Origin of the sequence: Streptomyces sp. NPDC048696 (genome assembly GCF_043198895.1) — a bacterium.
Taxonomy (GTDB): Bacteria; Actinomycetota; Actinomycetes; order Streptomycetales; family Streptomycetaceae; genus Streptomyces.
Genome location: NZ_JBICVJ010000008.1, coordinates 170,699 through 283,831 on the forward strand (window position 1 = coordinate 170,699; position 113,133 = coordinate 283,831).

The window sequence follows — 113,133 nt, forward strand, 5'->3', positions numbered from 1 at the left end:
CGGGCACGGTGACGGCGCGGAAGGACGCGTCGATGGTGCCCGAGCGGACCGCCGCGATCGCGGCGTCGGCGTCGAAGAGGGTCACCACATCGAGCTCGACGCAGGGATGCGCGCCGTGGAAGTCGCGCAGCAGACCCGCCGGGGCCAGCCGGCGGCCGATCACGTCGACGCGCAGCGCCCGGCGCCCGGGCCGCACGGACGCGGCCGCCCGCTCCTCGGCCTGGAGCAGGGCGCGCGCGTACGGCCGGAACGCCTGCCCGTCGATGGTGAGACGAGCCCCGCGCGCGGTGCGCGTGAACAGGCGTACCCCGAGGTCCTTCTCCAGCGCGGCGACGCGCTTGGAGACGGCCTGCTGGGTGATCGAGAGCTCGTTGGCGGCCTCCCGGAACTGACCCGCGTCCGCGACGACGACGAAGGTGCGTACGGCATCGAGATCCATGGCGGCCGATCCTATCGACACCACCGCTCGACACAACAAAAGGTTGTGTCCGGGCCTCCGTGTGGTTGTTTGATCCGCAGCCCGGCTGCTCGCTTTAATCATGGCGGCCAACATCAGGTTGTACGGGGGACGTCGCGGCGAGGGGGACTGACATGGTGGCGGGGCGACCGTTGGGTCGGCGGTTCGGGTGGCTGTGGGCCGCGTACGGGGTCAGCACGCTCGGCACCTGGCTGGCCTTCGACGCGTTCCCGCTGATCGCGATCCTGGTGCTGCACGCCGGCTCGACCGAGGTGTCGCTCCTGGCGGCTGCGGGGCTCGCGGTCGGGGCGGCGGTGGCGGTGCCGCTCGGCCCGTGGGTGGAGTTCCGGCGCAAGCGCCGGGTGATGGTGGGCATGGACCTGATCCGGTTCGCGGCGGTGCTCAGCATCCCCGCCGCCTACGCGCTCGACCTGCTCGGCTTCGCCCAGCTCCTGGTCGTGTCGATCGTCGTCGCCGCGGCCGACATCACCTTCACGGCAGCCAGTGGCGCCTGCCTCAAAGCGCTCGTACCCCGCGAGGACCTGCTCGTCGCGAACGGGCGGTTCGAGTCCACGACCTGGACGGCCACCGTGCTCGGCCCACCGCTCGGCGGGGCCGCGATCGGTCTGTTCGGCCCGGTCACGACCGTGGCGGCCAACGCGGTGAGCTTTCTGCTCTCGGCGGCGGGGATCCGCGCGATCGGCGGGCAGGAGCCGCGCCCCGTACGCACCGAGGCGCCACGGCGCAGGGCCGGTGAACTGCTCGAAGGGTGGCGGTACATCCTGACCCACCCGGAGCTGCGCCCGCTGTTCTTCAACACGATCGTCGTCAACAGTCTGATCATGGCGACCGCGCCGCTCCTTGCCTTCCTCATGCTCGGACGCCTGGGCTTCGCACCGTGGCAGTACGGCCTCGCCTTCGCCGTGCCGTGCCTCGGCGGTCTCGTCGGCTCCCGGCTGGCCCACCGCCTCGTCGAGCGGTTCGGCCGGCACCAGGTGATGATCACCACCGGTGTCCTGCGGGCGTGCTGGTCGATAGGGCTCGCCTTCGTCGGCCCCGGCGTCGCCGGGCTCGTCGTGATAATGGTCGTCGAGCTCGGCCTGATCACCTGCTCGGGTGTGTTCAACCCGGTGTACGCCACGTACCGGCTCGACCGGACCGCCACCGACCGGGTCGCCCGCACCCTGTCGGCGTGGTCGATCAGCACCAAGACCGCCATCGCGGCCGTGACCGCCGTATGGGGCCTGCTCGCGGGCGTCGTCGGCCCCCGCACCGCGATAGGCCTCGCCGGCGTCGCCCTCCTGGCCACCCCGCTCCTGCTCCTGAAGCTCCCGCACACCAGCGACGAGCGGACGGCCGACGCGGTCGGGGCCGCCTGAGCCGAGGTGTGTCGAGCTCGGCCCCGGGTACTCGGCCGGGCACCGGACGCCGATCGGGTCCAGGGGCGACGAAGGGGTCGAGTGGGATGTCAGGCGATCGCGTACGTACGCGGGGCGACGGCCGCCACGAGAGCGCCGAGGATCATCGGCCCGGTGTCCTTCCACCGGATCGTCGTCGGGCGGCGCATCAAACCCGAAGCGGTGCGCTGGGTCTCGCGCCTCACCTTGGCCGGACTGCTCCTGCTGCTGGCCACGATGACCTCGGCACTGCTGCTCGTCCTGCGTACGGCCACCCATGGCGGCCATGTGCCCTGGGCGGTGGCCGGGGTGGTCGGCTGGTATCTGGCCTGCTGGTTCGTGCTTCCCCTGTGGGCTCGCCATCGGCACACCAGCGGTTGACGCCGGTCCGGTGCGGCCCCCGCTACGCGACCGTCGCGTGCTCCTGCTGTGCCGCTCCTGAGCGACGGTACGAGTGGAACCAGCGGGAGCGGGACCCGAGCACGCCCAGTCCCAGGGCGACCAGGTGGCCCGCGTCGGCCAGCTCCTGATCGATGACCCAGGCCACCGCGAGCAGTACGGTCAGCGCGGTGAGCCCCAGGAGGCGCACGCGTCGGCAGGCCAGGGCCAGCAGACAGGCGGTGGTGGCGACCAGGCCGTAGCTGATGCCCACATCGCGGGCCCGGGACAGGGCACCCGGCAGATGGGCGAGGTGCATCAGCCACATGGCGCCCTCCGTGAGCAGTGTCGCCACGACGTGCCCGAAGAGGAAGACACCGAACCCCCGGATGCCTCCCCACCGCCATTCCGCGAGCCCGAGCACGACGGCCACCGCCGCGATCCCGAGCAGTACCGGAACGCCGTCCACCACCAGGCCGCTGGTGAACAGGGTCCACCATTTGCCCACCTCCAGGTGGTGGACGTTGCTGCTGTTGTGCCGGACGAACCGCGCCCGCTCCTGTACGGACTGGTCGGCCATCCAGGCGGCCGTCGCCAGCAGCAGGCCGACGTACAGCACTGTCGCGGGCAGCCTGGACACGGCGGTCATCGCCGTATGGACCGTCCGCCGCTCGCGCACCTCGCGCATCCGTTGCCCCCCGTACCGCTCTGTCTCACTTCGTCGTGTGGGCGCGTTCTGCCGCGTCCCCTTTTCAAGAGCGTGCGGGCGGTGCGGAGGTTGCCCGGTGCGGCTGAGGCGGGACTCACACCAGGACTCACACCAGGACTCACACCACGCGCTCCATGAGCTGCCGCGCCGTCGTCCGGAGTTCGGTGAGGAAGGCGGCCACGGCGGGGGAGTCGGCGCGGCCGTGCGGGGTCGCCGCGTAGACCGCGCGGTGCGGTACGTCGTCCTGGTGGACGGGGACGAGCACGATGTCCGCGCGGACCGAGTCGGCCGCGAGCGCGGGCAGCAGGGTCACCCCGAGACCGGCCGCCACGAAACCCTGCTTGGCGATCCAGTCCCGTACGACGAGGATCGTACGAGGTCGGAAACCGGCCTCCAGGACGGGCCGCATCAGGGTGTCCTCGGGCCGGGTGCTGCCCGCGACCCACTCCTCGTCGGCGAGCTCGGCCAGCCGCAGCCGCCGTCGGCCCGCCATACGGTGGTCCCGCGGCAGGGCCACGAACATCGGCTCGTCCAGCAGATGCCGTAGCGCGCAGCCGTCGAGGGCGCGTCCGGCCGTGGTGCTGACGACGGCGATGTCCAGCTCCCCGGCGGCCAGCAGTCCCAGATGTTTGACGGAGGGGCCCTCGGTACGGGCGATGGTCACGCGGGGATGCAGCCGCCGGAACGCGGCGAGGCTGCGGGGGAGCAGTGCGGCGTCCGCGGTCGAGAACGCCCCGACCCGCAGCAGCCCGCTGTCGAGGGTGCGCAGTGCGGTGAGTTCCGTGCGGGCCGCCGCGAGCCGGTCCCGTACGGCTTCGGCGTGCGGCACCAACACCCGCCCGGCTTCGGTGAGTTGGACGCCACGGGGCAGTCGGTCGAACAGGACGCTGCCGAGCTCGGCCTCCAGTGTCTGCACCTGGCGGGAGACCGCGGACTGGGTGTAGCCGAGGGCCTGGGCGGCGGCGGTGAACGACCCGTCGGCGGCGACGCGAAGGAAGACGTCGTAGAGGCTGTGGCCGGAGGTATGCGTGTCGGTCATGGCTGCCATGCTAGACATTCGCTTGTGGCATGGATGAGGTGATCCCTACGGTCGTCCCATGAACACGGACATGAGCACGGACATGAAGACGAAGGTGCAGCGGGTCGCGTTTCTCGGACTCGGCAACATGGGTGCGCCGATGGCCCGTCGACTGCTCGGCGCGGGGTATGAACTGACGGTCTGGAACCGTACGGCCGCCAAGGCCGAGGCGCTGGTGGCCGAGGGGGCCGCGATCGCCGCGAGCCCGGCCGGGGCCGTGGCCGACGCGGACGTCGTCATCACGATGCTCGCGGACCCCGCGGCGGCACTGGCCGTCGCGGACACGATGGTTGGGGCGCTGCGGGCGGGGACGACGTGGATCGACACCTCGACCGTGGGCCCGGACACGGTCCGGGAGTTGGCCGCGCGCCTTCCGCGGGGTGTGACGCTGGTCGACGCGCCGGTGATGGGCAGCGTGGACCGGGCGGCGACGGGCGAGCTGGTGATCCTGGCGGGCGGTGACACCGGCGGGGTGGACGATCTGCTCGCGGTGCTGGGGACGGTGACACCCTGCGGTGAGGTGGGCGCGGGAGCAGCGCTGAAACTGGTCCTGATCAGTGCGGTGATCGGCGGAGTGGCCCTGGTGGCAGAGGGGTTGCGGCTGGGCGAGGCGCTGGGCCTGCCGGAGGGGCTGACCCGCACGGCGCTCGCGGCGAGCCCGGTCGCGGGGGTGGTGGCGCGGGCGTTCGCGACGGACGCGTACTTCCCGGTGTCGCTCGCGGCCAAGGACGTGGCCCTGGCCACCGCGACCACCGCTCTGCCGGTCCTGGAGGCGGTCCACACCGCGCTGCGGTCCCGGCCGGAGCTCGCGGCCTCGGACCTGGCCGCGCTGCGTATGTGATCACGCCACGGCGAGGACGAGCGAGGCGACGGCGAGGACGAAGCAGCCTCCCGGGAAGTGGATGTTGCCGTACCCGGCGTCGCGCCGGCCCCCGAGTCGGCGGCCCGTTTCTGCGCCCGTCCCGGGGTCGTCCATCGCCCGGTGAGCGGTGTCGGCCCCAGCCGGGTCGCGGTCGTCCGGTCGCCCGCCGACGACACCGACCCGGTGGTGCAGGACTTCGTCCGCTGCCGCCTGGACAACAGACCACCTGAGCAGGGCGGGACCGCAGTCGCTCGCCGCGCTTGACAGCTGCTACCAGTCACCGCCGCCGAAGTCGCTTCCCGCATCGGCGCCGAAGCCACCGCCGAAACCGCCCGAGAAGTCCGACGGGTTGAAGTCGGAACCGGTGAACTCGCCGCCGCCCGGCAGGTTTTCGGGCCCCGCGAAGTCCGGGGCGGCGAATGCCGAGGGTGCGCTGAGCAGGCCGCCGAGCATCGTGCCCACCAGCAGCCCGCCGAGGATGCCACCGGCGCCGCCGAAGTAACCACCCGCCCAGGGCGCGTACGCCGGGCCCGCGTTCCAGTACGGCTGCGGCCCGTTGTCGGTGTGGACCATACGGGAGTCGGGCTCGTCACCGGCCTTCACGCGGACCGCGTCGGCGGCACACGCGGGCACCGGGCGCGGCGCCCCGCCCATCGGCGCCCACTGCACGTCCTCCGTCGAGGGGCCGTGGCGCGGGTCGAAGAAGCAGGGCACCCGCCGCTCGGGCAGCGGCGCGCCCGAGCGGCGGGCGGCGAGGGTGGCGAGCGCGAAGCGGCCCTCACCCAGGGTCTCGGTCACCGGCTGCACGTCCTGCGGCGTGGTGGCGGCGGCCATCTGCTCCTTGGCCTTGTCGTACGCGTCGAGTGCCCGGGCGTAGTCCTCGCGCATCGCATCCGTCGCGCTGGGCTCGGACGGGGAGAAGACCAGCCGGTCCAGCTCCTCGCCGAAGGCGGTGATGTCCTCGTCGACCACGACGCGCAGCGCGTCCAGTTCGGCGCGCTCACGCTCTTCGCGCTTCTTCTTCGCGCGCCGGAACAAGGCGTACGCGCCCGCGCCGCCCGCCACGATCACACCGCCGCCGACGAGCAGTCCGGTGGCGGCCGAGGAGCCGCCGCCGCTGCCTTCGCCCGCCCAGGAGCCCGGAGCCTTGCCCTTGGCCTGCTCCAACGCCTGGTCCACGAAGCTGTTCAGCTCCGCCTGCGCGTTGCCGGGCGAGGAGCGCCTGACGGCGCCCACCAGGTTGTCGACGGAGTTGCGGGACATCACACGCCGGTCGGCACCGGCGTTGAAGCCGTCGCCGAGGCGGATCGCGTACACCCCGCTGATGCCGGTGAGCGAGCGTACGTCCTTGAGGACGGAGCTCTTGGGGTACTCGGCGCTCTCGGGCAGCACGGCGACGAAGACCGGCTTCCCCGCGTCCTTGATCTTCTTGGCCAGCGCTTCGGCCGCGGGCTTCGGCAGTTGGTCCGTGGCCCGGGGATCCACATACACGGGACCCTTCTTGAGCGCGTCGGCCACATCACCGGTGCCGCCGCCCGCGGCGTGCGCCGGCAGCGGAAGGAGAGCGGCGGCGACAGCCAGCAGAAGTCCGGCCGGCGCGGTGACCGGACGGAGCCGTGAAGCAGCAATGGCGGGCATGGGGGAGCCTCCGCAGGTGACGTGTCGGTGTGGCCGACGGTGTCGGCCGACTGAGAGGGCACCCTTGAGGGCAACGGGACGCCCGCGCGCCCTCATACTTCTATAGTTGCGCAATATAGCAAGTAACCGAGGAGGGTGTGTCGGGCATGTCGGGTGTGTCGCGCCGACGGCGTCAGCCGATCGGCAGACAGACCACTTGAGCTTTGATACGGGATCAGGTTCCGGGCTTGCGTCCCCATACGTACACGGCGTCGCCCTCGTGCAGGGTCGTCCACAGGCGGCGTGCGTCGTCGTAGCGCAGGTTGACGCAGCCGTGGGAGCCGGCGCCTTCGTAGATGTTTCCGTAGACGCCGTGGATCGCCTGGCCGCCGCTGAAGAACTGGCTGAACGGCATCGGGGTGTCGTACAGCGTGGACACGTGGTCGCGGTTGCGCCATTCGACCTTGAACCAGCCGGTGCGGGTGGGTGTCTCGCTCTGGCCGCTGCGCAGACCGACCGGCGCGAAGGTCGTCTTTCCCGCCGTGGTGACCCACATGATCTGGTGGTTCAGGTCGACGCAGGCGACCCGGCCCTGAAGGGTGGGGCAGCCTTGCAGCTCGCCGGGGTGGTTGAGGGCCCAGTCCAGGTACAGGGCCGCATACGTGATCGGCCCGGCGGAGCCGTCGGCCGGGACGATGATCTGGCCCTCCTGGTACTGCTGGATCGCCCGGCAGTCGTCGGCCGACTGCTCGCCGTCCACCGGCAGCCCCAACAGCCGCTCGACCTCGCGCTGATAGGGACCGTTCGACAGTACGCACTTCTCATGCGTGTCCATCACGCCGGACCGGTGTACTCCGGCCGGGGCGGCGGCTCCGTGTGCGGGCGAGACGCCCACCGTGAGTGCGAGGGGTGCCGCTACCGGGAGCAGGGCCCACCGGAGACGGGCGCCGAGAAACTTCCACATGCCGCATACATGTGCACCGTCTCGGCCGCACACTGCTCACGGAGGGCCGAAGTTCACTCTCCTGCGCCGGGCGGACGGCGTGCGACCGAGTCCACCAGCGCGTGCACCGCCGGTGACCAAGGGCGTTCCCGCGGGCCGCGGAGCACCAGGCTTCTGCTGTGGTGCGGGGTGACCGGTACCAGGACGAGGTCGTCCGGGACCAGCGGGCGGGACACCTCCGGCAGGATCGAGACGCCGAGTCCGGACTGCACCATGCTGATGAGGGTTCGCAGGTCCCGTACGCGATGGGCCGGGGTGTACTCCTGGTCCGCCAGCCGGTGGATGGTCCGGATGTGCCTCTCGCAGCCGTTCGGCGAGAGGATCAGCGGGTCGTCCGCCAGCTCGGTGATGTGTACGGACTCCTCGCCCGCCAGCGGATGATCCTGGGGGAGCAGGGCGAGGAAGGGGTCGGTCGCCAGGGGCGCGCCGCGCTCGTCCGGCGGGTCGACCACGACGGCCGCGTCCGCCGCCGCGCTCGCCAGCCATGCCTCGGTCTCCTCGCCGCTGCCCTGGAAGACGCGTACGCGGACGGCCGGCAAGCGCTCCTCCCAGTGCCGCAGCAGCGAGGGCAGCAGGCCCTGGCAGACCGTCGGGGTGGCGGCGAGGCGGACGGTGCCGCTCGTCGTCGCGTCGTGCAGGGCCGCCGCGTCCCGGATCGCGTCCGACGCGGCGAGCGCGGAACGGGCGTGGGGCAGGATCGCGTCACCAAGGGCCGTGGTACGTACGGGAGTTGCGCGAACGATCAGTGGCCCGGTGAGGGTGCGCTCCAGCGAGGCGACGGCATGTGAGACGGCCGACTGGCTCAGCCCCAGGTCCACCGCCGCCGTACCGAAGCCGCCCGCGTCGACGACCGCCACGAACGCGCGCAACTGCGGCAGATTCAGGGTCACGCCGCCGCCTCCCCACCCCATGCCATGAGACCGCCTCATGAGCCATCGAAGATCCGCGTTGGACTCATTTTCCCTGATCGGGAAAGGTCATCAGCAGTCACCCCCACTCCACTTGGAAGGCGTGTCCCATGCCGTACATCCGTGTCACCGTCTCCGACCCCGACCTGGCGCCCGCCCGTCGCGACGCCCTCGCGCAGGGCCTGACCGACCTGGCCGTATCGGCGCTCCGGAAGTCCGCCGCCCGCACCACCGTCCATCTGAACCTCGTCCCGGCCGACCGGTATTTCGTCGCCGGACGCGCGGTACGGGAAGCCACCGGCGCGCATGTGGAGGTGAGCATCACCGCGGGCACGAACAACGCCGCCGAGAAGGCCCGGTTCATCGCCGAGGCGTACGCCCTGCTGCGGGACACCCTGGGTGCGCTGCCGCCCGTCGCGGGGGTCGCGCTCCATGAACTCGCCCCGGAGAGCTACGGCTACAACGGCGAAACGCAGTTCGACCACTACCGGCGGGTGGCTCGGGGTGTGCCGGACGCGGCATGAGTCCCGGCTGTCCCCTCTGGGGCGTACGCCTGTGAGGGGACGATCGGCCCCGGCCATGCTGGCTACCATCGCCCGATGGATCACTCGTTGCCGCGCCCACCGTGGCTGAGGCGGCTGCCGTCGGCGGTGTGGACGGCTTCGGCGTGGTGTGCCGCCGCGCTGTTCGCGCTCGTTCTGTTCGCCACCACGACCTATCAAATGAGGCCGTTTCACGGGCAGTCGGGGTCGCCGACCCTGCTCGGCCTCGGGCCTCGGGCGGGCCTGGCCGTGGTGCTGTCGCTGGCCGTGATCGGGGCCCGGCACCGGCCGGTGACGGTGTTCGGGGCGCTCCTGGCCGAGTCGACGGTGGCGCTCGCGCTCGGGGAGAGCACCTGGCCGTTCTACGGGGCGATGGACGTGCTGCTCTGCCTCGTCGCGGCCACCCGACGGCGCCGGACCGCGTTCGCGGCTGCGACGGTCGAGCTGGGCGTATGGCTCGGCCAGTGGGCGGTCACGGACCACGGCCGAGCGGAGTTCAGTGACTTCCTGAGCACGTTGCTGGCCGTCGTGGCGGCCATCGTCATACCGTTCGCGATCGGCAACGCGATACGGCAGCAGCGCGTATACGGCGAAGCCCTGCGCGCGCACGCGGGGGCACGGGCGGTGACCGAGGAACGGCTGCGTATCGCCCGCGAACTGCACGACATGGTCGCCCACAGCATCGGCGTCATCGCGATCCAGGCCGGTGCCGCGGGGCTGGTCATCGACACACAGCCGGACGGGGCCCGCAAAGCGTTGGGGATCATCGAGAGCACCAGCCGCGAGACGCTGGCCGGGCTGCGGCGCATGCTGGTCTCGCTGCGCCGCGCCGAAGCGGACCCCGACAGCGGGGCCGATCAGGCGGTCGCGGTGGGTCTTGAGGGCGTCGAGCGGCTGGCCGCGACCGCGTCGAGCGCTGGGGTCCGGGTCGATGTCGACTGGCTGGGGTCACGGCGACCACTGCCGCCCGAGATCGATCTGGCCGCCTTCCGGATCATCCAGGAGTCGGTCACCAACGCGGTACGGCACTCCGGCGGCCACCACTGCCGGGTGTCCGTGGAGTACCGCGACGAGGAGCTGGCGATCGAGGTGGTGGACGACGGACACGGCCTCGCGCGGGCCGGTGCGGCGGCCGGGACCGGCCTCGGGATATCCGGTACGCGCGAACGCGTCGCCCTGCTCGACGGCCGGTTCAGCGCCGGGGCCGGGCCAGAGGGCGGCTTCCAGGTCGCGGTCAGGCTCCCGGCATGACGATCCGTATCCTGCTCGCCGACGACCAGGAGCTGGTACGCGCCGGTCTCCGTATGGTCATCACCGATCTGCCCGACCTCGACATCGTCGCGGAGGCCGGGACGGGCGCCGAGGCGGTGCGGCTCGCCGGTGAACTGCGGCCCGACGTCGTGCTGATGGACATCCGCATGCCCGGCATGGACGGGATCGCGGCGACGCGGGCGATCGCGGCGGCATCGGAGGCGTCCGGTGCCGTGCGCGTGCTCATGCTCACCACGTTCGACGACGACGCGAACGTCTACGCCTCGCTGCGGGCCGGTGCGAGCGGGTTCCTGGTCAAGGACATGGCCCTGGTGGACATCATCGCGGCGATCCGGGTGGTCGCCGCGGGCGACGCCCTGATCGCGCCGAGCGTCACCCGCCGTCTCATCCAGGAGTTCGTCGAGCGGCCCCGGTCCGCCGCGCCCCGGCGGCGGATCGACGGCGTCACCGAGCGGGAACGCGAAGTGCTGACCCTGGTCGGGCGCGGCCTGTCCAACGGTGAGATCGCGGCCCGCCTCTTCATCGGCCCCGCCACGGCCAAGACCCATGTGGCCCGCCTGCTCACCAAGCTGGGGGCCCGAGACCGTGTGCAGCTCGTCATCGCCGCCTACGAGGCGGGCCTCGTCTCACCGGGGGAGCCGGGGGCGGGCCCCTCCTGACTCCATCCTGAACCAGCTCCGGTCTCAGGGGTGTTGGAACGTGACCTCGGGATTCTTCGCTGACGGTCCGTCAAGCAGCGGCTGTGCGATCCCCTTCAGCTGCAGGTCGAAGAAGGCCGATACGTAACCACGGGTGATCTCCTCCGAGCGCGGTGCGGAGAGCACGCCCGGGTGTGGCCTGCCCGCCGCCTCGCTGAGGACGGGCATGTCGGTGAAACTGCCGTGGTCGGCACTGGTGACGGTCAGCCAGCGCTTCCAGCCGTTCAGGGCCGCCCAGCCGCTGTCCCAGGTCTCGTCCCGGCCCGGTGCCATGTAGTCGGCGCCGAGCATCAGGAAGGGGCGGCCGCCCAGACCGGCGGCGGGTATCCGCTCGAAGAACGTGCCGTCCATGTTCACTCCGGCCCGCACCCGCCCGTCCTCGGCCATGGTCGCGGCGGCCGCGTCACCGCCGATGGAGTGGCCCGCCATACCGATCCGCTTCCGGTCGATCATGTGGGCGGCGGGCCAGGCCGGGTGGCGCCCGGTCAGTTGGTCGAGCACGAAGGAGCTGTCCCTCGCCCGGCTGCGCGCGACGGCCGGGGTGCCGCCCGGCGGCGGTACGTCGCAGATGACGCAGGGGGCCGTGTGCCCGTCGGGGAAGGTGACGCCGGGCGTCTCGTAGGTGTGGTCGACCAGCGCCACGACGTACCCACGGCTCGCCAGCTCCTCCGAGAGGCCGGTGAGCGTCGCACGCGGGAATCCGAGGCCGGGCGAGAGCAGCACCAGCGGGAACCTGCCGGGCGCGGGTTGCGCGTCGGTGTGCGCCCAGGTGCGGGTTCCGGTCAGGACCTCGGGCGGGTAGCCGGAGCCCGGCGCCTTCTCGTCCAGGAACAGCCGGGCTTCCTCGGTGGTCATGTAGGGGGCGGGTCCGCCGGTCGCGGGGCGGGCGGGGTAGTACATCGACACCATCAACTGACGTGCGCCCGCCGCCGGGGCCCAGGGGTCGGCGCGACGGGTGTCGACGAGGTGGAGCGTGCTGCGCCCGACCGCGTGCGGGCCCGTCGGTCGGGGGAGTCGGGGCACGCTCATCATGTGAGGCATGCCCATCGCGCTGTGGGTGCCGGTGGACGGTGCGGCGGCGAAGGCGGCCGGAGCGGCGGAGGCCACCTCGGCGAGGTGCAGCGGCAGGGCCAGCGCGAGCGCGGCGGCCGCAGCCGCACGACGGATTCTGTTCATGCCGAGGACGCTAGGTTCGGAGCACATCTCCTGGCGTCCGCTCCGGAGTGGACCCGAGTGTCACCTCCCGGGCTTACGGAGTGTCATCCCCGGGGCGGACGACTGTACGGATGGCGGGGGTGGACGCCGGATGGACGGGCGGATGCACGGCGGGTGGATCGCGAGTTGACCTTCGGAAGCTCCTTGAACTCGCAATTACACCCACGTATCGAAGGGTAATGTTTTCAGCCACCGCAGGTCCCGAAGGTGATACTCGATTTGGTGCTGTGTCAACTGTGTTCCATGATGTGGACGAGCGTCGGGCGGGGGAATCGACGCTGCCCGGGTGCGTGAAGTGCGCGTGCCCCGAGGAATGTTGAACGGTGAAGCAGACGGGTTCGGGGGGACCCGGTCTGTTGGCTCGCCCGTGCCCGTCTCTCTTTTCTTCACCTCTCTTTAGGAAAACGCCGCATGCCCGTCCATCAGGTTTCGGACCTCATACGTTTCGCCCGTGACCACTCTCCTTTCTACGCGGATCTCTACGCGGACCTGCCGCCCGAGGTCGACCGCATCACCGACCTTCCGGTGGTGGACCAGGGCGCGTTCTGGGCCGCCAACACCCTGCACGACAACCGCGTTCTGACCGCTCCCCTCGGGGAGGCCGTGGTGTTCAAGACCGGTGGCACCACGGGCGCGCCGAAGTTCTCCTGCTACACCCGCGAGGAGTGGCAGGAGTTCGTGACCGCGTTCGGCGCCGGGCTCGTGGACGCGGGTCTGCGGCCCGGGCACCGGGTCGCCGATCTCTTCTACGCCGGTGAGCTCTACGCCAGCTTCCTGTTCATCCTGGACTCGCTCGCGCACGCCCCCGTCGCCAACGTACGGCTGCCCATCGGCGGCGGCGCTCCGCTGGAGTCGACGGTCCCCACCCTGGAGGACTTCGCCGCACAGGTCGTGGCGGGCACCCCCACCACCCTGTGCCGCCTCGCCGAGCACCTGATGTCCCAGAGCCGTCAACTCCCCGCCGTCGAGCTGCTGTTCTTCGGCGGCGAAGCCCTCTTCGACGACCAGCGCCGCCTGCTCGCGGCCGCCTTCCCCAACGCCGAGCCCCGTTCGCTCGGCTACGCCAGCGTCGACGGCGGCCTGCTCGGCCGGCCGGTTCCCGGCCCGGACCCGCGCACCCACCGCGCGTTCACCCCGCACACCGTCGTCGAGATCCTGGACGAGACGACCGGCGAGCCGATCCGCGAGAGGGGCCGGGCCGGACGCGTCGTCGTCACCCAGCTCTTCCGCCGCCTCATGCCGGTCATCCGCTACCCCGCCGGTGACCGCGCGGAGTGGACCGACGTCGACGGCGGTGTCTTCCGCATCCTCGGCCGCGCCGAGGAAGGCGTGCGCGTGGGCCCCGTGTCGCTGTACGCGCAGGACGCCCAGGCCGCCGTGGCCGAGGCCGACACCGAGGGCCGCGTGATGGGCATGCAGCTCGTCGTACGCCGCTGGGAGGGCCGCGACGGACTCGTGCTGCGCCTGGCCACCGCCCCCGGCGACGACGACCCGGCCGGTCTCGACGTGCTCGCCAAGGCGGTCGTCAGCGAGCTGAACGACGCCCGCCCGTTCTACCCCGACAGCGTCGCCAATGGATTCGTCCACCCGCTGGGCGTCGAATGGGCGCGCCACCGCGACCTGGTGGTCAACCCCCGTTCCGGCAAGCTCGTCCGCGTGATCGACGAGAGGCCGACCGCATGACCACCCCGACGACCACCGACCGCCGCCTCCCGCTGGTCCTGCGCAACCGCGCCTTCGGCACCGTATGGCTGGGCCAGGTGTGCACCCAGGCCGCCGTGCGCATGTTCCAGGTGGGCATCTCCTGGTGGCTCATCGCCTACGCCGCGTCCGGCTCCGGCGGGCTCGCGTCCGGGCTGTTCATGGCGGTGAGCACACTGCCCGCCGTCGCCCTCGCGCCCCTGGTCGCCCGCACCATCGCCCGCTGCGCGCACCGCTCGCTGCTGCGCGCCGCCGCGGGCGCTGCCGGAGCGATCGCGACCGCCCTGGCCGTCTGGGCCTGCGCGAGCGACCTGCCCATCGTGGCGGCGTACGCGGCGACCCTCGCCCTCGCCACCTGCCAGGCGTTCTTCGACCCCTGTCTGACCACGTCGGTGCCCGAGCTCGTGGACGACGAGGACATCGAGGCCGCGACCGGCTTCGAGCTGTCCACCCAGTCCCTGGCCAGTCTGGGCGGCGCCCTGCTCGGCGCCCTCATCGTGGACAAGGCGGGGGTGGCCGGACTCGCCGTCGGCTGCGCCGCCGCCTACGCGGTCGCCGCGCTGCTCATCGCGACCGTACGCTTCCGCACGGCCGAGGACACCGCCGACGCGGGAGCGGAGGCGACCGGGGGAGAGGCACCGCGGCGGACGCTGCGTCAGATCCTGGGCGCCCTGCCCTACGTACGCGCCATCCTGCTCTGCTTCGCCGCCGCCAACCTCTTCACCACCGCCGTCTTCGTCGTGATGCCGCTGTACACCGCCTCGGTGCTGCACGGTGACGGCAGCACGGTGGCGCTCCTGGAGGCGTCGCTCGGCGCGGGCACGCTCATCGGCTCGTTCACCGGCGCCCGTGTGCCGGGGCGGCCCACGGTGGTCGGCTCCGTCTGCCTCGCCACGATGGCCGTCGTGCTCGCCCTGCCCGGCCTGGTCGCCGCGCGGCCCGTCATCGCGGGCTCCCTGCTCGTGACCGGCTGGTGTGTCGGCGTCATCGGGGTGCGCTTCGTGGCCCTGTTCCAGCGGCTCGTCCCCGCCGCCGACAAGCCCGCGTTCTTCGCCGTCATGCAGGCCGTGCTCGGCGCGACCTTCCCGGTCGCCTCGCTGCTCTTCGGCCTCCTCGGCGACCATCTGTCCGCCCAGACGCTGTGCCTGATCCAGGCGGCCGGGCTGGTGCCCGCGGCCGTGTTCCTGGGTCTGCTGGGGGACGACCCGAAGGCGGCGGAGGAGCCCGACGAGCCGTCAACCGCCATTCCCACCGCCCCGGAACCGGCGACCGCCGGAGGCGCGCGATGACCGCCACCATCGAGCAGGCCACCCCCGCCGACATCGCCGACCTGCGCCAGCTCTACTACGCCGTGTACGGACCGCACTACCCCACGGCCCTCGGCACCGACCCCGCCGAGATGTCCCGGCTCATCCAGGACCCGCACACCCTCTGGCTGGTCGCCCGTTGCGCCCGCACCGGCGCGCTCGCCGGGTCGGCCGCGGTCCACGGCGAGCCCGGCAGCCGCATCGGCCGGCTCGAAGGGCTCGCCGTCCACCCCGACCAGCGCGGCTCGGGGCTCGCCGGGCAGCTGACCGAGGCGCTGTGCGCGCGTACGCTCGGCGCCGGGAAGCTCGACTCGGTGTACGCCACGGTCCGCACCGTCAGCGCCGGACCGCAGCGCGTCGTGGCCCGCAACGGCTTCCGCCCGATGGGCATCCTGCCCAACGCCGTGGATCTCAGCAGCCGCGAAAGCCTCGCGCTCTACGCGCGTCACTCGCCCGGGGTCCTCGACCGCCGCGTGCCCGTCGCCGAGGTGCCCGCGTCGCTGGCGCCCCTGCTGCGTACGGTCGAGGGCAGCCTCGGCATCAGCTACGCGGACACCCGGCCGACCGCGCCGCTGCCCGCGCCCGCCGGGGCCGCGCCGGCCCCGCTGGAGATCGTCGAGGCACCGGCGTTCGTGCGCCGCCGCTTCCACGAGCGCTTCCCCGAACCCGGCCGCTGGTTCTACCCGCTGCACACCCCCAACATCCTGCTCACCCCCGACGACGGCGGCTTCGAGGTGTACGCGTACCTCAACCGCACCGGTGGGTACTGCGCGCTGGTCACCGCCCACCCCGACCCGGCGTTCGCCGCGGGCTGGCTGGAGTCGGTGACCCGGACGCTGACCCGGGCCGGCGCCGGATACGTCGAGGCGCTGGTGCCGCTGGAACACCACGCCGCGCTCTCCGCGTTCGGCGCCCAGGGCTTCATCGCCGGTGCGCTGTATCCCGCGATGCGCCGGGACGGCGACGGATTCCACGACTACGTGGTGATGTCCCGTACCACCGAGCACATCGACTTCCGCGGTGTGGTCGTCGACACCCCGCTCCAGCCCTTCCTCGATTCCTATGTGTCGGCCTGGGCGTCGACCTATCTGCCCTCCCGTGAGGTTGCCTCATGACCCCCTCGAACCCCCATCTCGCGCCCGTCGACGTCCCGGACGCCGCGGCCCTGGCCAAGGTGCAGCAGCTCTGCGACCTGACCGAGCCGTACGCCTGCGGCCCCGCCGAGGACGAGCTGTTCGCCGCCGCGATGGCACAGAGCAACGCCTGGCACCGCGAGCGGTCCCCGTTCTTCCGGAGCCTGTACGACGGTGAGCGCCAGGACACCCCGTACGACGCGCCCCTGGTGCACGCGAACTTCTTCAAGCGCCACGAGGTGCTGTCCATCCCCCGGGACGAGGTCCATCTGCATCTGACCTCCTCCGGCACCACCGGACAGAAGTCGCAGATGTTCTTCGACGAGTGGACCATCCGCTCCGCCCAGCGCATGGTCGCCCGTATCTTCGAGCGCAACGGCTGGATCACCCCCGACCGGCCGGTCAACTACCTGCTCTACAGCTACGAGCCCGCCCGCGACCTCAAGCTGGGCACCGCGTTCACCGACAACTACCTGTGCGACTTCGCACCGGCCCGCGAGGTCGAGTACGCGCTGCGCGCCACCGGCAACGGCCATGAGTTCGACCCCTTCGGCTGTGTCGCCGCGCTGCGCCGCTTCGCCGAGGACGACGCCCCCGTGCGCATCCTCGGCTTCCCCGCCTTCCTCTGGTTCACCCTGGAGCGGATGCGCGCGATGGGACTGCCGCCGATCCAACTGCCCGAGGACTCCCTGATCATCCTCGGCGGCGGCTGGAAGGGCCACGCCGACCGGCAGATCGGCAAGCACGAGCTGTACGCCCGCGTCACCGAGCAACTGGGCATCCCCTCCGAGCGGATCCGCGACACCTTCGGCTCCGTCGAGCACTGCATCCCGTACATCGAGTGCTCGTACCACAACCTCCACGCGCCCGTCTGGTCGCGGGTCTTCATCCGCTCCACGCGCACCCTCGAACCCCTCGGGTACGGCGAGCGCGGCTATCTGCACCTGGTGTCCCCGTACATCACCTCGGTACCGGCGCAGAGCGTCGTCATGGGCGACCTCGCCTCGCTGCACCCGGGCGAGGAGTGCGGCTGTGAACTGGACACCGACTGGTTCACCATCCACGGCCGCGCCGGGGTGAGCCGCAACAAGAGCTGTGCCGTGGCCGCCGCCGAACTGATGAAGGGAATGTCATGACCGAGGCAGAGACCGTGATGAACCACCACTACTGGCAGGGCACCTTCATCGGCGACGACGAGGCCGCCCGCCGACTGGCCACGCTGCCCGCCACCGTCGAGGCCGCGCTCGCCACGCCGCTGGACACCGAGACCGTCCTGGCCGCCTGCGACGCCCTCGCGGGCGCCCTGCGCGACCCCGGCCACCCCGTACGTGAACGGCTGGCCCCGCACCTGGCGGAAGGCGGTGGACAGGAGGACACCGACGAACTGCTCGCCGAACTCGCCGCCTTCCTCGGCCGCGACGCGCTCACCCGCAAGCTCCGCCGCGAGCTCGGCAGCGCCGCCCCGCAGCGCCTCGGCCGCCCGGACGCCAAGGAGACGGTGTACGAGGCGTGGGCCCCGGTCGGCCTGGTCGCCCACATCGCCCCCGGCAACGCGGCCACCGTCGCCCCGCTCAGCCTCATCGAGGGCCTGCTCGCGGGCAACGTCAACATCCTCAAGACCAGCAGCGCCGACACCCTGCTCGCCCAGCACCTGCTCGCCGAACTCGCCGCGTTCGATCCGAGCGGCGCCCTCGCCGAGCGGGTCATCGTGCTGCGCTTCTCCTCCTCGCGCGCGGACTGGCTGCGCCTGATGTGCGCCCCCGCCGACGCCGTCGCGGTGTGGGGCGGCGAGGCGGCCGTGGAGGGCGTGGCCGCCCATGTCCCGGCGGGCTGCCGTCTGGTGGAGTGGGGACACAAGATCTCCTTCGCCTATCTGACCCGGGACGCGTGGGCCGACGAGGCGACGCTGACCGCCCTGGCCGAGGACATCTGCCTCTTCGAGCAGCAGGCGTGCTCCAGCCCGCAGGTCGTCTACCTCGACACCGAGGACACCGGTGAGCTGCACGCCTTCGCCGACCGCCTCGCCGCCGCGCTGGCCGTTCGGCCCGCGCCCGTCGAGGACGAGCTCGACCCGGCCGAGTACGCCGAGCTCACCACCACCGAGCACCTCGCCCGCCTGGAGGAACACCTCGGCCTGACCCGCGTCCTGGCGGCCCCCGACGGCACCTGGCGCGTCATGGCCGACACGCGCTCGGCGCTCACCGCGTCCCCGCTGCACCGCAGCGTCTGGGTCAAGCCGCTGCCGCGCAAGAACGTCATCGCCACACTGCGGCCGATGCGCCGCTATCTGCAGACCGCGGGCATCGCGGGCAGCCGCACCGACATCGCCGAGCTCTCCGCGGCGGTGCTGGCCGCCGGAGCCACCCGGGTCACCCCGGTGGGCGCCATGACCTCGGGCTATGTGGGCGAGCCGCACGACGGTGTGTACGCCCTCCAGCGCTACAGCCGCCGCGTCGCCGTCCAGGCCGACGCGCGCTTCGCCACCACCGCTTGCCTCGACGACCTCGCCCACCGGCCCGCGTTCGCGGCGCCCACCGGGCCGCTGCTCGACAAGGCCGCCGTCCAGGAGCTCAACCGGGACGTGGAACGCCGCGACGCCGAGCTGTACTTCCGCAGCGGCGGCAGCACCGGCACCCCCGCCCTGTCGCTGTTCAGCTACGACGACTACGACGCGCAGATGCACGCCGCCGCCCGCGGCCTGCTCGCGGCGGGCTACGACCCGGCCCGGGACCGCACCGCCAACCTCTTCTACTGCGGCGGTATGTACGGCGGGTTCATCAGCTTCTTCTCCATCCTGGAACGCCTGGGCGGCGTGCAGATGCCGATGGCGGCGGGCTCCGACCACCGCGCCACCGCCGAGATGATCGTCGCGTACGAGGTCGACACCCTCTTCGGCATGCCCTCCTACCTGTGGCAGCTCCTGCACGAGGAAGCGGACCTGCTGCGCTCCTACGGCGGCATCCGCAAGATCTTCTACGGGGGCGAGCACTTCACCGAGGAGCAGCGCCGCACCCTCACCGAGACGTTCGGGATCGAGGTCGTCCGCTCCATCACCTACGGCAGCACCGACCTCGGTCCGCTCGGCTACCAGTGCGTCGAGAGCGGCGGCAGCGTCCACCACCTGCACGCCGATCTGCACACCCTGGAGATCGTCGCCGTCGACGAGGACCGTCCGGTGGCGCCGGGGGAGACCGGCCGGCTCGTCTTCACCACCCGGGCCCGCCGGGGCCAGCACCTGGACCGGTACGTCATCGGCGACCTCGGCCGGTCCCTGCCCGGGGACTGCCCCTGCGGCAACCGTGCCCCGCGCTTCGAACTGCTCGGCCGCCTCGGCGAAGTGATGCGCGTGGCGACGTATTTCCTCAACTACCGCCGGTTCGTGGCCATCGCCGAACAGGACCTGCGCTACAGCGGCGAACTCCAGGCCGTTCTGACCAGCGGGCCCGCCCGGGAATGCCTCACCCTGCGCATGGAGAGCGCCCAGGCCCCGGACGCGGACCTGGCGCGCGACGCGTTCCTCGCCGCGTACCCGGAGGTGCGCTCGGCCGTGGACGAGCGGCTGCTCGACTTCGCGGTCGAGGTGCTGGACGGAGCCGATCTGGACCGTACGGCGACGAGCGGGAAACTGCGGGCGGTGGTGGACCGGAGGCGGTAGTAAGGTTGCTGGCCGCAGTAACTCTGCGGCCAGCAAAGCCAGTTCAAGGGAGCGGGAAAGCGTGCCGGACACCTCCTTCCAGGGCCAGATCGTCGACACCGAACCCGCCTCCGATGTGTTTCTCGTCATCGGCATCCCGGGATCCGGGAAGAGTTCGGTGTCGCGCGGCCTGGCCCGCCGGTTCCCGCTCGGTGCGCACATCGAGGGCGACCACCTCCAGGAGCTGATCGTGGCGGGAGGACACCTGCCCTCGCCGCAGGAGGATCTGGAGGCGGATCGCCAACTGCTGCTGCGGGCCCGTAACGCGTCGGTGCTGGCGCGCAGTTTCCATGCCGGCGGTGTCGTCCCGGTCATCGACGACGTGGTGGTGCGGCGCGCGCACCTGGAGTTCTATCGGGAGCAGCTGAAGGATCTGCCGCTGCGGCTGATCGTCCTCGCCCCGTCGGCGGACGTGGTGGCGCGGCGGGTCGCCGAGCGGGACAAGGTCCTGGCGGACGACTGGTCGTTCCTGGACACCGCGATGCGCAAGGAACTCGCAGGTCAGGGAACGTGGTTCGACAGCTCGGAACTGACGCTGGACGAGACGGTCGACGCCGTTCTCGCCCAGGGGTGACCCGCTCGCCGACCGATCCGATCCGAAGGGGACGAGCCATGGCCGGTGCCCACATCCGGACCACCGTCGGCATAGTGGGCGCGGGCCCGGCCGGTCTGATGCTGTCGCACCTGCTGGCCCGCTCGGGCATCGAGTCGGTGGTCGTCGACAACCGCACCCGGCCCGAGATCGAGGGCACCAGTCGCGCGGGCATCCTGGAGGCGGGCAACGTCCGGCTGCTCACCGAGAGCGGGGCCTCCGACCGGGTGTGCCGCGAGGGCCGCCCGCACGGGGGCATCGAGCTGCGCTTCGGCGGCGAGAGCCACCGCGTCGACTTCGAGGCCCTGGTCGGCAGGAACGTATGGCTCTACCCGCAGACGGACGTGTTCACCGACCTCGCCGACGCCCGTGAGCGCGACGGCGCGGATGTCCGCTTCGGCGTCAGCGGGACTCGGGTGGTCGATCTGACCGGCGAGCGCCCGGGAATCCTGTTCACCGACGCCGACGGTGTGCACCGTGAGGTGCGCTGCGACATCCTGGTCGGCGCGGACGGGTCGCGCGGAGTGTGCCGGGCCGCGGTGCCCGAGGCGGCGCGTACGCACTTCTACCGCGAGTACCCCTTCGCCTGGTTCGGTGTCCTCGTCGAGGCCCCGCCCAGCGCCGCCGAACTGGTCTACACCCACTCCGAGCACGGGTTCGCGCTCATCAGTCGGCGCACCGAGTCCGTACAGCGCATGTACTTCCAGTGCGACCCCGACGAGGACCCGGCGGCCTGGTCCGAGGACCGGATCTGGGCGGAGCTCCAGCGACGGGTGCGCGGCGCCGACGGGTTCACCCTGAAGGAGGGCCCGGTCACCGACCGCTCGGTCCTGCGCTTTCGCAGCTTCGTGTGCGAGCCGATGAGATTCGGCAACATGCTGCTCGCCGGAGACGCGGCCCACACCGTCCCGCCCACCGGAGCCAAGGGGCTCAACCTCGCCCTCGCCGATGTGCGGGTGCTCGCCGAGGTGCTGGAAACGGCCCTCGCCAAGCGCGACCACGGTGTCCTCGACGCCTATGGCCCGCGTGCGCTGCGCCGGGTGTGGCGGGCCCAGCACTTCACCTACTGGATGACGACGATGCTGCACCGCGTGCCCGGCTCCGCCGCCTTCGACGTACGCCGCCAACTCGCTGAGCTGGCCGGGGTGGTGGACTCCACGGCCGGGTCGACCTACCTGGCCGAGGCGTACACCGGGTGGAGCGCCGAATAGCGCGTCGCGAGGAGTGAGCGGTGTGCTCCGCGCTCAGGCCAGTTCGGTGAGGGCCGCCTCGGCCGCCGTCGCACCCTCCTCGAAGCCGTGGGTCTTCGCCTCCCGCAGTGCCTCGGTGAGTTGGACGCGAGCCTCCTCGGTGCGGCCGAGTCCCGCCAGCGCCTCGCCATAGGCCGTGCGCAGCAGGACGCGGCGGGGGGCCGCGTCCAGCGAGGGGCCGAGTTCGAGGCCGAGCGAGGCGTGCTCCAGGGCCTGCCGTGGGTCGCCTACGCGCAGGAAGTGGCGGGCGAGGTGCTGGTGGGCGAGCATCTCGGTGGAGCGGTCGCGTCCCTGCCGGGCCAGGTCGAGGGCGTGGGTGACCAGCTCCAGGGCCTGCTCGTGCTCGTCGTACCTGGCGAGGGTCAGGGCGAGGTTGATACGGGCGATCGCCTCACTGGTCAGATCCCCTGCCCGATGGGCGAGTTCGGGCGCCGCACGCAGATGCTCCAGCGCCTCCGCGTAGCGCTCCTCCTCGTGCAGCACCCAGCCGAGCAGGGCGCGGGTGCGGGACTGGGCGTCCAGGTCGTGGTCCAACTCGGCTGATTCCAGGGCCTGTTCGAGCAGCGGGACCCATCCGTCGCGGACCCGCCAGACGATCAGCGGCCACTGGAGCAGGACCAGGCGCCAGACCCGGTCGTGCAGCTGGGCCGCGGCGGCCGCGGTGGCCGCGCCCAGCAGGGTCGCCCGCTCGGCCTCGAACCAGGAGAGCGCGTCCTGCCGGTTCTCGAACTCCCGCACGGCGGACGGGCGCCGATAGGCGGCGGGCAGTGTGAAGCAGGGCTGACTGGAGGGTTCGGCGGTGGCGGTGGCGATCAGACCGGTGTGGAGATAGTGGTCGACCAGCCGGGTCAGGGCGCCGGGGTCGGCCTGCGGGGCGAGAGTGCGGGCGTACAGACGTACCAGATCGTGCAGGGTGTACGCGTCGGACGGGAGCCCCGAGTCGACGATGAGGTGGGCGTCGGCGAGCCGGTCGAGGGCGGACCAGGCGTGGTCGGGGGTGCAGTCGGCGAGCGCGGCGGCGGCGTAGCGGTCGAGGCGGGGGCCGGTGTGCAGGCCCAGGGAGTGGAACATCCGTCGGGCGTGCTCGGGGAGCTGGTGGACGGTGAGGCCGAGGGCCGCGGCCACCCCCGTGTCCTCGATGTTCATCAGGCCCAACCGGCGCTGCTCGTCGGCGAGTTCGGTGGCGAGCGCGGCCAGTGTGGCGTTCGTGCGGGTGGTGAGGCGGGCGGCCGTGATCCGCAGAGCCAGCGGCAGGCCGTCGCAGAGCGCGGCCAGGTGGCGCGCCGCCTCCGGTTCGGCCTGCACGCGGTCCTCGCCGAGCACGGCGCCGAGCAGCGCGGCGCAGTCGTCGGCGGGCAGTTCGCCGAGCCGGACCGGCCGGGCCGCGTCGCTGGCGACCAGCCCGCCGAGCCGGTCGCGGCTGGTGACCAGGGTGGCGCTGGCGTCGCCGCCGGGCAGCAGCGGGCGGATCTGTTCGGAGTTGCGGGCGTTGTCCAGGACGACGAGGATGCGCCGCCCCGCCGTCAGGGACCGGTACAGCGACCCCATACCGGCCTCGGTGTCGGGAATGCGGCGCACCGGGACACCGAGCGCGAGCAGGAACTCGTGCAGGACGACGGTGGTCTGCGGGGTCGGCGTGTCGCTGTAGCCGCACAGATCGGCGAAGAGCCGTCCGTCGGGAAACTCCGCCGCGTGCTCGTACGACCAGTGCACGGCGAGCGCCGTCTTGCCGACGCCCGCGCCGCCGGTCACCAGGGCGATCGGGCTGTGCGGACCGGTGACCACCCGGGTCAGCGCGGCCAGTTCGGCCGACCGGCCCGCGAACCCGCGCGGTCGGCGCGGCAGCATGTCGGGCACGGCCGCGACCGGCTCGGGCTCGGCCACCGTGGGCGAGTCGACGGCGTCGGGCGCGCCGAGGCCGAGGACGGCGGTGTGGGCGTCGATGAGCTGGGGGCCCGGGTCGACGCCCAGTTCGTCGGCGAGCAGGCGCCGGGTGCGCTGGAACCAGTCGAGTGCGTCGGAGCGCTGTCCGGAGCGGGCGAGGGCCAGCATCAGCGCGGCCGACAGCGGTTCGCGCAGCGGATGCGCGACGGCCTCGGTCCGCAGGACGGCGGCGGCCTTGCCGTGCTCGCCGAGCTCCCCGTACGCCGCGGCCAGTGCCTCCACCGCAGAGAGCCGCAGCTCTTCGAGAGCGTGCGCGGGGGCTTCGAGCGGCGGGCTCGCCACGGTGTCGGTGAGCGCCGGACCCTGCCACAGCGCCAGCGCCTCACGCAGCAGGAGCACCGCGTCACCGGGGCTGCGCCGGCCCCGGGCGAGCTGGACCAGCTCCTCGAAGCGGTGCGCGTCCACCAGCGTCTCGGGCATCCGCAGTACGTACGCCGACTCCAGGGTGGCGAGCTCGATCCCGTACGCCCGGGCGGCGTGCGCGGTCAGCAGCGCGCGCAGCTGCGAGACATGGCCCTGCAGGACGGTACGGGAGTGGGTGGGCGGCTCGGTGTCCCACAGTGCCTCGGTGAGCCGGTCCACGGTGACCGGCTGGTTGGGGTGGAGCAGCAGCATCGCGAGGAGGCTGCGGCGTTTGACCGGACCGAGCGCGAGGAGCTCACCGTCCTCGGTCGCCACCGCCACGCTTCCGAGCACGCGGAAGTCCAATGCGCCCCACCCCTCCGGACCACTCGGGCCCGTTCGTACCGGTATTCGAGGATACGTGGCGTGGCCGGGCGGGTTGACGGGTGGGTGCGGTATGTCCGGCCTGGAGGAGGGGGAGGGGGCCGGGCGGCGCGCCCCCTGCCTCACCTCACTTGGCGCGGCTGAAGAACTCCAGTTCCGCGATGGCCACCTGCTTGTCCTTCGTGGCGCCGTACGCCGAGCGCAGTACCAGCCGCGCGGTCACCGCGTCCCGTACGCGCACGTCGACGCGCTGGACGCCGCCGTCGTCGATGACGTGGTGCGAGGTGTGGGTCTTGCCGCCGGAGTCGGTGACCAGCAGGTCGAACTCCTGCGGGCGGGCCTGTTCGGCCTGCTGGCCCGAGCGCTTGGAGGTGCCGGGAGTGACGATCAGCGCCAGCAGGTCGGTGGGCTGGCCGAAGGTGGCTTCGAGGTACTGACCGGCGGAGTCGCCGCCGTAACCCGTGCCCCACCAGGTGTTGGAGTAGCTGTCGAAGGCGAGCTCCGGGCCGTGCCCGGCGGCCGAGTGGGACGCCTGCCAGGCGGTGGGGTGGACCGCGACGCGCTTGGAGAAGTGGTCCTGGACGGCGCGGGCGGCCGGGGGACCGCCGAGCACACCGCCGACGACCAGGGCGACGGCCGAGGCGATGAGCAGGGCCCGAGCGACCCAGCGGGTGCGGTCGCGGTGCAGCGCCGGACGCTGACCCGCGTACGGGCCCGGCGCGGCGTCGGCGGGGCGGGGGTCGAGCGGGTTGGCGCAGCTGCGGCAGAAGTGGCGATGCGGCACGTTGAGCACGCCGCACCCGCGACACGGGGTGCCGTCCTCCGGCTCGGGCGCGGGCTGCGCGGTGCGCACCCGGGGACGCGCGGCTTCCGGGCGGGCGGGCAGCACCGTGCCGGGCTCCTGCGACGGGGCGGCGGCGGTCGGCTCCGGGACGGGGACGAGCAGGGCCCGGGCCGCCTCCGAGTCCCGCTCCCGCACGGCAGCAGCCTCGGACTCCCGGCCCCGCGCTGCTGAGCCGCGCTCGCGCACGGCGGGCAGCGGCGCGGTCGGCTCCTCCCGGTCGGGCCGGTCGGCCACCGTGGGAAGCGGGGCTGTCTCCGGGGCGGCGGGCTGTGGCGCCGCCTCCGCCTCGTCGGTGGCGGCGGCGGGTGTGGGCTCAGGCGCGGGCACAGGTGTGGCGGACGGCTCGGGATCGGCGGCCGGCGCGGGGGTTCGCGTCGCTGTCGCCGTCGCGGGTGTGTCCGGCGCGGCCGGCCCGGTCGGAGCCGACGCCGCCGCACTGGTCTCCCATTTCAGGAACGCCCCGCAGGTGTCGCAGAAGGACTGGCCCATCGGGCGGGCCGGGGTTCCGCAGTCGGGGCACGAAAGAGTGGCGGACATGTCTTCAACGGCCTTCCGGAAGCGATGACGTCGAGGAGGTCACCTCGACGGTGAAGGGGAGGTGGGCCGGCCGGGAGGCGGCGACCACGGCATGGAGGCGGTACGGGTCGACCGCGGCGGGATCCGCGACCCGCAGGGTGACGTGGAGCGCGGCGCGCGGCTTGCCGGGGAACGGCCCCAGCGGCCGGGCGGACCAGGCCGCGCCGCCGCTCTCGGTGAGCTCGGGGCGTACGCCGAAGGCCAGTTCCACGGCCTCGGCCAGACCCCGGGCGGTGCCGCGCACCCGGTGCAGCGACACCGCCGTGGCCACGGCGTGGCGGCGCACCGACAGCGGCTCGGTGCCGTCGAGCTCGGTGCCGACCCAGCCGGTCAGCCAGTCCACGAAGTCCTCGGGGGCGAGCGCGGGCGTGAAGTATGCCTCCAGGCAGTCGAGCACGGTGAACAGCGGGGCCAGGACGGTGTCCAGACCAGCCACGAAGCGCTGGGCGAAGTCGTCGTCGGCGTACACGGCGGGGAGCTGGTCGCCAAGGGGCAGGGCGGAGCCGAGTCCGTCCACGCTGCCTCGGGAGCTCATCGGGCCTCGATCACGCGGACGCGGTGGTCGAAGGGGAACAGCAGGGCGGACGGGGCGAGTTCGATACGATCGGTGGCGTCGCCCCGGCGGCCGGTCAGCGGGTCGGCCGAGTGCAGCAGCACCTCGTCGACCAGCTCCACGCCCGGGACCCGCTGGAGCGCGGCGAAGATCTCGCCCGCCCGCAGCGGCCGCCCGAACGGCCAGCCGGTGCCGTGGGCGCCGCCGGTCAACGGGTCCAGATACGCGTAGAGGACGTTGAGAGCGTCGTCGCGCACCTGGTCGGCCTTGGCGGCGCGGAACGCGTGCAGGGTCGCGACGACGGTGACGCCCTGGTAGAACGGCGGGCCGACGGCGAGCCGGGTGCCGAGCGGGCGGCGCTCGTCCAGGAACGAGGTGACCCGCCCCAACAGCTCCTCGCCCGGGACCAGTTGCTCGAACCGCAGCCGTCCGCCACGGTCGGGCACCGCCTGCGGGACCACGAGCACCCGGACCGCGTTCTCGCCCGCGTCGGCCGCGTCCGCCGCCAGACAGGCGATCCGGGCGGTCTCGGGAGCGGCCCGGCGCGCCAGCTCCTCGTAGTCGCGGGCGGTCACGGCCCGCTCCTGGGCGCGCAGCGCGATCGGCGCCCGGGTCTTGGCCTCCTCGACCGTCTCGCCGTCCACGCCGCCGCGCGCCGCCTCCCGGTTCTCGACACGGGCGATGTACGGGATCGAGCTGCGCAGCACCTGGATGGTGCCCCGGGCCACATTGCCCGCCCGGCCGCCGCCCGTGCCGTAACGGGCCGCCCTGATGGTGGCGCCCTTGGCCGGGACCGCCCCGAACTGCCGCAGCACACCGTGGGGTTCGCGCACGGCGGGCCCGAACGCGAGCTCGCCGGTCGCCGCGTCCAGGGTGAAGTGCCGGTCGAAGGGGCCGGAGGCGGCGAAGTCCGCGACCTGCTCCCACTCCTCCCAGCCCTCGCCCGCCGAGATCTCCAGGCGCACCCCGCCGACGACCGGGGCGTGCGCCAGGCGCAGCCGCTGACCGGGCACGCCCTCGGACTCGCCAAGGGACTCGTCGCGCACCGACTCCGCGTGCGAGACCGGGGTCGTACCGCCGATGGTGAAGGCGGACGCGCCGCGCACGGTCGGCGAGACGCTGTAGAACGGCTGGCCCGCCGCGGCCGGCAGCACCCGGCAGCGCAGCCAGCCCGCGTCCAGGCGGCCCATGCGGTTCAGGGTGTGGCCGCCCGGCAGGTGCAGCACCACCTCGCCGGGCCGGTTGAGGCCGCCCGTGGAGTCCTCGGCGACCTCGCACTCGGCCCAGCCGTCCGCCGTCCACGCCTCCCACACCAGCGGCGGTTGGCGGGGGTCGACGCCGACGCCGTCGACGCGGCTCTCCAGGCGCAGCGCCACCGTGCAGTCGGGCACGGCGGCGGACAGGCCGAACAGGAGGGCGTCGCCGGGGAGCGGGGCCGGGGTGAACACCGACACGTCGGTGCCGCCGAGCATGTCCTGCGAGCAGTCCTCGGGAGCCGCCCCGGCCGGCTGGCGCAGTACATGGGAGAGCGCGCAGGGAATGATCGTCAGGTCCTGCTGGGTGGCGAAAACGACCGCCTCCTCCGTCTCGGTGCGGCCGGTCGCCACCTCCGTGCCCATGGGCAGCACGACGGACTCCGGCTGCGGCGCGGAGAGCCAGAACGTGACCGAGGCACGGGCGGCGGACGGCGGGAAGAGCGTGACGCCGAGCAGGTCGAGGAACGCCAGCTGGTTCTTCTCCGGGACCCGGTTGAGGCGGTAGACCAGTTGGTCGGCCATGTGCGCGACCGCCTCGATGAGGGTGACACCGGGGTCGGAGACGTTGTGGTCGCTCCACTCGGGGCAGCGCTGCTGGATGTAGCGCTTGGCGTCGTCGACGAACTGCTGGAAGCGGCGGTCGTCCAGGTGGGGTGCGGGCAGGGCCATCAGTGTCGTTCGCTTTCGCCGGCTGCCGACTCCCCCGGGGCGGGGGCTTCGGAGGGGATCACATAGAAGGGGAAGACGAGGCTGCGCGGGTTGTTGGTGCCGCGCACCGAGTACCGCACGTCGATGTGGAGCACGGTCGGCTCGTCCGGCGCCGGGGTGACCGTGACCTCCTGGACCTCGATCCGGGGCTCCCAGCGGTCCAGCGAGGCGCGCACCTCGTACCGGATGCGCCCGGCGGTCGCGTCGTTGGCCGGTGCGAACACCAGGTCGTGCACGGCGCAGCCGAACTCGGGCCGCATCGGCCGCTCGCCCGGCGCGGTGGCCAGCACCAGGCGCATGGACTCCTCGATCTCGCGGTCCCGGCGGGCCAGGGCGATGCCGCCGCCCGGGTCGGTGCGCAGCGGGAAGGCCCAGCCGGCCCCGACGAAGTGTTCGCTCATCGCTCGCTCAACTCCTTTAGAACGGCAGGCCGTTGCGGAGGGTGATACCGGTCAGCTCCACCGTCAGTGCGGTGATGTTGGCGTTGCCGAGGGCCTTGATGGACGCGGTGCCGAGCGCGTTGACCTCGACGGCGCCACCGGCGTTGATGGCCGCCTCGCCGCCCGCCTGGACGCCGAACTTCATCCCGGCCTTGACGTCCACGCCCATGCCCGCCTTGATGTCGACGCTGGTGCCCGCCGTCAGCTTCAGCGCGCCCGCCGCCTTCAGCGACAGATCGCCGCCCGAGCTGATGTCCACCCCGCGCGCGCCGCTGATGGTGACCGTGCCGTCGCTGTCGATGGTGAGGGTGGTGCGGGCCTCGTTCAGCTGGACGCTCAGCTTGCCGCCGCCGGTGCGCAGCCGGATCCCGCTGGACGCCCGCGCGGCGCCGCCGGACTCAAGGAGCTCCACGGTGTGACCGCTGCGGGCGGTCAGCGCACGCCAGTTGATCTGTCCGCTGGTCGGGTCGACGGCCGGGATGCCGTCCGGCTCGCGGGTGGGTTTGTCGATGCCGTTGTAGAGCCCGGCCAGGACATACGGGTGTTCCAGCGAGCCCCTGTCGAAGGCGCACAGCACCTCGTCGTTGACCTCGGGCAGCAGCAGCCCGCCGCCGCGTACCCCGCCGAACTGGGCGATACGGCACCAGTCGCTCTCGTACGTCTCGGACAGCCACGGGAAGCGCAGCCGGACCCGGCCGAGGTTCATCGGGTCCTTGGTGTTGGTGACCAGCGCGACGGCCACGCCCGGCATGGGCGGCGCCTGGTCGGTGCCGCCCGAGGCGAGCCCGTACAGCGAACGGAACTGGCGTCCCGAGACGGTCAGCCAACTGGTGAACTGCTGGCCGGAGGCGAAGACATGACGCACTCCGGTGGCCGTGTACTTGCCCTCGAAGGGGAATCCGGCGCCCCGGACGGCGATCGGTACACCGGGCTTCAGCGACGGGTTCCCGGTGACCGCGACCTCCACCTCGGCGAAGGCGCCGGTGACGTCGTCGGCGAGCGCCCGGGCGGCGTGGGTGACCTCGGACTGCGTGGTGTACGGAAGGGACGTCGCGGTGATCTCCGCCGCGCCGAACGGTGTGGAGACCACCCCCGGGGTGACGTCGGCGGCGATGTCCGGGCTGGTGACCGCCGGGGCGGGGGCCGCCAGTTGCTGCTTGGTGCGCATGTCCCAGCCGCGCACAGTGACCTGCTCGACCTGCCCGGCCGCGGTCATCGCGATCCGGCTGTGCAGGGTGTTGGCCCCGAAGTCGAGGACGTACGGGCTCTGGGCGGCCGGGGTGGTGTCGGCGGGGGCACCGGAAGCCGGGGCGAGCGCGGCGAAGTCGAGCCTGCCCTCGTTGTCGCAGGAGAGCCGGACGTCGTTCTCGGCGGCGAGCCGCGACAGGAAGTCCCAGTCGGTGATGTTCGGCTGGGTCGCCAGCTCGTACACTGTCGGCGTCGCGTCGACCTTGCCGAGCGCGATCCCGTTGAGACCGGCGACGCGGCGCACGATGTCGGACGCGGTCATGTTCGGATAGCCCACCACCCGCCGGTTGCGCAGCAGCCGGTGCCCCGGGTCGTAGCCGCGCACGACCAGATGACGGCCGGTGCCCGGCTCGGCGTCGACCTCCAGCGCCGTCACCTCGCCGGTGAGCATCGGATCGCCGCGCCGCCCGTCCGTGAACGGGCTGAGCACCACCTTCGCCCCGATTTTCAGCTGCGGGAACTTGGCGGTGACCTGCCCGTCCTTGTCGCTGAAGGTGAGCTGGAAGGCGGACGGGACGTTGACGCTGGCGTCCACCCAGCCCTCGATGAGCCGCACGGCCAGCGGGTCGGGCAGCACGGCGCCCTCGATCTGGACGTGCAGGACGGTGGTGAAGGTCTTCTCACTCATACGAGGCCCTCCGAGGCGGCGGGAAGAAGCAGCTCGGTGCCGGGGCGCAGCCGCATCGGGTCGTCGATCGCGTTGGCCTCGGCGATGGTGCGCCACCGGGTGGCGTCGCCGTACTCGCGCCAGGCCAGCGAGGCCAGCGTGTCCCCGGCGACCGTGCGGTGCACCCGGCGTGCCGACAGGGCGCCGGAGGTGGGGTTCTGGCGCTTGGTCTCGCTGGAGACCTCGACCAGCGCCAGCGTGCAAGTGGCGCGCAGCGGCACGCCGTTGGGGCTGAACAGGGTGTAGTTGGCGTTGACGCTGGTGACGTACGCGACGAACTGGACGGTCGAGAACGAACCCCAGCTGAACTCCACCCACGGCGGCGAGGGCGCCTTCGCGGCGACGCTCTGCTCGGTGACCTCGCAGCACGAGAGCAGCAGCTCCACCTGGGTCTGCACGGTGGTCGAGCTGGGCGTGCCGGACGCGTCGAGGAACACCTGCAACTGGAGGGACGCGGGCTGCGCCCCGGTGAACTTGGGCGGCGCGCCCCGCGTGTACGCGATGGCCGGCATCACGGTCCAGCTCGCGGACCGGCCGAGCTGCACCTGCGACGGGTTGAACTGGAACTTCACCTCGCCCATCAGCCCGCCCATCGAGCCGCCCAGGTCGGTGGGCGGCTGATGAATGGCAAGGGTGGCCCGGGAGAGCCCCGCGGCCTTGCCCCCGGTGGGAGCGGCCATGCTCACGCACCCCCGGCGTCGGTGAAGCCGTGGTGCGCGATCTCCAGCGTCTCGGTCGCCACGCCCGGGCTCGCCGGGTCGAGGGTGGGCCCCGTCCAGCGCACCGGCAGCACCTCCACCAGCCCCCACTGCGCCACGATCGAACCGTCCGCGCGCAGGGCGGCGATCTGGGCGGTGGGGCGGGTGATCCCGGTCGCGAGCGACGAGATCCACGACGCGACCTTGGCGGTGTCGGCGGTCAGCGGCCGCGTGAGGCGGATGGTCGAGAACGTGACGCGGGTGGGCAGCTGCCACACAAACCCGTTGTTGCCGCCCTCCTGGTGCTGCTCCACCTCGACCTGGGACGCGAGACCGTCGCAGCCGTTGAACAGGCCGAGGTTCTGGCCGTCGATGGTCAGCGTGAAGAAGACGGTGGAACCGGGGTCAAGGGTGGTGGGCACAGGGTTTCTTTCGGTGTCGGGAGGGCGGGGCGGGGCTTGCGTGGCTGCGGTCAGCGGTCAGCGGTCAGCGGTCGCGGAGACGGCCGACGCGCTCGCGGTCCCCGCGAAGCTCGGCACGCAGCAGCCGCGACAGCGGCGCGACGAGCCGCCGGGCGAGGGCGTCCAGATCGGCGGGCTCGTCTGGGGGCGCGGGGGCGGGTGCGGGTGTCCTGGCTTGGGGCGCTTGGGGCGGGGAGGTGGTGCCGGCCGAGCGCTGGACGGTGGGAGTGGGCGACGGCTGGTTGCGCACGGTCGGCTGGATTACGGGTGTGGGCGCGGGGGGTGTCGGCTGGGGTGCCCGCGGGGCGGGTCGGCGCTGGACCACGGGTTGCGGGGCGGGCCGGGCGGCGACGGGGTTGGTGGCGGTGCGCTGTGGGGTGACCACGGCCGGGGGGCGCTCGGCGGCTGCGGCGGGCGTCGGCTGCCGCAGGGGTATGGCGGCCGGGGCGCTGACCGGTGCCGGTCGGTGGTGCTCCCTCGGGGTGATCGGGCGCGACGATGCCAACGGGCCGGTTGCGGGGGCGCGTTGGATCACGGGGGAGGGGAGACGGACGGTTCGGAGGGGGGTGAGAGGTTCGGGTGCGGGGGGTGGCTCCGGGGCGGGTGCGGGTGCCTCGGGGGTGGGTGAGGGCGCCTTGGGGGGTGCGGCGGCGGGCTGGGGGGTGAGGGGCGCGCCGATGAGAGGCCTGCGACGGCCCGGTTCGAGGGCGGGGGAAGGGCTGGTGGTCGAGCTCTGGGCGCGGGTCACCCGACGGACGAGCGGCTTGCGCTGTACGGGGGCGGGGGCCTGCGGTGTGACCGGTACGGGGTCTGGAGTCCTCGCACCGGCGGGGGAAGCCGGTGCGAGGACGTCTGGGGTCGGCGCGGGTGGCTGCACCGCGCCGACGGGGGAGATCCGCCGCGTCGGCCGAACAGGACGCGGGGCGGATAGGAGGGAGGGGCGTATGGGCGGCTTGGGAACGACAGAGTGCGTCGTGGCGCGCTGAACCACTGGAGCGGCGGGAGGTGCGGTGCCGGGTCCGGAGGGCGGGGCGTCGGCCCGCTGGGGCCGGTCGGACTGGAGGGGTGCGGGGGCCGGGGGCTGGGCCTGAACATGGCTGTGGGGTACGGGAGTTGAGCGGGGAGGCTCGATCCGGCTCGGGGGTGGGGTGCTCGCACGCTGGATCGCGGGATGGTCCGACGGCAGGTTGCTGTGCGCCGCCGTGACGGCTTGCTGGATCCCGGAGCGGCGAGGCGTGAGGGGGAGCTGGGTGGGGGCGGGTGTTGCGTGTGCGGTTGCACGCTGAATCGGGGCCGGGGTAAGGGGTGTTGACTCGCTCGGACGAGGGTTGCCCGGGGCGGGTGCGGCGGAACGCGAGGCTTCCGGCGTGGTGGCTCGCTTAGGGGTGGGCGAGTCAGGTGTGGTGGGCTGGCGGGGCTGGGGTGCCGGGGGTGTGGCGGTCCGCCGAACTGCGGGCGGAGTGGTCTGCGGAGTCCCCCGGCGGGCAGGAGCCGTGACCTGCTCGACCTGCGGAACGCGAGGCGTGGCGGCCCGCTGGATCGAGGGTGCGGCCTCCTCCGGAGTCGGGGACGTCAGGGCTCGCTGAACGGTGGGTGAGGTGGTGGTGTGCGCGGTCCGGTCATTAACCCGGCGGGCAGGCTCGGCCCCTTGCGGGGTTGCAGGTGCGACGGCCCGCTGGATGGCAGGTGAAGGGGTGCTGGGCGTGGCTGTCTGAATGCCCGGGTGGGCAGTCTGGGTGGGCCGCTCGCTCTGCCGGGCGGTGGGTGTGGCGGTGCGCTGGGTGGTGGGTGAGGTGTTGCCGGGCGCGGTCTGCCGGGTCTCCGGGCGGGCGGGTTCGGCGGGTTGCTCGGCCTGCGGGGCCATGGGCGTGGTGGCCCGCTGGATGGCAGGTGAAGGGGTGCTGGGCGTGGCTTGCTGAATGCCCGGGCGGGCAGTCTGGGTGGGCCGCTCGCTCTGCCGGGCGGTGGGTGTGGCGGTGCGCTGGGTGGTGGGTGAGGTGTTGCCGGGCGTGGTGTGTCGAATCTCCGGGCGGGCAGGCTTGGAGGGGCGCCCGGCCTGCGGGGTCGTGGGTGTGGTGGTCCGCTGCCCTGTGGGTGACGTGCTGTTGGGTGCTGTCGGCCGGATACCCGATTGGGCTTCGACCTGTGGGGCCATCGTCACGGCTGCGCGCTGCACAGCGGGTGGGGTGCTTCTGTGCGCGGTCTGCCGGGTCTCGGCGTGGGTGGGTTCGGTGGTCTGCGGCGTCACAGGGGTGACGGTCCGCTGGGGGGTGTCCTTGGACGCTGCCCGCTGAATCTCCGGTCGGGCAGGGGTGATGGGCTGCGCCGAGGGTGTTGCGGCGCGCGGGGATGTGGGCGGGGTGGCGGGTCGCCGCACGCCGGGGCCATCGGCCTCGGCCGCCTGCTGGATCGCGAGCCCATCCGGCGACACCGCAGCGGTGGAAGCCCCCGGTGGCTGGATGCCGGACTGCTCGGCCGATGGGGCCGACGTAGTTGGGCGACCCGGTACACGGGTGGCCGGACGCTGCGGCGCAACACTCGGCGCCGGGGCTGCGTCCCGGACCCGAGCTCGCTCGGGGGACATCGCAGCCGCCCCCTCCGAGCGACCCGGCGCGACCGCCCGCTGAACGGCAGCCGGTCCGACGGCCGGTCCGGCCGCAGCCCCGCCGTCCATACGGCCCGCCCCGCTGCCCGTGCGGACACCCGGCCCCGAACTCGACCCGGCACGGGACGCGCTTGCGGAACGTACAGCGGAGCCCACGGCCCCGAACGGCTCAGCCACTTCGGCAACCCCCCGAACAATGCCCGCCACCGGCAGTCGAAGTGCCGGCAACGGCAGCCCGGTCGGGCGGCCCGTGATCGGGGTCAGGGCGTCGCGCAGTACGCCGTGCGGAGCCGAGGAGCTTACCGAGTGGCCCAACTCCCGTACGAAGGAGAGGGGTTGGTGCGCGGCCAGGGTGGCGCCGAACGTCGGCTCGGCGGTCAGGCGCGGGGCGGTGAGGACCCGCTGGACCGGCGGCGCGGCCGACCAGCCGGGGTCATGGCCGACGGGAGCCGACGTCTCGGCGGGGTGCGGCGCGGCCGACTGCTCCGACCGCTCCGTACGTGCCCGTCGGCGTGTGAACAACCCCATGCCCTGTCACCGTTCCCCTTCGCCCTGTTCCACCAATGCCGCCACCCGCCGTACGTACGCCCTCCGGTCCGCGTGCTCCAGGTCCAGGATGGCGTCCATGCCCCAGTGGAAGTGGTAGGCGAGGTACGCGGTCTCCTCCTCGATCCGGTCGGCCGCGTACGTCACGATTCCCCCAGGCGGCTCCCGGCCAGCTCGACTTCGAAGGACTCCTCGCAGTGCGGGCAGGCGACGGCCGCCCGGGTGTGCCCCTCGGCGTTGATCTGCCGGTAGAAGTCCTGGAGGAAGGCCAGGTCGGAGGCGAACATGTTCTCCACCGTGCCGTCGTGGACGTTGGCGAGCGTGCCGAGCCGGGTGATGACCCGGCCGAGCAGTACCACCGACAGATACGCGGGGTTCTCGCGCACCCGTACGTCCCGCAGCGGGACGAGTTCGTCGCGGGCTGTCGCCAGCCGCATCGCACCGCCCCGGTGCACCGTGCCGGACTCGTCCACGTACCCGCGCGGCAGCTCGAACTCGAACTCCGTGCGCAGCGGTTCCACCGAGGGGGCGGGGGAGGGGGAGGGGGCCGACGCGGCCCCCGGACCTTCGCGGCGCATTACTCGATGACCAGCTCTTCGAAGGTGATGTTGACCTGCTCGGTCATCGCCGAGGCGTCGCCCGCCTTCACCGCGCTGATCTCGACCTTCGTGCACCAGGCGTTGCGCATGTGGTAGCGCTTCACCGGGTTGTTCATGTAGTCCATCATGATGATGGTGGCGTTCTTGCGGGCCGAGCCCATGTTCCCGTCGATGGACGTCTTGATCCACTCGGAGAACGCGGAAGAGTGGGTGGCGCCACGGGTCACCGTGCACTCACCGGCCTTCTTCACGCCGGGCAGCTTCTTGATGACGGGGCGGCCGTCGGCGGACACCTGCTGGTACTCGATGACGTCCTGTTCCATCGAGAGGCTGCTGACCTCCTGCAGGAACTCGACCATGACACCGTCGATCTGCAGGCCGAAATTATGGGTGGTGAGGGCGTCACCGGGCTGAAGCGACATGCTGGGGTACTTCTCCTGATCGTGAGCGAAAAACGGCTACCGGGTGGGTGGGGCGGAGCGGCTGTTACTCCTCCAGCTCGCCGCCGCCACCCGAGAACTGGGCGAGCCGGAACACCACGAACTCGGCGGGCTTGACCGGCGCGATGCCGATTTCGCAGACCACGCGGCCGAGGTCCACGGACTCCGGCGGGTTGGTCTCCTCGTCGCACTTCACATAGAAGGCGTCCTCGGGGCGCTGCCCGAAGAGCGCGCCGCCTCGCCACTCGTTGACCAGGAACGCGGAGATGTTGCGGCGGATACGGGCCCACAGCGCCTGGTCGTTCGGCTCGAACACCACCCACTGGGTGCCGATCAGGATCGACTCCTCCAGGTAGTTGAAGTACCGGCGTACGTTGAGATAGCGCCAGGCCGGGTCGGAGGCGAGGGTGCGGGCGCCCCAGACACGGATGCCACGGCCCGGGAAGGCCCGGATGCAGTTGACGCCGACCGGGTTGAGCAGGTCCTGCTCGCCACGGGTGATCTGGAGCTCCAGGTCGACGGCGCCGCGCACGATCTCGTTCGCGGGCGCCTTGTGCACACCGCGCTCGGAGTCGTTGCGGGCCCAGATACCGGCCATGTGGCCGGACGGCGGAACGGTCCGGGTCTGGCCGCTGGCCGGGTCGAAGACCTTGACCCAGGGGTAGTACAGCGCCGCGTACCGCGAGTCGTAACCGGCCACGTCCATGCGCCACTTGCGGATGTCACGGGCGTTGAGCCCGGGCGGCGGGTCGAGGACGGCCATCCGGTCGCCCATCAGCTCGCAGTGCGCGACCAGCCCGAGCTGGACCGCCTTGACCTGCTCCAGGTCGATGAGACCCTGCTGGTACGCGGCCATCAGGTCCGGCACCGCGACCGTGTTGATCTCGTCAAGGGACTCCAGACCGCCGAAGCCGGTGCGGTCGGCGGAGTCGCCGATGAACCGGGCGGTGTCCAGACCGGCGGCGCTCGCGGCGCCGGTCTGGGCCGCCACGGCGGCGACGGGCGGTGTGAGGGTCACGGCCTGCGCTTCCGGCTTCGTCAGCTGGCCACCGGCGGCGGCCTCTTCGAGCACGATGGTCTTCGAGCGCTGCTTGACCTGGGTGACGACGAAGTTGCGCGCCGACTTCTTCGCGCTGACGTCGAAGCTCTCGACGACGGTGTCGCCGTCCTTGACCACCAGCTTGAACCGGTCGCCGCCGGACTCGCCCTCGATGTCCTGCACCTCGACGGTCAGCGCGCCGTTCGCGCCCGGGGCGATGGCCGCCACCTTGAACGCGCCGAGCGCCACGGACTCACCGGGGGTGAGCGCCTGCGGCGTGGCGGTCTGCGGCGCCGCCTGGGCCGTACCGCCGTCGGTGCCGCCGACCCGGACCACGTAGGCCGCCGTGCCGCCGTTGTTGAAGAACCCGTACACCGAGTGCGCCAGGTAGTACCCGTCGGTGAACTCACCGAACTCGGCCACGTACTGGGACCAGTTGGTCACCAGGGTCGGCTCGTTGAGCGGCCCGGTGGGCGCGAGCCCGACGAATCCGGCGACAGAGGTGCCCACCCCTTCGATGGGGCGGGAGCCACTGGCGACTTCTTCGACATAGACGCCGGGGGACAGGTAGTTGGGCATGCAGCGTTCTCCCACGAGGAGTGATGAGGGGGGACGCACGGGCGCGGCCAGGTGTGGCACGGCGCCGACGGTGCGGTCTGTCCATGATTTTTACGCACCCGCAGTGGCACCGACAGGGACGTACGGACGTCTCAAGGGGCAGCGGCGGGTGTCCGGACGGACCCGGCCGAAGTGTCGGTCGGCCGGACCACGGGCGTAGCGTTTGCCCTGGTCATCGGCGTAGCGGGCGGTGCTGGACACACGACATTACGGCCGATGGCCGCAGGGCGACAGGGAAAGGTGGGGCGTACATGCCGGGCACGGGCGAGGGCGGGCTGCGGTTCCGGCTCCTGGGGGCGTTCGAAGGGGAGCTCGGCGGGCAGTTGCTGCCGCTCGGGCCGCCGCAGCAGCGCGCCCTGCTCGCCGTACTGCTGCTGCGCGAGAGCCGTCCCGTCTCGATGCCCGAACTCCTCGACGCGATGTGGGGCGAGCGACTGCCCCAGCGCGCGGTCGGCACCCTGCGCACCTATGTGTCACGGCTGCGCGCACTGCTGGAGCCGGGGCGCCCGGCCCGCTCCACGGCCACCGTCCTGATGTCGGCGGACGACGGCTATGTGCTGCGGCTGCCGCGCGGCGCACTGGACACGGCCGAGTTCGAGCGGCGCATCGCCGGGGCCGGGCGGCTGCGCACCGGGGGCGACGCGCTGGGCGCGCACCGCGAGCTGGAGGCGGCGCTCACACTGTGGGCGGGCACCCCGCTCGCCGGGCTCCCCGGCCCGCACGCCGAGCGCCAGCGCGACCGGCTCACCGAACTGTGGCTCACCGCCCGCGAGGAGCACTTCCACTGTGCCCTCGCCCTGGACCGGCAGGCCGAGACCGTGGCGCCGCTGCGCGCCTTCGCCGCCGAACACCCGCTGCGCGAGCGCGCCCAGGCGCTGCTGATGCTGGCGCTGCACCGCGAGGGCCGTCAGGCCGAGGCTCTGGGGGTGTTCGAGGCGACGCGCCGCACGCTCCAGCGCGAACTCGGAGCGACACCGGGCCCGGAGCTCAGCGCGCTCCACACCCGGCTGCTCGGTCCCGCCAAACGTTTGCCCGCCGCCGTCACACCGAAGCCCGTCGCCGCCTCGGCCGTCTCCGTACGTACGGGGTCGGCCACACCCGGGACTGCCGCTCCGGCCGTGCTCAGACGCGTGGCCCAGCTCCCCCCGGATGTCACGGACTTCGTGGGCCGCCGGGAAGCCGTCGCCGCCCTGTGCGGACTGCTCAAGCGAGCCGCCGAGGGACAGAGCGCGGAAGTCGGGGTGATCGGGGGCGTCGTAGGGTCCGGCAAGACGGCGCTCGCCGTGCACGTGGGGCACGCGGTACGGGACGCGTTCACCGGCGGGCAGCTCTACCTCGGCCTGCGCGGCAGCACCGCCGATCCCATCGATACCGTCGCCGCACTGGGCCATATGTTGCGGTCGCTGGGCATCACCGAGCAGGCCATGCCCGAGGGGGCGGAGCGACGGGCCGCACTGTACCGGTCGCTGCTCGCCGGACAGCGCGTCCTCGTCGTTCTGGACGACGTCAGGGACATGGCGCAGGTGAGCCCCCTGCTCCCCGAAAGACCCGGCTGCGCGGTGCTGATCACCAGCCGCTCGCACACCCTGACCCCGCCGGGGGCACGGCATGTGAACGTCGCAGGGCTGGCCGAGGAAGAGGCATCGGCCCTGCTCGGGGCGGTCGCCGGGGCCGACCGGGTCGGCCGGGAGCCGGAGGCGGCCCGCGAACTGACGGCGCTGTGCGACGGGCTGCCGCTGGCGGTACGGATCGCCGCCTCGCACCTCGCGGCCCGCCCGGACCTGCCGCTCGCGGACGCGGTGCGGCAGCACGTGGACGGCACCGGCGTCGAGGCGGTGCTCCAGCGCTGTTACGAGGCCCTGGACCCGGTCGCGGCCCGCGCGTTCCGGTTGATGTCCACTGTCGAGGTGCCAGTCTTCGCTCCGGACACCGTGGCCGCGCTCCTCGCGGTGGCCGAGCCCCAAGCCGTACAGGCTCTGCGCACCCTGGCGGAGGCGGGCCTGCTGGAAACCCACGACCGGCAAACCCACGACCGGGAATCCCACGACTGGACAACCCGCAACCGGGAAGCCCGTGACCTGGCATCCCACCATCTGGTAGCCCACGACGGCCAGCACGGCATGGACCGCTACAGCTTCCCCCGCCCCTTCCGTGCCTTCGCCCGCCACCGGCTCGACGGCTCCCCGGACGCCGCCGAGCGCCCCGCCGCCCTGCGCCGCCTCGTCGAACACACCCTCGCCGGAGTGCGCAACGCCATCGCGCGTACGCGACCGCTCAGCGTCGTGCCGGAACTGCTGTACGCACCGGAGCAGTCGGGGGCGTGGCCCACCGACGCGGACCGGGCCATGGCGTGGCTGCGCGAGGCCCATCCGCTGATCAGGGCCGTCGTCGAGCAGGCGGTGCGGGAGAGCGCGGAGGAGCAGATGCCGATCCGGCCCGTGGTCGACCTGCTCACCGGCTGGACACACCTGGCCCTCGGCACCGCCCATTGCCGCGAGCTCGCCGACCCGGCACGGCTCACGCTCGCGGCCGCCCACCGCCGGGGCGATCAGCCGGCGGCGGGACGCGCCCTGCGCGTACTCGCCGCCGTGCCGCCGACCGGCCCGCACGGCTTCGCGCGCACCGCACGCATGCTGCGCCAGGCCCTGCGGCACGCCGAAGCCTGTGGCGACCGGCTGAGTCAGGCGGCGGCGACCTTTGAACTCGGCCTGGCGCTAGGGGTGTTGGGGCGACCGAACGAGGCACTGCCCCTTTACGCGGAAGCCCGCGAGCGGTTCGCGGCGCTCGGCGCGCGGACCGAGGAGGCACGGGCCCTCGCCTCGATCGCCCGTGTCCGCATGGTGCTCGGCGAGACGGAGAAGGCCGAGGAGGCCATCGACGAGGCGCTGTGCCTGGCGCGTGAACTGGCGGACCCGATCGCCCTCGGGCATGTGCTCTACCACGTGGGATGCGCCCTTCTGTCCGCCGGTCGGCCCGCCCGCGCGGCCGCCCATCTGCGCGAGTCCCGCCAGCACCACCAGCGCACCGGCAGCCCGCGCTGGGAGGCGCTCGCCTGGGCCCGGCTCGCGTACTGCGCACTGGACGGGGACCGGCCCGGCGAGGCGGCGGCCTGCGCGACGCAGGCGCTGAGCCTGGAGGGCCCGGTGGGCGATCCGTACTGTCGGGGGCTGGCCCTCGCGGCCCGTAGCCGGGCGCTGCTCGCGCTCGGCGAAGTCCCCGCCCTCAGCGCGCTGGACTCGCTGCGCACCGCGAACCGGATGCTGCGCGCGTGCGGCGCGGCCGAGGCGGACGAGGTGGCCGGGGCGCCGCCGGCGCGGACACCGCCGACCCGGACGCGGGTCGAGCCGGTCGCCCGCAGCGCCACACGGTATGCGGGGGCACTGAGCGCTGCCCCTGGACAGTGACTTTCGGGCTAGGGAGCGAAGGGGCGCGCCTCCTAGCCTTCCCACATGAGCATGTGGACGTCCCTGGATCCCGCCGCCGTCGCCCTCGATCCGGGAGGGCGGGCCACCGCGCGGCTGCGGGTGCGCAACACCGGAGACACCGTCGAGGAGTACCGCCTGTCGGTCGTCGGCACACCGGCCGGCTGGTCCCGTATCGAACCGGACACCCTGCGCCTGTACCCGGGCACCGAGGGCACCGCCGAGATCTCCTTCGCGCCCCCGCGCTCGCCCGACGCACCGGCCGGCCCCACCCCGTACGGCGTCAGGGTCGAACCCCGTGACCACCCGGACCTGCGCGACGTGCTGGAAGGACAGGTCACCGTCGCGCCGTTCGTGGAGATACGCGCCGAACTGCTGCCGCCCAATCTGATCGGCCGTTTCCGGGGCCGGGCCAAGATCGCCGTCGACAACCTCGGCAACGCCCCGCTGACCGCGTCCCTGACGGTCCGTGACGAGAGCAACCGCCTCACCTTCGACATGGCGCCCAACGCGGTCCAGGTCGCCCCGGGCCGTGTCTCCTTCGCCGAACTGACCGTACGGCCGCAGCAGGTGCGGTGGCGGGGCACGGCCGAGCAGCACAAGATGACCGTCTCGGTGCGCCGCTCCGGCGACGAGCGCGGCCACGACCTGTCCGGCGGCTTCGAGCAGCGGCCGGTGCTGCCGCGCTGGCTGCTGGCGAGCGGCAGTGTGCTGGTCGCGGCGGCGGTCGCGTTCGCCGTGTTCTGGTTCGGGTTCGCGCCCAAGTTCGGCAGCTCCACCGGTGAGGCCCAGGCGGCCGGTGCCAGTCCGCAGCCGGTCCCGCAGGGCGCCGAGACCCCGCTGGGGCAGGCGCCGCCCTCGCCGCCCCCGCCCGGTGGTGCGGCCGCCCCGCCGCCTCCGGCCTCGGACACGGGCGGCGGATCCGGCGGCGGTGACGGCGCTGGTGGAGGCGGCGGAGGTGGTGGTGGCGCCGAGGCCGGGGGCGGCCCGCCGGTGGTTCCCCCGCCGCCCAGGACCGCGCCCGCCCCGAAGGCCGGCGCGCCGGCCGGGCCGCCGTGGCAGAAGGGTTACCAGGCCGACGACATCGTGAAGTTCGCCCAGTACCGCCTGGCGACCCTCAACAACGCCTGTGAACTCAAGCCGGGCTGGACGGCCGGAGTGATCGACCAGCTCACGGACACCTCGCTGCGCTGCTACCAGCAGGCCGTCATGCACGACAAGAGCACCAGCATGCAGCTGACGAGGACGGACGCGATCGGCACCCTCGGCCGGGCCACCCTCGGCTCGCTGTGGGCCCAGGCCATCCGGCCCTCCGACGTCACGTACGGGTCGAAGAACTACCAGGTGGCGAAGTTGCGCGCGGCCCTGTGGTGGGCGATGCAGGCACATATCTCCCCCAATGACCTCACCCGCGACCGGACCTACGCCCGGTCCGGCATCGACTACTTCAAGAACGGTCAGCGGGGCGGCGAGGCGATCCCGTTCGACGACACGATGAAGTCCGGGGTCAGGACGTACCAGGGGCAGGTGGGACTGCCGCAGACGGGAGTGGCGGACGCCACCACGATCAAGCGCCTGATCGGCGGTTCCGTCAACGGACCGGGCCAGTCCGGGCGCTGAGACCGTCCGTACGCCGGGGGGCGTTAGCGGACGTTAGTGGGCCCGGCAGACACCTTCGGAGGTGCGTCTGCCGGGCCCATAAGTGGTGCCTGCCGACCTGTGATTGCCGGGCCCGGCAGACGCCGTCTCGTTACGGGGCCCAGCCCGTCCCCGGCACCAGCCGTCCCGACTTCACGTACTCGCGGCGCGCCCCGGACCGGACGTCCGCCGAGGTCACCACGTCGCCCCGGGCCGCCGCCAGGTAGGCGGCGGTCGCCGCGGCCGCCCGGATCGCGCCGCCCGCCAGCTCGAACTCCTTGGCGCACAGCTCCAGATCCGCGTCCAGGGCCGGATCCCGCGGCGCGGAGGCCAGACACGAGCGCCACAGCCGGGCCCGCAACGCGGCGTCGGGGAACGGGAAGTCGACCACCACGTCGAGCCTGCGGGTGAACGCCTCGTCGATGTTGGCCCGCAGATTGGTGGTCAGCACGGCGATCCCGTCGAACGCCTCCAGACGCTGGAGCAGATACGCGCTCTCCAGGTTGGCGTAGCGGTCGTGCGAGCTCTTGACCTCGGAGCGTTTGCCGAACACCGCGTCCGCCTCGTCGAAGAGCAGCACCGAGTCCGTACGGTCGACCTCGGTGAAGATCCGCTCCAGGTTCTTCTCGGTCTCGCCCACGTATTTGTCGACGACCGAGGACAGGTCGACCACATACAGGTCCAGGCCCAGTTCGCCCGCCACGACCTCCGCCGCGAGGGTCTTGCCGGTGCCGGAGTCCCCGGCGAACAGCGCGATCACCCCGCGTCCGCGCCCGCCGCCGGTGCGCAGCCGCCACTCGCCGAGCACCCGGTCGCGGTGGCGGGCGCGGCCGACCAGTTCCTCCAGCATGCCGAGCGGCTCGTCCGGCAGCACCAGGTCCGTGAAGCCCACGGCGGGCCGCACCCGTCGCGCGTGGCGGCCGAGCAGGGGCGTGGACAGCAACCGCGCACTGCGCTGCACATGGCTGAGCCCGACCGGCGCGCCCTCGAAGTCGGCCAGCACCGATGCGGCCCGCGCGGCCCGCCGCGCCTGCTCACCACCGATGCGGTACGGGGCGGTCGCCTCCGCCAGATCGCCCTCGTACCCGGGGAGTTCGCGGTGCCAGGCCGCGAGCACGTCCTCCGCGCCGACCTCGTCCTCCAGCGCGACGACCGTGGCCTCGGGCGCCGCCCAGGCCGGGTCGTAACCCTGCGTACCGGCGAACACCACGGTCACATCGCGCTGTGCGGTCAGAGCCCGCACCAGCGGCCCGGGCGACGGCGGCAGCGGTTCGACGACGACCGCCGCCCCCGCGCCCCGAAGCCGTGCCTCGCGCAGCAGCGCGCGCCCGATCCGGGCGTCCGCGTGGTCGTCGGGGCGGTGGCGCAGGACCGCCCGCCCGGCGCCGCGCAGCGCGGCCGCCACGGCATCGGCCCCGCCGCCGTCCCGGCGCTCGCGCAGATGCACGGCGACGGGGCGCGGGAAGTCGGCGACCCGGGCCGCCAGGCCGGTGCCCGCCGGACCGCCCGGCGCCAGCACGTCCACCCCGGCGTCCAGCAGCCCCGCGTCCGGCGTGTCGTCGCCGAGCAGATGTGCCACCACGCGCTCCGGCACCCGTACGGCCCGCCCGGGCAGCGGCCGGGCCTCGTCCTCGACGGCGAGCAGGCCGCCGGAGGTCAGGGGCGCGGCCGGATGGAACCGGGCGCGGGCCGCCGCGTCGTGCGGCCCCGTCCCGGCCAGCTCCAGGGTCAGGGCGACCGTGGCCCGGCGGCGGCCGACGTCGTCGTTGAGATAGCCGTACAGCGCCTCGAACCGCCGGTCCACATCGGGGGCGAGTGCGGCGAGCAGGATCCGCTCGTCGAGCTCGGTGAGGCCGAAGCCCCGTACCAGGGCGGCCATCCGGGAGCCCGCCGGGCCGTGGCCGACCGGCTCCGACGCGCTGTGCTCCACCGGTTCGGCGGCGAGGCGCGCCGCGGTCCGCGCCGTGACGAACAGGCCCCGCATCGGGTCGTCGGCCGTCGGGTCGTCGGCCGAACGCGCGGCGACCCGGGCGGCGACCGCCTGCCGGAGCTCTTCGAGGCCGGTCAGCAACTCCTTTGCCGCGACGCTCACTTGGCGGCCTCCCGCCGGGTGCCGGTGCGCAGCGTCCGGGGCCGGGAGTCGCCCGGCACCCCGTCGCGTCCGCGCACCGTGACCATCGCGTCGGTGACCGGGGGCGCCACCTCGTACACCGGGGTGACCGGGAACGGCGTGGTGATCACCACGTCGAGCGACGGCTTCAGCTCGCCGCCGAGCGCCGACCAGATGTCGGCCAGCGAGCGCGACTCGGCCGGTGGCACGGCGACGGTGAGCGGGATCCCCGACCGGTAGGCTGCGAGCGCGTCCGGCACCGAGTCCTGCGGCAGCATCTCGTGCGGCAGCAGACAGGCCAGCGCGCCCGAGAGCAGCCGGTGTTCGTCCTCGGGACGGCTCGTCCAGGCGGTGAGCAGGTAGGAGAGCCGGAACCAGCGCGGCGGCTGGCGGCGGCGCAGCACCACGCCGTTCTCGTCCCGCTCGGCGTACGCGCCGCGCTCACGGCGGGCCACGTCCTCGCGGATGTCGTACAGATAGGCGTTGAGCGTCGGTGTGTTGCGCCTGGCCGCCCAGTCGCGGGTCGGTGCCTCGAAGACGACCTCGCCGGTGCCCTCGGGCAGTGCGCCACCGCGCAGGAGGCGCCGCAGCGCCTCGTCGATCTCGTGAATCATGGAACTCGTTCCCCGTCGGTCTAGATGTAGCCCTCGCGCAGCGCGTACGCGACGGCGTGCGCGCGATTGCTCAGCTGCAACCGGGTCATCAGCGCGTGCAGGATGTTCTTGACGGTCCGCTCCGAATAGGCGAGTTTCTCGGAGATCTGCCGGGTGTCCAGGCCCTCGGCGACCAGGCGCAGCACGTCCACCTCGCGCGGTGCCATGCCCAGGACGGGCGCGGGGCCCCCGGAGCCGGTGGCCAGGGCCGACTCCGTGCGGCGCAGCCGTCCCACCTGGGTGAGGAGTCGGCTGAGCAGGTCGGGCGGCAGCTCGCCCTCGTCCCGCGCGGCGCTGTGCACCGCTTTGAGGAGGCGCTGCTCGGTGGCCTGGTGGCGCCACAGGATGGCGCGCACGCCGCACTCCACCACGGTGAGCAGATCCGACTCGCGCAGTTCGCGGGCGACCAGGACCACCCGCTGCTCACCGCCGCGCACCACACGCCGCAGATCGGCGGAGACCGGCTCGTCGACCTGGTCGACCAGCATCACCGTGACCGCCCGCTCGCCCGGCCGCACGTTCTGGTCCAGCGGCCCGCAGGAGTCGTGGATCACCTCTACGGTCGGCTGGTGCTGGAGGTGGCTCATGGCCCCGGCCCGGCTCACCGGGTCGGAGGCGTGCACGGTCACCCTGACACGCTTGTTGATCACGAGTATCCGGTCCCTTTCGGCTGTGTACGTGTTGGTGTGCACAGGTTGGCCGGGGTGAATCAACAGCGAGTCAATGAACGTTAAGGCCGGGCGCGGCACCGGGGTTCAGCCGCCGCCAGCGGGCGTACACGGGGCTGGTGGCAGAGGTCGCCAGATAGCCGTCGGTGACGCGGCGCAGGATCTCGGCGCCGTGCGCCGCGAGCGGACCGTCGTGGTGCCAGGCCAGAATGTGCCGGTACCGCAAGGGATTTCCGGCCAGCGGGCGCACCACGGTCCCCGGGGCCTCGATGAAGGTGGCCTGGCAGAGGCTGACCGCGAGCCCCGCCCGGACGATCTCGACCAGCTGGCGCCCCTCGGCCTCGTACGGGGTGAACGGGCTGCGGCCCGTCAGGGCGCAGACGGACGACCAGTATTCGCGGGTGCGGTCGCCGTCGGGGCGCGGCACCGCCCAGTCCTCCCGCACCAGCTCGGCCAGCGAGACCTCCTCGCGCGCCGCGAGCGGATGGGCGGCGGGCAGCAGCGCGAAAACCGGTTCGCTGACGATGGGATGAAGCGCCACGCCCTCGCGCGGCGGCAGCTCCTGGTCGGGGTGGTCGCCGAGGACCGCCGCTTCCAGCCGGTCCGCCGCCAGGTCGTCCAGGAGCGCGGCGGGGGAGTACTGGCAGCGCGAGGTCACCTCCGCCTCGGGCAGCAACTCCTTGACTGCGAGCAGGAGATGGCCGAGCAGCGGGGCGCCGACCGAGCCGACGCGCAGCCGGTCGGCCGCGGCCATCCGCCGGGCGGCCCGGGCGGTGTCGGCGAGCAGCCCGTCGATGCCGGGCAGCACGGCGCGGGCGCGTTCCAGGACCAGCTCGCCGAAGGGGCTGGGCAGCGCGCCCGCGTGCCGCCGGTCGAACAGCGCCCCGCCGAGCATCGTCTCGATGCGGCGCAGCTGGGCGCTGAGTCCCGGCTGGGTCATGCGCAGCGAGGCGGCGGCCCGCGTCAGGCTGCCCGCCTCGGCGATCGCGCACACCACGCGCAGATGCCGTACCTCCAGATCCATGGCGCGGATGTTATGGAGCGGCGACAGCTTTCGGACAGGCCCTCGGCCACTCCAATCTTATGTGAAATGTCACACGCCATACATCGAGAGGTTGTGACCCTGTGATACGCACCCACGCCGCGCGGCCCCACCATGCCGTGCTCTTCGTGCCGTTGATCGCCGCGCTGCTCCTGTTGATCGCCGGAACGCCCGCCCACGCGGCCGGCGCGCAGGCCGACCCGGCCTCGGCCTGCGCGCTGCGCGGCACCACCGGCTGGATGGACGAGGGCCACGACACGGACCACTCCGTGTTCCAGCGCGCCACCGGCACCGTCAAAGTCGCCATGATCTTCGTGGACTTCCCCGACGCCCCCGCCACCGAGACCCCCGCCGACGACTCGGCCCAGCTCACCCCCGGCGCGGACTGGCTGTGGAACGCCTCGTACGGCAAGGCCTGGCTCGCCATCGCCCAGTACCGGCACTGGGTGCGGATGCCGCATGCCTCCACCGAGTACGGCTTCGCGCGCGGCCTGTCGCACGAAGCCCACGAGGCATACGTCAGGGACGCGGTCGCGGTGGCCGACCCCCAGGTGGACTTCTCGCGCTACGACCTCGTCTACGTCGTCCCGACCCGCAACGCGTCGGCGATCTCCTTCACCCCCACCTACATCTACGACCCGGGCACCGCCGGAGTCGTGGCCGACGGCCACCGGATCAGATGGGCCGTCACCTTCGGCCAGGACATGTGGCACTGGGGACCCAAGCTGGTGGACCACGAGACCGCCCACACCTTCGGCCTGCCCGACCTGTACGCCTTCGACGCGGGCAGCGACGCGCACCGCTTCATCGGCGGCTGGGACCTCATGGGGCTGATCGGCGGCGCCGGGCCGCAGTACTTCGCCTGGCAGTCCTGGAAGCTGGGCTGGACCGGCGACGACCAGGTCCGCTGCCGCGCCTCGGAGGGCAGCGACACCGTGTATCTGACGGCGGTCGAGTACGGCAGCGGCACCAAGATGGCCGTCGTCCCCACCGGCCCCACCACCGCGTACGTCGTGGAGTCCCGGCGTGCCGTCCACGGCGACAGCGGCCTGTGCTCGACCGGCGCCCTGGTCTACCGGGTGGACACCTCGGTCCCCACCGGTCAGGGGCCGATCCGGGTGATGGACGCCAAGCCGGACGCCACACCGCCGAGCGGCTGCCGTCCCCTGGACGACGCCCCCTTCTGGGCCGGTGAGTCGTTCACCGACGCGGCGGCGGGCGTACGGATCGACGTGCTGAGCGCCGACGGCTACGGCGAGACCGTCCGGGTCACCAAGTCCTGGTGAGGCAGACGCAGTTGTGCCCCGGCTCCCTTGAAGGAAGCCGGGGCACCCCCCTGTTCAGGCGGCTTCGGGGAAGTGACAGGCCACCTGGCGCTTCTCGCCCAGGGAGGCGATCCTCAGCAGCGGCGCCTCGGTGCGGCACACCTCCTGCGCCTTGGGGCAGCGCGGATGGAAGGTGCAGCCGGGCGGGGGCGCGGCCGGGCTCGGCGGGTCGCCGAGCAGTGTGATCCGCTCCCGGGTCCGCTCGGCGGCCGGATCGGGCAGCGGCACGGCCGACAGCAGCGCCCGGGTATAGGGGTGCGCGGGCGCCGCGTACACCCGTTCCTTGTCGCCGATCTCCACGATCCGGCCCAGATACATCACGGCGACCCGGTGGCAGACCCGCTTCACCACCGACAGGTCATGGGCGATGAAGAGGTAGGCGAGGCCGAGTTCGCGCTGCAACCGCTCCATCAGATTGACGATCTGCGCCTGTACGGAGACGTCGAGCGCGGAGACCGGCTCGTCGGCGACGACGAGCCGGGGGTCGGTGGCGAGCGAGCGGGCGATACCGATGCGCTGCGCCTGGCCGCCGGAGAACTCGTGCGGATAGCGGTCGATGTGCTCCGGGATGAGCCCCACCAGATCCATCAGCTCGGCCGCCCGTCGGCGCGCGTCGGCCGCCGAACTCCCCTGGATCAGGAGGGGATCGGAGATGATCCGGGCCACGGTCTGGCGGGGGTTGAGGGAGGAGTGCGGGTCCTGGAAGACCATCTGGAGCTCGCGGCGCAGGGGCTTGAGCTCGCGCTGGGACATGCGGCTGATGTCGCGTCCGGCGTAGGAGATCGACCCCGTGGTGGGTTCGAGCAGCCGTACGATCATGCGGCCGGTGGTGGACTTGCCGCAGCCGGACTCGCCGACCAGGCCCAGTGTCTCCCCGGCCGCCACGTCGAAGCTGACGCCGTCGACGGCCCGGACCGGGGCCGCACCGCGACGCCGGGCCGGGAAGGCCATCGTCACATCCCGTACGGCGAGAAGGGGTTGAGGTGCGGTGGTCATGAGGCGACGCCTTCGTACGCGGGGAGGTGGCAGGCGGCCGGATGTCCGGCCGGGCCGCTCAGCAGCGGCCGTTCGGTCTCGCAGCGCAGCCGCTCGCTCGCGGAGGCCGCCGCCGCCCGGGGGCAGCGGGGTGCGAAGGCGCAGCCGGGAGCGGGGGTCAGCAGCGACGGCGGACTGCCGGGGATGGCCCGCAGCGGTTCCCCGTCGCTGTCGTCGAGCCGGGGCAGCGAGTCCAGCAGACCCCGGGTGTAGGGGTGGACAGGCGTGGCGAACAGGGCGTCCACCGGGGCCTGTTCGGCCGCGCGCCCGCCGTACATCACCAGGACGTCGTGGGCGACGCGGGCCACCACTCCCAGATCGTGCGTGATCATGACGACGGCGAGGCCGCGCTCCTGCTGGATACGGGCGATCAGCTCCAGGATCTGGGCCTGGACGGTGACGTCGAGCGCGGTGGTGGGCTCGTCCGCGATGAGCAGTTCGGGCTCGCAGGCCAGCGCCATCGCGATCATCACGCGCTGGCGCATACCGCCGGAGAACTGGTGCGGGTACTCGCCCGCCCGCCGCCCCGGCTCCGGAATGCCCACCTCGGCCAGCATCTCCACGGCCCGCCGGCGGGCGGCGGAGCGGCGGGAGCCGAAGTGGACCCGGTGGTGCTCGGCGATCTGCTCGCCGACCGTGTAGTACGGGTGGAGGCTGGAGAGCGGGTCCTGGAAGATCATCGCGATCCGTCGGCCGCGCAGCCGGTTGAGCTCCCGTTCCGTGAGGCCCACCAGCTCCTGTCCGTCGAGCCGGATGGAACCGGTGACCTCGGCACCGGTGTGCAGGCCGAGGACGGCCATCGAGGTGACCGACTTGCCGGAGCCGGACTCGCCCACGATGCCCAGCGTGCGGCCCCGGTGGACGTCGAAGCTCAGCGAGTCCACGGCCCGCACCGGGCCGCGCTTGGTCGGGAAGGTGACGCCCAGGTCGTCGACGCGGAGCAGAGGTTGGTTATCAGTCATCAGAATCTGACCCTCGGGTCGACAACGGCGTACAGCAGGTCGACGGCCAGATTGGCGACGACGATGAACGTGGCGGCGAGCAGGGTCACCCCGAGGATGACCGGCTGGTCACCGGTGGACAGGGCGCCGTAGAAGAGCCGTCCGATGCCCGGCAGACCGAAGATGGACTCGGTGATCACCGCGCCCGCGAGCAGGCCGCCCAGATCCATGCCGAACAGGGTGAGGATCGGGGTCATCCCCGCCCGCAGCCCGTGCTTGACCACCACCGTGCGGCGCGGCAGACCCTTGGCGCGGGCGGTGCGGATATACGGCTCCGCCATCGTCTCGATCATCGAACTGCGGCTCTGGCGCGCGTACATGGCCGCGTACAGGATGGCGAGCGCGAGCCAGGGGAGCAGCAGGTTGGAGGCCCAGTGGACGGGGTCGGAGCCGAGCGGGACGTACTGCGGATAGGGCAGCAGCCCCGCGGTCCTGATCAGCCCGTAGATCAGCATCATCGAGGTGAAGTAGACCGGCAGCGAGGCGGCGCCGACCGCGCCGACCATCAGGACCTTGTCGACGAGGGTGTCCTTGCGCAGCGCGGCCGTGACACCGGCCGTGAGACCGATCGCCAGCCACAGCACCGCCGAGCCGAACGCGAGCGAGGCGGAGACCGGCAGCCGGTCCATCAGCAGGCTCCACACCGACTCGCTGTTCTCGTACGAGTAGCCGAGGCACGGGAACGAGCAGTGCAGGGTGTACTGGCCGGTGCCGATGGTGCGGCCGGTGAAGATCCCGCTGAGGAAGTCCCAGAACTGCCGCCAGATCGGCTGGTCGAGGCCCATGTGGGCGCGGATCGCGATCAGCCGCTCGGTGCTGCACGACTTTCCGCAGGCCGCGGCGGCCGGGTCGGAGGGCAGCACGTAGAAGATGGTGAAGGTGACGGCGGCGATCGCGATCAGCACGCCGATCACGCCGAGCAGCCGGCGGCCGAGGTAGAGGATCATGAGCGGCTGCCCCTCGGGTCGAGGATGTCCCGCAGCGCGTCGCCGAGCAGCGTGAACGCCAGCACGGTGAGGAACAGACAGGTGCTGGGGATGACGAAGTACATGGGATCCGTGTCGTAGAAGGCGACGCTCTCGGCGATCATCTGCCCCCAGGACGGGGTGGGCGGGCGCACACCCACGCCCAGATAGCTCAGCGCCGCCTCGGTGGCGATCATCCCCGGGATGATCAGGGTGGTGTACGCGATGACCGGACCGGCCACGCCCGGCAGGATGTCGCGGGTCAGGATGCGCCACGATCCGGCGCCGCCGACGCGCGCGGCGTCCACGTACTCGCGGTGCTTGAGCGAGAGCGTCTGCCCGCGCACCACCCGGGCGATGCCGGGCCAGCCGAAGAGCCCGATCACACCGGTCATCAGCACGATCCGGTTGACGTCCTTGGCCACCGACATCATCGCGATCATGAAGATGAGGGAGGGGAACGACATGGTCAGGTCCATGAGCCTGCTCAGGACCGCGTCGATCCGCCCGCCGAAGTACCCGGCGGCGATCCCGGCCGCCGTCCCCGCGATCACCACGATGGCGGTGGCGGTGAAGGCGATCAGGAGGGAGACCTGGGCGCCGTGCACGACCCGGGCGAACAGATCGCGGCCGGTGACGGGTTCGACGCCGAGCCAGTGGTCCGGCGAGATCCCGCCGAGCCGCCCCAGCGGCTGGCCGCCGAGGTAGGGGTCGACGGCGGTCTTGTCGAACTCGTCCGGTGACCAGCCGGCGGCCCTGCTGAGCAGGGGCGCGGCGGCGGCCATCACGAGGAACAGGGCGACGATGACGAGGGAGATCTTGACGGAGGCGCGGCGGCGCAGCTCCGCGCGGGCGAGCTGCCAGGGCCCGCTGCCGCTCGGGGCGGGGGCCGCCGTTTTCGCCGGTTCGGTGAGGGTGGTCATTTCCGCCGGATCCTCAGCCCTGGCCCTTGGACGGGTCCTTGAGGCCCACCGTCGCGTAGTCGAGCTGACCGCCGAACGAGGTCTGGCCGTACGCGCCCGCGATGTTGTCGCCGAGCACCAGCGGCCAGCGGCGCACCAGGACCGGCACGGCCGGTGCCTTGGCGAGGATCTCGCCGTCCAGCTGCCGCCAGGCTTCGGCGGCCTGCTTGGCGTCGGTCATCGCGGCGATCTCGTCCATCCGCTTCATGGTCGCCTCGTCGCGGAAGAGCGAGTGGTTGCCGGAGTTGCCCTTCTCCTTGATGTAGCGGCCGTCGAAGACGAACGGCAGGAACGTGGAGCCCGAGGGGTAGTCCGGACACCAGCCGGTGTACACCAGGTCGGTGCGGTTCTTGGTGTCACCGATCGTCGCGTAGAACGCCGACGGGTCGACGGTCTCGATGGTGACCTTGATGCCCGCCTTGCCGAGGGACTGCTGGATCGCCTCGGCGCGGCCCTTGTCACCGGTGGAGACGGTCATCTTGGTCTCGATGCCGTTCTCCTTCCCCGCCTCCTTGAGCAGCTGCTTCGCCTTGTCGACGTCACCGGCGGCGGGGATCTTCAGGGTGTCGGGCTGCTTGCCGTCGAAGAGGCTGGCGGGCATGTAGGCGGTGGACAGGTCGTTGAAGGCGGGGCCGCCGGACGCGGTGAGCACCGAGTCCCGGTCGAGCGCGTACTGCACGGCCTGCCGGACCTTCGCGTCGTTGAACGGGGCCCGCCCGGTGTGCATCTGGAGCATGTCGGTGCAGTTGGTGGACTCGGCGATGAGCCGCTTGCGGACATCGGCGTTGGGGAGCACCTTGGCCGCGCTCTCCGGCCGCAGCGCGCCCCAGGAGACTGCGGAGGCGTCCGCCCCCTGACTGGCGATCAGACGGTCGTCGATCTGGTTGGCCTTGAGCCCCATCACCATCACGAGCTTGTCCGGGTAGGCCTTGCGCACCTGGTCGGTGCCGGGGTCCCAGTTGGTGTTGCGCACCAGGACGAGCTTCTTGCCGCGCTCGTACGACTCGATCTTGTACGGGCCGGAGGAGAACGGCCGGTTGTCGTACTGCGGCCCCTTGTCCTGCTTCTGCGGCACCGGCGCGAAGGTCGGCATCACGGTGGCGTTGGGGAACTCCGCGAAGGGCTTGCGCAGTTCGAAGACGATCGTGTGGTCGTCGGGCGTCTTGATGGAGTCCAGGTGCTTGCCCTGGGCCGGGCCCTGGTAGCCCTCGGCGCCCGTGAGGTAGCGGGCCGCGTAGTCGGCGCCGCCGGGCAGGTCGGGGGAGAAGGAGCGCTCCACGTTGTACTTGACGTCCTGGGCGGTGACCGGGGTCCCGTCCTCGTACTTGACGCCCTGCTTGAGATGGAAGGTCCAGGTTTTGGCGCCGTTGGAGGAGGTGCCGAGGTCGGTCGCGAGGTCCGGGACGAGTTCGCCGCCGGTGGTGCCGGGACCGGCCTTGTAGGTCACCAGGGTGCGGTAGAGCAGCCGGGTGCCGAACTCCATGTCGCTCATGACCCAGTTGCGGGCCGGGTCGAGGTGGGAGAAGTCCTGGTTGGACAGGACGGTCAGGGTGCCGCCCTTCTGTGGAGTGCCGCCGACCACGGCTCCCGCGTTGGCCATGGCGGGGTTCTTGCCGCCGCCCTGACCTCCGCTCGCGTGCTTGGTGCTGGAACAGCCCAGCGCGCCGAAGGCGAGGGAGGCCGCCAGGGCGGTGGAGACGGCGGTGAGGGTGCGCTTGTTCATCAGTGGTCACTCCGAGAGCACGAGAACAGTCAGGACAGCCAGGTCCGGGTGAGGGCCGGAGCTGGCTGGAATGTGACCTGTAACATAGTAATGTGAAATTGCACTGACAAGATGTCCGCCACTCCTTTACCTGTTCGTGTCCGAACGCGCCGCGTCTCTCGCGGTCATGATGGGAGAGCACCCTCGCGTCCCCCTTGTCGAGCACAGTGCAATGTGAAATATTACTGACGTGCTCACGAGAAACTCCTCGGATGTCATCGTCGTCGGCGCCGGTGTGGTCGGCGCCGCGTGCGCCTACTACGCCGCCGGATCCGGACTCCGCGTCACCGTCGTCGACCGCGGTTCGGTCGCGGGCGGCACCACCGGAGCCGGTGAGGGAAACCTCCTGGTCTCCGACAAGGAACCCGGCCCCGAACTGGAACTCGCCCTCCTGTCCACGCGGTTGTGGACCGAGCTGGCGGCGGTGCTTCCCCCGGAGATCGAGTACGAGCCCAAGGGCGGTCTCGTCGTCGCCTCCGACGCGAGCGCCATGGCCGCCCTCAAGGACTTCGCGCGCCAGCAGGAGAAGGCGGGCGTCACCGCCGAGGAGGTCCCCGGTGACCGGCTGCACGACCTGGAGCCCCACCTCGCACCCGGCCTCGCGGGCGGCTACCACTACCCGCAGGACGCCCAGGTCATGCCCGCCCTCGCCGCCGCGCATCTGTTGCGCGCCGGCGGCGACCGGGTGGACCTGCGGCTCGGTGAGGAGGTCACCGCCGTGCTCACCGGTGCCACCGGCGAGGTGCGCGGAGTGCGTACGTCCGCCGGGGAGATCCACGCCCCGCACGTGGTCAACGCCACCGGCACCTGGGGCGGCGAACTCGCCCGCCTCGCGGGCGTCGAGCTTCCGGTGCTGCCGCGCCGCGGCTTCGTCCTGGTCACCGAACCGCTGCCGCGCGTGGTGCGCCACAAGGTGTACGCGGCCGACTACGTCGCCGATGTCGCCAGCGGGTCGGCCGCGCTGCAGACGTCGACCGTGATCGAGGGAACCCAGGCGGGTCCGGTCCTGATCGGCGCCAGCCGGGAGCGCGTCGGCTTCGACCGCACGCTCTCCACCGAGGTGCTGCGGCGCCTGGCGGCCGAGGCGACGGCGTTCTTCCCGGTGCTCGGGACGGTGCGGGCGATGCGGACGTACGCGGGCTTCCGCCCGTACATGCCCGATCACCTGCCCGCGATCGGCCCCGACCCGCGCGTCCCGGGACTGCTGCACGCGTGCGGGCACGAGGGCGCGGGCATCGGTCTTGCACCGGCGTCGGGCCTGATCGTCGCACGCTGGCTCACCGGCGATGAACCGCCGCTCGACATCGGCCCGTTCCGGCCGGAGCGATTCGCGTCGGCGGCGTCGTAGCCACAGGGCGCGGCAAGGGTCGCGTGCAAACATCGGGGCGACCCCGCCGGCCTCTTCGAAACCTCGCCCGCCTTTTCCTGTTCCAGCGCACTGTCCAGAGAAAGGACGCCCGCAGTGGCCCGCACCCCCACCGAGCTGGTCGCGGCACAGCCGGATCCGCCGTTCGAGATCACCTTCGACGGCCGCCGCGTCACCGCCCTGCCCGGCCAGTCCGTCGCCGCCGCGCTGTGGGGGGCCGGGATCCTGGCCTGGCGCACCACCCGCGAGGGTGGTCGGCCGCGCGGCGCGTTCTGCGGCATCGGCCAGTGCTACGACTGCCTCGCCACCATCAACGCGGAGCCCAACCGCCGGGCCTGCCTGGTACCGGCGCGCCCCGGCGACACCGTCACCACTCAGGAAGGACACGGCCATGACCACCTCGGCGTCTGATCCGTACGACCTCGCGGTCATCGGCGCGGGCTCCGCCGGACTCGCCGGCGCTGTCGCCGCGTCCGAACTCGGTCTGTCCGTCGTCCTGCTGGACGCGTCCGTGCAGACGGGCGGGCAGTTCTACCGGCACCCGGCACCCGCTCTGGGTGCGGCCCGGCCCGAGGCGCTGCACCACGACTGGGCCGCCTTCGCCGAGCTGCGCCGACGCCTGGCGGCGAGCGACGTGACCCATCTGAGCGCCCATCATGTGTGGAGCGTGACCAGGGAGGGCGGGGACGACGGGCCGTGGGCGGTCCACGCCGTCACCGGGCCCGACGGCGCGGAGGGGCGGCCCCGCCGCGTCCGCGCCCGTGCGGTCCTGCTCGCGACCGGGGCGTATGAACGCCAACTGCCGTTCCCCGGCTGGACCCTGCCCGGTGTCGTGGGCGCCGGTGGCGCGCAGGCCATGCTCAAGTCCGGCCTGGTCCTGCCCGGCAAGCGGATCGTGGTGGCGGGCAGCGGCCCCTTGCTGCTCGCCGTCGCCTCGTCGCTCGCCGTCGCGGGGGCGACGGTTGCGGCCGTCGTCGAGGCCGGCGGCTATCTGCGGTACGCCCGCAGCCCCCGGGTGCTCATGACCAACCCGCACAAGGCGGCCGAGGCGCTGACCCATGGCGCGGCGCTGCTGCGCCACCGGGTCCGGCTGGCCACCCGCAGCGCGGTGACCGAAGTGCACGGCGCCGACCGGGTGGAGGCCGTGACCGTCACCCGCCTGGACCGCGACTGGCGACCCGTACAGGGGTCGGGCCGCCGGATCGCGTGCGACGCGCTGGCCGTCGGGCACGGCCTTGTCCCCCAGATCGAACTGGCCACGGCGCTGGGCTGCGCCACCCGCCCGCTGGCCGACGGCACCCTGGCCCTCGCACTGGACACGCGCCAGGAGACCTCGGTGCGTGGATTGTGGGCGGCGGGCGAGACCGGAGGCGTGGGCGGAGCCGAACTCGCCCGTACGGAAGGCGAGTTGGCGGGGATCGCGGTCGCCGCCCGGCTGCTGGGGCGCCGCACCGACGCCGCGCGGCTGCGTCGGCTGCTGCGCGACCGCGACCGGATGCGCGCCTTCGCCGATGTGATGGGCCGCGCCCACGCGCCCGGGCCGGGCTGGCCGGGATGGCTCACCGACGACACCGATGTGTGCCGGTGCGAGGAGGTGAGCGCGGGGCGGGTGCGCGAGGCGGTGAACGACCTCGGCGCACGCGACGCCCGGACCGTCAAACTGCTCACCCGGGCGGGCATGGGCTGGTGCCAGGGGCGGATGTGCGGCACGGCTGTCGCCTGCCTCGCGGCACGCGGCGAAGCCGCCGAACCCCCCGCCGAGCGGCGCCCGTTCGCCACCCCGGTCCCGCTCGCGACCCTCGCCGCGCTCGACCCCTCCACCGAGAACGGCTTCTGAACCGCGGAACCCGTACGCCCCCCATCGAGTAACAGGCCCCTTCGGGGGCTTCGCTCGACGGCTTCGCTCGACGGCTTCGTTTGACCACCAATAAAATGTCACACTGCATAGAAAGGTCATCGACATGACCGCCACCACCGCCACCACCTGGAACAGCGACCGCCCCTGGCGCGGCATCATGGTCGCCACCACCCTGCCCCTGCACGACGATCTGTCCGTCGACCACGACGCCTACGCCGAGCATGTGCGGTGGCTCATCGACAACGGCTGCGACGGCGTCGTGCCCAACGGTTCGCTCGGCGAGTACCAGACGCTCACCGACGACGAGCGCGCCCGTGTGGTGCGCACCGCCGTCGAGGCGGCGGGCGACGGCGCGCGTGTGATGCCGGGCGTCGCCGCGTACGGCAGCGCCGAGTCCCGCCGCTGGGCCGAGCAGGCGGCCGAAGCGGGCTGCGGCTCGGTGCTGCTCCTGCCGCCGAACGCCTACCGCGCCGACGAGTCGGCCGTCAGCGCCCACTACGCCGAGGTGGCCAAGGTCGGGGTGCCGATCGTCGCGTACAACAACCCCATCGACACCAAGGTCGACCTGACCCCCGCCGTGCTCGCCCGGCTGCACCGGGCCGGTGACATCGTCGCCGTCAAGGAGTTCAGCGGCGATGTCCGCCGGGCCTACGAGATCGCGGAACTCGCCCCGGACCTCGACCTGTTGATCGGCGCGGACGACGTGCTGCTCGAACTGGCCCTGGCCGGAGCGGTCGGCTGGATCGCCGGATACCCCAACGCCCTCCCCGCCAGCTGCGCCGAGCTGTACCACGCCGCCGTCGCGGGCGACCTGGACACCGCGCTGCCGCTCTACCGCTCCCTGCACTCGCTGCTGCGCTGGGACTCCAAGACCGAGTTCGTCCAGTCGATCAAGCTGTCGATGGACCTGGTCGGCCGCCGCGGCGGCCCCACACGCGCGCCGCGCCTGCCGCTCACCGGCGAGATCGAGGCCGCGGTGCGGACCGCCACTGAGAAGGCCGTCGCGCAGGGCCACCGCTGACCGAGGCGCTGACCCAGACGCCCTTTCCCTGTTTCCCGAGCTTCCCGAGTTCACCGAGAGAGAGCCCGTGACCACCACCGCCGCGGCCATCGTGTCCCGCAACCCGGCCGACCCGGCCGACGTACTCCTGGAGATCCCCGCGCCCGGCCCGCGCGCGGCGGCCGACGCCGTCGAGCGGGCCCGCGCCGCCCAGACCGCATGGCAGCGGGGCGGGGCGGCCACCCGCTCCGCCGCGCTGCACGCGGTCGCCACCGCCATCGAGGCCGCCGGAGCGGAACTCGCCGCCCTCGCCGTACGCGAGGTGGGCAAGCCAGTGGCCGAGGCCCGCGCCGAAGTGGCGCGGACCGTCGCCATCTGGCGCTACTACGCACAGGCCCCGTACGAATCCGTCGGCGCCGTGCACGAGCCGGCGGTGGGGGAGGGGCTGCTGCTCACCCGGCGCCGTCCGCACGGTGTGGCGGCGCTCATCACCCCGTGGAACTTCCCGTTCGCCATCCCGAGCTGGAAGGCCGCCCCCGCGCTCGCCGTCGGCAACGCGGTGGTGCTCAAGCCCGCGCCCGAGGCCACCGCGTGCGCCCTGCGCCTGGCCGAGATCGTCCAACTGGCGCTGCCCAAAGGTGTGTTCACGGTGGTGCCCGGCGGGCCGGCGGAGGGCGGCGCGCTCATCGGCGCCGCCGACGTCGTCTCCTTCACCGGCTCCACGGCCGTCGGGAACATCGTCGTCCGTGCCGCGACCGCCCGGGGTGTGCCCGTTCAGGCCGAGATGGGCGGCCTGAACGCGGCGATCGTGCTGCCGGACGCCGACATCGAGCGGGCCGCCGCCCACATCGCCGCCGCGATCGCCGGATACGCGGGGCAGAAGTGCACCGCCACCAGCCGTGTCATCGCGGTCGGCGATGCCCTCGGCCCGCTGCGCGAGGCACTGGCCGAGGCGCTGCGGGCGCTCCCGGTGGGCGACCCCGCCGACGCGGCCACCGTCTGCGGGCCGCTCATCGGTGAACGCGCCCGCGACCAGGTGGTCGCCGCCTGGCAGGGGCTCACCGCGCTCGCGGGCGGGAGCGCGGTGCAGGGGCCCGGCTGGTACGCGGCGCCCACCCTGGTCGAGCAGGTTCCCCCGGCACACCGGCTGCTCGCCGAGGAGGTGTTCGGCCCCGTCGCCGTACTGCTGCCCGCGCGCGATCTGGCCGACGCGGTCCGGGTCACCAACGCGGTTCCGTACGGTCTGGTCACCTCCGTGCACACCGCGGACCTGGACACGGCCCTGGGCGGTCTCGACCGGCTCGACACCGGCATGATCAGGATCAACGCGCCGTCCACGGGCGTCGATTTCCATCTGCCGTTCGGCGGCGCGAAGGCGTCCAGCCACGGCCCGCGCGAACAGGGCCGCGCGGCGCTGGAGTTCTACACCTCCGGCCGCACCTACACACTGTCGCCCGCCACCACCATGTGACAGGTGTGTCCAGGCACCCGCTCCGGCCCATAACACCGGGTTATGGCGGTGTGAGGGCTCCCGTCGAAGGGCGTGGCCGGGGACGCTGGGCAGGCGATGTCACACTCCGTTCCGCGGTCCCCGGCCGCGGTGAAAGGGACGCATGAACCCCGCGTACGCCACCACCGACCACTTCTTCGACGTGCCGCTGGACCACTCCCGCCCGCACGGACCGACCATCGGGGTGTTCGCCCGTGAGGTCGTCGACCCGGCGCGTGCCGATGACCGGCTGCCCTGGCTGCTCTACCTCCAGGGCGGCCCGGGCGGGAAGTCGCCGCGCCCGTCGGCGGGGACGCCCGGCTGGCTGCCCCACGCGCTGAAGACCCACCGGGTACTGCTGCTCGACCAGCGCGGCACCGGCCGCTCCACCCCCGTCACCGCGCGAGCGGCGGCCGCCTTCACCGACCCGGCCCAACTGGCCGAATACCTCGGCCACTTCCGGGCCGACTCGATCGTCGCCGACGCGGAGCTCATACGTCGCCGCCTCTGCGGCGACACCCCCTGGGAGACCCTGGGCCAGAGTTTCGGGGGTTTCATCACCCTCACCTACCTCTCCCACGCGCCCGAGGGCCTGCGCGCCTGCTATGTGACCGGCGGCCTGCCCGGCCTCACCGCGAGCGCCGACGACGTGTACGCCCGCACCTATCCCCGCGTACGCGACCGGGTCCTCGACTTCTACGACCGCTACCCCGACGACGCGCCCCGGCTGCGCAAGATCGCCGACCTGCTCACCGCCGACCCGGTCCGCCTGCCGGACGGGGACCGCCTCACCGTCCGCAGGCTGCGCACCCTCGGGCTCGCGCTCGGCATGGGCGACGGATTCGAGCGCGTCCACTGGCTCCTCGACGAAGCCCTCGACGGCGACGGCGAGTTGACCCACACCTTCCTCCACCAGGTCGCGGCCCTGACCGGCTTCGCCGACAACCCCCTGTTCGCCGTCCTGCAGGAGACGCTGTACGGGCAGGGGCCCGGCGCCACCGGCTGGGCGGCCTCCCGGGCCCTGAGCGACTTCCCGGAGTTCGCCGAGGACGCGGACCCGCTCCTGCTCACCGGCGAGATGATGTACCCCTGGATGTTCCGGGAGATCGCCAACCTGCGCCCGTTCGCGGACGCCGCCGACCTGCTGGCCGCACGCACCGACTGGCCGCCGCTGTACGACCCGCGGCGCCTCGCCGCCAACGAGGTCCCGCTCGCCGCGATCGTCTACCACGACGACATGTACGTCGACGCCGGGCTCTCCCTGCGCACCGCGCGCGAGATCGGCGCCGCACGCGTCTGGGTCAGCAACGAGTGGGAACACGACGGCGTCCACGCCTCGGGCGGCCGGGTACTGGCCCGCTTGATGGACCTGGCCGCGGGCCGCGCGTAAACCCTCCCCCCACCCTCGATGGGAGCACCATGACCGGATCACCCCGCCACCCCCGCCGCCTCGCCCTGGCGGCCGCAGCCGTCCTCGTGTCGTGCCTGGCCGCCCCCACCACGGCGACGGCGGCCGCTCGCCATCCGTCCCCGGCCACGGACTGCGCGCTGCCCGGCCGGACCGGCTGGACGGACGAGGGCCACGACACCGACCGCGCCCAGTTCCAGCGCGCCACCGGAACCCACCGCGTCCTCACCCTGTACGTGGACTTCCCCGACGCGCACGCCACCGACTCCATCGACGCCTACGCCGCCCAGCTCGCCCCCGCCGCCGACTGGATGCGCACCGCGAGCTACGGCCGCTCCCGCCTCGCCATCAGCTCGCTGCACCGCTGGGTCCGTATGCCGGCCGCCTCCGACTCCTACGGATTCGCGCGCGGCCTCACCTTCGAGGCCCACGAGAAATACGTACGTGACGCGATCACGGCCGCCGACCCGTACGCGGACTTCTCCCGCTACGACATGGTGTACATCGTCCCGACCAGGGCCGCGTCCGCGATCTCCTTCTCGCCGACCTACCTCTACGACCCCACCACGCCCGGCATCACCGCCGACGGCACCCGCCTCAAGTGGGCCGTGACGTTCGGCCAGGACATGTGGCACTGGGGTTACAAGGTCGCCGACCACGAGACGAGCCACACCTTCGGCCTGCCGGACCTGTACTCGTTCACCGGCGCCACCCACCAGTACGTCGGCGGCTGGGACCTCATGGGCAACATCGCCGGACCCGCCCCGCAGTACCTCGGCTGGCAGTCCTGGAAGCTCGGCTGGACCCGCGACGACCAGGTGGCCTGTCTGCCCGCGTCCGGCCACCGCACGGTACGGCTCACCCCGGTGGAGCGACCCGGCGGCACCAAGATCGCCGTACTGCGTACGAGCGAGACGACGGCATACGTGGCCGAGTCCCGCCGCGCCGAGGGCGCCGACAGCTCCGCGTGCTCCACGGGCGTCCTCGTCTACAAGGTCGACTCCGCCGCGCGGACGGGCGAGGGCCCGATCCGCATCATGAACGCCGATCCGTCCGCCACCCCGCCCACCGGCTGCACCTCCCTGGACCTCGCGGCCTACACCCCGGGCCGGTCCTTCACCGACCCGGACACCGGCGCCCGGATCGACGTCCTGGCCGGCGGGCGCGCGGGAGACGTGGTCCGGCTCGGCAAGTCCTGACGCCGGTACGTCAGCCGAGCAGCAACGCGGTGTCCCAGGCGAGTGGTTGGGCGAGTGCCTTCGCGGTGGCGTAGGTGTGCAGGGCGAGGGCCGCGCCCGCCGCGCCTTCCAGGAAGCCGGGTTCGCACGGGCCGTCGAGTGCGTCCCGGACCTCGGCCGCGAGCGATGGCAGACGGGCGGCGAGCGCGGCATCGTCCGCGTCGTACGCCATACGCGCGGCGATGTGCAGCAGCCCGGCGGGGCCGTGGCACAGGCCCGGTCCCTCCAGGCCCCACGAGGAGGCGGGCCGGTCGAGCACCGTGTGCAGCGAACGGGCCGCGGCCCGGCGCCACCCGGGTTCGTCCAGCGCCCGGCCCGCGAGGAAGAGCGCACGCGCCACACCCGGGGTGCCGTAACACCAGGCGGCCCGGGTGGCCAGGGCCGGGGGCGCGCCGCCGTCGAGCTCGTCCTCGGCGCGCAGCACCATCGGCCAGTACGGCCCGTAGGAGTCCTCGCACTGCCGCGCCGCCAGCCACCCGGCGAACCGCGCGACGGCCTCCTCCTGACCAGCCACCCCGACTCCCTGTTCATGGGCGAGGGCGAGTACGGCCAGCGGACCCGGAATCCCGTGCGCCAGGCCCAGGTTGAGGTGGCCCTGTGGGTATTGTGCGGACGGTCCACCGAGCCCCGGTCCACCCGCCGCCCACCAGCCCGGCAGGGTGCCGTGTGCGGTGGCGACCGGTTCGGCGAGGGCGACCAGGGCTTCAAGGCACGCGCGCAACGCCGGACCGTGCGGATCGAGGGCGAGCAACAGCCGGGCGAGCCCCGCCGTCCCCGACACCGCGTCGTACAGGTGCGCCGGTACACCCTCGCCCGCGGCCCGTGCCGTACGCAGCTGTCGCGCGCGTTCCACGGCGGCCTCGGCGATCCGGGGTGTGAGGGTGGTCAGCAGCGAGCGGTAGGCGTCGGGGCCGGTGGCCGCGAGGCGGGCGGCGAAGGCGACGGCCGCCGTGCCGCTGTACAAGCCGGTGGTGTGCAGGCCGCCCTCGGCGCGGATCGCGGCGGCGAGATGGGCGTGCGCCACGGTCCGGGCGTCGCGGCCCCGGTCGGCCGCAAGGGTCGTGAACAGCAGCGCGACGCCCGGATGACCGGCGGCGAGAGAGTCGGCCCGGGCGCCGGAGGCTTGGACGACCTCGGGATCGCGCAGCCGCGCGGCCACCTTGTCGATGGCCTCCCGTGCGTCGTCGGCCGAGATGCCGGGCGGGGGTTTCCGGTGCGTCATCGCTGCTCCCGGGCGCGTCGGCGGGCGCGATGTGCCTCGAAGGCACCCCGGGCCAGGGCGTAGGTACGGCGCTCGGAATCGGGGTCTATGCCGATGAGCCGGTTGTGGCTCATGTGGAGGAGACTGCCCAGCACGGATTCGGGCGCCACACGGTCCGGGTCGCCCTTGCGGAGAGACATCAACTCCGCACCGTATGCGGAAAGTTGTGCAGCTCGACGCTCCCATGCCTGAGCCAACGCCGCCGAGGAGAAGGCGGGCGCCGGTCCGTCGGGGCCGATCGCCCGCAGTACGGCGGCCCGGTTGTCGCGGAAGGCGCGGTGGTCGCGCTCGGACTTCGGATGGACGGCGGGCAGCCACACATCGACCGGTGGCCCGCCCGCGCCCGCCAGGAAATGCCGTGCGATGTCGGCCGCGTTGACCGCCGCGAACAGGTCACGCTCGGGGCCGGGGCGACCGCGCGACGGTCCGGCGGCGAGGGCCACGAGGCTGTCCGCGTGGAACACCCGCTCGGCGGCCGCCATCGCCTCGGGCCCGCCGTACCGTTCGAGCTCCGGGTCATACGTTTCCAGGCGCAGCCCCGAGGCGAGGTGTGCGGCGCCGAGCTCGGCGGCCCAGTCGCGTACGAGCGGGAGCAGCGCTGTCGCCGCGGCGGGCGACTCGCCGTGGAAGCGGATCCGCAGATGCGGTTCGGGGTCGCGGTAGCGGACGAAGAACCAGCGGTCGATCCGGTCCGGCAGCGCGCCGAGCAGCTGCGGCAGCCACTCGTCGACGACGGTGTCCTGTCGGCTCTCCGGGATGTCCAGGCGGGCGTACAACCAGTCGCCGCCGGGCAGCGACACCGACGCGGGAGTGCGGCGGACCTCCACGGGCGCGACGGCGGGGCGGCGCGCAGGTTGCTCCTTGGCGTGGAGCGCGACGACGAGCTCGGCCGTGTGCGCCCCGCCGGGACCGCGCAGCCAGCCGGACGCTCCGGCCGCGGGCTCCTCCTGGACCACGGTGAGCTCGGCGGTGCGGGCGTGGGTGTACAACAGCCGCTGATGCCAGGGGAGTTCGAGGTCGAGGCTGATACGCTGGTCGCCGGTGACCAGCCGCACCGCCGCCGGAACACCCCAGCGCCGCCGCCAGCCGGGCAGTGCCGCACACCACTCCTCGTATGTGCCGGTCGGCAGGGTGAGTCGCCAGGAGGCCGGGGCCAGCACCGTGCGCCCGTACCGTACGCGGGGCAGCGCGGGGGTGCCGGCGGCCGCGCCCCAGTCCCAGGGCTGCCAGAGGCGGTGCCCGGTCAGGCTCACCTCGTGCAGGAAGCGGGCCACGTTGGGGGCGCCGGTGCGCTGGTTGAGCACATGGTGCGCGGCCAGGCGGACCGGGCGGCCGAGCGTGCGGGAGTGGATGATCAACCGTTCCAGGTCGGCACTGACCACCAGGTCGTCCGGCGGGAGCGTTCGGGGGCCCGCCGTGTCCGGGAACGCGCTGAGCACGACGCGGTGGGGGAGCCAGCGCGGGGTGCGGACGATGTTGGCGTAGCGGGGCCGCGTGGGGGTGAACTCCAGGTGCACCGGTACCGGTTCGCCGTCGGGGACAGTGGCCGGTGTGCTGACCCGCGCCATCAGTTCCGGTCCACCCAGCAGTGCGGCGAACCGCCCGAACGTCGCCCCGGCCACATCGCTTCCGACGGGCGAGAGCGCGATCCGGAAGTCCCCGGAGTCCAACGCCTCGGGGGACGCCCCGACCAGCTCCGCGTACAGCTCGAAGGAGTGCGGCAGGCGGTTGGCGGTGGTGGAATCCGGTTCGGGTCCGGCGAGCCGGGCGAACAGCGCCTCGTCCAGGACCACTTCGGGCAGCGGCTCGCCCGGAGTCAGATCGGCGAGGGCCCCGGCGGCGAGTTCGGCGAGCAGCCGTCGTCGATCGTCGTCCTCGGAGCCGGGGTCGTCGGGCTCCGCGTCGTGCCGGTACCGGGGAACGGCGGGGTGCTCGTAACCGTCCGGCGGTCCCAATCCGGTTGCCGTATCCAGGAGTTCCATCACGGGCACCGCACGCTCGGTGCCGTACCGCTCGACGAAGGCCCGATGGTAGGCGCGCAGATGGGTGGGAGCGGTGCGCGGCGGAGAGAGTCGCCACAGCGCGGTGCCCGCCCGCTCGAACTCCTCGCGCACCACGTCCGGCAGCACCACGTCCGCGTCTAGGGCGAGGTCGACGTGCAGCACATGGTCCGAGGGGCACAGCGCGACCATACGCTCCCGTACGACGCGCAGGGCCTTCAGCCGGGCGCCGTCGCCACCGGCCGCAAGCTCCTCGCACCGCAGCAGATCGGCCCGGATCCCGTCGAGTTCGGCACATAGGGGCAGGTCTTGGGGCAGGCGCGCTCGTACGTGTGCGAGCGGATCCACACTGTCAGGTGCGGGGAACAGGTCCGTGTGCAGGAATCCCCGTACGACCAACGTATGGACCAGATTCACGACGGCGTCGGTGGGTGCCGTCGGGAAGGCTTCGGTCACGGCGGCGAGAAGGGCGGGGAAGGCGACCGGCGAGGCAGCGGCGCGCAACACCTCGTCCACCACCGGAGTGTGACGAACGCTCACTTCCTCCAGAGCGTCGTCACTGTCGGCCCCCGGCACATACGGCAGTACGAGCCGGGAACCGCGTATCGCGCACTGCTGGTCGGCGACGAGCAGCAGGCCCGGCAGGACCGCCGGATCCTGGTGCAGGCGGTCGACGACCGAGGCCAGCCAGCCGAGGTCCGGGCGCACGACGGCCCGGTGCCGATCGCCACAGCGGACCGTGGTGGCGCCGCCGAAACGGGCGAGGCCGACCCCGGCGAGCAGGCCGAAGGGGGTGGGCCGGGTGGTCATGCGCAGCCGGTAGCGGCCGACGGCGGTCGCGGCCCGGCGCAGTGCGTCGCCCGACGGCGGCCGGTCCGCGCCGAGGACCCGGGCCAGCGACGGGCTCGACACCTCGACCGCCTCCCGCAGCGGCGCGTCCCGCGCGGCATCGGCGACGTAGTGCGCCAGGTCGGCATCGGTGGGCCCGGTGGGTGTGTCGGGCAGCTCGGGCGCGGGCCGGGCGGGCGCCCTCAGCAGTACCGGCGCCACGGCCGTGAACAGTGTGTCCCGCCTCGCGGGGCCGCTCGCACGTTCACCGCGCCTGGCCGACCCCACCCGCTCGCGCTCTTCGCCCACGGTTCCCCCGGTTGTCGCACGACCCCATATCTCGTTCCTGTCTAACCGAGTTCGGGGCGATCGGCCTCCCCGTGGGCCGGGAGTGTGCTCGAAGACGCAGAGCCGGTTGCCCTTTCGGTCAAGGACCCTTGACGCGACGGCTCAACTCCGGCCTACCGTCCCATCGTTCCGTCGCGAACAACGCGACAGTGACGAGAGGAGTTTCTCATGACCAACGAGACGACCCAGGACCTGTTCGACCTCGACGTGCGCGAGGTCGTCGCCGCGGGCGAGGCTCAGCAGAGCGCCGGCATCAGCATCTCCTGTGAAGGCTCCTGCTTCCGTCCGTTCTGTATCTGAGTGCGAGCCTGACGGTTCGTCAAGCGGCTGCGGTGGCCAGGTCGGGTCACCGCAGCCGCGGCGTTCGAACAACGCCGACCCGGCAGCTGCCCACTGGGCCGCACCATTGCCGAGTACCGAACGCGAAGAGGCGGGAGTGAGCATGACCTGGAGAGCGCTGGACCGGCTGGTGGGAGTGCCCGAGCGGTTCTTCGAGCGGTGCGAGGAGGGGCTGCCGGAGGTGTTCGGCAATCCGGGACTGCCCCACGAGATGCCGGACCTGGACGACTTGGCGGGCGCGCTGCGCGGCGGCCTGCTGCGGACCCCGTATGTCGAGATGGTGCGCGAGGGCGTGATGATACCGGCGTACGAGTTCTGTACCGAGCGCGTCGTCGCGAGCGCGCGGGAGGAGGGTTTCGCCGATCCGGAGCGCGTCATGCGCCTCCTCGGCGACGGGGCGACTCTGCTGCTGCCCCAACTCGACCAGTGGCACGCCTCGGTGGGTGCGTTGACCGCCCGCCTCGCGCGTGACCTGGGGCGGCGGGTGGAGGCGTTCTGCTTCGCGACCATGGCGGGCGGGCGCGGGCTCGACGTGCACCGGGACGACGCCGATGTGCTGGTGGTGCAGCTCGCGGGCCGCAAGGAGTGGACGGTGTACGCCGCCCCGGCCGACGGCCACTGGGGTCCGGGTCCGGTACCCGAGCCTGGTGAGCCCCTGCTGCGGACCGTGGTCGGAGCGGGCGATGTGCTCTACGTACCGCGTGGCGCCCCGCACACCGCCACCGGCCACGAGGGGCTCTCCGTCCACATCGCGCTCACCATCCGCGAGACGAACACCACGCGCATCCGCCAGACGCTGGCCGACCTGCTGACCCAGGACCCGGGTGGCCTGCCCGCCAGGCCGCTGACGGAAGGACAACTCCTGGCATCCATACGTGATGTGCTCGACTCCGCGCGCAAGGTGCTGGACTCGGTGGCGCCCGAGGAACTGCTGGCCCGGGCCCGCGGCCCGCTCCCGGACCTGCCGGGCAGCACGGCACCGGCCGAGTGGCCGACGGCGTGAAGCGCAGGGATATCAGCGTTTACACAGGCTCCAGGTGACCCGCCGCCCGCCAGGTCACCGGCGGGAGAGCACACCCCGTACGAACGCGGCCTGCCCGACGTGCTGCAACGCGTCACCGATGACGCTGATCAAACGGACGGCCAACGTCACCGGCGGGTTCCACGACGTGTCGACCACGCGGGCGAACGCGTCGCCGTCGAGGTCCGAGACGTACGCGAGAGTCTGTTCGTGGACGGCGCTGTGGTATCCGGCCAGCAGTTCGGCGGAGGCGACCACCGTGGCGACTTCGGCGGAGGTGTGCCCGTAGCCGGTGTCCGACACGGGCAGCGGCAGAGCGAACCGCTTCGCCCAGCCCTGGCCGTCCCAGGCCTGGTCGAGTCCGGCCGCGTCGGCGATGTGGTCGTCCTGGATCCGGGTGAGATGCCAGATCAGCCAGGCGATGGAATTGGCCGAGTCGTCGACGCGAAACGCCAACTCCTCGGCGCTCAGGCCGCCGACGGTGTCCACAACCGTTTCGTGGATCCTGCCGAAGGCGTCGACGAGCAGAGCGGAGCCGGTCACAGCGGTCACAGTCGCCTCCTGTACGAGCGCATGGGCGTACGTGGGGTACGAGCGTACGCAGGGGTACGAGCGTACGCAGGGGTACGAGCGGTTCGCCCGGCGCGCAAGCAACGTATCGCAGGAACCGCTGTGCCGATCGGGCGACACGACGCCCTGTCCCGGGCGCCAACGGGCCGTCGGGACCTGCCGCGTTGGCACGATGCCGACCATGAAGACATCAGGACTGGTCCGGCGGTTCGCCGCCGCGGGGTGTGCGCTCCTGCTCGGGGTGGTGTCCGCGGGCAGCGCGGGCGCCGCGGCGGGCGGCGACGGCCCGGACCCGGAGATCGCCGCGATCATGCGTAAAACGGACTATCGCCATGCGCAGTGGGGTGTGTTCGAGCAGGACCCGGAGACGGGCGAGGTCAGCCACTCCCAGCTCGCCGATCGGTTCTTCCTGCCCGGGTCGACGGCCAAGCTCTTCTCCGTTTCCGGCACTTGGAAGACCTTGGGCGGCGAGCACCGATTCGTCACCCCGGTCCGGGCCGTGGGCGCGCGCCGGGGCTCCACCCTCACCGGAGACCTGGACCTCGTCGCCCAGGGAGACCTCACCATGGGTGGCCGCACGCGGCCCGACGGCACGGTCGCGTACACGGACATCGACCACACCTACGCCAACAGCGTCCCCGGCGCCACCCTCACCCCCGAGAATCCGCTGGCCGGCCTCGACCACATCGCCCGGCAGGTACGCCGCTCCGGGATCACCCGGGTCAACGGCGATGTGGTCGTCGACGAACGGCTGTTCCGGCCGGACCCCGTGCTCGACCCCGTCCCCGACCCACTGATCATCAACGACAACCTCATCGACCTGCTCACCACCCCGGGCGCCCGGCCCGGCGCCCCCGCGAAGCTCAGCTGGCGTCCCCACGTGGCCCCGTACCAGGTGACGTCCACCGTGCGCACGGTCGCCCGAGGCAAGCCCGCCGACATCAGCGTCACCGTGTCCCCGGACGGCACCCGCATCCGGCTGTCGGGCACGATCGCGGCGGGCTCCGCGCCGGTGCTGCGTGTCTCCGATGTGCGGGACCCGGCGGCGTTCGGCCGCACCGCGCTCATCGAGGCCCTCGGCCGGGCAGGGGTGCGTGTCACCGCCAGACCCACCGGGCCCAACCCGGCCGCCGAGCTGCCGCGCACCTACCGTGGTGCGCCGAGTGTGGCGTCGTACATCTCGCCGCCCTACGCCCAGTACGCCAAGCTGATCCTCAAGGTCAGCCACAACCTCGGCTCCAACCTCGGGATCTGCCTGATGGCGGTGACCACCGGCAGCCACGACTGCCAGGCCGGTTTCCCGGTGCTGCGCGCCTTCCTCCAGCGGGCCGCGGTCGACCCCGACGGCGTGCAGCTGGCCGACGGGCGGGGCGGCAACTTCGTCGACCGGGCCACACCGATCGCCGAGGCGCAGATGCTGAAGTACTGGCTGCGTACCCCCGACGCGACGCGCTTCCGCCTGGCCCTGCCGATCCTGGGCGTCGACGGCTCGCTGGCCGGCAACTGCCGCGGCTGTCCCGCGCGGGGGAAGGTGTTCGCCAAGGTCGGCACCGTCACCGGGCTCGACGCGGTCAACAACCGGCTGGCCGTGGGCGCCCAGACCATCGCGGGCTACCTCCGGCGCGGCGATGGCCGCTACGACGTGTTCTATGTCGGCGTCAACGGTGCCTCGACCCCGACCGCCGACATCAGCGGTCTGTTGGAGATCATCGCCGACCTCTCCGACATCGCGGCCCGCCTCCAGCAGGACGCCGAGCATCGATCGTCGCACAAGCCGGAGTAGAAGCGGAGGGCTGGTTACCAATTCCAACAGGTCATTCCGCAAGTGGAGATGATGTCAAGCAGACGTGCAAGTCTGCACGATCAGACAACCTCCGTGCACGGATCGTCAAGGAAATTCACGATGGTCCATCGTTGAATGGGTCGACCGCTGACCAGAAGGCCAGAAGGGCAGACAGGTGGACACTTCCTCGGGGCCGCAGCATCGCTCGGCCCATGTCGACACCTTCGTACGGGATCGATTACCGCACGTTTCGCGCCAACCCGACTTCCTGCTCGACGTCTCTTCGCTGCGTTGTCCGCCCCGACTGAACTGCGCCCGGGAACTGCTCGACGGCGGCCCCGACGACCTGGGCCGGGCCGGGCGGACCGCCGTGCTGTCGCCGCACGGGGTGCGGTGGACGTACGCGGAGCTGACCGCCGTGGTCGCCCGTATCGCCCAGGTGCTCACCCAGGACATGGGCCTCGTCCCCGGTAACCGCGTACTGCTGCGGGGCAACAACACCCCGATGCTCGCGGCCATGTGGCTGGCCGTGGTGCAGGTCGGCGGGGTCGTGGTGGCGACGATGCCCCTGCTGCGGGCCAAGGAGCTCGCGTACGTGATCGACAAGGCGCGGATCACCCACGCCCTGTGCGAGACGGGCCTGCGCCCCGAATTGGAAGCGGCGGGCGACGGCGCACTCACCCTCATGGATGTCGACGGCCTTGAGCGTGCCATGGCCACGAAAACGGACGCGTTCACGGCGGTGGACACCGCCGCCGACGATCCCTGTCTGGTCGCCTTCACTTCCGGCACCACGGGGATGCCGAAGGCGACCGTCCATACCCACCGCGACGTGCTGTCGATCTGCGACTCGTTCCCCCCACACGTTCTGCGGGCCACCCGCGAGGACCGTTTCATCGGCTCCCCGTCGCTCGCCTTCACCTACGGTCTGGGCGGGCTGTTGCTCTTCCCGCTGCGCGTCGGCGCCTCGACGGTACTTCTCGACCGTGCCGGTCCCCGTCAACTGGCCCGGGCCATCGAGGAATTCGGGGCGACGATCTGTTTCAGCGGACCGACGGCGTACCGTGCGATGTGCCTGGACACCCAGGAATACGACCTCTCCTCGCTACGGGAATGCGTGTCGGCCGGTGAGGCGCTGCCCTTCGTCACCCGCAAGATGTGGAAGCGCCACACCGACCTGGACCTCATCGACGGCCTCGGCGCCACGGAGATGCTGCACATCTTCATCGCCATGCGCGGCGAGGAGGCATGGACCCGGCCGGGCGCGATCGGCCGTCCCGTACCCGGATACATCACCGCCGTCCTCGACAGCGACGGCAATCCGCTTCCCTATGGCGAAGTCGGCGCGCTGGCCGTGAAGGGGCCGACGGGCTGCCGCTATCTCGACGACGAGCGCCAGCAGGAATACGTACGCAACGGCTGGAACCTCACCGGCGACGCCTGCTGGGCCGACAACGAGGGCTATCTCTACTACCACTCGCGCACGGACGACATGATCGTGTCGGCCGGGTACAACATCTCGCCCGTGGAAGTCGAAGCGACGCTCCTCACCCATCCGGCGGTCCGGGAATGCGCCGTCGTCGCCGCACCCGACGACGAGCGCGGAGCGGTGGTACAGGCGCATGTCGTCCTGGCCGAAGGCCATGCGCCGACCCCCGAACTCATCCTGGAACTCCAGAAGTTCGCGAAGGCCGAGATGGCGCCGTACAAGTATCCGCGGCTCATCGAGTTCTGCGCGGAACTGCCGAGAGCGGACACCGGGAAGGTCCAGCGCTATCGCCTGCGCGGCGCCGGCCACAGGGGTTCGGAAACCGTCGCCGTCACCACAGCACCCGAGCCCGAAGGAGCGAGCGGTGGCTCTGCCCCCGAATGAAACAGCCGAAATGGACGAATCCGGTGAGGCCCCGCACGAGAGCCCCGGCTTCACCCGCCGGAAAACCGTCTGGTTCCACCACTGCGACCCGGCCGGAATCGTGTTCTATCCGCAGTATCTGCTGCTCGTCAACGAGGTGTTGCAGGACTGGTTCGAGACGGGCCTGAACGTCGGTTACGCGGGCTTGTTCGCCGAGCGGCGGATCGGCATTCCCACCGTTCGCCTCGAATGCGACTTCCTGGGTCCGAGCCGTCTGGGCGACACGCTGGACATCACGCTCACGGTGGCGCGGCTCGGCAAGTCGTCGTTCGAGCTGCGCTATGAGTGCGCCGGTACCGGCCAGCAGGACGTCCGTGCGCGCTTCCGCGCGGTGCTGGTGACGACGTCGCTCGACGGGCACGGCCCGATTCCCCTTCCGCAGGACATCCGGACCGCGATGGAGCGCTACTTATGACGAACGACCGCATATCCTCCGACCTGATCCAGGCCGACGGCCTGGGGGCGGGCAACTTCTTCCGGTTGGCCGCGGCGGCGAGCGAGTCCGCCGAGAGCGTCATCGAGCTCGATCAGCCCTATCGGGCGCCGTCGGGGGAGAGACACGCGAGCATCACCCTGACGGAGCTGGACGAGCTCACCGACCGGGTGGCGGCCGGGTACTACGCCGACGGCATCCAGGCCAAGGACCCGGTGGCCGTCTTCGTCGAGGAGAGCGTGCGCTATCTCGTCCACTACGTCGCGCTCACCAAACTGGGCGCGATCCCCGTGTTCGTGAACAGTTCCCTGCCCTCGGAGATCGCGGCACGGTTCATCGAGCACGTGGGCGCGGCGGCCGTCGTCTCCGACCCGGGCCGACTGGCGCGGGACCGGTTGCCGATCACGTACTACGCCGAAGAACCCTACGGTCACGGCGACTTCAAGCTCTTCACCCATGAGGACGGCGATCCCGTACTGATCGCGCACACCTCCGGGACCACGGGCATCCCCAAGGCGGTGCAGTTCAACCACAAGGGGTTCTTCTTCGGGATCAAGCAGCAGATCAACGCCGACCTGGGCACACGCATCCTCTCCGCCCTGCCGCAGAGCCACGCGTCCGCCATCTCGGTGCTCATGTCGGCGGTCGCGCGGGGCGCCACCGTGCTGCTCGCCACCCGCCGCGAGCCCGAGCTCATCGCCCGGGCCGTCCAGGAGTTCCGGCCGCAGCTCGTCGCCGGGTTCCCGAAGACGTTCGTCGATCTGTGCCGCGTCGACCTGGACGCCTACGACCTGTCGTCGGTCGCCCGCTGGATGTCGACGGGCGACGCCAACCACGAGCGGCACATACGCAAGCTGGTGGCGCGCGGCAACCATGTGGACCGGGACGGGAAACGCCGCCCGGGCTCGCTGTTCATCGACAACTTCGGGTCCTCCGAGTTCGGCTTCGCGATGTTCCGTACGGTGCACACGCCGACCAGCGACCGGTACCAGCGGTGCATCGGGCGGCCGTTCGCCTGGGTGGAGGCCGAGATCTTCGACGCGGACGACGAGCCGGTGCCCATCGGCACGGTGGGCCGCCTCGCCCTCAAGTCCCCGACTATCACCGGCGGTTACTGGAACAACAGCCTGCTCAGCGAGAAGAACCGGGTCCGCGGCCACTGGCTCACCGGCGACCTCGCCTACCGCGACGAGGACGGCCTCTACTACCACGTCGACCGCACGACGGACCGTATCGTCACCGCCCAGGGCACCCTCTACAGCGCACAGGCCGAGGAACTGATCCTGCGTCATTTCCCCGAACTCGTCGAGTGCTCGATCGTCGGTACGGACAGCGCCCGCGACGACGACTTCCAGACGCCGGTCCTGACCATCGAGTCGCGGTTGCCGGACGCGGAACTCGCGAAGCTGCACGAGGGCGTCAACGCCCTGCTCGCCGAGCATGAACTACCGCTGATCGAGAGGGTGTTGGTGAAGGCTGCCGACGAACATGTGGGGGTCACCGGAAAGGCCCTCAAGCGCTCGATGCGGGTCGCGTTCGCGGAGGGATAGGTCAGGCTGAGCGGGCGGCGTGGACCGCCGTCCGCTCAGGCGGCTCGGGTCGCCGTCGCCGCGGTGGTCATCGGCGTGGTGTGACACCGCTACCGTTCCAACAGCCCCCACATCGCCGCGTTGAAGAGCTCGGGCTGTTCCAGGTTGGGCATGTGGGCGGATGACGGGATGACGGCCAGCGTGGAGTCCGGGATCGCCGCATGCATCGCCTCGGCGTCGGCCACCGGCGTGAACTCGTCGTCCTCGCCCACCACGACCAGTGTCGGCACCGTGATACGGGTCAACAGGTCCCGGTAGTCCGGACGTTCGGCCCGACCGCGCAGGGCGGCCGCCGCGCCCTCGGGGGCGGTGGACGTCATCATGCGGTGTACGTGGGAGCGCACGGCGGGATCCGCGTACGGCGCGACCATCTTGTCCAGGACTTCGTCCGCGTACCCCTTCATACCTTCGCGCAGCAGCCGGTCGGCCATCGCGTTGCGGGCCGCTTTGCCCTCCGGGGTCTCGGCGGCCGGGAACGTGTCGGCCAGCAGCAGGCGGGTGATGCGCTCGGGGAAGCGGTCGTAGCACTCCATGACGATCTGGCCGCCCATCGACAGACCGCCGAGGGTGAACCGATCGATGCCGAGTGAGTTGGCGAGGCCGAGGATGTCCTCGGCGAACGCGCCGAGGAGCGTGCTGCCCGCCGGTCCTGGCAGGGTCGGTGTTGCGCCGTATCCGCGCAGGTCAGGGACGATCACCCGATGGGTGGCGGTGAACTCGCGCACCTGGGGGTCCCACATGCTGCGGTCGAAGGGGTGGCCGTGGACGAGAATCAGCGCCTTGCCCCGGCCCTGGTCGGTGTAAGCGGCAGCGGTCATGACCACGAGGCTATGCAGCCCAATCCCTCGGTGCAATAAGATCTTTGCTCTCGGTGCAATGTGGGTGACCTGCCGTGGGTGGGTTGCTGCGGGTGACTCGATGAGGGTGAGGGGTGGCGGGCGATGGACTTCCGGTTGGTGGCCGACGAGGTCGCGCGGGAGATCGAGCGCGGGGCGCTGAAGCCCGGCGACCGGCTGCCCACCCAGCGGGCGTTCGCCCGGCAGCGCCGCATCGCGGACTCGACGGCGATCCGGGTCTACGGTGAGCTGGTGCGGCGCGGCCTGGTGGTCGGCGAGGTGGGGCGCGGCACGTTCGTACGGGCCGCGCCGGCCCACCCGGACTCCACGCTGGCCGAGGACAGTGGCCGTACCCCGGTCAACCTGGAGCTCAATTACCCGGTCGTGCCCGGCCAGTCGGAGCTCCTTGGCCGTTCGCTCACCGGTCTGCTGCGGGCCGATACGCTGGATCTGGCGACCTTGCCCGCAGCCCCTGACGGCTTCGCCGAGGCGCGGGCTGCCGCCGCCCGGGTGCTCGCCCGCCCCGGATGGGAGCCCGAGGCGGACCGCGTGCTGTTCGCGGGCAACAGCCGCCAGGCCGTCGCGGCCGCGCTCTCCGCACTCGTGCGCCCCGGTGGCCGTGTCGCCGTCGAGGAGCTGACGTACGCGATGGTCAAGGGCGTCGTCCAACGCCTCGGCATCGAACTCGTCGCCATCCGCATGGACGAGGAGGGCATGTGTCCGGACGCGCTCGCCGCCGTCCACGGCCGCACCCCGCTCAGCGCCGTCTACGTACAGCCGACCGTGCACAACCCCCTGTCCGTCACCATGGGGGAGCGGCGCCGACAGCAACTCGCCGACTGTGTACGGGAGATGGGCATCCAGGTGGTGGAGGACACCACCTGGTCGTTCCTCGCCGAGCATGCTCCGCCGCCGCTCGCCGCGTACGCGCCCGAGCGCACGGTGCTCGTCGACAGCCTCTCCAAACGGCTCGCCCCCGGGCTGAGCACCGGTTTCCTGCTCGCTCCCGCCGCGCACACCGACGCCCTGGCGGCGGCCCTGCGGTTCGGGGCGTGGACGGCGGGACGCTTCAACCTGGAGGCCATGGTGCGCTGGGCCGGGGACGGGACCGTGTCGCGGATCGTGGCGGCCAAACGTGTGGACGCGGCCGACCGGCAGGCGCTGGTGCGCGAGCACCTGGCCGGATTCGAGGTGCGCGCCCACCCCGGCAGCTACTTCTGCTGGTGGCAACTCCCGGCGCCCTGGCGGGCGGAGACCTTCACGGCCAGGGCGGCGCGGGAGCTGGGCATCGCCGTGACGCCCGGATCCGCCTTCGCGACGGGCGCGCGCACGGCACCGGACGCGGTGAGGGTCGCCCTGGCGTCCCCACCGCGCCCGGTACTGGCCGACGCCCTGCGTCGGCTGGCCGAACTGGCCTCGGCGGGCGGGTAGCCGGGCGGCCGGGCTGTCAGGTGAAGGGCCGCTGGTCCACCGGGATCTGGACGGTGATGGTGGCGCGCTTCTCGGCCGGGGTGGCGCCCTGGCGGCTGGCCCACGGTTCGTCGGAGCGCATCCAGGCGGGGAGCCCGGCGGGAAGGTCGGCCTCGGGGATGGTCGCGAGGTCGGCCGGGGTGAGAGTCGTGCCGTAGAGAGTGAGCGGCCGGGCGGTGTCAGGGGTGACGGTGCCGTGCAGGGCGGTGAGTCCGGCGTTCCAGTTGGTGAGCAGCTTGCTCATCGCCTCGGCGGGGTCGGTGCCGGATGAGGCGGCGCTGTCGGGGTAGGTCGGGTGCAGGACGTGCTGGTAGGCGCCGGTGTACGCGGCACCGGTGGCGGTCTTGCGCCAGGTGTGGAAGGCGGTGTCGGCGAGGCCGCCCAGGGCGATGACGGCCTCGACGGGGTTGTGGGCGGTCAGGGCGTCCAGCCAGGCGTGGCGGTAGGCGGCGATGGCGGCGTCGTCGGCGTGGGCGTTGCCCGCCTGCTGGCCGTACACGCTGTACAGATATGTGTTGATCATGACGTAGCTGGTGTCGATGCCCAGCTTGGCGAGAAACCCCTGGAAGCGGCGGCCCGCCGTGCCGACCAGGATGCGGCGCGTGATGGCCTCGTGCGCGGCCGGGTCCTGCCCGATGACCAGGACGCGGGCCGTTCCGTCGAGCCTGCCCCGGTGGAAGATCGGGCCCCATTCGACGCGGAAGTCGGTGGCCGGGTAGACGTCCGTCTCGGGGTAGTCGCGCACGAGGGCGGCGTACGGATCCGCTGCGTAGCCGGCGTCGAAGGGGTGCATATGGGGCTCCTGCTCCATGGGTCGGTTCGGGTGGCCGTGCGGGCAGCGGTCCGGTCAGGGGCCAGGGCAGAAGATGCTCAGCCGATGCCGTTACGGCATGGTGTCTATTAGGCGATGTTCATCCATATTTATTCGTTTCATTCGGTACGTGATGTTCATCGGCGCACTTCGGGGCGAGAAAGGACACCCGAATGCCGACTGGAGCAGATACCCCTGCGGGTACTCCCGCCGGTACCCCCGCCGCCTCCCGGTTCGCGCTGCGGGGCCGGATCGTCACCCTCGACGAACCCGGCACGGTCCTCGACGACGGCATCCTGTACGTGACCGGTCAGCTCATCGAGGACATACGCCCGGCCACCGCACCGGCACCGCCCGGCTTCGACCAGGTCAAAGTGGTCGACACGGGCGGATCCGTGTATCCGGGGCTGATAGAGCTGCACAACCATCTCCCGTACGACGTACTGCCGCTGTGGCTGGTGCCGAAGAAGTACGGCAACCGTTCGCAATGGGGCGGCAGTGGCAACCCCGCCTATCACCGCCTGGTCACCGGGCCGATGACGGCGCTGGGCGAGGACCCTCTGCTGATGCCCGCCGTGGTGCGGTATGTCGAGGCGAAGGCGCTGGTCAACGGGACCACGACCAGCCAGGGCATCGCCCTGTTCAGCAACGCCGGAGCCCGCCGGATGTACCGGGGCGTCATCCGCAACGTCGAGCAGACCGACACCCCCGACCTGCCCGAGGCCGCCTCGCGCATCGCCGATGTCGAGGCGGGCGACGCCGCGAAGTTCCTGGCCCGGCTCCAGCAGCCGCACCGGTTGCTGCTGCACCTGGCGGAAGGCGTGGACGACGCGGCCAGGGCCCACTTCCAGGCCCTCCAGTTCCAGCCGGGCACATGGGCGATCACCGACAACCTGGTGGGCATCCACTGCACCGCGCTGACGGCGGCGGACTTCACCACCTTCGCCGCGCACGGCGGATCCATGGTGTGGTCACCGCTGTCCAACCTGCTGCTGTACGGGCAGACCGCCGACATCGCCGCCGCCAAGAAGGCCGGTGTCCTGATGGGCCTGGGCTCCGACTGGTCGGTGTCCGGCAGCAAGGGCTTGCTCGGCGAGCTCAAGGCGGCCCGGCTGGCCTCCACCGCCGCCGGGTCCGTCTTCAGCGACCGGGAACTGGCCGCCATGGCCACCCGGGACGCGGCCCGCATCCTGCGCTGGGACCACGCGCTGGGTTCGCTGCGACCGGGGATGCGCGCCGATCTCCTCGTGGTCGACGGCGCCCAGGGCGACCCGTACACCGCGCTGATCGACGCACGCGACACCGACATACGCCTCGTCGCCATCGACGGCACCGCTCGCTACGGCACCCCCGCGCTGATGAGGGCGCTCGCCCCGGGAGCGACGCTGGAGCCCGCGCCGGGCAGCGCCCAGGCACCCCTCGTGCTCAACCTGCACGACCACTCCGCCGACCCCGTGGTGGCCGGTCTGACCCTGGCCGAGGCCACCGACCGCCTCACGCGCGCACTGGACACCCTGCCGACCCTGCCCGCGCACCCCGCCCCACCGCCTCCGGCCCTCGTGGAGGGCGGTGTCCGGTGGCGGCTGGCCCTGGACGAGATCCAGCCCACCGGCGCCGAACTGCGCCCCCGCCTGCCCTTGCGGACCGCGGCCGGCACACTGAGCCCGACAGGCCCGCTCATCGACCTCGCGACGGTCGCCCCCGAGGCGCTGGAGGCGGTGGTGCTCGACGGTCTGACCGCGTCGACCGACACCACCTTCCTCACCACGCTGTCCGGCGAGACCAACCTGCCCACCGACTACGCCGACCAACTGTCCCACCTGCTCAAATAGACGGATGCCTCACAGGATGCCGAGGAGCTGTCCCAGCGTTCCGCCGAGCACCCGGTCCCGTATCTCACCGGGCGAGGTAACCCGTTCCACCGTGGTGCGGGCGAGCACGGGATCGCCGTAGGGCGCGTCCGAGCCGAACAACGTGCGCTCGGGGATCTCCTGGATCGCCAGTCGCACCGCGAAGACGATGGAGGCCGTGGACAGTTCCAGATACATGCTCGGTGTGTCCCGTACGAGTTCGATGGCCTCCATCCAGTTCATCCCGCCGAGCTGGCTGACCACCAGGGGGACCGCAGGGTACTTCGTGGCGAGTCGGGACAGGGTGCGCAGGTCCTCGGCCGTGGTGGGGGCGAAGCCGTGCACGACCACCGGCAGCCCGCCGTGGTCGTGCGCCGCACGCAGCACGGGCTCGATACGGGCCGCCTGGCCCGGGGGAGGCGTGAGTTCGCCGATGCCGTGCAGCCCGCGTCCCACCACCTCGCGTTCGACCATGGCCGCCACCTCCGCCTCGGGCAGGGTGAGCGGCACGGAGCCGAACCCGATGAACCGGTCGGGGTGCGCGGCCAGTGCCTCGTCCAGCTCCCGCCAGGCCGTGCGGTAGCCGTCGGCGACGTTCCCCTGACCGGCCAGTGCGCTGTCGAGCACACTCAACTCACGGCGCAGGGACGGCAGATCGACGGCCCGCTCCGGATGCGGACGGGTGCCGAAGAGCACCGTACGGTCCACTCCCGCGGCGTCCAGGTCGGCGAGGTGACGGTCCAGCGGGTCGTGGACATGGCTGTGGGCGTCGATGATCATGTGTTCCTCCAGGGAAGAGCGGGCCGCTGGAGTGCGGCTGCCGGGCCTACTCTTGCTCCTTGACACCGTTGGAAGGTCAAGAGCCGAGGGGGAGACAGGCGGTGCTGATCGGAGAACTGGCCGAGCGGACCGGGACCAGCGAGCGGCTGCTGCGCTACTACGAGCGTGCGGGGTTGCTCCTGCCGGGACGTCGGCCCAACGGGTACCGGACGTATGACGAGAGCGCGTACGACGCGGTCCTGCGGATCCGGGCGCTGCTCGCGGCGGGGTTGCCCACCCGGGTCATCCGCCAGGTGCTGCCCTGCACCGACGCGGGGGCGGGGGTGCTGCCGTGCCCCGGTGTGCTGGACGCCATGCGGGCGCAGCTGCGCACACTGGACGAGCGGTCGGCGGAGATCGACGCTGCCAGGGACGTGCTGCGGCGGACCATCGCGAGCGCGGAGTCCGCCACGGTGCCCCGGGCCGCGGCGACCGACGCCGCCTGACCGGGCGGGCAGCCATACGGCTCCTGGGCGGCGATACGTCCTTTCACCTGCGGATCTTCTGTCCTTTACCTTCCCGTTGTTCGTTGCACCGGGACACGGACGCATGCTGGATCACCGCCTTCGCACCAGGACGCCGAGGGCGGGCAGCACTCCGATTCCCGAAGGACCGAACGCCCTGTGGCCGCACCCGTCGTTCTCACCGGCCGTATGACGCGCCTTGAGCCGCTCGCCACGCACCATGCCGAGGCCCTGGCCGAGGCCGCGGCGGAGGACCGTACGACCTACGCCTTCACCCCTGTGCCGCACGGCCTCGACGCGGCCCGCGGGTATGTCGACCGTGCCCTCGCCGAGCAGGCGGTGGGGCGGGCGCTGCCCTTCGCGGTCGTCAGTGCCGCCGACGGGCGGGTGGTCGGTTGCACCCGCTTCCTGGAGCTCGACCATTGGCAGGGCCCGATGGTGTGGCCGCCCGTACCGGGTGTTCCGTACGGCGATCCGGCCACCGCCGTGCCCGACGCCGCCGAAGTCGGCAACACCTGGCTCGCCGCCCGCGCCCAGGGCACCGGCATCAACACCGAGGCGAAGCTGCTGATGCTGCGCCACGCCTTCGAGACCTGGGGCGTGCGCCGCATCTCGTTCCGCGCCGACGCCCGCAACGCGCGCTCGCGCGCCGCCATCGAGCGGCTGGGGGCCACCTGCGAGGGCGTCCGCCGGGCCCACTCGCGGGGGTTGGACGGGGTGGTCCGCAACACCGCGTTCTATTCGATCCTGGACGATGAGTGGCCCACGGTGCGCGACATCATCGAGTTGCAGCTCGCGACCGCGGTGACCGTCCCGCGGAACATCGACCGGTTGGCGTCCGGGCCGTGGCCCTCGGCCTCACCGGGTGTGTCCGCGTAGGCGGCCGGGGTGCTGCTGTGACACCCGGGCCGCCGACTAGAGCCTGTCCGGTGGATCTTGCCTGGGACGCGCGGGCCTGGCACGCCCATCTGCCGCGTTGTCGTCGGTTGCCGACTCCCCCAAGCTCTCGGCTCCGCTCGACCAGGGGGCACCCCCACGCGTCGCCGCCCTCCTCCGCCTTGCAGCATTGGGGTCTCCCCTGCTCGAACGAAGTTGAGAGCTTGGGGAAGCACCACACCCCCGCTCACCAGCACCGAAACGGCGGCCCGGACCGAAGGCGGCCAGATCCACCGGACAGGCCCTAGACGGTCACCGACTTCGAGGGGTCAGCCGAGCTGGAAGGTCGCCTCGACGGGGTAGTGGTCGCTGGGGGAGCGGGTGTCCAGCTGACCCGGCGTCCAGCCCGCCTGGGGGTCGAAGTCGGCGGTGACCGGGGGAAGCGACAGCGGGACGGGGCGGCCGGGGGCGTTGAGGTAGCCGATGTAGTCGAGGTTGTCCCGGTAGTCCTTGGGGAACGTCTCGACGTCCGCCATGTACTGGCACCAGGCGGAGACCGCGCAGTCCATGGTGGTGGGCGACGGCTGGGTCGTGGTGTTGAGCGAACCGCCCACCGCGGCCTGCGCGTTGGCGTAGTCGCCGCGCGACTGTCCGTGGGTGTACTCGACGTTGAGGTCACCGCCGATGAGGACGGGGGCGGTGGCGCCGACGATCCCGTTCGTCCAGTTCCGGATCTCGCCGAGCTGCGCGAGGCGGGTGGCCTGGGTGGTGTCGGTCGAGGTGTTGGACTGGTCGGCCTGAAGGTGGGTGCCCACCACCCAGGTCTTGGTTCCGCCCTTGTCGATCTGGGCGAGCACCGCGCCCTTGTTGGCGTTGTAGTCCCAGGTGCCGGAGGTGGAGTTGGTGAAGACGTGGGCGTACTGGGCGGTGATCGGGTACTTGGAGAGGATCATCGTGCCGCCGTTGATCACGAACCACGAGCTGGAGCAGTTGCCGCTGATCCCGGTCCACCCGCCGCCCGAACAGGTCTGGCCGACCACGGGGGTGCGGTAGGGGTAGAGGTCGGCGAGCTTGGCGGAGATGTCGTCGGTCGAGGTGTGGTTGAACAGCTCGTCGAGGACGACGACGTCCGCGCTGTGCTGCCGGATGATCGACTCGATCACCGGGGTGCGCTGGGCGGCCTTCTCGTTCTCCACCGTGTCGACGGCGGCCGTACCGAGGTCGACGTTCCACGCGAACACGGACAGCGTCGAGCCGCCGGTCGCGGCGTGGGCGGCGGGGGCCTGCGAGAGCGTACTGCCGGCCAGCACGGCGCCGGCGGCAACTGCGGTCAGAGCGGAGAAGGTTCGGGGCACGCGCATGGGACAGCTCCAGAGGGGGATCTGTGGGGGCGGGGAACGGCGGAACTGTATCTACTGGTGAGTACGCGCGGAAGAACAACGGTTGATCAATTCGGGGCGGCGGGGTGTCACGCGTGATCACCCGCTGCGGCCCGGCCCCCGAGCCTCGACGAGAAGCGTCCCCACATGCGCCGGATCAGGCGCTTCGAGCACCCGCGCCCGTACGTGATCGAAGCCGTGCGCGTGAAGCATCCGCTCCCACATCGCGGGCGTGTAGGCCCACCGTTGCACCGGCAGCGACTCGCCCCGGAACCCGCGTCCGTACATGCCCTGCGGCCCGTAGCAGCCCTCCACCGGCGGGGCTTGCGAGAACACGAGCACCCCACCCGGCGTGAGCCGCGCACGAACAAGCGGTAGCAGCCGTTCCGGATCGAGGAACCACACCGCTCCCCAGATGGAATACACCGCGTCCCACCGTGCACCGGCCTGCTCCAGGAACGCGCAGGCGTCGGCCTGTTGGAAGCGCAGACCGGGTACGTCCGCCCAGCGCGCGCGGGCCGCCTCGCACTGCACGCCCGACAGATCCACGCCCGTCGCCTCCACGCCCTTGCGCGCGAGGTAGGCCAGCTCGTTGCCCTTTCCGCAGCCGAGCTCCAAGGCCGTCTGCGGCTGGCAGAGCAGTTCCTCACCGGGACCGTGACCCTCGTACTGGGTCCAGCCGAATCCGCGGTCCACGGAGGTCGCGGAGGCCTGCGAGGCGCCCGACGAGACCGGGTTGGCCGACCCCGCCGAGCCTTTGGGCCTCGCATAGTCGTCCCAGTACGATTCCAGGCTCACGCTCATCGGGCACCAATCCGGGCAGCAGTCGACGCACGAGGACACGCACCCCGCACGCGTACGAGCAGGCGACACTACTCACCCCGGTGAGGAGATCACCGGCGATCGGCCGCACTGCCCCCGGAATGAGTCAAAGACATCGGACGCCTTGACAGCGCAGCCGAGCCGGACAGCCCGCGGTGCGCACAGGTGAGAGTCACCCGGCCGCCTAGGGCCTGTCCGGTGGATCTTGCCTGGGACGCGGGGGTGTGGCACGCCCATCTGCGGCGTTGTCGTCGGTTGCCGACGCTCCGCGTCGCCGCCCTCCTCCGCCTTGCAGCTGCACGCACCACGACCCCGCTCACCAGCACCGAAACAGCGACCCGCACCGAAAGCGGCCAGATCCACCGGACAGACCCTAGTGGCCGTCCTCCCCGGGGCGGCAAGGGGTGCAGTCGGCGCCGTCCGTGGACCAGAGCTCCCAGTCCACGGCGAACCCGCACTGCTCGATCAGCTTCGCCGTCCGGATGACCGAGCCGTCCTGCTTCCGCTGGATCTCCGGGACATGGTGCAGGAAGCGTCCGTTGTTGTGCCGGTCGCAGAACTCCGCGTAGTTCCGGGTGTCCAGGATCAGTGTGTGGACACCCACGTCGACCAGCCGCCCCGCGCCCAGCCCGAGGCCGCGCCCCCGGTTCTCCATGACCGTCACCAGATAGGCGATGGCCTGCCCGAGGATCCGCTCGGCCAGTGACCGCACCATCTGATGATCCCGCAGAAGCAGCGTGACCTCCCGCTCCCATACTTCGGCCGACACGAATTGCCGAGGATCCCGCGAGCCCGCCTCCACGACGTCCCCTCTCCCCGCGACATCGTCGTCGCGATTCCCTTCGAGGTTGAGGGTGACCGGCGGATACGGGGAGAGCGCGAACCGGGCTGGTGCGGGCGGCAGTCGGGGGATGGCAGGGGCTCGGCCAGGCACGTGTGCCGTGTCGGATGACTGGAGTATCAGGCAGCGTGGCCGAAACCGACCTGTCTCACATGCTCAGATACACCGCGCTGCCGACCCCCGCCAGCATGCAGTACACCGCGAACGGCGTCAGGCTGCGGCTCTCGAAGTACTTGGTCAGGAACTTGACCGAGATGTAGCCCGCCGTGAAGGCCGCGATCGAACCGGCCACCAAGGGGCCGCGGACGCCGGCGTTCTCCGGCTTGAGGAGCTCGGGCAGTTTGAGTACGGAGGCGGCCAGGATGACCGGGGTGGCCAGGAGGAAGGAGAAGCGGGCCGCGTCCTCGTGGTTGAGGCCGCGCAGGATGCCGGTGCTCATGGTGACGCCGGAGCGGCTGATGCCCGGCAGCAGGGCGAGGATCTGCGCGGCGCCGATCCAGGTGCCCTGACGGTAACTCAGCTTGGAGATGCGGTGGTCGGACGCGATGTCGGGGTCGACACCGGGGGTGTGCGCGACATGCGCGCCGGCCCGGCGCCGACCGCCACCGCCCCGCTTGAGCCGTTCGGCCCCGAGCAGGACGAAGCCGTTGAGTGCCAGGAACACCGCCGACGGCACCGGCTTGCCGAGCGCCGCGCGCAGCGCGTGCTCGGCGACCAGGCCCGCCACGCCGACCGGGATGGTGCCCACGATCAGCAGCCACGCCAGCTTCTGCTCGCTGGTCTCGACCCGGCGCGTACGTATGGAGCTGACCAGTCCGCCGACCACCCGGACCCAGTCCTTGCGGAAGAAGACCACCAGCGCCAGTGCGGTGGCCAGGTGCAGGCCCACCAGGACCGCGAGGTAGGGCGACTTGTCGGCCGTGATGTCCAGGTCCTTCTGGACGCTGCCGCCGATCAGGGCCGGGAGCAGGATGCTGTGACCCAGGCTGGAGACGGGAAAGAGTTCGGTGACACCTTGCAGCAGGCCCACGCCGATGGACTCCGGGTAGGTCAGGGACATCGCACACCCTCAGCTCTGCGGTACCGGTCTTGTCGGAGGGGGTGCGCGACGGCGCACTGAGGCGTACTCGCACGGACTTCAGGCCTCTCCCCGCGAGAACGTACTACACGTCTGTAGACGTCCGGCGGGGAGGGGACGGAGTTCATCTGCTGGTCATCCGGCAGCCATCCGGGCCTACCGGAGCGGCGTCGTACGGCTACTGGTCGCGGGCTACTGGTCGCGTCGGCGGCGCAGCAGCAGGACCCCGCTGGTCACGACACCCGCGAGGGAGACCGCGGCGACGGGCTGTGCCACCGAGGAGGCCATGAACGAGTCCGCGCTCGGCTTGCCGCCGCCGTGCCCGTGGTGGCTGACGGTGGACTTGGCGGCGTCGGCCGCGATGTGCTGCTCGGTGGGCGCGGCGGGCGCCGCCTGCGCCGCGATCCCCTGTCCGTACACCACGTCCGAGCAGCTGTAGAACGCCTCGGGGCTGTCGTTGCGCTGCCAGATCTTGTAGACGATGTGCCGTCCGGTGCGGGCGGGGAGCGTGCCGGTGAAGCCGTAGTAGCCGTCGGTCGCGGTGCGGGCCGTCTGGTACGTGGCGACCGGCGTCGGGTCGAGGTCGGACCACTTCAGGGGATGCGTCGGGTCGAATCCCTCCTTGGTGATGTACAGGGTCATGGTGCCCGAATGGGGCGCCGTGACCCGGAACTTGAAGTCGAACGAGCCCGCGGCGACGTTGGTGGCCGGCCAGTCGGTACGGGCCCAGTCGAGAGCGCGGTACTTCTCCCGGTTGGCCGAGCACAACTTCCCGTCGGGGATGAGCTGTTGGTGCTTGCCGTCGGCGTTGGCGATGTTCACCTCGTTCCAGTCGTACAGGGGCTGGGTGCCGGAGTCGGCCACCAGGTCCTTGCAGACCTGGGACTTGGGGGTCTCGGGGCCCTCCGCGTAGCAGGCGGCGACCCGGCTCACCGGGTTGAACACCGCCCCGTGGGCGGACGCGGGGGAGGTGGCGACGGCGAGCAGCGCGGCGGAGGCGACGCCGAGTACGCCGAGGCAGGCGGCTGTACGAGGTGCGGGCAGGGGTGCCATGGGGGGCTCCTTCGCGTGAGGGGTGACACGCGCGCGTCGTGCGGCTCGACGCGGCGTGGCTCGAAGAAGGTTGGCATTGGACTAGACCAAGGCGCAAGAGGTCTGTACCAACTCGGTCCGGACCAACTGACGGAATGCGACGGTGAGTTGCGTTTTGGCTGCGGCGGCGGAACGGGAGCCGTGGTCAAGCCGACGGCCTCGGCCTGCCCCTGCGCTCCCCTCGGTCCGCCACCCGGAAGCTCAAACAGACGATCCCCGTGTCGGGGCCGACCTTCACCCCTTGGGCGCCCCAGTACCGGGCATGCCCCGCACGCCACTCCTCGACGGACCGGAACCCCTCGCCCTCGCTGTCCGCGAACGCCCAACCCACCTCGGCGAAGCGGCAGATCTCCACCCCGGTCACCACAATGTCGACCAACCGCTCACCCGCGTCGTCGACCACGACCAGTCGCTCGCCGACGTGCTCGATCTCCTCGCCCTCGGTCCCGTAGTCGTCGAGGAGTCCCGCGGTGCCGCGCTTCCTGCCCGCCACCACGAGAGCGTTGAGCTCGTCCCGGAAGCCGCCCGGCGTGCCGAGCTCCATCACCCGCAGTCCGTCGATACGTGGCCACATGGTGGACCAGGGTAGGCCCTACACCTGCGCCTGTTCGTCCAGGAACGTGGTGATCAGGCGCAGCCACTCCTGCGGGCGCTCGGCGAAGGGCAGATGGCCGGTGGCGAGGTCCACGCGGCGGACGCCGGGGATGCTGTCGGCGAGCTCTTCCTGGAGGGGGAGGTGGACCAGCGGGTCGGCGGTGGTGGTGATCAGCAGGGTCGGGATCGTGAGGTCGGCGAGGTCGGCGCGTACGTCGATCCGGCGGGCCAGCTCGATGTGGTCCGGGGTGCCCGGCGGGACGGACTCGGCGAGTGCTTCGGCGGCGGCCCGCACCTGGGCGGGGGTGAACGCGTTGAGGGCGGACGTGCCGAACGCGATCAGCGTGGCGAACTCGGCGAGCAGCAGGCGGTCGCCGGACTCGGAAAGCCGGCGCCAGACCGACGCCGCCAGGTCGAACCTGGTGTCGGCGTGCGCGAACGTGGCCGTCAGGACGAGGGCGGTCACCCGGTCCGGGTGGCGGGTGGCGGCCCGGATGGCGACCGGCCCGCCGAGCGAGTAGCCGGAGACGGCGAAGGTGTCCAGCCCCTCGGCGTCCGCCGCCGCGACCAACTGGTCGGCCAGGGCGTCCAGTTCGAGGGGTTCCGTCGAGCGCACGGTCGCGCCGGAACCCGGGAAGTCCGCGCCGACGACCATCCGCCCGGCGGCCAGGCCGTCGAGGATCGGCCCGTAGTTGGCCTCGATGCCGCCACCGGCGCCGTGCGCGAGCAGCAGTCCCGGGCGCCCGGATCCCGCACCGCGAACGGTACGGGCGAGAGTCGGCTCGGGCAGCGTGAAAGCGGTCATGACGATCCCCTGTCTGGCGGTGGGTGGCGTGCGGGTCGGTGCCCCGCACGTGTAGTGCGCGGGACCTTGCTGTAGCGATCGCTAAAGCAAGCGATGCGGCGCGACCGTATCAGCATTTCTTTAGCGATCGCTACAGGAGCGTTAGACTCATGCCATGACCCCCACCGAGCGGACCAGTGAGCGGACCACCGAGCGGCGGCCGCGCCGTGCCTTCGACCGCGACAAGGCGCTGGAGATCGCGCTCACCGAGTTCTGGCGGCACGGTTACGAGACGACCTCCGTCGCCATGCTCACCAAGGCGATGGGAATCAATCCGCCCAGCCTGTACGCCGCCTTCGGCGACAAACGGCAGCTGTTCAGCGAGGCCGTCCAGCTCTACTCGCGCACCCACGGCAGCCAGGGCGCCCGCGCCCTCGACGAGCCCACCGCGCGGGGCGCCGTCGAAGCCCTCCTCCGGTTCGCCGCCGCCGACTACGCCGACCCGAGCCACCCGCCGGGCTGCTTCGTCATCAACGGGGCCACCAACTGCACTCCGGCTGCCGAGGACGTCAAGGCGGAGCTGCGCGCGGTCCGCGAAGCAACCAAGCGCGCCATCGAGGAGAAGATCGCCGCCGACGTGGCGATCGGACAGCTGCCCGACACCGTCGATGCCAACGCCCTCGCCACGTTCTACGCGGCCGTCATCCAGGGCATGGACACCCAGGCCTGCGACGGCGTCGACCGGGCGACCCTGGAGCGCGTGGCCGACATCGCGATGGCGGCCTGGCCCGACGCGTAGGCGCGCAAGGCCCGCACAGGGTCGGCCCCCGGTCCCGGGCCGTGAGCGAAGGAGCCCGGCTACAGGACAGTGCCGCCCAGCACCTCCTTCCCGCTCCAGCCGGGCAGCACGTAGAACACGGCGGAGCCGTAGTGCTCGATGTAAGGGTTGAGGGCGTCATGGGCCGCCAGGCGGCGCTGTACGCGGACGAACAGCTCCGGATCGGCGAGGTAGGCGAGGAAGAGCAGGCCCCGGTCGTCGGGGCCGTTGTCGTACGAGTATCCGCGCCGCATCATGCGCGCGCCGCCGTCGAAGCGCGGGTGGGCGAGGCGTACATGGGCGTCGGCGGGGAGCAGATAGCGTCCCTGGGGTGTCTTGGCGAAGAGGTCGGCCTCGGTGTGTTCCGGGCCGCCCTGGAGCGGGCCGCCGCCGTCCTTGTGCCGCCCGATGATCCGCTCCTGGCGTTCGACCGGCAGCTCGGCGAACTCCCCTGTCGCCAGCCGGATACGCCGTACGACCAGGTACGTTCCCCCGCGATACGGGCCGGCCCCCAGCCACACCCAGCGCGCGGCCTCCGCGACGGTGGGGTTGGCTGTTCCGTCCTTGAAGCCGAGGAGGTTGCGCGGGGTCTGGCCGGGCCGCGTCGCCGGGAGGAAGCCCGCCTGACGCCAGCGCGGACGCAGCACCCCGGCCCCCACCCGCTCCAGCCCGCGCGCCAACTCCCCGACGGCGTCCGGGGTGCGGGCACACACTTGGACACACACATCGCCGCCCCCGTCCTCGGGCCGCAGCCGGTCACCCGCGAAGGCGGGCAGCTCGCGCAGCGCCTGCGGCGCGTGGAGGCCGAGCCGGGCGAAGAGGTTCCGGCCCACGCCGACCGTCGCGGTCCGCCGGTCGCGGTCGTCGGCCGGGAGGTCACGGAGCGCCCGTGTCCAGGTCGCGAGCATACGACGCACCGCGCGTCGGCCCTCCGGGCCGTGGATGCCGGGGCGCAGGTCGTACGAGAGCACCAGCGCATACGGGGGCTGGGGTTCGGCGATGCCCCGCTGATGGCCTTCGGGGGAAGGTGTGCGCCCCGGGCCGTGCGCGGGGGCCGGGGCAGGGGCCGGGCCGGGGGCTCGCTGGCAACCGGCGACGACTGTGCCCATGGCGGTGAGGCCGATGCCGAGCAGGGTGCGGCGGCCCGGCGAGGCGGACCGTACGCGTCCGGTCCACTGCAAGTAATCATAAAAAGGGGCGTAGTTCGCATTCACGGCACGACGCACGATACACCTGCCCCCATGGTCGCCCTTGCCTTTCGCCTCGTGCCGTGGCGACGCCGGTGCACCCCGGTCGTCGTCGCCGCTCTGCTCCTGCTGGTTCCGGCGTGCTCAGGTCCCGCGGACGACTCGGCGCCGCCCGGTCGCGGCGCGGCCACGCTGCGCGTGCCGCGTGACTTCGGGTCCGTACAGGAGGCCGTCGATCACGCCCGGCCGGGGGATCTCGTCCTGGTCGCGCCCGGTGTCTACCGCGAGAGCGTCACCATCGCCGCATCGCGCGTGGTGCTGCGCGGCGCGGACCGCAACACCGTCGTGATCGACGGGGAGTTCCGCCGCGCCAACGGCGTCACCGTCACGGGTCCGGGGTCGGCGGTGGAGAACCTTACGGTCCGCGACCACCTCGCCAACGGCGTGCTGTTCACCGGCGTGACCGACGCGTCGCGGCACACCGGAGGCGCGGGCGGAGCGGGGTACGAACGGCTCGACACCAAGGCGTACCCACCGCTCAAGGGCTTCCGGGCCTCGTTCGTCACCGCCCACAACAACGCGCTGTACGGCATCTACGCGTTCGACGCGCGCGACGGGGTCATCGAGGACTCGTACGCCTCGGGGCAGGCCGACTCCGGGATCTATGTGGGCCAGTGCCACCCGTGTGCCACCACGGTCCGGCGCAACACCGTCGAGCACAACGCCGTGGGCATCGAAGTCACCAACGCCTCGGACGAGTTGTACGTCCTCGGCAACACGGCCCGCCGCAACCGCGTCGGGGCCACTGTCAACTCCAACGACCTGGAGGCCCTGGCACCGCAGCACCGGGCGGTGTTCATCGGCAACGCCCTCAGCGACAACAACGACGACCGCAGCCCCGAGCAGGCCGACGGCGGTTACGGGATCGGGATCGGCCTGGGCGGTGGCACGGACAACACCGTCGAGCACAATCTGATCAGCGGGAACCGCCGCGCCGGGGTGCTGCTCACCGATGTCGCGGGCTACCCGGCGGCCCGCAACGCGGTGCGCGCCAACCGCGTCACCGGCAACGGCACCGACCTCGTCCTCGCCACCGCGGCGCAGGGCGGCAACTGCTTCGACGGCAACACGCAGGAGCGGGTGTCCCCGGCCGAGCTCATCGAGGCCGCCCCGTGCGGCCGCGACGGCGGGCCGTGGCAGGCGCCCGGTTCCGCGCCGGCCGTCACCGCGCCGCCGGGCATGTCCTTCCGGATCGTGCCCGCCCCGCCGCCGCAGCCGTCCATGCCCCGGGCGCTCTCCGCTCCCGCGAGGGCCGCCGTCGGCCTGCCGGGGCGCCCGGACACGCAGTCCTACGCGCTGCCGCTGGGTCCGCAGAGCCGGGGCCGGTCACGGCGGAGGCGTGGTCGCTGACGGCCACGGCCCTGGCGGCAGCGGCGAGCGGTGCTGCCCGGTGAAGTCGACCGTCATCGGCTCCTCGCCGCTCGCCAGCCGGGCCTCCACGCGGCCGAGCGCGCCCCTCTCGTCGACCCAGTACGTCACCGGTGAGGAGCCCGAGGGCTTGGCGCCGTCGGGCGTACGGGCCCCGCGTCCCTCGGGGGCCCGGGCGGGGCGCGGTCCGGCGAACAGGGTGTAGACGCGGCCCCGGAGCCGTTTCTCGCCCAGCCACCGGGGCCCCGACTGGGCCAGCAGCTGGGCGTTCTCGGGCCGGTCGCTGCCCAGGGCCAGGACGAGCCGCAGCGCGCGGTCCAGTGGATCGCGGGTGTAGGGGCGCCGGGACCAGCGGGTGGCCGCGCCCGGGCGGGCCACCGGCTGCTGTCCCGCCGACACCGTGCCCGGTGCCACCGACACCGCCGCCTGGTCCCAGGCCACCCGGCCGGTGTGGCCCAGGGCGCTGTAGCTGCCGCTCGCACGGTGGGCCGCGTAGTCGACGACGGCGTCCACACCGACCTCGGCGTCGGCGGTGGGCACGCGCAGACGGACGGCGGCCGGGCCGGTCTCGTACACCGTCAAGCGGGCCAGGGCGAGCCGTTGGGCCTCCTCCTGTGTGAGCGGACGCGCCGTGTCGCCCGTGCCGCAGGCCGTCGTGCCGATGAGGAGCCATGCCGCCAGCAGTGCGGCGCGCCCGGTGCGTCGCAGGGCCTGGGGGATCGGTTGTCCCGTCACCGGGTCAGCACATCATCGGCCGTGCGCCGAGCGCGGCCGTGACACGGCCCGGCCCGGCCCGAGGGGCGGTTCGGGTGAACCTGGTGCGGCAGAAGAGTGAGCCTCGATCCCAACGGCCGACGTCGATCACGAGAGTTCGGCGATGCGATGTTCATTTTTTTCGTCGTATCAGGTGACGGCGGAAAAGAGAGACGATGAAACACCCTCCATGGCCTGCCCCGGGCCGCTTCCGGTACTGGGCGGCGGGCGGCGCGGCGCTCATGCTGGCCGCGCCCCTGCTGGGCACCGCCCAGGCGGGCGCTCCGACGGCCCGCGTGGACGGCACGGTCGATGTCACCGTGGTACGGGACGTGGACTCCGACGGCAGCTGGACCCCCGCCCTTGAGGTCGGGGAGCAGGGCATCCCCGTACGGCTCACGGACGCGGCGGGCACCACGAGTACGGTCGTCACGGGCGATGACGGCAAGGCGCACTTCGTGCCGTCGGCCCTCGGGCTGACGGGCGGGCGCTACCGGGTGGAGGCGGTGATCCCGCGCGACAAGTCGTTCCTGCGTCCGGCCCAGGCGGGCGGCCCCGCGCCCTCCCTGTCGTCCCTCGTCGAGTTCGTGGACGTGACCGGCGGCAAGAACGCCTCCGTCGTCACCGGTGTGCACGTCCCCGCCGACTACTGCCAGGCCAACCCCACTCTCGCGACGCCGTGCTTCCACCAGGGGGCGCCCGGGCAGGTGGGCACGAAAGCGCTGGTGTCCTGGCCGTACGACCGCACCGGCGACAGCCCGGCGCCGACCGACGAGACCACCTTCGAGCAGATCGGCGCCACCTACGGCCTCGCCCACAAGCGGGACACCGACCAGCTGTTCGTCGGCGCGCTCACCAAACGCCTGATGCCGTACGGGCCCGCGGGCCCCGGCGGTATCTACGTGGTGGACCGCAAGACCAAGCAGACCTCGTTGTTCGCGACCGTTCCCGACGCCGGTGACGCCAAGCACTCCACGGACCTCACCCGCGACACCATGGAGATCAACAACGCGGTCGGTAAGGAAGCGCTCGGCGACCTCGACATGGGCGGCGACGGCCACACCCTGTACGCGGTGGGGCTCAAGGCCAAGAGCCTGTACGTGTACGACACCACCGGCGCCGGTCCCGGCAAGCCGGGCGCCCAGCCCGAGCAGACCATCCCCATCCCCGACCCCGGCTGCCCCAGCGGCGCGGCCGACTGGCGGCCCTACGGCCTGGGCATGCACGACGGCGCCGTGTACGTGGGCGGCACGTGCAGCGCCGAGTCCTCGCAGAACGACGCGGACCTGCGGGCGTATGTGCTCAAGCTCGACGGCGCCTCCTTCACCACCGTCATCTCACACGACCTCGCGTACGAGCGCGGCCAGGGCTACGCCTCGGTCGGCGGTGACACGCACTGGCGGCACTGGCTGAAGACCTGGGACCCGTACGCGTGGTTCAAGCAGGCCAATTTCCCCCAGCCGATCCTCTCCGACATCGTCTTCGACCGCGACGGCTCGATGATCCTGGGCTTCAGGGACCGGCTCGGCGACCAGGCCGGCTACGAGGCGCTCTCGCCGGAGGGATCCACCGACACCGCCCAGCGCTCGCTGTTCCCCGCGATGGGGGACATCACGCGGGTCTGCAAGAAGGGCACCGGGTGGGTATGGGACAGCGAGGGGCCCGAGTGCCCCAACCACTTCGTGAACGGCAGCGCGCCACCACAGCAGGACGGCGTGAAGGAGTACTACTACGACGACTCCACGCTCGGCCAGCTCGCGGAATCGCTCCAGGGCGGGCTCGCGTTCGCGCCGCGCTTCACCAAGACGGTGTCGACGATCGTCGACCCGCTGACGATCTTCTCGGGCGGTGTGCGCAAGTTCGACAACACCACGGGCAAGGGCTCCGACGACTACCAAGTCGACGGCGGCACCGGCTCGTTCGGCAAGGCCAACGGCCTGGGAGACCTGGAACTCCTGTGTGACGAGGCGCCGCTGCAGATCGGCAACCGGGTCTGGTTCGACCGCAACCGCAACGGCATCCAGGACCCCACCGAGGAGGCGATCCCCGGTGCGACCGTCACCCTGCTCGACAAGGACGGCAAGGTCCTTGAAACGACGACGACCAATGCGCGCGGCGAGTACTACTTCCAGGTCAAGCCGCACACCGAGTACCAGATCAAGTTCGACGTGACCACGGCCGACACCGCCGGCATTCCCGAGAAACCCGCGCCCAAGGACCTCGTCCCCACGGCCAGGGACCGGGGCGACAACCGCTCCATCGACTCCAACCCCGACCCGCGCACCCAGATCGACCGGCTGACGACCGGGGCGGCGGGCGACAACGACCATACGCACGACGCCGGTTACTACATCCCGCCCCGCGGTCAGGTGAGCGTCGTCAAACACGACGCGAAGACCGGCGGACCGCTGTCCGGAGCCGTCTTCCAGCTCTGGCACGAGACCAACGGCGAGGCCGGTCTCCAGATGAGCGGGGCCGGCCCCGACGCCAAGGTGGGCGGCCCCTGCACCACACCGGCGGACGGCGCCTGCCACACCCGGGGCCTGCCGCTCGGCACGTACTACTGGCAGGAGGTCACGGCCCCCAGCGGCCATGTGCTGCCCACGCCCGCCGTCTTCGGACCGCTGCACCTGACGGCGGAGAACGCCGAGCAGGGGGTCGGTGTCACCGTCCGCAACGAACCTCTGCACGGACAGATCAGGGTCGTGAAGCTGGACGCGACGACGAACAAGGCCCTTGAGGGCGCCGTGTTCGAGCTGTGGCAGGAGACCAACGGCGAGGACGGACTCCAGACCGGCGGAGCCACCCCGGACACCAAGCACGGCGCGGCCTGCGCCACCGACGGGCAGGGCCACTGCACCTTCACGGACCTCCCGCTGGGCACCTACTACCTGCGCGAGACCGCCGTACCGGAGGGCTACACGCTCCCCGATCAGCCGGTCACCGGTCCGTACACCATCACGGCCGACAACGCCGAGCACAGTGTGGAGATCACGCTGAAGAACACCAGAGGCGAACCCCCCAAGGGCAAGGGCAAGGGCAAGGGAGGCCCGCGCGGGCCCCAGCTGCGCTGAGCCGCTGGTTGTTCCGGGCGTGAAGGCGGGGCAGTCGAATGACTGCCCCGCCGTTTACCGGCTCATCGAGCGCGGACCTAGCGGAGGGTCACCACGGACGCCATCCACTGGTGCGTCGCGGTGCCGGACGCCGCGTAGCTGCCGGTGGTGGAGACGATCTGGTACGCGGTGGCGAGCTGGTCCTCGGAGACGAACAGCGTCGGCCGGGCGGTGAACCCCGCGTCCCAGGTGGCGTCGTGGCCGCCCTGGACGCCCGCCACGCCGAAGACGAGTTCATTGGCCGCGTTGGTCGTCGCCGTGCTGCCCGAGTTGAAGGGGGTGCCGGCCGCCCCGGTCGCCGACGAGGTCCGGTCGACGGCGGTCACCCCGCTGAACTCCTCCACCGTGGCGTGGTGTTCGCCGGTGGTGGGATACGTCAGCGTGATGGTGTCCGACGAGGTGAGCGGCTTGACCCCGATCGAGGCCAGGACGAGAGTGCGGTCGCTCGCGCCGTCCGCCTTGTCGCTGACCACGGAGTACACATTGCCCTGGGTGTCGGTGGCCCCGACGGCACCGGAGTGCGTGTTGGTGAGCATCGCGGAGACCAGCAGGGTGTCACCGGCCCGGACCGTACGGCCCACGGGCAGCGCCAGACTCGTCCCGCTCGCCGCGGCCGCAGCCGTAGCGACCGGGCCCTGGTAGGCGACGGCACCGCTGCGCTGCAGCGCGTTGTGGTACGCGTAGTCGCCGACCGAGTAGCCGGCGTTCAGCCCCTGCTCGGTGTCGAAGCGGTAGTGGACCCCCAGATACAGCCGGCTGTAGCCGTCCTCGGTGGCGGCCGCGCTGATGGAGGTGAAGCTCCGGGTCACCGTCGACGGGTCGGTGAGCTGCGGATCCTGCGTATGGGCGGTGTACGAGACGTTGTCGCCGAAGTAGTCGCGCATCACCCCGGCCCAGGCCCCGGCGAAGGTCGCGTGCCCGGACACGTACGAGGGGAACGGCGGGGTGAAGTGGGTGCCGTCGGCCGTCGCGGACAGCGGATTCCAGCCGGGGTCCTGGTGCAGGGCCGAGTTGGTGGCGTGGTCGGCGTTCCGGATCGCGGTCACCGGCCGCCACAGCGAGATGGCGGTGTCGTACTTGGCGTCCCAGGCGGTGATCGAGGCGTCGGCCATCGAGATCGCGACCAGCGCGAACAGCCGCGCGTTGGCGAACTCGCCCAGTTGCTCGCCGGAGGACTGGGATATCGCCGCGGTGGTCTCGAACAGCTGCCCGGGCGGCTTGTATGTGCCCGGCGTCAGCACGTTGTTGTTGGCGTCGCAGGTCGGACCGATGTCGTTCGCCCAGAACTTGGCGTACTGAGTCTGGTCGTCCGAGCGGTCGGCCGGGGTGGCCGTGGCCGAGCCGACCCGCTGTACCTCGTTGACCTGCGTCGCGTACTCGGGGCTGGCCAGCAGTGCCGCGTACGAGCTGTATCCGGCGGGCAGCGGAGGCCGGAACTGGTCGCCCGAGGTCATGGCGAACGGTTTGAGCCTGCCCCAGTTGGGACCCAGCGCGGCCCTTCCGTCGGTGGGGCGCCACCGTCCGGGGGTCTGGTCGAGCGTGTAGGTCCCGCCGAAGGCGGTGTTCGTGTCGCCCGCCCGGGCCGTGATCATCGCCTGGGCGGCCAGCTTTCCGACCTGCTGGCCGGCTGCCTTCTGCTGCTCGGTCACCGAGGCCGGGAGATAGCTGAGCTCCCTGGTCAGCGCGGCGTCGATGTCGCTGTAGAACGACGCCTGCTGTCCGGGGAAGGCGGCCACCAGGGTGTCGTGTGCCGCTTGGTCGATCGCGGCTTCGGCCGAGGCGCCCGCGTCGGCGGGTGCGCGGCCCAGGTAGAAGCCGTAGGCGGGGTCGGCTCCGCCGGAGATCGAGTTGTCGGCGTCCCAGATCGCGGCGTGCATCATCGCCCCGGCCCGCACCAGCGGCCCAGGCGCTCCGTACTCGCCGCACACCTTGGTGAACTGCTGGCGCAGGACCTGGTTCCACTCCAGTACGTGGTCATGCGCGGGCGTGGCGGCCGAGACCGCCGGGGTGGACAGGGCCAGCGGCCCGCCCAGTGCGAGCACGGTGGTGGCCACCACCCGCCACCGGGCCGTCCGGCCGGATCTTCGGTTGTGCGCGGGCGTGCGGGCCGGTTGCGACGAGCGAAGGTGCGCGAACACAGGGCTCCTCAAGAGGACGGTGGTGCACGGGATTCGACACGGCGGGTGGATTCACCCGCCGCGACTATTGGCTGTCCCGAGCTGTCCAGGCAACGGCCCGGGACACTCCCGGACGATCGTGGACGCCGCCGGCCTGACAGGCCGACCCCGTCCCGTCTGTTCTCCCAGGACGAGGCGGACCGATGCAGTGGAAGGTGAAGGGCTCCGGGGCATGATGCCTGCTGTCTGGAGCGGACACACTGCGAGGGGGTAACGCGATGTTATCGACGCTGTCGTGTGACGGAGGGCCGGAGTCGACGGCCTCCTTGGTCGCGGCGGTCGGCCGGGCACTGGAGGGGGCCGGGGCTGCTGTGGTGCCGGTGGCCGCCGCCGCGCCGCCGACGTTCGACCTCGCGGCGCACGTGCCCGAGGGGACGGCGGTCGTCATCGCAACCTCCGGCTCGACGAGCCACCCCAAGGGAGTGCTGCTGTCGGCCGAGGCACTGCGGGCGTCCGCGCGGGCCACACACACCCGGCTGGGCGGGCCGGGCCGCTGGTTACTGGCGCTGCCGCCGTACCATGTCGCGGGACTTCAGGTGCTGGTCAGGTCGCTGCTCGCAGGCACCTCGCCCGTCCTCCACGACGCGCGCGGCGGGTTCCGGGCCGAGGACTTCCGCTCGGCCGGCTGCCGCTACACCGCTCTGGTGCCCACCCAGCTCATACGTCTGCTGCGCGCGGGCGGCCCGGCCCTGGAGGCGCTGCGGGAGTTCGACGCCGTGCTCCTCGGGGGGACGCGTGTGCCGCCCGAAATCGTCGGACGCGCCCGGGAGGCCGGGGTGCGGGTGGTGACCACGTACGGGATGAGCGAGACCGCCGGTGGATGTGTCTACGACGGGATGCCGCTCGACGGCGTACGCGTACGAGTGGTGAGCGATGGTGACGCGGAGGGAACCATCCTCCTCGGCGGGCCGACGCTGGCCTCGGGGTATCTGGGCGAGCCGGAGCTGACCGCCCGGGCGTTCGCGGACGGCTGGTTCCGCACGGACGACCTCGGCCGTCGGCATCCCGACGGCCGCCTGGAGGTGCTGGGCAGGGCCGACGACGTGGTCATCACGGGCGGCGTGAAGGTCTCCCCGTCGGCGGTGGAAGCGGTCCTGCGCGAGCAGCCCGGGGTGGGGGATGCGTGTGTCGTCGGGGTGGCCGACGACGACTGGGGACAGATCGTGGTCGCGGTGGTCGTGCCCGCCGAGCCGGGTGGTCTGCGGCCGGGCGTGGAGGGCGAGTTGGCCGACGCCGTACGTGCCCGGCTCGGCAGGGCGGCCGCGCCCAAGGCCGTACGGCTGCTGACGGACATGCCGACACGAGGGGTCGGGAAGCCGGACCGGCGGGCGGTCAGGGCGCTCTTCGAGCCGCGGCGGGGTGATGGCTGATCGTCAGCGGTTGGCCGTCAGCCGTGCGTGCCGCCGCGTACGCGCGGCCAGGAAGTCCATGTCGACCTCGTACGGCACCGGCTGGAGCGGGACGGCGATGAGGCCGTCCTTCGCCCGGGTCTCGGGGGTGACGATGTCCCGGTCGAAGTATTTGTCGGAGCCCGAGTTGTCGCCGGGGAGGGTGAAGCCGGGCAGCGCGGAGAGCGCGATGTTGGCGGCCCGGCTGATGCCGAAGTCGTGCATGCCGCCGCACCACACCGGCACGCCTGCGGCCAGGCAGGCGTCATGGGCCCGTTTGGCCTCCAACAGGCCGCCCAGCCGGGCCGGTTTGATGTTGACGACTCGGCAGCTGCCCAGTTCGAGGGCGCGTCGGGTCCGCTTCGCGGAGTTCAGGCTCTCGTCGAGGCAGAGCGGCGTGCGCAGGCTTCGCTGAAGCTCCGCGTGCTCGGTCAAGTCGTCCCAGGCCAGCGGCTGTTCGATCATCATCAGGTCGAAGGCGTCGAACTGCTGGAGATGGGGGATGTCCCGCAGGGTGTAGGCGCAGTTCGCGTCGACCATGAGCGGCAGGGCGGGGAAGCGGTCGCGTACCGCTGCCAGCACGGACGTGTCCGCTCCGGGGCCGATTTTGAGTTTCACCCGGCGGTAGCCCTGGTCCACATGGCGTTGGACCGTCTCGCACAGCCTCCCCAGGTCGCGGTCCATGCCCAGACTGACCCCGGATGCGACGCTGTCGCGGGCGGCGCCGCCGAGGAGTTCGGGCAGGGAGCGCCCGGTGGCCGCGGCGAGCAGGTTCCAGGCGGCCATCTCGATACCGCTGCGGGCGAAGTTGTTGGCCTTCACACGGGAGTAGTGGCCGATGAACTCCTCGACGCTGTCCCACGAGCGGCCCAGCACGGCGGGCGCGAGGAAGTCGTGCAGCACGGACCACACCGTGTCGGTCGTCTCGCCCGAGTAGTACGGGTCCACGGGCGTCGGCGCCTCCCCCCAGCCCACCAACCCCTCGGCGACGGCTCGTACCACCACGTGCCGCAAGGTGCCGGCGCCGTGGGTGCTGGCCTGGAACGTATGGTTGAGGCGCAGCTCGACGACGTACAGGTCGATGTGTTCGATGCGCATACGGAGACTTCCTCCCGTGGGAACGGTGAGCTGTCGAAGGGGAACTCACGGTCTGAGCGAGGTGCCTCCGTCCACCGTCACCGTGGTGACGGTGAGGTGCGCCGCTTGGTCGGAGGCGAGGAAGGCCACGATGGACGCGATCTCCTCCGGCTGGGCGAAACGTCCGCGCGGGATGCCGACGCGGTAGCTGTCCGGCTCCCCGTGCAGCAGTGCCTCGCGGCGTCCGGAGAGATGCCAGTTGGCGCGGGACATCGCCGTTTCGGTGGTGCCCGGTGCCACGACGAGGCAGCGCACGCCGAGTCCGGCGAGTTCGAGGCCGAGGCAGTTGGTGAGGTAGTGGGCGGCCGCCTTGGAGGCGCCGTACAGTCCCTGACCGGTCTTGACGATGGCGGCGCTGTTGGATCCGACGGTGATGATCCGGCCGTCGCGGCGCTCGGCCATCCGCCGCCCCACCGCACGCATGCAGGTGAACGGGCCGTGGGCGTTGACGGCGAAGACCCGCTGCCACTCCGCGTCCTCGCACTCGGTGAGCGCGGCGACCCGGCCCAGCACTCCGGCCGCGTTGACCAGGATCCCGATCGGGCCCACCGAACGCTCGACGGTGTCCACGACCCGTTCCACGTCGGCGGGATCGGTGACATCCATCCGCAGCCCGTGCGCGGTCGAGCCCGCCTCGCGCAGGGAGTCCGCCAGTGCGGCGGCACGTCCCTCGTCGATGTCGGCCGCCACCACGGTCGCTCCTGCGGCGGCCAGGCAGGAGGCGACGGCGGAGCCGATACCACCGGCCGCTCCGGTGACGAGGGCGGTGCGGCCCTCGATACCCGTCAGCTTCATGGAACGTGCTCCCCCTTCGGCCCGAAGAAGGCGTCCAATGTCGCTCTCTCGGCCTCGATACGCTCCAAGTCGCCGCAGAACACCTGGAGTTGGCGCTTGAGGAAGGCGGCGGTGGCCGGATCGGCGCGCGCGGTGTGCGCCGCGACCTCGACGGCGGCCTTGAGCGCCCCACCCCGTGGCACCAGACGTTGCAGCAACCCGATGCGAAGGGCTTCCTCGGCCCGTGTCCAACGGGACGTCAGCACCAGGTCCTTGGCCGCCGCCGGGCCCACGACGCCGATCAGCCTGGCCGCGCCGATGGGGATCCCCATCTCGGCGCCGGGGAAGCGGAAGGAGCTGCCCTGGGCGCCGACGCGCAGGTCACAGGCCGCTGCCAGCTCCGCCGCGACGGCGACGCACCGCCCCTCGACGGCCGCGACGACCGCCTTGGGCGCGTCGGTGACCGCCATGTGGAGCCGGCTGAACACCCGCATCCGCCGCGCCCGCCCCGCCGCGCCCAGTTCCTCGTCACGGTCCGCGCCCACCCCGAAGTCCTGCCCGGTGGTGGCGATCACCAGGGCGCGTACGCCGGTGTCGGCGGCCGCGTCCGCCACGGCGTCGGCCAGCAGCTCGGCCATCGCGGTGGTGAGCGCGTTCCGGGCGGCGGGGCGGTCGAGCAGAAGGGTCCGTACGCCCGCCGCCATACCGTCGACGACCTGGATCACGGCGTCACCCCGACTCTTCGAGGGCGGTGGCGACGGCAGCGTGCACCCGCTCGTGAACCGTCACGTTCGTCTCGCGGTCGGTGCGGACATGGATCACCGACACACCTTGCTTGCCCACCAGTTCGGCCAGCGCCGCGTCGAACCCGCGCCGGTCGTCGGCAGTGCGCACCACGGCTCCGTACGCGGCCGCGATGGCCGGAATGTCGGCGGACTGCGGGGTGCCGAACAGCGCCTCGAAGGTGGCGGCGGGCAGCTCACGAGCCGGCGGCAGAAGCGAGAAGATGCCGCCGCCGTTGTTGTCGACCACGACGAACGTACAGCTCAGCCCGGCCGCACCCGCGCCGAGCAGCGCACCCGCGTCATGCAGGAACGTCAGATCTCCCACGAGAGCGACCACCGGATCGGGGGAGGCGGCGGCCACGCCGAGGGCCGTGGAGACGACGCCGTCGATGCCGTTGACGCCACGGTTGGACAGGACCGACGGCGGCCGGTGGCGCGGTGCGCCGAACCACTCCAGATGACGGATCGGCATGGACGACCCGACGACCAGGCTGGTGTGCGGAAGCAGGGCCGACCACAGGTGCCGCGCCACCGCCGGTTCGGTCAACTCGGCGTAACCGTCGAGCAGTTCGTCCATGGCTGCCTGTGCGGCGGACTCGGCAGCCGCCCAGGCGTCGCACCACGCGGAGGGAACGGTATGGGGCACCGCCCGGGCGACGGCGTGACACAGCTCGGTCGGATCGGCGCACACCACGGTGTCGGCCCTGCGCTGGGGATCCCGCCACCGCCAGTCCGGGTCGACCACCAGGTGCTCGATGCCCGGCTGGGCGAGCCATTCGGTCAGGGTGCGCGACGCCCAGCGCTCGCCCAGGTGGAGCACGGTCCTCGGGTGCAGCCGGTCCCGCATCGCCGGTACGCGCAGGATCGCGTCGGCCGCCGCCACGGTGGTCCGACGGGGTGTACGGGCGGCCGAACGCGGGTCGGCGAGCACCGGCCAGCCGAGCGCGGCCGCGAGCGCGTGGACCGCTTCCGGGTCGCCCGCGCCGCCACCGGCGACGATGATTCCGCGCGTTCCGGCCCGCGCCGCCAGTTCGCGGACGGCCTCCGGCGCCGGGGCACGCACGCCGCGCACCACGCGGTGCCACGGCCCGTCGGCACGTGCCGACGGCAGCGGTCCCGGCTCGGCGACGAGGGGATCGCGGAAGGCGAGATTGAGATGTACGGGGCCCGGGCCCGAGGAGCCGTACGCGGCCTCGGCGATCGCCCGGGCGGCCAGCGACCGCCAGAACACCCCCTGACCGGGCTCGGGCACCCCGAGGTCGGCCGCCCACCGCACGGCGGACCCGAACAGGCCCGCCTGCCGCATGGTCTGCGGCGCCGCCACCTCCTGAAGCTCCGGCGGCCGGTCCGCCGTGCACACCAGCATCGCCACGCCCGCGAGGTCGGCCTCGGCGACAGCCGGGTGCAGTTCGGCGGCCGCCGTGCCGCTGGTCGTGAGGATCAGCGGCACCCGCCCGCTGCGGCGCGCGACGCCTAGGGCGAAGAACCCGGCCGAGCGCTCGTCGACACGTATGTGCAGGCGGAGCCGGTCGTCGGCGGCGAGGGCCAGCGCCAGCGGCGTCGACCGCGAGCCGGGGCAGACGACGGCGTCGGTCACCCCGGCCCGCGCCCACTCGTCGACGAGCGTGGCCACGAAGGTGGCCTGGACACCTCCCGCGTCGGACGCCGTGGCAGCGCCCGCCCGGGACCGCGGACGAGGATCGGGATGCGTCATGGCTGGGTCCAATCCTTCACGGCGCCCAGCCGCACCAGCGCGGCGCCGAGCTGCCCCATCAGGCCGTTGCCGACCCCGGAGAGCATGCGGTAGCCGCCGCGCTGCAACTCCTCGCCGCCCTTGTTCGACGGCGAGGAGCCCGACAGCCAGCCGTCCTCGGTGAGATACGTCTCGGCCAGCGCCTCCCACGCCCGCAGCGCCGCCGCCCCTTCCCGGAAGGTGTCGAAGCGGCCCTGCTCGGTCCCGAGGGCCAGCGCGGCCGCGATCCCCGCCGAGCCGCAGGTCTCGGCGCCGGTCTCCGGCTCGCCGAGATAGCAGTCCCAGATGCCTTCGGTGTTGCGCCGGGACAGCGCGAGGGCCGCGACCCGGCGGGCGTCGTCCCACAGCCCGGCGGTGTCCGCCTCGTCGCCGAGCTCCGTCAGCGTGCGCACCAGACCCAGCAGATACCAGGAGTACGCACGGGCCCAGTTGCGGTACACGCGCGTGCCGTCCGGGAGCAGCCGGAGATGGAGATCCGTCCCCGTGCACAACCGCTCACGACGCGAGCGCAGTTGACGCAGTGCCGCCTCGCGCAGTGCCTCGTCGGTCCGGTGCGCGATCGCCGCCATCGGGTAGGCCACGGTGTACGAGCCCTCGGCGGTCGTCGGCACGTCCTTGACGCAGCCCGTGTCGTCGGTCCGCACCCGCCAGGACTCGATGGCCCGCGACAGCGCCGGATCCAGCGGATTGAGCTTGGCCAGCACGGCGTACGGAAGGGTCGCCTCGATCCCGTAGACGCGGTCGTCGGCCGGTCGGCCGCGCGGATCCTCGTACCGCAGTGTGCCGTTGGGGAAGTAGAGCGCGAGGTGTTCCGAGAGCGCGGTGCGCGCGCGGCCGTCCCTGGGGAACGTCACGGCCAGGTCGTACAGCGCGTCGAGCACACAGCCCTCCATCCAGCCGAATGGCTGCACGCTGCCGATCCCGGTGAGCGTGCGGTGCAGGGCGCCGGGAGGATCCAGCGTCGCGGTGCGGTCGAGCAGGAGCACGGGACGGCGCTCCGGAGGTGCCTGCGATCCCGCGAAGATCCAGAGCGTCGGGGGCGGATCGGCAGCCGGATCCGCGGAGTCCGACGGTTCCTCGGCCAGGCGGAGCAGAACGCCTTCTTCCAGGGCGAGTTGGGCCGCCTTGGGCGTCAGCGGTGCGTCATAGGGCTGGTGGCAGTCGGGGTAGCGGATGTCATACGTGGTGAGCAGGCGCCCGGTCCTCGCCGAGCGCGCCTCCACGCGTACGGCCGCGCGCAGATCGCAGGCGACGAACAACCGAAGACGTCCCGCCGCCGGAGCGGCTGCCCGGGGCCATTCGAGCAGGGTGGGCGCACCCTCAGAGTGCGCCGTGACGGGGGCGACGGACCAGTCCAGCGGGGTGCGTTTGTCGGCCGGGAACGGGACGGACGGTGCGTGCACATCGGGGTGCACGACGGTGGTCGATGCCATGTGGGCCGGTCCTCCGGTCAGGGCGCGATGAGAGCGGGCAGCAGGGCGCCGAGTTTCGCGCGGGTCTCCGCCAGCTCCTCGTCGGGATCCGAATCGGCCACAATTCCGCTGCCCGCGAAGACGGTCGCGTTCATTCCGTTGAGTTCGGCGCAGCGAATCGTCACACACAGACAACCGTTGTCCTGTGCGTCCACCCAGCCGAGAGCGCCACCGTAAAGGCCGCGGTCCCAGTCCTCGACCCGGTCGATCACCGCGTACGCGGCCTCGCGCGGCCAGCCGCAGACGGCGGGTGTCGGATGGAGGGAGTTCGCCAATTCCAGGAAAGGCGGGTGATCCGCTTTCAGTTCCACGGTCAGCCGGGTCATGAGGTGCTGCACATTGGTGAGTTTGAGGATCTCCGGTTCCTCACTCACCCGCACACTCACCGCGTACGGTGCGAGTGTGTCGAGCACCATGTCGCGCAGAATGCGGTGCTCCCGCTGGTTCTTGGCGGACTGGGTGAGCCATCGCGCGAGCTCGCGGTCGGCACTCTCGTCACCGCCCCGGCGGGCGGTCCCGGCCAGGGCCTTCGACTCCAGGTGCCGTCCCCGCTTGGCGAGCAGCAGCTCGGGGCTGGCTCCGACCAGGCCGAACGCGGAGAAGAGATAGGCGCCGGGGAAGGACTGCGCCAGTCGGCCGAGGACCTGCGGGGGCTGGATGACCGCGTCACTCGTCACCTGGACGCGCCGGGCGAGCACCGCTTTGTGCAGCTCGCCCCGTCGCACCGCGCCGGCCACGTCCGCGACGCTCCCGCACCATTCGTCGGGCTCCTCGATCGGCCGTAACGCATAGGAACGCGGCGCCCCTTCGACCTGTGGTGGAGGCCCCAGAGAAGCGAGCAGAGCGCGGTGGTCGCAGCCTCGGTCCAGCCGCAGCGTGCGTTCGGGAACCGCGATCCGGACGGGCTCGCCGCGTCGGAACGGAAAGGCGACGAAACCGATTCCGTCACCGTCCCGCAGGAGTTCGGAAATACCGTCTCCCGGCCGGACGGAATGCTCGGCAATGGGCTCGACGCCGAGCAGGGAGAGGTCCGGTGCGGAGAACAAGATGCGCTGTCCGTCGGTGAATCGGATCGCTGCCCGGGCAGCGTCGGATAAGCTCGACACAACAACCCCCGTAGGTGAGCCGAACGTGCGATGTGGCCGTTCTCGCCGGTCAGTGAGATCCATCAGCCACAGCGAACACCCGCCAACGAGCGTGACTGCGGCGCATCGAAGGCGTCAAGGGTGATATCGCGCCACATCCTGTGCCGACAGTGGAGTGGTGGGGCCCCTGAAGTGCCTGCTCACATGGCGTTTCGGCTGGTGGTCGGGGGCGTGTGCGGCGCGATTCCACTAGAAAATCGTTCTAGAAAACTGTTCCACAACGGCCCTACCGCGGGTCTACACCTACTGGGGATGAGCGCGTCGGCCCTACGGGGTCCGAACTGCCCGGCCGCATCATCTGCGGCCGGGCAGTTCCACGCCGTGAACGAGGTGAACCGGCGGAACCGGTGTCGACTCAGCCGTCGATGCGGTGCTGGGTCCAGAACGAGGTCAGGTCCGTGGTCGTGGCGGCCTGGGCGGCCGCCTTGAACTCGGCCGTGGTCGAGACGCCGTACCAGTGCGAACTGGCGTAGTCCTTGAGGAGTTTGGCCATGACGCTGTCGCCGAGGACGCGCCGCAGGTCGTGCAGGGCGCACTTGCCGTAGCCGTAGACGACGGTGGAGTAGCGGGAGGAGTTGGCGTCCCAGTAGGCCATCGAGTTGGTGATCTTCTCGGCCGACGACGCCCACGAGACGCTGTTCCAGCAGTTGGTACCGGTCTTGTTGAGCGCCAGGTCGGTGGCGTAGTCGGTGAACGCCTCGTCCAGCCAGGGGCTGTTGTACTCGTCGTCGCCGACGATGCCGTACCACCACTGGTGGCCGATCTCATGGGTGAGCGCGGTGGTGCTGACCAGGTCGAGGACGAATCCGGGGTATTCCATGCCGCCGAACCAGTAGTTGTTGTCGATCACCGCGTCCAACTCGCCGTACGGGTAGGCCCCGAACCTGGCCGCGTGGGCGTCGACGGCGGTCTTGGCGGTGCTGAGCATCGACTGGGCGTCGGAGGAGCTGATGCCCGAGACGGAGTAGACGTTGACCGCGACCCCGGCGGCCGACGTGCCGGAGATCTTGTTGAACGGGCCCGCCGCCCAGGCGAAGTCACGGACCTTGGAGGCGGTGGCGGTGGTGACCGTGCGTCCGCTGGAGCCGGGGGTGTCGGTCGAGGTGCCGGTGGCCGGTATCAGCAGGCTGTCCGGGTGGTCGAGGGTCACGTTGAAGTCCGCGGCCAGCGAGTAGAACGACTCACCGTTGTTGGTGTACGGGTCCAGGTGCCAGCCGGCCCCGTCCTTGACCGCCAGCACGGGCAGGGCGTTGCCGACGAAGCTGAAGGCCCCGTCGTGGCCGAAGCGGTCGGCGCCGTCGGGCACGGTGATGCCCAGGTCGAAGCCGATCGTCGCGGACTGCCCCTGTGCCAGCGGCGACGGCAGGGCGATCTGGAGCGCCGTGCAGCCGACCGAGAGGGAGCCCGCGGTGCCACCGGTGAGGTTGCTGACCGCGATCGGCATGGCGGAGCAGGTGCCGTGGTAGTTGTCCCACAGCCGCAGATACACCTCGCTGAGCGCGGTGGACGAGGCGTTGGTGAAGGTCGCGCTCTCGTGCCCGGTCCAGACGGTGCCGTCGGTGTTGCTGCTCAGACTGACGGTGTACGCGGGTGCGGCCGGTGTACGGGTGGAGTCCCCGGGCGGGGTGGTGTCACCGGAGGTGTTGAGCGCGATGTCGTCGAGGACGAAACTCGTCTGAAGGCTGTAGTCCTCGGTCCCGGTGAAGGACAGGTTCACGGTCTGGCCCGCGAACGCCGACACGTCGATCGACTTCTGGACGTAGCCGGTGTTCTTGTCGAGGTTCGAGTACGTCGCCAGCGTGGTGCTGCCGATCTTCGCCGTCAGCTTGTCGTACGCGGTGGACGACGTCGTCTCGTCGGTGTCGATGTGCAGCCAGAAGGTGAGTGTGGCGGTGCTGCATCCCGAGGGGATCGTCACACTCTGGGAGAGCGTGTCCGTATGGGTACCGCCGGTGCCGTCCAACCAGGCGAAGCTGGTGCCGCCGTGGGCGCTCTCACCGGCGCGGCTGGTGATCACGCTGCTGGACGACTGGCTCCAGGGCGAAGTACCGCTTTCGAAGCCGCCGTTGGCGACTACCTGGGCCGGTGTGCAGGCGGCGGCTTTCGGGGCGGCGTGCGGCGCGGCGGCCGCCGGGGCGGCGGGGAGGAAGGTGGCGGCCAACGCGGCGACGGCAGCGAGCGCGCTCGTGGCGAAGGCCTTGTGGGGGGTCGGTCTCACACGTAACTCCTTTACGGCGGCCGGGATTCCGGCCTGCTCGGTGGCCGCCCGGTCGGCTGGGTGAGCCGACGGGTGGCCGGGGGCTGTCCGGCGCGTCGCTCGCGCGATGGCCGGGGTGAGATTTCTGCCGGGTCCCCCTGGGTCGGGGAACAACGGGGAACAACGGGGAACAGCTGCGGGAAGCCTGGCAGAATTGACCGGAACATGCCATCACTGTCAGGTAAAAGTGAACGCGCTTCGGACACGTGGTCCCGGCTTCGCCGAGCGTGAACCGGTGCGGACCGCGAGCCTCCCGGGGGCCGTCGGCCGCCCTTCCGTGCCGGTTCGTCGTCCTCGAATGAGGCTTGGTTGAAAAGGTGATTCCGGAATCAATGGATAGCTGTTGCGGATGCGCAGGAGATCGCGACCTGGAGACGGGTTGCCCTGGCGCTGGCCGCGGTCGGCGCCCTGTTCTTCGCCGGGCCGACGGCGGGCACCGCGTCCGCCGCCGCACCGGCGCATGACCGAGTGGGTGTGGCGACCGCGAAGGACGCGGTGCGGGCGGCGCCCGACCCGAAGCTCGACCGCATCGCGGCGGCGACGTACATCCACATCGTCAACAACGGCTCGGGCCAGTGCCTGGCCGTGCCCGGCGGCAGCAAGGCCCAGGGAACAGGGCTGATCCAGTGGCCGTGCGGTACGTGGAACGATCACTTCTGGCGGTTCGACGACACCGGCGGCGGCACGTACCACGTCGTCAATTACAACAGCGGCGAGTGCCTGGCCGTTGAAGGCGGCAGCCACAACAACGGCGCGAAGGCAATTCAGTGGCCGTGCGGAACTTGGGCGGATCACTACTGGCGGTGAAATCCGGACCGGCGGTGAAATCCGGCCGCCTCGCCATCTGAGTGGTGGAGGAGCCGCACAAAAAGCCCCGGTCACGGAAACTTTGTGACCGGGGCCCCGGGTCAGCTATCGCGCAATGCGCCGACCGTCGCTAGTTCCGGTACCGGAACACGATCCGGCCGCGCGTCAGGTCGTACGGCGGGAGCTCCACCAGTACGCGGTCCTCCAGCATGATCTTGATGTAGTTCTTGCGGATCTTCCCGCTGATGTGCGCGAGCACCTGGTGGCCGTTCTTGAGCTCCACGGTGAACATGGCGCTGCGCAGGCACTCGACGACCTTGCCCTCGACTTCGATGACGTTCTTGTTCTTCGTCATCGCACCAGCTCCAGGTTGCTGCTCATCGGCCGGGCGCCGATGCCCTCGAACAGCGCTGAGGCCGCGTGGTTGGACTCCTGGACTTCGGTCCAGGCCGTGGCGAACCCGGAGTGGTGCAGTGTCCCCAGCGCGTGGGCCAGCAGCGCCCGCGCGATGCCGTGGCGCTGCTCGCCGGCCCGGACCGCGATCAGCCCGATGCGCGGCCGCCGGTTCACCGTCACCACCCGGATCAGACCCAGATAGCGGTCCGGCGCCGAGGCCACCGCGTACTTCGACGGGTCGACGATGGTGTCGCCTTCGGGACGGGCAATGACCTCCGCGGGCATCGACTGCCACCCGACGCTTGCCTCGACTTCGTCACGGATCGCGCGGTCCACGGCCCGCAGCAGACTCTCGTCCGCCTGACCGGCGGGCACGATCGTCACGCCTGACGGCGGCAGGACCGCTTCGAGCCCGGTGACCCGCGGGTCGGTGGGGACGGCGTACTCCCACTCGCGGCGGCGGACCGTGAAACCGGCCCGCCGCCAGCCGGCCGTCAGCTCGACGTCGGCTTCGTCGACCACCGTGTACAGCGGCGCCGGCAGTTCCGCCAGCATCGCCTCGGCGAGCCGGTCGAAGGCGGCGTCGTGCCAGGCGTCGATGCTGACGAACAGGCGTCCGTCGGGCCGGTGCTGCGCATGCCCGCGGCCGACCACCAGGTCGTCATCGAGTGCGTGCCATTGCCTGTCCGCGACGCGCGTGATCATCACCGCGTTCTCGCCCAGGCCGGATGTGCAAGGTTCTGTGTTCATCGGAGTCTCCTTCAGGAGTGCCTAGATCTCAGGCGCTCCTGGCGACACCGAACGTCAGCCGCCGGACCGTGACGGATTGAGGGAGCACCCACGGGTAACTGTGTTCACGGGGCTCACCTCCATACGACGATTTCACGATCCACCACGAAGGTAGCAGCGGGGCGCCGCCTCGCTCAAACCATTAACAGACCCCCGGGCTGTTGCAGTCGAACCGTACCGAGTGGGCGGACGGGGTGAAGTCCGGGGTGTTCCACGGGGTTCCCCGGTCACCGTGGGCGACTCCCTGGGCTGACGCCGTCGACGCCCCTGTCGTGACGGCGAGCAGGGCGGCGGCGGGCAGGATGAGCAGGGTGCTGATCCGATGGGCCATGAGTCCTCCGGGTCCGAGGTGGTGCGGCGCAACCGTTCAGACCGGTGCGGCGTAAGCCGAGACCAGCCAGATGGGGCGACAATTCGGTGCCCAAAGGGCGAATTCACTCCTACGGTGCGTGCGTTCGCTCCGGAATCCTGCGGGGCGAAGCCACCCTGGTGGGGGATGAGCACGGGATTCACCGGGTGACCGGGGACAATCGTCGCCATGACCGAGCATATGGACGACCCCGAGAGCCGCCTGGCGAGGATCGAGCGGCTGCTGGAGGACGGCGAGCGCGGTGTGGCACCCGCATGGCGCCGGGCGACACGTGGTGAACCGCGCTGGGCGGTGACCGCCGTCATCCTGGTGACGATCGCCCTCCAGCTGATACTGCCGCACCGGCTCACCCTCCAGCCCTTCTGGACGCTGCCGGTCCTCGAAGCGGTGCTGCTGGCCGGTCTGATCGCCGCGAACCCCCGGCGGGTCGAGCCGCGGACCCGGTGGCTGCGCTGGCTCGGCCTGGCCCTGATCTGCGTGATCAGCCTGGCCAACGGCTGGTCCGCGGTCCGGCTGGTGAAGGGCCTGGTGAACGGCACCGAGGGAACGGACGCGGTGCCGCTGCTTCTGACCGGCGGCAGCATCTGGCTGACGAACGTCATCGTGTTCGCGCTGTGGTACTGGGAGTGGGACCGCGGCGGACCGATGGCGCGGGCCCAGGGGCACCAGCAGTTCCCCGACTTCCTCTTCGTGCAGATGCAGAGCCCGGAGGTCGCGGCGCCGGACTGGGAGCCGGCCTTCCTCGACTACCTCTACCTCTCGTTCACCAACTCCACCGCCTTCAGCCCGACCGACGTGATGCCGCTGTCGCGCTGGGCCAAGATGCTGATGATGCTGCAGTCCTCGGTCTCGCTGGTGACCGTGCTCCTGGTGGTCGCCCGGGCGGTCAACATCCTGAAGTGACCGTGCGGGCGGGGGACAGGGTGTCCTGCGCGGCCGCGTGATCCGCTCCGATCACGCCATCCCGCCGTCGCCACCCCCTGGTCAGGGGCGTGTTCCCGGCCCGCCAGGGCGCCGTCAAGATCTGCCCGCCGCTGCGCCCCCGCCTCACCCCTTTCCACCTTGACGAACCCTTAACAAACCATCCCCATCCGGAACATTTCTCGGCCAACTCCCGATTGCCATCTACAGAGTTCGCTCGCCCCTACGCGAATATTCACTGTGCGTTTGTTCAACGTTCGGATCCCATCGTGTAGCGCACGGAGAGCGGAGCCATGGATTCTCTTCCCCACCTCGTCGCCCATCTGGGGCTCGACCTCACCGCCATCTGCCTGCTGACCTTCGCGGTCTACTTCCCGCGACACCGGCGACGAGATCTCGTACCGGCGTATCTCTCCCTGAACGCCGCCCTGTTCACGGTGGTCGCGGCCCTCGCCGAAGTCGGCGGCCGGGGCGGCGCGGCGCTCGGATTCGGGCTCTTCGGAGTGCTGTCGATCATCAGGCTCCGCTCCGACGCCGTTCAGCACCAGGAAGTGGCCTACTACTTCACGACCCTCGTACTGGGTCTCGTCTGCGGGCTGCCCCACCTCGCGTTCGGCTACGCCGCCGCGCTCAGCGGTGTCCTGCTCCTCGTCGTCTACCTCGCGGACCACCCCCGGCTGCTGCCCCGTGCCCGCCGCGCGCTCATCACGCTCGACACCGTGCACACCGACCCCGCCGAGCTCCGCGCCGACCTGGCGCGACGTCTGGGCGAGCCGTACCAGTGGACGGTCGCCGAGATCGACTTCGTACGTGATCTGATGGTCATCGACGTCCGCTATCGCGAGCCCGAACCCGGCGCATCGGCACGGCAGTTGACGCCCGCCGACGTCGTACGCCGGACGGTGCCCGCCGCCGGGGGGACCGCGTGACGACCACGGACCTCGCCACCGCGCCCGCGGCCTTACGGGCGATCACCTCGGCGGCGCACGACGCCGATCCCATCTCGCTCGCCGAGGTCAACGAACGGTCCTCGCTGCTCGCGCGCTTCGACCGCAGTTATCTCGTCCCCGCCGACGTCTTCCTTCGGGTGATCGCCCGACTCACCCGGGCGGAAGGCCGCGATCGGCCCTTTCGGGCGCTG

At 71.9% G+C, this 113,133-nt stretch carries 96 protein-coding genes and 2 pseudogenes (2 of these 98 only partly in view); 42 read left to right on the top strand and 56 right to left on the bottom strand.

Translation table 11 applies throughout. The features are described 5' to 3' along the window. On the bottom strand, positions 1-439 hold the start of the coding sequence (locus ACGFRG_RS18835) for a LysR family transcriptional regulator (RefSeq protein WP_393265170.1). Its footprint begins 491 nt before the window's first position; only the first 439 of its 930 coding nucleotides appear in the window; its start codon is at positions 437-439; its stop codon lies off the left edge, out of view. A gap of 152 nt (positions 440-591) precedes the next feature. Between ACGFRG_RS18835 and ACGFRG_RS18840 the strand changes: the two genes are divergently transcribed. Continuing rightward, positions 592-1,836: an MFS transporter gene (locus ACGFRG_RS18840; protein ID WP_393265172.1), complete on the top strand. Its 1,245-nt coding sequence runs from the start codon at positions 592-594 to the stop codon at positions 1,834-1,836. A gap of 96 nt (positions 1,837-1,932) precedes the next feature. Next, positions 1,933-2,235: pseudogene (locus ACGFRG_RS18845) on the top strand (DUF6328 family protein); the annotation flags it as partial. A 22-nt stretch (positions 2,236-2,257) separates the two neighbouring features. On the opposite strand, the gene ACGFRG_RS18850 reads toward ACGFRG_RS18845, so the two are convergent. Then, complete coding sequence (locus ACGFRG_RS18850; RefSeq protein ID WP_393265174.1) at positions 2,258-2,920, bottom strand: rhomboid-like protein; 663 nt, start codon at positions 2,918-2,920, stop codon at positions 2,258-2,260. 139 nt (positions 2,921-3,059) lie between these two features. Further along, positions 3,060-3,980 (bottom strand): LysR family transcriptional regulator, encoded by a 921-nt coding sequence (locus ACGFRG_RS18855; RefSeq protein WP_393265177.1) that lies wholly within the window; start codon positions 3,978-3,980, stop codon positions 3,060-3,062. Positions 3,981-4,038: 58 nt separating this feature from the next. On the opposite strand from ACGFRG_RS18855, the gene ACGFRG_RS18860 reads away from it, so the two are divergent. Next, positions 4,039-4,860, top strand: a complete 822-nt coding sequence (locus ACGFRG_RS18860) for an NAD(P)-dependent oxidoreductase (RefSeq protein ID WP_393265179.1) — start codon at positions 4,039-4,041, stop codon at positions 4,858-4,860. Here ACGFRG_RS18860 and ACGFRG_RS18865 read toward each other — a convergent pair whose 3' ends face one another. Then, positions 4,861-4,995, bottom strand: a complete 135-nt coding sequence (locus tag ACGFRG_RS18865; RefSeq protein WP_393265623.1) for a hypothetical protein — start codon at positions 4,993-4,995, stop codon at positions 4,861-4,863. It lies immediately after the preceding gene. Here ACGFRG_RS18865 and ACGFRG_RS18870 point away from each other — a divergent pair. Further along, positions 4,936-5,145 (top strand): annotated as a pseudogene (locus ACGFRG_RS18870) (hypothetical protein); the annotation flags it as partial. The gene ACGFRG_RS18865 and the pseudogene ACGFRG_RS18870 sit on opposite strands and share 60 nt — an antisense overlap. Positions 5,146-5,151: 6 nt before the next feature. Here ACGFRG_RS18870 and ACGFRG_RS18875 read toward each other — a convergent pair. The 3 genes from ACGFRG_RS18875 to ACGFRG_RS18885 form a co-directional block, all read right to left on the bottom strand. Continuing rightward, positions 5,152-6,519 (bottom strand): hypothetical protein, encoded by a 1,368-nt coding sequence (locus ACGFRG_RS18875; protein ID WP_393265182.1) that lies wholly within the window; start codon positions 6,517-6,519, stop codon positions 5,152-5,154. A 214-nt stretch (positions 6,520-6,733) separates the two neighbouring features. After that, a complete protein-coding gene (locus tag ACGFRG_RS18880) occupies positions 6,734-7,333 on the bottom strand; it encodes a L,D-transpeptidase (RefSeq protein ID WP_393265603.1) in 600 nt (199 codons plus the stop codon). 182 nt (positions 7,334-7,515) lie between these two features. Then, a complete protein-coding gene (locus ACGFRG_RS18885; protein ID WP_393265184.1) occupies positions 7,516-8,391 on the bottom strand; it encodes a LysR family transcriptional regulator in 876 nt (291 codons plus the stop codon). Between the two features lie 128 nt (positions 8,392-8,519). Between ACGFRG_RS18885 and ACGFRG_RS18890 the strand changes: the two genes are divergently transcribed. The 3 genes from ACGFRG_RS18890 (at position 8,520) to ACGFRG_RS18900 (ending at position 10,882) form a co-directional block, all read left to right on the top strand. Next, positions 8,520-8,933: a tautomerase family protein gene (locus ACGFRG_RS18890; RefSeq protein ID WP_361422003.1), complete on the top strand. Its 414-nt coding sequence runs from the start codon at positions 8,520-8,522 to the stop codon at positions 8,931-8,933. Positions 8,934-9,008: 75 nt separating this feature from the next. Next, positions 9,009-10,202, top strand: a complete 1,194-nt coding sequence (locus ACGFRG_RS18895; protein ID WP_393265187.1) for a sensor histidine kinase — start codon at positions 9,009-9,011, stop codon at positions 10,200-10,202. Next, positions 10,199-10,882 carry a response regulator gene (locus ACGFRG_RS18900; RefSeq protein ID WP_393265190.1) on the top strand — a complete coding sequence of 228 codons (684 nt, stop codon included), beginning with the start codon at positions 10,199-10,201 and terminating at the stop codon, positions 10,880-10,882. The genes ACGFRG_RS18895 and ACGFRG_RS18900 overlap by 4 nt, the downstream gene beginning before the upstream one ends. Before the next feature lie 24 nt (positions 10,883-10,906). Here the strand turns inward: ACGFRG_RS18900 and ACGFRG_RS18905 are convergent, their stop codons facing one another. Continuing rightward, positions 10,907-12,097: an alpha/beta hydrolase family protein gene (locus ACGFRG_RS18905; protein WP_393265193.1), complete on the bottom strand. Its 1,191-nt coding sequence runs from the start codon at positions 12,095-12,097 to the stop codon at positions 10,907-10,909. 450 nt (positions 12,098-12,547) lie between these two features. Here ACGFRG_RS18905 and ACGFRG_RS18910 point away from each other — a divergent pair, with 450 nt between their 5' ends. The 7 genes from ACGFRG_RS18910 (at position 12,548) to ACGFRG_RS18940 (ending at position 21,774) form a co-directional block, all read left to right on the top strand. Beyond that, complete coding sequence (locus ACGFRG_RS18910; protein WP_393265196.1) at positions 12,548-13,819, top strand: phenylacetate--CoA ligase family protein; 1,272 nt, start codon at positions 12,548-12,550, stop codon at positions 13,817-13,819. Then, positions 13,816-15,126 carry an MFS transporter gene (locus tag ACGFRG_RS18915; RefSeq protein ID WP_393265199.1) on the top strand — a complete coding sequence of 437 codons (1,311 nt, stop codon included), beginning with the start codon at positions 13,816-13,818 and terminating at the stop codon, positions 15,124-15,126. The genes ACGFRG_RS18910 and ACGFRG_RS18915 overlap by 4 nt, the downstream gene beginning before the upstream one ends. After that, positions 15,123-16,259 (top strand): GNAT family N-acetyltransferase, encoded by a 1,137-nt coding sequence (locus ACGFRG_RS18920; RefSeq protein ID WP_361422021.1) that lies wholly within the window; start codon positions 15,123-15,125, stop codon positions 16,257-16,259. Before ACGFRG_RS18915 ends, ACGFRG_RS18920 begins: the two co-directional genes overlap by 4 nt. Beyond that, on the top strand, positions 16,256-17,413 hold the full coding sequence (locus ACGFRG_RS18925; protein WP_393265203.1) for an acyl-protein synthase: 1,158 nt from the start codon (positions 16,256-16,258) through the stop codon (positions 17,411-17,413). Before ACGFRG_RS18920 ends, ACGFRG_RS18925 begins: the two co-directional genes overlap by 4 nt. After that, positions 17,410-19,932 carry an acyl-CoA reductase gene (locus ACGFRG_RS18930; protein WP_393265206.1) on the top strand — a complete coding sequence of 841 codons (2,523 nt, stop codon included), beginning with the start codon at positions 17,410-17,412 and terminating at the stop codon, positions 19,930-19,932. Before ACGFRG_RS18925 ends, ACGFRG_RS18930 begins: the two co-directional genes overlap by 4 nt. Positions 19,933-19,993: 61 nt before the next feature. Further along, on the top strand, positions 19,994-20,545 hold the full coding sequence (locus ACGFRG_RS18935; RefSeq protein WP_361422030.1) for an AAA family ATPase: 552 nt from the start codon (positions 19,994-19,996) through the stop codon (positions 20,543-20,545). 38 nt (positions 20,546-20,583) lie between these two features. Next, positions 20,584-21,774, top strand: coding sequence for a 4-hydroxybenzoate 3-monooxygenase (locus ACGFRG_RS18940; protein ID WP_393265210.1), 1,191 nt, complete (start codon positions 20,584-20,586; stop codon positions 21,772-21,774). 33 nt (positions 21,775-21,807) lie between these two features. On the opposite strand, the gene ACGFRG_RS18945 is transcribed toward ACGFRG_RS18940, so the two are convergent. The 13 genes from ACGFRG_RS18945 to ACGFRG_RS19005 form a co-directional block, all read right to left on the bottom strand. Next, a complete protein-coding gene (locus ACGFRG_RS18945) occupies positions 21,808-24,453 on the bottom strand; it encodes a BTAD domain-containing putative transcriptional regulator (protein ID WP_393265213.1) in 2,646 nt (881 codons plus the stop codon). A gap of 157 nt (positions 24,454-24,610) precedes the next feature. Continuing rightward, complete coding sequence (locus tag ACGFRG_RS18950) at positions 24,611-25,864, bottom strand: NADase-type glycan-binding domain-containing protein (protein ID WP_393265215.1); 1,254 nt, start codon at positions 25,862-25,864, stop codon at positions 24,611-24,613. A gap of 4 nt (positions 25,865-25,868) precedes the next feature. Next, the gene (locus ACGFRG_RS18955) at positions 25,869-26,438 is read right to left on the bottom strand and encodes a phage tail protein (RefSeq protein WP_393265218.1); all 570 of its coding nucleotides are present in this window, start codon (positions 26,436-26,438) and stop codon (positions 25,869-25,871) included. Continuing rightward, entirely contained in the window at positions 26,435-28,381 is a 1,947-nt protein-coding gene (locus ACGFRG_RS18960) for a putative baseplate assembly protein (RefSeq protein WP_361422045.1), read from the bottom strand. Before ACGFRG_RS18960 ends, ACGFRG_RS18955 begins: the two co-directional genes overlap by 4 nt. Further along, positions 28,381-28,821 (bottom strand): GPW/gp25 family protein, encoded by a 441-nt coding sequence (locus ACGFRG_RS18965; RefSeq protein WP_361422048.1) that lies wholly within the window; start codon positions 28,819-28,821, stop codon positions 28,381-28,383. The genes ACGFRG_RS18960 and ACGFRG_RS18965 overlap by 1 nt, the downstream gene beginning before the upstream one ends. Before the next feature lie 16 nt (positions 28,822-28,837). After that, the gene (locus ACGFRG_RS18970; RefSeq protein ID WP_361422051.1) at positions 28,838-30,736 is read right to left on the bottom strand and encodes a VgrG-related protein; all 1,899 of its coding nucleotides are present in this window, start codon (positions 30,734-30,736) and stop codon (positions 28,838-28,840) included. Next, complete coding sequence (locus ACGFRG_RS18975; protein ID WP_393265222.1) at positions 30,733-31,455, bottom strand: LysM peptidoglycan-binding domain-containing protein; 723 nt, start codon at positions 31,453-31,455, stop codon at positions 30,733-30,735. Before ACGFRG_RS18975 ends, ACGFRG_RS18970 begins: the two co-directional genes overlap by 4 nt. Before the next feature lie 2 nt (positions 31,456-31,457). Further along, a complete protein-coding gene (locus ACGFRG_RS18980) occupies positions 31,458-31,895 on the bottom strand; it encodes a phage tail protein (RefSeq protein WP_188271981.1) in 438 nt (145 codons plus the stop codon). A gap of 64 nt (positions 31,896-31,959) precedes the next feature. Next, positions 31,960-32,184 carry a hypothetical protein gene (locus tag ACGFRG_RS18985; protein WP_393265225.1) on the bottom strand — a complete coding sequence of 75 codons (225 nt, stop codon included), beginning with the start codon at positions 32,182-32,184 and terminating at the stop codon, positions 31,960-31,962. 2,889 nt (positions 32,185-35,073) lie between these two features. Continuing rightward, complete coding sequence (locus ACGFRG_RS18990) at positions 35,074-35,232, bottom strand: DUF6760 family protein (protein WP_188271982.1); 159 nt, start codon at positions 35,230-35,232, stop codon at positions 35,074-35,076. Beyond that, entirely contained in the window at positions 35,229-35,663 is a 435-nt protein-coding gene (locus ACGFRG_RS18995; RefSeq protein WP_393265229.1) for a hypothetical protein, read from the bottom strand. The genes ACGFRG_RS18990 and ACGFRG_RS18995 overlap by 4 nt, the downstream gene beginning before the upstream one ends. Further along, the gene (locus ACGFRG_RS19000; protein ID WP_188271984.1) at positions 35,663-36,106 is read right to left on the bottom strand and encodes a phage tail protein; all 444 of its coding nucleotides are present in this window, start codon (positions 36,104-36,106) and stop codon (positions 35,663-35,665) included. Before ACGFRG_RS19000 ends, ACGFRG_RS18995 begins: the two co-directional genes overlap by 1 nt. A gap of 64 nt (positions 36,107-36,170) precedes the next feature. Next, positions 36,171-37,742, bottom strand: a complete 1,572-nt coding sequence (locus ACGFRG_RS19005) for a phage tail sheath subtilisin-like domain-containing protein (protein WP_393265233.1) — start codon at positions 37,740-37,742, stop codon at positions 36,171-36,173. A gap of 290 nt (positions 37,743-38,032) precedes the next feature. Between ACGFRG_RS19005 and ACGFRG_RS19010 the strand changes: the two genes are divergently transcribed. Then, positions 38,033-41,185, top strand: coding sequence for a BTAD domain-containing putative transcriptional regulator (locus ACGFRG_RS19010; RefSeq protein ID WP_393265236.1), 3,153 nt, complete (start codon positions 38,033-38,035; stop codon positions 41,183-41,185). 45 nt (positions 41,186-41,230) lie between these two features. Next, positions 41,231-42,823, top strand: coding sequence for a peptidoglycan-binding protein (locus ACGFRG_RS19015; RefSeq protein WP_393265238.1), 1,593 nt, complete (start codon positions 41,231-41,233; stop codon positions 42,821-42,823). Positions 42,824-42,953: 130 nt separating this feature from the next. Here ACGFRG_RS19015 and ACGFRG_RS19020 read toward each other — a convergent pair whose 3' ends face one another. The 4 genes from ACGFRG_RS19020 to ACGFRG_RS19035 form a co-directional block, all read right to left on the bottom strand. Further along, positions 42,954-44,933 carry an AAA family ATPase gene (locus tag ACGFRG_RS19020; RefSeq protein WP_393265240.1) on the bottom strand — a complete coding sequence of 660 codons (1,980 nt, stop codon included), beginning with the start codon at positions 44,931-44,933 and terminating at the stop codon, positions 42,954-42,956. Then, positions 44,930-45,565, bottom strand: coding sequence for a DUF4255 domain-containing protein (locus ACGFRG_RS19025; protein ID WP_393265243.1), 636 nt, complete (start codon positions 45,563-45,565; stop codon positions 44,930-44,932). The genes ACGFRG_RS19020 and ACGFRG_RS19025 overlap by 4 nt, the downstream gene beginning before the upstream one ends. A 20-nt stretch (positions 45,566-45,585) precedes the next feature. Further along, complete coding sequence (locus ACGFRG_RS19030; protein ID WP_361422082.1) at positions 45,586-46,254, bottom strand: response regulator transcription factor; 669 nt, start codon at positions 46,252-46,254, stop codon at positions 45,586-45,588. A gap of 70 nt (positions 46,255-46,324) precedes the next feature. Further along, positions 46,325-47,296, bottom strand: a complete 972-nt coding sequence (locus tag ACGFRG_RS19035) for a LysR family transcriptional regulator (protein WP_393265246.1) — start codon at positions 47,294-47,296, stop codon at positions 46,325-46,327. A gap of 101 nt (positions 47,297-47,397) precedes the next feature. Between ACGFRG_RS19035 and ACGFRG_RS19040 the strand changes: the two genes are divergently transcribed. Then, complete coding sequence (locus ACGFRG_RS19040; RefSeq protein WP_393265249.1) at positions 47,398-48,600, top strand: M6 family metalloprotease domain-containing protein; 1,203 nt, start codon at positions 47,398-47,400, stop codon at positions 48,598-48,600. 54 nt (positions 48,601-48,654) lie between these two features. Here ACGFRG_RS19040 and ACGFRG_RS19045 read toward each other — a convergent pair whose 3' ends face one another. The 5 genes from ACGFRG_RS19045 to ACGFRG_RS19065 are packed head-to-tail and all read right to left on the bottom strand — an operon-like array spanning position 48,655 to position 54,325. Further along, the gene (locus ACGFRG_RS19045) at positions 48,655-49,635 is read right to left on the bottom strand and encodes an oligopeptide/dipeptide ABC transporter ATP-binding protein (protein WP_361422091.1); all 981 of its coding nucleotides are present in this window, start codon (positions 49,633-49,635) and stop codon (positions 48,655-48,657) included. After that, on the bottom strand, positions 49,632-50,636 hold the full coding sequence (locus ACGFRG_RS19050; RefSeq protein ID WP_361422094.1) for an ABC transporter ATP-binding protein: 1,005 nt from the start codon (positions 50,634-50,636) through the stop codon (positions 49,632-49,634). The genes ACGFRG_RS19045 and ACGFRG_RS19050 overlap by 4 nt, the downstream gene beginning before the upstream one ends. Continuing rightward, entirely contained in the window at positions 50,636-51,622 is a 987-nt protein-coding gene (locus ACGFRG_RS19055; protein ID WP_361422097.1) for an ABC transporter permease, read from the bottom strand. The genes ACGFRG_RS19050 and ACGFRG_RS19055 overlap by 1 nt, the downstream gene beginning before the upstream one ends. Next, a complete protein-coding gene (locus ACGFRG_RS19060) occupies positions 51,619-52,563 on the bottom strand; it encodes an ABC transporter permease (protein ID WP_361422100.1) in 945 nt (314 codons plus the stop codon). Before ACGFRG_RS19060 ends, ACGFRG_RS19055 begins: the two co-directional genes overlap by 4 nt. Before the next feature lie 13 nt (positions 52,564-52,576). Next, positions 52,577-54,325, bottom strand: a complete 1,749-nt coding sequence (locus ACGFRG_RS19065) for an ABC transporter substrate-binding protein (RefSeq protein ID WP_393265255.1) — start codon at positions 54,323-54,325, stop codon at positions 52,577-52,579. 229 nt (positions 54,326-54,554) lie between these two features. Between ACGFRG_RS19065 and ACGFRG_RS19070 the strand changes: the two genes are divergently transcribed. The 7 genes from ACGFRG_RS19070 (at position 54,555) to ACGFRG_RS19100 (ending at position 62,684) form a co-directional block, all read left to right on the top strand. Then, entirely contained in the window at positions 54,555-55,712 is a 1,158-nt protein-coding gene (locus ACGFRG_RS19070; RefSeq protein ID WP_393265258.1) for an NAD(P)/FAD-dependent oxidoreductase, read from the top strand. Between the two features lie 114 nt (positions 55,713-55,826). Next, positions 55,827-56,141 carry a (2Fe-2S)-binding protein gene (locus ACGFRG_RS19075; protein WP_361422109.1) on the top strand — a complete coding sequence of 105 codons (315 nt, stop codon included), beginning with the start codon at positions 55,827-55,829 and terminating at the stop codon, positions 56,139-56,141. Further along, complete coding sequence (locus ACGFRG_RS19080) at positions 56,122-57,567, top strand: NAD(P)/FAD-dependent oxidoreductase (protein ID WP_393265261.1); 1,446 nt, start codon at positions 56,122-56,124, stop codon at positions 57,565-57,567. Before ACGFRG_RS19075 ends, ACGFRG_RS19080 begins: the two co-directional genes overlap by 20 nt. Before the next feature lie 124 nt (positions 57,568-57,691). After that, positions 57,692-58,609, top strand: coding sequence for a dihydrodipicolinate synthase family protein (locus tag ACGFRG_RS19085; RefSeq protein WP_393265264.1), 918 nt, complete (start codon positions 57,692-57,694; stop codon positions 58,607-58,609). A 67-nt stretch (positions 58,610-58,676) separates the two neighbouring features. Next, positions 58,677-60,059, top strand: a complete 1,383-nt coding sequence (locus ACGFRG_RS19090; RefSeq protein WP_393265267.1) for an aldehyde dehydrogenase family protein — start codon at positions 58,677-58,679, stop codon at positions 60,057-60,059. Between the two features lie 142 nt (positions 60,060-60,201). After that, entirely contained in the window at positions 60,202-61,467 is a 1,266-nt protein-coding gene (locus ACGFRG_RS19095; protein ID WP_393265270.1) for an alpha/beta fold hydrolase, read from the top strand. Between the two features lie 29 nt (positions 61,468-61,496). Continuing rightward, positions 61,497-62,684 (top strand): M6 family metalloprotease domain-containing protein, encoded by a 1,188-nt coding sequence (locus tag ACGFRG_RS19100; protein WP_393265273.1) that lies wholly within the window; start codon positions 61,497-61,499, stop codon positions 62,682-62,684. A gap of 10 nt (positions 62,685-62,694) precedes the next feature. Here ACGFRG_RS19100 and ACGFRG_RS19105 read toward each other — a convergent pair whose 3' ends face one another. Next, positions 62,695-63,945: a lanthionine synthetase C family protein gene (locus tag ACGFRG_RS19105; RefSeq protein ID WP_393265277.1), complete on the bottom strand. Its 1,251-nt coding sequence runs from the start codon at positions 63,943-63,945 to the stop codon at positions 62,695-62,697. Beyond that, positions 63,942-67,034, bottom strand: a complete 3,093-nt coding sequence (locus ACGFRG_RS19110) for a lantibiotic dehydratase (protein ID WP_393265280.1) — start codon at positions 67,032-67,034, stop codon at positions 63,942-63,944. Before ACGFRG_RS19110 ends, ACGFRG_RS19105 begins: the two co-directional genes overlap by 4 nt. 294 nt (positions 67,035-67,328) lie before the next feature. Here ACGFRG_RS19110 and ACGFRG_RS19115 point away from each other — a divergent pair, with 294 nt between their 5' ends. Continuing rightward, positions 67,329-67,460, top strand: coding sequence for a hypothetical protein (locus ACGFRG_RS19115; RefSeq protein WP_361422133.1), 132 nt, complete (start codon positions 67,329-67,331; stop codon positions 67,458-67,460). 142 nt (positions 67,461-67,602) lie between these two features. Beyond that, positions 67,603-68,502 carry a JmjC domain-containing protein gene (locus tag ACGFRG_RS19120; RefSeq protein ID WP_393265284.1) on the top strand — a complete coding sequence of 300 codons (900 nt, stop codon included), beginning with the start codon at positions 67,603-67,605 and terminating at the stop codon, positions 68,500-68,502. A 54-nt stretch (positions 68,503-68,556) separates the two neighbouring features. Here ACGFRG_RS19120 and ACGFRG_RS19125 read toward each other — a convergent pair whose 3' ends face one another. After that, positions 68,557-69,063 (bottom strand): DUF664 domain-containing protein, encoded by a 507-nt coding sequence (locus tag ACGFRG_RS19125; RefSeq protein WP_393265606.1) that lies wholly within the window; start codon positions 69,061-69,063, stop codon positions 68,557-68,559. A 208-nt stretch (positions 69,064-69,271) separates the two neighbouring features. On the opposite strand from ACGFRG_RS19125, the gene dacB reads away from it, so the two are divergent. The 4 genes from dacB to ACGFRG_RS19145 all read left to right on the top strand — a co-directional run bounded on the left by dacB (position 69,272) and on the right by ACGFRG_RS19145 (position 74,768). Further along, on the top strand, positions 69,272-70,873 hold the full coding sequence (gene dacB / locus ACGFRG_RS19130) for a D-alanyl-D-alanine carboxypeptidase/D-alanyl-D-alanine-endopeptidase (protein ID WP_393265287.1): 1,602 nt from the start codon (positions 69,272-69,274) through the stop codon (positions 70,871-70,873). 175 nt (positions 70,874-71,048) lie between these two features. Beyond that, complete coding sequence (locus ACGFRG_RS19135; RefSeq protein ID WP_393265290.1) at positions 71,049-72,746, top strand: AMP-binding protein; 1,698 nt, start codon at positions 71,049-71,051, stop codon at positions 72,744-72,746. Continuing rightward, the gene (locus tag ACGFRG_RS19140; protein ID WP_393265293.1) at positions 72,727-73,200 is read left to right on the top strand and encodes an acyl-CoA thioesterase; all 474 of its coding nucleotides are present in this window, start codon (positions 72,727-72,729) and stop codon (positions 73,198-73,200) included. Before ACGFRG_RS19135 ends, ACGFRG_RS19140 begins: the two co-directional genes overlap by 20 nt. Then, positions 73,197-74,768, top strand: a complete 1,572-nt coding sequence (locus tag ACGFRG_RS19145) for a class I adenylate-forming enzyme family protein (protein ID WP_393265296.1) — start codon at positions 73,197-73,199, stop codon at positions 74,766-74,768. The genes ACGFRG_RS19140 and ACGFRG_RS19145 overlap by 4 nt, the downstream gene beginning before the upstream one ends. Before the next feature lie 89 nt (positions 74,769-74,857). Here the strand turns inward: ACGFRG_RS19145 and ACGFRG_RS19150 are convergent, their stop codons facing one another. Then, positions 74,858-75,625 carry an alpha/beta fold hydrolase gene (locus ACGFRG_RS19150; protein WP_393265299.1) on the bottom strand — a complete coding sequence of 256 codons (768 nt, stop codon included), beginning with the start codon at positions 75,623-75,625 and terminating at the stop codon, positions 74,858-74,860. A gap of 123 nt (positions 75,626-75,748) precedes the next feature. Here ACGFRG_RS19150 and ACGFRG_RS19155 point away from each other — a divergent pair, with 123 nt between their 5' ends. Next, a complete protein-coding gene (locus ACGFRG_RS19155) occupies positions 75,749-77,074 on the top strand; it encodes a PLP-dependent aminotransferase family protein (protein ID WP_393265301.1) in 1,326 nt (441 codons plus the stop codon). Between the two features lie 16 nt (positions 77,075-77,090). Here ACGFRG_RS19155 and ACGFRG_RS19160 read toward each other — a convergent pair whose 3' ends face one another. Further along, on the bottom strand, positions 77,091-77,906 hold the full coding sequence (locus ACGFRG_RS19160) for a uracil-DNA glycosylase family protein (RefSeq protein ID WP_393265304.1): 816 nt from the start codon (positions 77,904-77,906) through the stop codon (positions 77,091-77,093). Positions 77,907-78,097: 191 nt separating this feature from the next. On the opposite strand from ACGFRG_RS19160, the gene ACGFRG_RS19165 reads away from it, so the two are divergent. Then, positions 78,098-79,756 (top strand): amidohydrolase family protein, encoded by a 1,659-nt coding sequence (locus ACGFRG_RS19165; RefSeq protein WP_393265306.1) that lies wholly within the window; start codon positions 78,098-78,100, stop codon positions 79,754-79,756. 9 nt (positions 79,757-79,765) lie between these two features. On the opposite strand, the gene ACGFRG_RS19170 is transcribed toward ACGFRG_RS19165, so the two are convergent. Beyond that, the gene (locus tag ACGFRG_RS19170) at positions 79,766-80,554 is read right to left on the bottom strand and encodes an amidohydrolase family protein (RefSeq protein ID WP_361425897.1); all 789 of its coding nucleotides are present in this window, start codon (positions 80,552-80,554) and stop codon (positions 79,766-79,768) included. A gap of 101 nt (positions 80,555-80,655) precedes the next feature. On the opposite strand from ACGFRG_RS19170, the gene ACGFRG_RS19175 reads away from it, so the two are divergent. Beyond that, positions 80,656-81,039 (top strand): MerR family transcriptional regulator, encoded by a 384-nt coding sequence (locus ACGFRG_RS19175; protein ID WP_361425894.1) that lies wholly within the window; start codon positions 80,656-80,658, stop codon positions 81,037-81,039. A gap of 177 nt (positions 81,040-81,216) precedes the next feature. Beyond that, positions 81,217-81,936 carry a GNAT family N-acetyltransferase gene (locus ACGFRG_RS19180; protein ID WP_393265310.1) on the top strand — a complete coding sequence of 240 codons (720 nt, stop codon included), beginning with the start codon at positions 81,217-81,219 and terminating at the stop codon, positions 81,934-81,936. 326 nt (positions 81,937-82,262) lie between these two features. Here the strand turns inward: ACGFRG_RS19180 and ACGFRG_RS19185 are convergent, their stop codons facing one another. The 7 genes from ACGFRG_RS19185 to ACGFRG_RS19215 all read right to left on the bottom strand — a co-directional run bounded on the left by ACGFRG_RS19185 (position 82,263) and on the right by ACGFRG_RS19215 (position 88,544). After that, on the bottom strand, positions 82,263-83,294 hold the full coding sequence (locus ACGFRG_RS19185) for a sphingomyelin phosphodiesterase (RefSeq protein WP_393265313.1): 1,032 nt from the start codon (positions 83,292-83,294) through the stop codon (positions 82,263-82,265). A gap of 117 nt (positions 83,295-83,411) precedes the next feature. Beyond that, positions 83,412-84,116 (bottom strand): class I SAM-dependent methyltransferase, encoded by a 705-nt coding sequence (locus tag ACGFRG_RS19190; protein ID WP_393265315.1) that lies wholly within the window; start codon positions 84,114-84,116, stop codon positions 83,412-83,414. Positions 84,117-84,507: 391 nt separating this feature from the next. Next, positions 84,508-84,903 (bottom strand): glycine-rich domain-containing protein, encoded by a 396-nt coding sequence (locus tag ACGFRG_RS19195; RefSeq protein ID WP_393265318.1) that lies wholly within the window; start codon positions 84,901-84,903, stop codon positions 84,508-84,510. Positions 84,904-85,123: 220 nt separating this feature from the next. Further along, the gene (locus tag ACGFRG_RS19200; RefSeq protein ID WP_361425879.1) at positions 85,124-86,035 is read right to left on the bottom strand and encodes an undecaprenyl-diphosphate phosphatase; all 912 of its coding nucleotides are present in this window, start codon (positions 86,033-86,035) and stop codon (positions 85,124-85,126) included. A 210-nt stretch (positions 86,036-86,245) separates the two neighbouring features. Further along, positions 86,246-87,106 carry a lytic polysaccharide monooxygenase gene (locus ACGFRG_RS19205; protein ID WP_361425876.1) on the bottom strand — a complete coding sequence of 287 codons (861 nt, stop codon included), beginning with the start codon at positions 87,104-87,106 and terminating at the stop codon, positions 86,246-86,248. A gap of 184 nt (positions 87,107-87,290) precedes the next feature. Next, the gene (locus ACGFRG_RS19210) at positions 87,291-87,719 is read right to left on the bottom strand and encodes an ASCH domain-containing protein (RefSeq protein WP_361425873.1); all 429 of its coding nucleotides are present in this window, start codon (positions 87,717-87,719) and stop codon (positions 87,291-87,293) included. An 18-nt stretch (positions 87,720-87,737) separates the two neighbouring features. Continuing rightward, a complete protein-coding gene (locus ACGFRG_RS19215; protein WP_393265323.1) occupies positions 87,738-88,544 on the bottom strand; it encodes an alpha/beta fold hydrolase in 807 nt (268 codons plus the stop codon). Between the two features lie 154 nt (positions 88,545-88,698). Between ACGFRG_RS19215 and ACGFRG_RS19220 the strand changes: the two genes are divergently transcribed. Beyond that, entirely contained in the window at positions 88,699-89,322 is a 624-nt protein-coding gene (locus ACGFRG_RS19220) for a TetR/AcrR family transcriptional regulator (RefSeq protein ID WP_393265325.1), read from the top strand. A gap of 59 nt (positions 89,323-89,381) precedes the next feature. Here the strand turns inward: ACGFRG_RS19220 and ACGFRG_RS19225 are convergent, their stop codons facing one another. Then, a complete protein-coding gene (locus tag ACGFRG_RS19225) occupies positions 89,382-90,521 on the bottom strand; it encodes a Dyp-type peroxidase (protein ID WP_393265327.1) in 1,140 nt (379 codons plus the stop codon). 60 nt (positions 90,522-90,581) lie between these two features. Between ACGFRG_RS19225 and ACGFRG_RS19230 the strand changes: the two genes are divergently transcribed. Then, positions 90,582-91,937 (top strand): right-handed parallel beta-helix repeat-containing protein, encoded by a 1,356-nt coding sequence (locus ACGFRG_RS19230; RefSeq protein ID WP_361425861.1) that lies wholly within the window; start codon positions 90,582-90,584, stop codon positions 91,935-91,937. On the opposite strand, the gene ACGFRG_RS19235 is transcribed toward ACGFRG_RS19230, so the two are convergent. Continuing rightward, on the bottom strand, positions 91,914-92,690 hold the full coding sequence (locus ACGFRG_RS19235) for a hypothetical protein (protein ID WP_393265331.1): 777 nt from the start codon (positions 92,688-92,690) through the stop codon (positions 91,914-91,916). The two genes, ACGFRG_RS19230 and ACGFRG_RS19235, sit on opposite strands and share 24 nt — an antisense overlap. Before the next feature lie 194 nt (positions 92,691-92,884). Between ACGFRG_RS19235 and ACGFRG_RS19240 the strand changes: the two genes are divergently transcribed. Beyond that, complete coding sequence (locus ACGFRG_RS19240; protein WP_393265334.1) at positions 92,885-95,782, top strand: collagen binding domain-containing protein; 2,898 nt, start codon at positions 92,885-92,887, stop codon at positions 95,780-95,782. Between the two features lie 77 nt (positions 95,783-95,859). Here ACGFRG_RS19240 and ACGFRG_RS19245 read toward each other — a convergent pair whose 3' ends face one another. Then, a complete protein-coding gene (locus tag ACGFRG_RS19245) occupies positions 95,860-97,875 on the bottom strand; it encodes a vanadium-dependent haloperoxidase (RefSeq protein ID WP_393265337.1) in 2,016 nt (671 codons plus the stop codon). A gap of 341 nt (positions 97,876-98,216) precedes the next feature. Here ACGFRG_RS19245 and menE point away from each other — a divergent pair, with 341 nt between their 5' ends. Further along, positions 98,217-99,368, top strand: coding sequence for an o-succinylbenzoate--CoA ligase (gene menE, locus ACGFRG_RS19250; protein WP_393265339.1), 1,152 nt, complete (start codon positions 98,217-98,219; stop codon positions 99,366-99,368). 3 nt (positions 99,369-99,371) lie between these two features. Here menE and menC read toward each other — a convergent pair whose 3' ends face one another. The 7 genes from menC to ACGFRG_RS19285 form a co-directional block, all read right to left on the bottom strand. Further along, complete coding sequence (gene menC / locus ACGFRG_RS19255; RefSeq protein WP_361425847.1) at positions 99,372-100,484, bottom strand: o-succinylbenzoate synthase; 1,113 nt, start codon at positions 100,482-100,484, stop codon at positions 99,372-99,374. 45 nt (positions 100,485-100,529) lie between these two features. Then, positions 100,530-101,318 (bottom strand): SDR family NAD(P)-dependent oxidoreductase, encoded by a 789-nt coding sequence (locus ACGFRG_RS19260; RefSeq protein ID WP_393265343.1) that lies wholly within the window; start codon positions 101,316-101,318, stop codon positions 100,530-100,532. After that, positions 101,315-102,022 (bottom strand): enoyl-CoA hydratase/isomerase family protein, encoded by a 708-nt coding sequence (locus ACGFRG_RS19265; RefSeq protein WP_393265346.1) that lies wholly within the window; start codon positions 102,020-102,022, stop codon positions 101,315-101,317. The genes ACGFRG_RS19260 and ACGFRG_RS19265 overlap by 4 nt, the downstream gene beginning before the upstream one ends. A 4-nt stretch (positions 102,023-102,026) precedes the next feature. Then, positions 102,027-103,796 carry a 2-succinyl-5-enolpyruvyl-6-hydroxy-3-cyclohexene-1-carboxylic-acid synthase gene (gene menD / locus ACGFRG_RS19270; RefSeq protein WP_393265349.1) on the bottom strand — a complete coding sequence of 590 codons (1,770 nt, stop codon included), beginning with the start codon at positions 103,794-103,796 and terminating at the stop codon, positions 102,027-102,029. Next, positions 103,793-105,268: a glycoside hydrolase family 88 protein gene (locus ACGFRG_RS19275; protein WP_393265352.1), complete on the bottom strand. Its 1,476-nt coding sequence runs from the start codon at positions 105,266-105,268 to the stop codon at positions 103,793-103,795. The genes menD and ACGFRG_RS19275 overlap by 4 nt, the downstream gene beginning before the upstream one ends. A 17-nt stretch (positions 105,269-105,285) precedes the next feature. Further along, a complete protein-coding gene (locus tag ACGFRG_RS19280) occupies positions 105,286-106,476 on the bottom strand; it encodes an isochorismate synthase MenF (protein WP_393265355.1) in 1,191 nt (396 codons plus the stop codon). A gap of 331 nt (positions 106,477-106,807) precedes the next feature. Beyond that, positions 106,808-108,670 carry a M1 family aminopeptidase gene (locus ACGFRG_RS19285; protein ID WP_393265358.1) on the bottom strand — a complete coding sequence of 621 codons (1,863 nt, stop codon included), beginning with the start codon at positions 108,668-108,670 and terminating at the stop codon, positions 106,808-106,810. Positions 108,671-109,183: 513 nt separating this feature from the next. On the opposite strand from ACGFRG_RS19285, the gene ACGFRG_RS19290 reads away from it, so the two are divergent. Next, positions 109,184-109,516, top strand: coding sequence for an RICIN domain-containing protein (locus ACGFRG_RS19290; RefSeq protein WP_393265361.1), 333 nt, complete (start codon positions 109,184-109,186; stop codon positions 109,514-109,516). Positions 109,517-109,646: 130 nt separating this feature from the next. Here ACGFRG_RS19290 and infA read toward each other — a convergent pair whose 3' ends face one another. The 3 genes from infA to ACGFRG_RS19305 form a co-directional block, all read right to left on the bottom strand. Continuing rightward, the gene (gene infA, locus ACGFRG_RS19295) at positions 109,647-109,871 is read right to left on the bottom strand and encodes a translation initiation factor IF-1 (protein ID WP_361425823.1); all 225 of its coding nucleotides are present in this window, start codon (positions 109,869-109,871) and stop codon (positions 109,647-109,649) included. Beyond that, the gene (locus ACGFRG_RS19300) at positions 109,868-110,662 is read right to left on the bottom strand and encodes a GNAT family N-acetyltransferase (RefSeq protein ID WP_393265365.1); all 795 of its coding nucleotides are present in this window, start codon (positions 110,660-110,662) and stop codon (positions 109,868-109,870) included. The genes infA and ACGFRG_RS19300 overlap by 4 nt, the downstream gene beginning before the upstream one ends. Before the next feature lie 181 nt (positions 110,663-110,843). Then, positions 110,844-111,032, bottom strand: coding sequence for a hypothetical protein (locus ACGFRG_RS19305; protein WP_393265368.1), 189 nt, complete (start codon positions 111,030-111,032; stop codon positions 110,844-110,846). 207 nt (positions 111,033-111,239) lie between these two features. Between ACGFRG_RS19305 and ACGFRG_RS19310 the strand changes: the two genes are divergently transcribed. The 3 genes from ACGFRG_RS19310 to ACGFRG_RS19320 form a co-directional block, all read left to right on the top strand. After that, a complete protein-coding gene (locus ACGFRG_RS19310; protein ID WP_361425817.1) occupies positions 111,240-111,974 on the top strand; it encodes a hypothetical protein in 735 nt (244 codons plus the stop codon). Between the two features lie 311 nt (positions 111,975-112,285). Further along, positions 112,286-112,921, top strand: a complete 636-nt coding sequence (locus ACGFRG_RS19315) for a DUF4956 domain-containing protein (RefSeq protein WP_393265371.1) — start codon at positions 112,286-112,288, stop codon at positions 112,919-112,921. Continuing rightward, positions 112,918-113,133: the 5' portion of a polyphosphate polymerase domain-containing protein gene (locus ACGFRG_RS19320; RefSeq protein WP_361425811.1), read on the top strand. The gene runs 621 nt beyond the window's last position; only the first 216 of its 837 coding nucleotides appear in the window; it begins with the start codon at positions 112,918-112,920; its stop codon lies beyond the right edge, outside the window. Before ACGFRG_RS19315 ends, ACGFRG_RS19320 begins: the two co-directional genes overlap by 4 nt.

What these genes read in the sequence shown, in the direction of transcription:
- ACGFRG_RS18955 (WP_393265218.1), bottom strand. Translation starts at nt 26,438, where the DNA reads ATGAGCTCCCGAGGCAGCGTGGACGGACTCGGCTCCGCCCTGCCCCTT.
- ACGFRG_RS18905 (WP_393265193.1), bottom strand. Translation starts at nt 12,097, where the DNA reads ATGAACAGAATCCGTCGTGCGGCTGCGGCCGCCGCGCTCGCGCTGGCC.
- menD (WP_393265349.1), bottom strand. Translation starts at nt 103,796, where the DNA reads ATGACGCATCCCGATCCTCGTCCGCGGTCCCGGGCGGGCGCTGCCACG.
- ACGFRG_RS19160 (WP_393265304.1), bottom strand. Translation starts at nt 77,906, where the DNA reads ATGCACCCCTTCGACGCCGGCTACGCAGCGGATCCGTACGCCGCCCTC.
- ACGFRG_RS18850 (WP_393265174.1), bottom strand. Translation starts at nt 2,920, where the DNA reads ATGCGCGAGGTGCGCGAGCGGCGGACGGTCCATACGGCGATGACCGCC.
- ACGFRG_RS19200 (WP_361425879.1), bottom strand. Translation starts at nt 86,035, where the DNA reads ATGTCCCTGACCTACCCGGAGTCCATCGGCGTGGGCCTGCTGCAAGGT.
- menC (WP_361425847.1), bottom strand. Translation starts at nt 100,484, where the DNA reads ATGCGCATCGAACACATCGACCTGTACGTCGTCGAGCTGCGCCTCAAC.
- ACGFRG_RS19010 (WP_393265236.1), top strand. Translation starts at nt 38,033, where the DNA reads ATGCCGGGCACGGGCGAGGGCGGGCTGCGGTTCCGGCTCCTGGGGGCG.
- ACGFRG_RS18940 (WP_393265210.1), top strand. Translation starts at nt 20,584, where the DNA reads ATGGCCGGTGCCCACATCCGGACCACCGTCGGCATAGTGGGCGCGGGC.
- ACGFRG_RS18840 (WP_393265172.1), top strand. Translation starts at nt 592, where the DNA reads ATGGTGGCGGGGCGACCGTTGGGTCGGCGGTTCGGGTGGCTGTGGGCC.
- ACGFRG_RS19170 (WP_361425897.1), bottom strand. Translation starts at nt 80,554, where the DNA reads ATGATCATCGACGCCCACAGCCATGTCCACGACCCGCTGGACCGTCAC.
- ACGFRG_RS19300 (WP_393265365.1), bottom strand. Translation starts at nt 110,662, where the DNA reads ATGAACACAGAACCTTGCACATCCGGCCTGGGCGAGAACGCGGTGATG.
- ACGFRG_RS19085 (WP_393265264.1), top strand. Translation starts at nt 57,692, where the DNA reads ATGACCGCCACCACCGCCACCACCTGGAACAGCGACCGCCCCTGGCGC.
- ACGFRG_RS18865 (WP_393265623.1), bottom strand. Translation starts at nt 4,995, where the DNA reads ATGGACGACCCCGGGACGGGCGCAGAAACGGGCCGCCGACTCGGGGGC.
- ACGFRG_RS18930 (WP_393265206.1), top strand. Translation starts at nt 17,410, where the DNA reads ATGACCGAGGCAGAGACCGTGATGAACCACCACTACTGGCAGGGCACC.
- ACGFRG_RS18880 (WP_393265603.1), bottom strand. Translation starts at nt 7,333, where the DNA reads ATGGACACGCATGAGAAGTGCGTACTGTCGAACGGTCCCTATCAGCGC.
- ACGFRG_RS19230 (WP_361425861.1), top strand. Translation starts at nt 90,582, where the DNA reads ATGGTCGCCCTTGCCTTTCGCCTCGTGCCGTGGCGACGCCGGTGCACC.
- ACGFRG_RS19065 (WP_393265255.1), bottom strand. Translation starts at nt 54,325, where the DNA reads ATGAACAAGCGCACCCTCACCGCCGTCTCCACCGCCCTGGCGGCCTCC.
- ACGFRG_RS18995 (WP_393265229.1), bottom strand. Translation starts at nt 35,663, where the DNA reads ATGCGCCGCGAAGGTCCGGGGGCCGCGTCGGCCCCCTCCCCCTCCCCC.
- ACGFRG_RS18890 (WP_361422003.1), top strand. Translation starts at nt 8,520, where the DNA reads ATGCCGTACATCCGTGTCACCGTCTCCGACCCCGACCTGGCGCCCGCC.
- ACGFRG_RS18925 (WP_393265203.1), top strand. Translation starts at nt 16,256, where the DNA reads ATGACCCCCTCGAACCCCCATCTCGCGCCCGTCGACGTCCCGGACGCC.
- ACGFRG_RS19210 (WP_361425873.1), bottom strand. Translation starts at nt 87,719, where the DNA reads ATGTGGCCACGTATCGACGGACTGCGGGTGATGGAGCTCGGCACGCCG.
- ACGFRG_RS19305 (WP_393265368.1), bottom strand. Translation starts at nt 111,032, where the DNA reads ATGGCCCATCGGATCAGCACCCTGCTCATCCTGCCCGCCGCCGCCCTG.
- ACGFRG_RS19115 (WP_361422133.1), top strand. Translation starts at nt 67,329, where the DNA reads ATGACCAACGAGACGACCCAGGACCTGTTCGACCTCGACGTGCGCGAG.
- ACGFRG_RS19055 (WP_361422097.1), bottom strand. Translation starts at nt 51,622, where the DNA reads ATGATCCTCTACCTCGGCCGCCGGCTGCTCGGCGTGATCGGCGTGCTG.
- ACGFRG_RS19315 (WP_393265371.1), top strand. Translation starts at nt 112,286, where the DNA reads ATGGATTCTCTTCCCCACCTCGTCGCCCATCTGGGGCTCGACCTCACC.
- ACGFRG_RS19215 (WP_393265323.1), bottom strand. Translation starts at nt 88,544, where the DNA reads ATGACCGCTTTCACGCTGCCCGAGCCGACTCTCGCCCGTACCGTTCGC.
- ACGFRG_RS18900 (WP_393265190.1), top strand. Translation starts at nt 10,199, where the DNA reads ATGACGATCCGTATCCTGCTCGCCGACGACCAGGAGCTGGTACGCGCC.
- ACGFRG_RS19000 (WP_188271984.1), bottom strand. Translation starts at nt 36,106, where the DNA reads ATGTCGCTTCAGCCCGGTGACGCCCTCACCACCCATAATTTCGGCCTG.
- menE (WP_393265339.1), top strand. Translation starts at nt 98,217, where the DNA reads ATGTTATCGACGCTGTCGTGTGACGGAGGGCCGGAGTCGACGGCCTCC.
- ACGFRG_RS19015 (WP_393265238.1), top strand. Translation starts at nt 41,231, where the DNA reads ATGAGCATGTGGACGTCCCTGGATCCCGCCGCCGTCGCCCTCGATCCG.
- ACGFRG_RS19025 (WP_393265243.1), bottom strand. Translation starts at nt 45,565, where the DNA reads ATGATTCACGAGATCGACGAGGCGCTGCGGCGCCTCCTGCGCGGTGGC.
- ACGFRG_RS19280 (WP_393265355.1), bottom strand. Translation starts at nt 106,476, where the DNA reads ATGGATCTCACTGACCGGCGAGAACGGCCACATCGCACGTTCGGCTCA.
- ACGFRG_RS19150 (WP_393265299.1), bottom strand. Translation starts at nt 75,625, where the DNA reads ATGACCGCTGCCGCTTACACCGACCAGGGCCGGGGCAAGGCGCTGATT.
- ACGFRG_RS19190 (WP_393265315.1), bottom strand. Translation starts at nt 84,116, where the DNA reads ATGAGCGTGAGCCTGGAATCGTACTGGGACGACTATGCGAGGCCCAAA.
- ACGFRG_RS19045 (WP_361422091.1), bottom strand. Translation starts at nt 49,635, where the DNA reads ATGACCACCGCACCTCAACCCCTTCTCGCCGTACGGGATGTGACGATG.
- ACGFRG_RS19220 (WP_393265325.1), top strand. Translation starts at nt 88,699, where the DNA reads ATGACCCCCACCGAGCGGACCAGTGAGCGGACCACCGAGCGGCGGCCG.
- ACGFRG_RS18920 (WP_361422021.1), top strand. Translation starts at nt 15,123, where the DNA reads ATGACCGCCACCATCGAGCAGGCCACCCCCGCCGACATCGCCGACCTG.
- ACGFRG_RS19120 (WP_393265284.1), top strand. Translation starts at nt 67,603, where the DNA reads ATGACCTGGAGAGCGCTGGACCGGCTGGTGGGAGTGCCCGAGCGGTTC.
- ACGFRG_RS18965 (WP_361422048.1), bottom strand. Translation starts at nt 28,821, where the DNA reads ATGAGCGAACACTTCGTCGGGGCCGGCTGGGCCTTCCCGCTGCGCACC.
- ACGFRG_RS19100 (WP_393265273.1), top strand. Translation starts at nt 61,497, where the DNA reads ATGACCGGATCACCCCGCCACCCCCGCCGCCTCGCCCTGGCGGCCGCA.
- ACGFRG_RS19260 (WP_393265343.1), bottom strand. Translation starts at nt 101,318, where the DNA reads ATGAAGCTGACGGGTATCGAGGGCCGCACCGCCCTCGTCACCGGAGCG.
- ACGFRG_RS18970 (WP_361422051.1), bottom strand. Translation starts at nt 30,736, where the DNA reads ATGAGTGAGAAGACCTTCACCACCGTCCTGCACGTCCAGATCGAGGGC.
- ACGFRG_RS18855 (WP_393265177.1), bottom strand. Translation starts at nt 3,980, where the DNA reads ATGACCGACACGCATACCTCCGGCCACAGCCTCTACGACGTCTTCCTT.
- ACGFRG_RS19205 (WP_361425876.1), bottom strand. Translation starts at nt 87,106, where the DNA reads ATGGCACCCCTGCCCGCACCTCGTACAGCCGCCTGCCTCGGCGTACTC.
- ACGFRG_RS19080 (WP_393265261.1), top strand. Translation starts at nt 56,122, where the DNA reads ATGACCACCTCGGCGTCTGATCCGTACGACCTCGCGGTCATCGGCGCG.
- ACGFRG_RS19050 (WP_361422094.1), bottom strand. Translation starts at nt 50,636, where the DNA reads ATGACTGATAACCAACCTCTGCTCCGCGTCGACGACCTGGGCGTCACC.
- dacB (WP_393265287.1), top strand. Translation starts at nt 69,272, where the DNA reads ATGAAGACATCAGGACTGGTCCGGCGGTTCGCCGCCGCGGGGTGTGCG.
- ACGFRG_RS18915 (WP_393265199.1), top strand. Translation starts at nt 13,816, where the DNA reads ATGACCACCCCGACGACCACCGACCGCCGCCTCCCGCTGGTCCTGCGC.
- ACGFRG_RS19155 (WP_393265301.1), top strand. Translation starts at nt 75,749, where the DNA reads ATGGACTTCCGGTTGGTGGCCGACGAGGTCGCGCGGGAGATCGAGCGC.
- infA (WP_361425823.1), bottom strand. Translation starts at nt 109,871, where the DNA reads ATGACGAAGAACAAGAACGTCATCGAAGTCGAGGGCAAGGTCGTCGAG.
- ACGFRG_RS19185 (WP_393265313.1), bottom strand. Translation starts at nt 83,294, where the DNA reads ATGCGCGTGCCCCGAACCTTCTCCGCTCTGACCGCAGTTGCCGCCGGC.
- ACGFRG_RS19005 (WP_393265233.1), bottom strand. Translation starts at nt 37,742, where the DNA reads ATGCCCAACTACCTGTCCCCCGGCGTCTATGTCGAAGAAGTCGCCAGT.
- ACGFRG_RS18975 (WP_393265222.1), bottom strand. Translation starts at nt 31,455, where the DNA reads ATGGCCGCTCCCACCGGGGGCAAGGCCGCGGGGCTCTCCCGGGCCACC.
- ACGFRG_RS18960 (WP_361422045.1), bottom strand. Translation starts at nt 28,381, where the DNA reads ATGGCCCTGCCCGCACCCCACCTGGACGACCGCCGCTTCCAGCAGTTC.
- ACGFRG_RS18860 (WP_393265179.1), top strand. Translation starts at nt 4,039, where the DNA reads ATGAACACGGACATGAGCACGGACATGAAGACGAAGGTGCAGCGGGTC.
- ACGFRG_RS18895 (WP_393265187.1), top strand. Translation starts at nt 9,009, where the DNA reads ATGGATCACTCGTTGCCGCGCCCACCGTGGCTGAGGCGGCTGCCGTCG.
- ACGFRG_RS19105 (WP_393265277.1), bottom strand. Translation starts at nt 63,945, where the DNA reads ATGACGCACCGGAAACCCCCGCCCGGCATCTCGGCCGACGACGCACGG.
- ACGFRG_RS19310 (WP_361425817.1), top strand. Translation starts at nt 111,240, where the DNA reads ATGACCGAGCATATGGACGACCCCGAGAGCCGCCTGGCGAGGATCGAG.
- ACGFRG_RS18875 (WP_393265182.1), bottom strand. Translation starts at nt 6,519, where the DNA reads ATGCCCGCCATTGCTGCTTCACGGCTCCGTCCGGTCACCGCGCCGGCC.
- ACGFRG_RS19035 (WP_393265246.1), bottom strand. Translation starts at nt 47,296, where the DNA reads ATGGATCTGGAGGTACGGCATCTGCGCGTGGTGTGCGCGATCGCCGAG.
- ACGFRG_RS19275 (WP_393265352.1), bottom strand. Translation starts at nt 105,268, where the DNA reads ATGGCATCGACCACCGTCGTGCACCCCGATGTGCACGCACCGTCCGTC.
- ACGFRG_RS19060 (WP_361422100.1), bottom strand. Translation starts at nt 52,563, where the DNA reads ATGACCACCCTCACCGAACCGGCGAAAACGGCGGCCCCCGCCCCGAGC.
- ACGFRG_RS19145 (WP_393265296.1), top strand. Translation starts at nt 73,197, where the DNA reads ATGACGAACGACCGCATATCCTCCGACCTGATCCAGGCCGACGGCCTG.
- ACGFRG_RS19240 (WP_393265334.1), top strand. Translation starts at nt 92,885, where the DNA reads ATGAAACACCCTCCATGGCCTGCCCCGGGCCGCTTCCGGTACTGGGCG.
- ACGFRG_RS18950 (WP_393265215.1), bottom strand. Translation starts at nt 25,864, where the DNA reads ATGTCCGCCACTCTTTCGTGCCCCGACTGCGGAACCCCGGCCCGCCCG.
- ACGFRG_RS18910 (WP_393265196.1), top strand. Translation starts at nt 12,548, where the DNA reads ATGCCCGTCCATCAGGTTTCGGACCTCATACGTTTCGCCCGTGACCAC.
- ACGFRG_RS19095 (WP_393265270.1), top strand. Translation starts at nt 60,202, where the DNA reads ATGAACCCCGCGTACGCCACCACCGACCACTTCTTCGACGTGCCGCTG.
- ACGFRG_RS19165 (WP_393265306.1), top strand. Translation starts at nt 78,098, where the DNA reads ATGCCGACTGGAGCAGATACCCCTGCGGGTACTCCCGCCGGTACCCCC.